Annotated in this window: 124 protein-coding genes, 1 tRNA gene, 1 pseudogene and 1 riboswitch (2 of these 127 only partly in view); of the genes and pseudogenes, 5 read left to right on the plus strand and 121 right to left on the minus strand. The window is 56.6% G+C overall.

Annotation, left to right across the window (positions count from 1 at the left end; genetic code table 11):
- The 20 genes from ACFSKT_RS08110 to ACFSKT_RS08205 all read right to left on the minus strand — a co-directional run.
- Positions 1-1,134: the 5' portion of an acetate/propionate family kinase gene (locus tag ACFSKT_RS08110; protein WP_377722253.1), read on the minus strand. It extends 69 nt beyond the left edge of the window; 1,134 of the gene's 1,203 nt are visible here — the first part of the coding sequence; it begins with the start codon at positions 1,132-1,134; its stop codon lies beyond the left edge, outside the window.
- The gene (locus ACFSKT_RS08115) at positions 1,131-2,003 is read right to left on the minus strand and encodes a 3-hydroxyacyl-CoA dehydrogenase family protein (RefSeq protein ID WP_377722254.1); all 873 of its coding nucleotides are present in this window, start codon (positions 2,001-2,003) and stop codon (positions 1,131-1,133) included. The genes ACFSKT_RS08110 and ACFSKT_RS08115 overlap by 4 nt, the downstream gene beginning before the upstream one ends.
- Before the next feature lie 312 nt (positions 2,004-2,315).
- Positions 2,316-3,830, minus strand: coding sequence for an AAA family ATPase (locus ACFSKT_RS08120; protein WP_377722255.1), 1,515 nt, complete (start codon positions 3,828-3,830; stop codon positions 2,316-2,318).
- Positions 3,823-4,359 carry a hypothetical protein gene (locus ACFSKT_RS08125; RefSeq protein ID WP_377722256.1) on the minus strand — a complete coding sequence of 179 codons (537 nt, stop codon included), beginning with the start codon at positions 4,357-4,359 and terminating at the stop codon, positions 3,823-3,825. Before ACFSKT_RS08125 ends, ACFSKT_RS08120 begins: the two co-directional genes overlap by 8 nt.
- Before the next feature lie 313 nt (positions 4,360-4,672).
- On the minus strand, positions 4,673-5,203 hold the full coding sequence (locus ACFSKT_RS08130; protein WP_377722257.1) for a cell wall elongation regulator TseB-like domain-containing protein: 531 nt from the start codon (positions 5,201-5,203) through the stop codon (positions 4,673-4,675).
- Positions 5,203-6,504: an amidohydrolase gene (locus ACFSKT_RS08135; RefSeq protein ID WP_377722258.1), complete on the minus strand. Its 1,302-nt coding sequence runs from the start codon at positions 6,502-6,504 to the stop codon at positions 5,203-5,205. Before ACFSKT_RS08135 ends, ACFSKT_RS08130 begins: the two co-directional genes overlap by 1 nt.
- A complete protein-coding gene (locus ACFSKT_RS08140) occupies positions 6,485-7,144 on the minus strand; it encodes a redox-sensing transcriptional repressor Rex (RefSeq protein WP_377722259.1) in 660 nt (219 codons plus the stop codon). The genes ACFSKT_RS08135 and ACFSKT_RS08140 overlap by 20 nt, the downstream gene beginning before the upstream one ends.
- Entirely contained in the window at positions 7,141-10,008 is a 2,868-nt protein-coding gene (gene dinG, locus ACFSKT_RS08145; RefSeq protein WP_377722260.1) for an ATP-dependent DNA helicase DinG, read from the minus strand. Before dinG ends, ACFSKT_RS08140 begins: the two co-directional genes overlap by 4 nt.
- A 27-nt stretch (positions 10,009-10,035) precedes the next feature.
- Positions 10,036-10,779: a tetratricopeptide repeat protein gene (locus ACFSKT_RS08150; RefSeq protein WP_377722261.1), complete on the minus strand. Its 744-nt coding sequence runs from the start codon at positions 10,777-10,779 to the stop codon at positions 10,036-10,038.
- 114 nt (positions 10,780-10,893) lie between these two features.
- The gene (panD, locus tag ACFSKT_RS08155) at positions 10,894-11,277 is read right to left on the minus strand and encodes an aspartate 1-decarboxylase (protein WP_377722262.1); all 384 of its coding nucleotides are present in this window, start codon (positions 11,275-11,277) and stop codon (positions 10,894-10,896) included.
- Positions 11,270-12,160, minus strand: coding sequence for a pantoate--beta-alanine ligase (gene panC, locus ACFSKT_RS08160; protein WP_377722263.1), 891 nt, complete (start codon positions 12,158-12,160; stop codon positions 11,270-11,272). The genes panD and panC overlap by 8 nt, the downstream gene beginning before the upstream one ends.
- Positions 12,157-13,071: a 3-methyl-2-oxobutanoate hydroxymethyltransferase gene (panB, locus tag ACFSKT_RS08165; protein ID WP_377722264.1), complete on the minus strand. Its 915-nt coding sequence runs from the start codon at positions 13,069-13,071 to the stop codon at positions 12,157-12,159. The genes panC and panB overlap by 4 nt, the downstream gene beginning before the upstream one ends.
- Before the next feature lie 274 nt (positions 13,072-13,345).
- The gene (locus ACFSKT_RS08170) at positions 13,346-14,329 is read right to left on the minus strand and encodes a biotin--[acetyl-CoA-carboxylase] ligase (protein ID WP_377722265.1); all 984 of its coding nucleotides are present in this window, start codon (positions 14,327-14,329) and stop codon (positions 13,346-13,348) included.
- On the minus strand, positions 14,326-15,690 hold the full coding sequence (locus tag ACFSKT_RS08175) for a CCA tRNA nucleotidyltransferase (RefSeq protein WP_377722266.1): 1,365 nt from the start codon (positions 15,688-15,690) through the stop codon (positions 14,326-14,328). The genes ACFSKT_RS08170 and ACFSKT_RS08175 overlap by 4 nt, the downstream gene beginning before the upstream one ends.
- A gap of 22 nt (positions 15,691-15,712) precedes the next feature.
- A complete protein-coding gene (gene bshA / locus ACFSKT_RS08180) occupies positions 15,713-16,876 on the minus strand; it encodes an N-acetyl-alpha-D-glucosaminyl L-malate synthase BshA (RefSeq protein WP_377722267.1) in 1,164 nt (387 codons plus the stop codon).
- Between the two features lie 62 nt (positions 16,877-16,938).
- Positions 16,939-17,637 (minus strand): bacillithiol biosynthesis deacetylase BshB1, encoded by a 699-nt coding sequence (bshB1, locus tag ACFSKT_RS08185; RefSeq protein ID WP_377722268.1) that lies wholly within the window; start codon positions 17,635-17,637, stop codon positions 16,939-16,941.
- An 8-nt stretch (positions 17,638-17,645) separates the two neighbouring features.
- Positions 17,646-18,056: a methylglyoxal synthase gene (gene mgsA / locus ACFSKT_RS08190; protein ID WP_377722269.1), complete on the minus strand. Its 411-nt coding sequence runs from the start codon at positions 18,054-18,056 to the stop codon at positions 17,646-17,648.
- 39 nt (positions 18,057-18,095) lie between these two features.
- Positions 18,096-18,899, minus strand: a complete 804-nt coding sequence (gene dapB / locus ACFSKT_RS08195) for a 4-hydroxy-tetrahydrodipicolinate reductase (RefSeq protein WP_377722270.1) — start codon at positions 18,897-18,899, stop codon at positions 18,096-18,098.
- A gap of 24 nt (positions 18,900-18,923) precedes the next feature.
- Entirely contained in the window at positions 18,924-19,460 is a 537-nt protein-coding gene (locus ACFSKT_RS08200) for a tetratricopeptide repeat protein (protein ID WP_377722271.1), read from the minus strand.
- A 55-nt stretch (positions 19,461-19,515) separates the two neighbouring features.
- Complete coding sequence (locus tag ACFSKT_RS08205; protein WP_377722272.1) at positions 19,516-19,863, minus strand: nucleotide pyrophosphohydrolase; 348 nt, start codon at positions 19,861-19,863, stop codon at positions 19,516-19,518.
- Between the two features lie 141 nt (positions 19,864-20,004).
- Here ACFSKT_RS08205 and ACFSKT_RS08210 point away from each other — a divergent pair, with 141 nt between their 5' ends.
- Positions 20,005-20,871: a YitT family protein gene (locus ACFSKT_RS08210; protein ID WP_377722273.1), complete on the plus strand. Its 867-nt coding sequence runs from the start codon at positions 20,005-20,007 to the stop codon at positions 20,869-20,871.
- On the opposite strand, the gene ACFSKT_RS08215 is transcribed toward ACFSKT_RS08210, so the two are convergent.
- The 59 genes from ACFSKT_RS08215 to ACFSKT_RS08505 all read right to left on the minus strand — a co-directional run bounded on the left by ACFSKT_RS08215 (position 20,872) and on the right by ACFSKT_RS08505 (position 68,887).
- The gene (locus ACFSKT_RS08215; protein WP_377722274.1) at positions 20,872-21,825 is read right to left on the minus strand and encodes a sporulation protein YpjB; all 954 of its coding nucleotides are present in this window, start codon (positions 21,823-21,825) and stop codon (positions 20,872-20,874) included.
- Between the two features lie 44 nt (positions 21,826-21,869).
- Positions 21,870-22,523, minus strand: coding sequence for a DUF1405 domain-containing protein (locus ACFSKT_RS08220; protein ID WP_377722275.1), 654 nt, complete (start codon positions 22,521-22,523; stop codon positions 21,870-21,872).
- 83 nt (positions 22,524-22,606) lie between these two features.
- Positions 22,607-23,491: a c-type cytochrome gene (locus ACFSKT_RS08225; protein ID WP_377722276.1), complete on the minus strand. Its 885-nt coding sequence runs from the start codon at positions 23,489-23,491 to the stop codon at positions 22,607-22,609.
- 22 nt (positions 23,492-23,513) lie between these two features.
- Complete coding sequence (gene qcrB, locus ACFSKT_RS08230; RefSeq protein ID WP_377500011.1) at positions 23,514-24,185, minus strand: menaquinol-cytochrome c reductase cytochrome b subunit; 672 nt, start codon at positions 24,183-24,185, stop codon at positions 23,514-23,516.
- 17 nt (positions 24,186-24,202) lie between these two features.
- Positions 24,203-24,727: a QcrA and Rieske domain-containing protein gene (locus ACFSKT_RS08235; RefSeq protein ID WP_377722277.1), complete on the minus strand. Its 525-nt coding sequence runs from the start codon at positions 24,725-24,727 to the stop codon at positions 24,203-24,205.
- Positions 24,728-24,988: 261 nt separating this feature from the next.
- On the minus strand, positions 24,989-25,408 hold the full coding sequence (locus tag ACFSKT_RS08240; protein WP_377722278.1) for a DUF2487 family protein: 420 nt from the start codon (positions 25,406-25,408) through the stop codon (positions 24,989-24,991).
- Between the two features lie 217 nt (positions 25,409-25,625).
- Positions 25,626-25,808, minus strand: a complete 183-nt coding sequence (locus ACFSKT_RS08245) for an IDEAL domain-containing protein (protein WP_148928237.1) — start codon at positions 25,806-25,808, stop codon at positions 25,626-25,628.
- A gap of 254 nt (positions 25,809-26,062) precedes the next feature.
- Positions 26,063-27,271 (minus strand): hypothetical protein, encoded by a 1,209-nt coding sequence (locus ACFSKT_RS08250; RefSeq protein ID WP_377722279.1) that lies wholly within the window; start codon positions 27,269-27,271, stop codon positions 26,063-26,065.
- A 270-nt stretch (positions 27,272-27,541) separates the two neighbouring features.
- Entirely contained in the window at positions 27,542-28,135 is a 594-nt protein-coding gene (locus ACFSKT_RS08255) for a histidine phosphatase family protein (RefSeq protein ID WP_377722861.1), read from the minus strand.
- Between the two features lie 87 nt (positions 28,136-28,222).
- Complete coding sequence (locus tag ACFSKT_RS08260) at positions 28,223-28,831, minus strand: anti-sigma factor family protein (RefSeq protein WP_377722280.1); 609 nt, start codon at positions 28,829-28,831, stop codon at positions 28,223-28,225.
- The gene (locus ACFSKT_RS08265; protein ID WP_377722281.1) at positions 28,828-29,424 is read right to left on the minus strand and encodes an RNA polymerase sigma factor; all 597 of its coding nucleotides are present in this window, start codon (positions 29,422-29,424) and stop codon (positions 28,828-28,830) included. Before ACFSKT_RS08265 ends, ACFSKT_RS08260 begins: the two co-directional genes overlap by 4 nt.
- A 427-nt stretch (positions 29,425-29,851) precedes the next feature.
- A complete protein-coding gene (locus ACFSKT_RS08270) occupies positions 29,852-30,943 on the minus strand; it encodes a prephenate dehydrogenase (protein WP_377722282.1) in 1,092 nt (363 codons plus the stop codon).
- Positions 30,944-30,947: 4 nt separating this feature from the next.
- Positions 30,948-32,045, minus strand: coding sequence for a histidinol-phosphate transaminase (hisC, locus tag ACFSKT_RS08275; RefSeq protein ID WP_377722283.1), 1,098 nt, complete (start codon positions 32,043-32,045; stop codon positions 30,948-30,950).
- Between the two features lie 209 nt (positions 32,046-32,254).
- The gene (gene trpA / locus ACFSKT_RS08280) at positions 32,255-33,064 is read right to left on the minus strand and encodes a tryptophan synthase subunit alpha (RefSeq protein ID WP_377722284.1); all 810 of its coding nucleotides are present in this window, start codon (positions 33,062-33,064) and stop codon (positions 32,255-32,257) included.
- Positions 33,061-34,260: a tryptophan synthase subunit beta gene (gene trpB, locus ACFSKT_RS08285; RefSeq protein ID WP_377722285.1), complete on the minus strand. Its 1,200-nt coding sequence runs from the start codon at positions 34,258-34,260 to the stop codon at positions 33,061-33,063. The genes trpA and trpB overlap by 4 nt, the downstream gene beginning before the upstream one ends.
- A complete protein-coding gene (locus ACFSKT_RS08290) occupies positions 34,257-34,907 on the minus strand; it encodes a phosphoribosylanthranilate isomerase (RefSeq protein WP_377722286.1) in 651 nt (216 codons plus the stop codon). The genes trpB and ACFSKT_RS08290 overlap by 4 nt, the downstream gene beginning before the upstream one ends.
- A 26-nt stretch (positions 34,908-34,933) precedes the next feature.
- Complete coding sequence (gene trpC / locus ACFSKT_RS08295) at positions 34,934-35,731, minus strand: indole-3-glycerol phosphate synthase TrpC (protein ID WP_377722287.1); 798 nt, start codon at positions 35,729-35,731, stop codon at positions 34,934-34,936.
- Complete coding sequence (gene trpD / locus ACFSKT_RS08300) at positions 35,721-36,767, minus strand: anthranilate phosphoribosyltransferase (protein ID WP_377722288.1); 1,047 nt, start codon at positions 36,765-36,767, stop codon at positions 35,721-35,723. Before trpD ends, trpC begins: the two co-directional genes overlap by 11 nt.
- 8 nt (positions 36,768-36,775) lie before the next feature.
- Complete coding sequence (trpE, locus tag ACFSKT_RS08305; RefSeq protein ID WP_377722289.1) at positions 36,776-38,326, minus strand: anthranilate synthase component I; 1,551 nt, start codon at positions 38,324-38,326, stop codon at positions 36,776-36,778.
- Between the two features lie 366 nt (positions 38,327-38,692).
- Positions 38,693-39,061 (minus strand): chorismate mutase, encoded by a 369-nt coding sequence (gene aroH, locus ACFSKT_RS08310; protein ID WP_377722290.1) that lies wholly within the window; start codon positions 39,059-39,061, stop codon positions 38,693-38,695.
- A gap of 3 nt (positions 39,062-39,064) precedes the next feature.
- On the minus strand, positions 39,065-40,168 hold the full coding sequence (gene aroB, locus ACFSKT_RS08315; protein ID WP_377722291.1) for a 3-dehydroquinate synthase: 1,104 nt from the start codon (positions 40,166-40,168) through the stop codon (positions 39,065-39,067).
- Positions 40,168-41,337 (minus strand): chorismate synthase, encoded by a 1,170-nt coding sequence (gene aroC, locus ACFSKT_RS08320; protein ID WP_377722292.1) that lies wholly within the window; start codon positions 41,335-41,337, stop codon positions 40,168-40,170. The genes aroB and aroC overlap by 1 nt, the downstream gene beginning before the upstream one ends.
- 278 nt (positions 41,338-41,615) lie before the next feature.
- Complete coding sequence (locus tag ACFSKT_RS08325; RefSeq protein WP_377722293.1) at positions 41,616-41,783, minus strand: hypothetical protein; 168 nt, start codon at positions 41,781-41,783, stop codon at positions 41,616-41,618.
- 71 nt (positions 41,784-41,854) lie between these two features.
- On the minus strand, positions 41,855-42,634 hold the full coding sequence (locus tag ACFSKT_RS08330; RefSeq protein ID WP_377722294.1) for a CheR family methyltransferase: 780 nt from the start codon (positions 42,632-42,634) through the stop codon (positions 41,855-41,857).
- 33 nt (positions 42,635-42,667) lie between these two features.
- Positions 42,668-43,111, minus strand: a complete 444-nt coding sequence (gene ndk / locus ACFSKT_RS08335; protein WP_148928254.1) for a nucleoside-diphosphate kinase — start codon at positions 43,109-43,111, stop codon at positions 42,668-42,670.
- Between the two features lie 29 nt (positions 43,112-43,140).
- Entirely contained in the window at positions 43,141-44,115 is a 975-nt protein-coding gene (locus tag ACFSKT_RS08340; RefSeq protein WP_377722295.1) for a polyprenyl synthetase family protein, read from the minus strand.
- Positions 44,112-44,975, minus strand: a complete 864-nt coding sequence (locus ACFSKT_RS08345; protein WP_377722296.1) for a menaquinone biosynthetic enzyme MqnA/MqnD family protein — start codon at positions 44,973-44,975, stop codon at positions 44,112-44,114. The genes ACFSKT_RS08340 and ACFSKT_RS08345 overlap by 4 nt, the downstream gene beginning before the upstream one ends.
- Positions 44,938-45,588 (minus strand): UbiX family flavin prenyltransferase, encoded by a 651-nt coding sequence (locus ACFSKT_RS08350; protein ID WP_377722297.1) that lies wholly within the window; start codon positions 45,586-45,588, stop codon positions 44,938-44,940. Before ACFSKT_RS08350 ends, ACFSKT_RS08345 begins: the two co-directional genes overlap by 38 nt.
- The gene (locus tag ACFSKT_RS08355) at positions 45,582-46,469 is read right to left on the minus strand and encodes a UbiA-like polyprenyltransferase (protein WP_377722298.1); all 888 of its coding nucleotides are present in this window, start codon (positions 46,467-46,469) and stop codon (positions 45,582-45,584) included. The genes ACFSKT_RS08350 and ACFSKT_RS08355 overlap by 7 nt, the downstream gene beginning before the upstream one ends.
- Positions 46,466-47,185, minus strand: coding sequence for a demethylmenaquinone methyltransferase (locus tag ACFSKT_RS08360; protein ID WP_377722299.1), 720 nt, complete (start codon positions 47,183-47,185; stop codon positions 46,466-46,468). The genes ACFSKT_RS08355 and ACFSKT_RS08360 overlap by 4 nt, the downstream gene beginning before the upstream one ends.
- Positions 47,186-47,192: 7 nt before the next feature.
- The gene (locus ACFSKT_RS08365) at positions 47,193-48,065 is read right to left on the minus strand and encodes a heptaprenyl diphosphate synthase component 1 (RefSeq protein WP_377722300.1); all 873 of its coding nucleotides are present in this window, start codon (positions 48,063-48,065) and stop codon (positions 47,193-47,195) included.
- A gap of 126 nt (positions 48,066-48,191) precedes the next feature.
- Complete coding sequence (locus tag ACFSKT_RS08370; RefSeq protein ID WP_377722301.1) at positions 48,192-48,716, minus strand: hypothetical protein; 525 nt, start codon at positions 48,714-48,716, stop codon at positions 48,192-48,194.
- Positions 48,717-48,841: 125 nt separating this feature from the next.
- The gene (mtrB, locus tag ACFSKT_RS08375; RefSeq protein ID WP_187434054.1) at positions 48,842-49,060 is read right to left on the minus strand and encodes a trp RNA-binding attenuation protein MtrB; all 219 of its coding nucleotides are present in this window, start codon (positions 49,058-49,060) and stop codon (positions 48,842-48,844) included.
- A gap of 86 nt (positions 49,061-49,146) precedes the next feature.
- Positions 49,147-49,223, minus strand: a tRNA-Pro gene (locus tag ACFSKT_RS08380).
- Between the two features lie 156 nt (positions 49,224-49,379).
- A complete protein-coding gene (locus ACFSKT_RS08385) occupies positions 49,380-49,658 on the minus strand; it encodes an HU family DNA-binding protein (RefSeq protein ID WP_148928263.1) in 279 nt (92 codons plus the stop codon).
- A 305-nt stretch (positions 49,659-49,963) separates the two neighbouring features.
- The gene (gene spoIVA, locus ACFSKT_RS08390) at positions 49,964-51,442 is read right to left on the minus strand and encodes a stage IV sporulation protein A (protein WP_377722302.1); all 1,479 of its coding nucleotides are present in this window, start codon (positions 51,440-51,442) and stop codon (positions 49,964-49,966) included.
- 426 nt (positions 51,443-51,868) lie between these two features.
- Positions 51,869-52,597 carry a hypothetical protein gene (locus tag ACFSKT_RS08395; RefSeq protein WP_377722303.1) on the minus strand — a complete coding sequence of 243 codons (729 nt, stop codon included), beginning with the start codon at positions 52,595-52,597 and terminating at the stop codon, positions 51,869-51,871.
- A gap of 37 nt (positions 52,598-52,634) precedes the next feature.
- A complete protein-coding gene (locus ACFSKT_RS08400) occupies positions 52,635-52,979 on the minus strand; it encodes a 2Fe-2S iron-sulfur cluster-binding protein (RefSeq protein ID WP_377722304.1) in 345 nt (114 codons plus the stop codon).
- Positions 52,969-53,574 (minus strand): nucleotidyltransferase family protein, encoded by a 606-nt coding sequence (locus tag ACFSKT_RS08405; RefSeq protein ID WP_377722305.1) that lies wholly within the window; start codon positions 53,572-53,574, stop codon positions 52,969-52,971. Before ACFSKT_RS08405 ends, ACFSKT_RS08400 begins: the two co-directional genes overlap by 11 nt.
- A gap of 15 nt (positions 53,575-53,589) precedes the next feature.
- Positions 53,590-53,886, minus strand: coding sequence for a 2Fe-2S iron-sulfur cluster-binding protein (locus ACFSKT_RS08410; protein WP_377722306.1), 297 nt, complete (start codon positions 53,884-53,886; stop codon positions 53,590-53,592).
- A 58-nt stretch (positions 53,887-53,944) separates the two neighbouring features.
- A complete protein-coding gene (locus ACFSKT_RS08415; protein WP_377722307.1) occupies positions 53,945-54,124 on the minus strand; it encodes a DUF2768 family protein in 180 nt (59 codons plus the stop codon).
- Positions 54,125-54,300: 176 nt separating this feature from the next.
- Positions 54,301-54,579: a stage VI sporulation protein F gene (locus ACFSKT_RS08420; RefSeq protein ID WP_377722308.1), complete on the minus strand. Its 279-nt coding sequence runs from the start codon at positions 54,577-54,579 to the stop codon at positions 54,301-54,303.
- A gap of 112 nt (positions 54,580-54,691) precedes the next feature.
- Entirely contained in the window at positions 54,692-55,714 is a 1,023-nt protein-coding gene (locus ACFSKT_RS08425; protein ID WP_377722309.1) for an NAD(P)H-dependent glycerol-3-phosphate dehydrogenase, read from the minus strand.
- Positions 55,715-55,726: 12 nt separating this feature from the next.
- Positions 55,727-56,320 (minus strand): glycerol-3-phosphate 1-O-acyltransferase PlsY, encoded by a 594-nt coding sequence (plsY, locus tag ACFSKT_RS08430; RefSeq protein ID WP_377722310.1) that lies wholly within the window; start codon positions 56,318-56,320, stop codon positions 55,727-55,729.
- A gap of 90 nt (positions 56,321-56,410) precedes the next feature.
- Positions 56,411-57,733 (minus strand): ribosome biogenesis GTPase Der, encoded by a 1,323-nt coding sequence (der, locus tag ACFSKT_RS08435; RefSeq protein ID WP_377722311.1) that lies wholly within the window; start codon positions 57,731-57,733, stop codon positions 56,411-56,413.
- A gap of 109 nt (positions 57,734-57,842) precedes the next feature.
- Entirely contained in the window at positions 57,843-58,025 is a 183-nt protein-coding gene (locus ACFSKT_RS08440) for a capping complex subunit for YIEGIA (protein ID WP_377722312.1), read from the minus strand.
- A complete protein-coding gene (locus ACFSKT_RS08445; protein WP_377722313.1) occupies positions 58,018-58,944 on the minus strand; it encodes a YIEGIA family protein in 927 nt (308 codons plus the stop codon). Before ACFSKT_RS08445 ends, ACFSKT_RS08440 begins: the two co-directional genes overlap by 8 nt.
- A gap of 2 nt (positions 58,945-58,946) precedes the next feature.
- Complete coding sequence (locus ACFSKT_RS08450) at positions 58,947-59,576, minus strand: YphA family membrane protein (RefSeq protein WP_377722314.1); 630 nt, start codon at positions 59,574-59,576, stop codon at positions 58,947-58,949.
- Positions 59,577-60,014: 438 nt separating this feature from the next.
- Positions 60,015-61,247, minus strand: coding sequence for a 30S ribosomal protein S1 (gene rpsA, locus ACFSKT_RS08455; RefSeq protein WP_377722315.1), 1,233 nt, complete (start codon positions 61,245-61,247; stop codon positions 60,015-60,017).
- Between the two features lie 93 nt (positions 61,248-61,340).
- Complete coding sequence (locus ACFSKT_RS08460) at positions 61,341-61,919, minus strand: lysophospholipid acyltransferase family protein (protein WP_377722316.1); 579 nt, start codon at positions 61,917-61,919, stop codon at positions 61,341-61,343.
- A 3-nt stretch (positions 61,920-61,922) separates the two neighbouring features.
- A complete protein-coding gene (gene cmk / locus ACFSKT_RS08465; protein ID WP_377722317.1) occupies positions 61,923-62,624 on the minus strand; it encodes a (d)CMP kinase in 702 nt (233 codons plus the stop codon).
- A gap of 149 nt (positions 62,625-62,773) precedes the next feature.
- A complete protein-coding gene (locus ACFSKT_RS08470) occupies positions 62,774-62,989 on the minus strand; it encodes a hypothetical protein (RefSeq protein ID WP_377722318.1) in 216 nt (71 codons plus the stop codon).
- Between the two features lie 110 nt (positions 62,990-63,099).
- Positions 63,100-63,750: a flagellar brake protein gene (locus tag ACFSKT_RS08475; protein WP_377722319.1), complete on the minus strand. Its 651-nt coding sequence runs from the start codon at positions 63,748-63,750 to the stop codon at positions 63,100-63,102.
- Between the two features lie 107 nt (positions 63,751-63,857).
- Entirely contained in the window at positions 63,858-65,192 is a 1,335-nt protein-coding gene (gene ypeB / locus ACFSKT_RS08480; protein WP_377722320.1) for a germination protein YpeB, read from the minus strand.
- A gap of 106 nt (positions 65,193-65,298) precedes the next feature.
- Entirely contained in the window at positions 65,299-65,457 is a 159-nt protein-coding gene (locus ACFSKT_RS08485; protein WP_377722321.1) for a hypothetical protein, read from the minus strand.
- Positions 65,458-65,524: 67 nt separating this feature from the next.
- Entirely contained in the window at positions 65,525-66,220 is a 696-nt protein-coding gene (prsW, locus tag ACFSKT_RS08490) for a glutamic-type intramembrane protease PrsW (protein ID WP_377722322.1), read from the minus strand.
- 60 nt (positions 66,221-66,280) lie between these two features.
- Positions 66,281-67,531 carry a Glu/Leu/Phe/Val family dehydrogenase gene (locus ACFSKT_RS08495; protein WP_377722323.1) on the minus strand — a complete coding sequence of 417 codons (1,251 nt, stop codon included), beginning with the start codon at positions 67,529-67,531 and terminating at the stop codon, positions 66,281-66,283.
- A 174-nt stretch (positions 67,532-67,705) separates the two neighbouring features.
- Positions 67,706-68,314 (minus strand): genetic competence negative regulator, encoded by a 609-nt coding sequence (locus tag ACFSKT_RS08500; RefSeq protein ID WP_377722324.1) that lies wholly within the window; start codon positions 68,312-68,314, stop codon positions 67,706-67,708.
- 252 nt (positions 68,315-68,566) lie between these two features.
- Complete coding sequence (locus tag ACFSKT_RS08505; protein WP_377722325.1) at positions 68,567-68,887, minus strand: hypothetical protein; 321 nt, start codon at positions 68,885-68,887, stop codon at positions 68,567-68,569.
- Positions 68,888-69,080: 193 nt separating this feature from the next.
- On the opposite strand from ACFSKT_RS08505, the gene ACFSKT_RS08510 reads away from it, so the two are divergent.
- Positions 69,081-70,016 carry a polysaccharide deacetylase family protein gene (locus ACFSKT_RS08510; RefSeq protein WP_377722326.1) on the plus strand — a complete coding sequence of 312 codons (936 nt, stop codon included), beginning with the start codon at positions 69,081-69,083 and terminating at the stop codon, positions 70,014-70,016.
- On the opposite strand, the gene ACFSKT_RS08515 is transcribed toward ACFSKT_RS08510, so the two are convergent.
- Genes ACFSKT_RS08515 through ACFSKT_RS08525 form a run of 3 tightly spaced genes read right to left on the minus strand, consistent with a single transcriptional unit; the run spans position 69,994 to position 71,700 of the window.
- A complete protein-coding gene (locus ACFSKT_RS08515; RefSeq protein WP_377722327.1) occupies positions 69,994-70,839 on the minus strand; it encodes a metallophosphoesterase in 846 nt (281 codons plus the stop codon). The genes ACFSKT_RS08510 and ACFSKT_RS08515 overlap by 23 nt on opposite strands.
- A complete protein-coding gene (locus ACFSKT_RS08520) occupies positions 70,829-71,104 on the minus strand; it encodes a hypothetical protein (RefSeq protein WP_377722328.1) in 276 nt (91 codons plus the stop codon). The genes ACFSKT_RS08515 and ACFSKT_RS08520 overlap by 11 nt, the downstream gene beginning before the upstream one ends.
- Positions 71,105-71,106: 2 nt before the next feature.
- Entirely contained in the window at positions 71,107-71,700 is a 594-nt protein-coding gene (locus ACFSKT_RS08525; RefSeq protein ID WP_377722329.1) for a CPBP family intramembrane glutamic endopeptidase, read from the minus strand.
- A 113-nt stretch (positions 71,701-71,813) separates the two neighbouring features.
- Here ACFSKT_RS08525 and ACFSKT_RS08530 point away from each other — a divergent pair, with 113 nt between their 5' ends.
- Entirely contained in the window at positions 71,814-72,737 is a 924-nt protein-coding gene (locus tag ACFSKT_RS08530) for a hypothetical protein (RefSeq protein ID WP_377722330.1), read from the plus strand.
- Positions 72,738-72,750: 13 nt separating this feature from the next.
- Here the strand turns inward: ACFSKT_RS08530 and ACFSKT_RS08535 are convergent, their stop codons facing one another.
- A complete protein-coding gene (locus tag ACFSKT_RS08535) occupies positions 72,751-73,077 on the minus strand; it encodes a rhodanese-like domain-containing protein (RefSeq protein ID WP_377722331.1) in 327 nt (108 codons plus the stop codon).
- Positions 73,078-73,440: 363 nt separating this feature from the next.
- On the opposite strand from ACFSKT_RS08535, the gene serA reads away from it, so the two are divergent.
- A complete protein-coding gene (serA, locus tag ACFSKT_RS08540; protein ID WP_377722332.1) occupies positions 73,441-75,033 on the plus strand; it encodes a phosphoglycerate dehydrogenase in 1,593 nt (530 codons plus the stop codon).
- A 142-nt stretch (positions 75,034-75,175) separates the two neighbouring features.
- Here serA and ACFSKT_RS08545 read toward each other — a convergent pair whose 3' ends face one another.
- The 34 genes and pseudogenes from ACFSKT_RS08545 to ald form a co-directional block, all read right to left on the minus strand.
- Positions 75,176-76,627, minus strand: coding sequence for a HAMP domain-containing sensor histidine kinase (locus ACFSKT_RS08545; RefSeq protein WP_377776312.1), 1,452 nt, complete (start codon positions 76,625-76,627; stop codon positions 75,176-75,178).
- Positions 76,628-76,630: 3 nt separating this feature from the next.
- Positions 76,631-77,347, minus strand: coding sequence for a response regulator transcription factor (locus ACFSKT_RS08550; RefSeq protein ID WP_148928292.1), 717 nt, complete (start codon positions 77,345-77,347; stop codon positions 76,631-76,633).
- Positions 77,348-77,380: 33 nt separating this feature from the next.
- Positions 77,381-78,646, minus strand: coding sequence for a c-type cytochrome biogenesis protein CcsB (gene ccsB, locus ACFSKT_RS08555; protein WP_377722334.1), 1,266 nt, complete (start codon positions 78,644-78,646; stop codon positions 77,381-77,383).
- Positions 78,643-80,307: a cytochrome c biogenesis protein ResB gene (gene resB / locus ACFSKT_RS08560; RefSeq protein WP_377722335.1), complete on the minus strand. Its 1,665-nt coding sequence runs from the start codon at positions 80,305-80,307 to the stop codon at positions 78,643-78,645. The genes ccsB and resB overlap by 4 nt, the downstream gene beginning before the upstream one ends.
- Positions 80,308-80,327: 20 nt before the next feature.
- On the minus strand, positions 80,328-80,843 hold the full coding sequence (locus ACFSKT_RS08565) for a redoxin domain-containing protein (protein ID WP_377722336.1): 516 nt from the start codon (positions 80,841-80,843) through the stop codon (positions 80,328-80,330).
- A gap of 109 nt (positions 80,844-80,952) precedes the next feature.
- Positions 80,953-81,693: a pseudouridine synthase gene (locus tag ACFSKT_RS08570; protein WP_377722337.1), complete on the minus strand. Its 741-nt coding sequence runs from the start codon at positions 81,691-81,693 to the stop codon at positions 80,953-80,955.
- 136 nt (positions 81,694-81,829) lie between these two features.
- Positions 81,830-82,363: a spore maturation protein gene (locus tag ACFSKT_RS08575; protein ID WP_377722338.1), complete on the minus strand. Its 534-nt coding sequence runs from the start codon at positions 82,361-82,363 to the stop codon at positions 81,830-81,832.
- Between the two features lie 7 nt (positions 82,364-82,370).
- Positions 82,371-83,084 (minus strand): nucleoside recognition domain-containing protein, encoded by a 714-nt coding sequence (locus ACFSKT_RS08580; RefSeq protein ID WP_377722339.1) that lies wholly within the window; start codon positions 83,082-83,084, stop codon positions 82,371-82,373.
- Complete coding sequence (locus ACFSKT_RS08585) at positions 83,084-84,271, minus strand: serine hydrolase (RefSeq protein ID WP_377722340.1); 1,188 nt, start codon at positions 84,269-84,271, stop codon at positions 83,084-83,086. Before ACFSKT_RS08585 ends, ACFSKT_RS08580 begins: the two co-directional genes overlap by 1 nt.
- 159 nt (positions 84,272-84,430) lie before the next feature.
- Positions 84,431-84,925 (minus strand): GerW family sporulation protein, encoded by a 495-nt coding sequence (ytfJ, locus tag ACFSKT_RS08590; RefSeq protein ID WP_377722341.1) that lies wholly within the window; start codon positions 84,923-84,925, stop codon positions 84,431-84,433.
- Positions 84,926-85,023: 98 nt separating this feature from the next.
- The gene (locus ACFSKT_RS08595; protein WP_377722342.1) at positions 85,024-85,719 is read right to left on the minus strand and encodes a DUF2953 domain-containing protein; all 696 of its coding nucleotides are present in this window, start codon (positions 85,717-85,719) and stop codon (positions 85,024-85,026) included.
- Between the two features lie 97 nt (positions 85,720-85,816).
- Positions 85,817-86,434 (minus strand): SMC-Scp complex subunit ScpB, encoded by a 618-nt coding sequence (gene scpB / locus ACFSKT_RS08600; protein ID WP_377722343.1) that lies wholly within the window; start codon positions 86,432-86,434, stop codon positions 85,817-85,819.
- Positions 86,403-87,185, minus strand: a complete 783-nt coding sequence (locus ACFSKT_RS08605) for a segregation and condensation protein A (RefSeq protein WP_377722344.1) — start codon at positions 87,183-87,185, stop codon at positions 86,403-86,405. Before ACFSKT_RS08605 ends, scpB begins: the two co-directional genes overlap by 32 nt.
- Before the next feature lie 48 nt (positions 87,186-87,233).
- Entirely contained in the window at positions 87,234-87,704 is a 471-nt protein-coding gene (gene ribH, locus ACFSKT_RS08610) for a 6,7-dimethyl-8-ribityllumazine synthase (RefSeq protein WP_377722345.1), read from the minus strand.
- A 216-nt stretch (positions 87,705-87,920) separates the two neighbouring features.
- Positions 87,921-89,138, minus strand: coding sequence for a bifunctional 3,4-dihydroxy-2-butanone-4-phosphate synthase/GTP cyclohydrolase II (locus tag ACFSKT_RS08615; protein WP_377722346.1), 1,218 nt, complete (start codon positions 89,136-89,138; stop codon positions 87,921-87,923).
- Positions 89,139-89,153: 15 nt separating this feature from the next.
- Positions 89,154-89,831: a riboflavin synthase gene (ribE, locus tag ACFSKT_RS08620; protein WP_377722347.1), complete on the minus strand. Its 678-nt coding sequence runs from the start codon at positions 89,829-89,831 to the stop codon at positions 89,154-89,156.
- A 35-nt stretch (positions 89,832-89,866) separates the two neighbouring features.
- Positions 89,867-90,976, minus strand: coding sequence for a bifunctional diaminohydroxyphosphoribosylaminopyrimidine deaminase/5-amino-6-(5-phosphoribosylamino)uracil reductase RibD (ribD, locus tag ACFSKT_RS08625; RefSeq protein WP_377722348.1), 1,110 nt, complete (start codon positions 90,974-90,976; stop codon positions 89,867-89,869).
- A 146-nt stretch (positions 90,977-91,122) separates the two neighbouring features.
- Positions 91,123-91,335, minus strand: a riboswitch (FMN riboswitch).
- Between the two features lie 156 nt (positions 91,336-91,491).
- Positions 91,492-91,836 carry a hypothetical protein gene (locus ACFSKT_RS08630; RefSeq protein ID WP_377722349.1) on the minus strand — a complete coding sequence of 115 codons (345 nt, stop codon included), beginning with the start codon at positions 91,834-91,836 and terminating at the stop codon, positions 91,492-91,494.
- 167 nt (positions 91,837-92,003) lie between these two features.
- Positions 92,004-92,435 (minus strand): peptidylprolyl isomerase, encoded by a 432-nt coding sequence (locus ACFSKT_RS08635; protein WP_377722350.1) that lies wholly within the window; start codon positions 92,433-92,435, stop codon positions 92,004-92,006.
- Positions 92,436-92,557: 122 nt separating this feature from the next.
- On the minus strand, positions 92,558-93,889 hold the full coding sequence (gene lysA / locus ACFSKT_RS08640) for a diaminopimelate decarboxylase (protein ID WP_377722351.1): 1,332 nt from the start codon (positions 93,887-93,889) through the stop codon (positions 92,558-92,560).
- Positions 93,890-94,026: 137 nt separating this feature from the next.
- Positions 94,027-95,727, minus strand: coding sequence for a spore germination protein (locus tag ACFSKT_RS08645; RefSeq protein ID WP_377722352.1), 1,701 nt, complete (start codon positions 95,725-95,727; stop codon positions 94,027-94,029).
- Between the two features lie 31 nt (positions 95,728-95,758).
- Positions 95,759-96,199: a stage V sporulation protein AB gene (locus ACFSKT_RS08650; RefSeq protein WP_377722353.1), complete on the minus strand. Its 441-nt coding sequence runs from the start codon at positions 96,197-96,199 to the stop codon at positions 95,759-95,761.
- Entirely contained in the window at positions 96,192-96,875 is a 684-nt protein-coding gene (locus ACFSKT_RS08655; protein WP_377722354.1) for a stage V sporulation protein AA, read from the minus strand. Before ACFSKT_RS08655 ends, ACFSKT_RS08650 begins: the two co-directional genes overlap by 8 nt.
- A 116-nt stretch (positions 96,876-96,991) precedes the next feature.
- Positions 96,992-97,747: an RNA polymerase sporulation sigma factor SigF gene (sigF, locus tag ACFSKT_RS08660; protein ID WP_377722355.1), complete on the minus strand. Its 756-nt coding sequence runs from the start codon at positions 97,745-97,747 to the stop codon at positions 96,992-96,994.
- Between the two features lie 20 nt (positions 97,748-97,767).
- Complete coding sequence (gene spoIIAB / locus ACFSKT_RS08665) at positions 97,768-98,214, minus strand: anti-sigma F factor (RefSeq protein WP_148928314.1); 447 nt, start codon at positions 98,212-98,214, stop codon at positions 97,768-97,770.
- Positions 98,211-98,564, minus strand: a complete 354-nt coding sequence (spoIIAA, locus tag ACFSKT_RS08670) for an anti-sigma F factor antagonist (RefSeq protein WP_377722356.1) — start codon at positions 98,562-98,564, stop codon at positions 98,211-98,213. The genes spoIIAB and spoIIAA overlap by 4 nt, the downstream gene beginning before the upstream one ends.
- A 222-nt stretch (positions 98,565-98,786) precedes the next feature.
- The gene (locus ACFSKT_RS08675) at positions 98,787-99,989 is read right to left on the minus strand and encodes a D-alanyl-D-alanine carboxypeptidase family protein (RefSeq protein ID WP_377722357.1); all 1,203 of its coding nucleotides are present in this window, start codon (positions 99,987-99,989) and stop codon (positions 98,787-98,789) included.
- 728 nt (positions 99,990-100,717) lie between these two features.
- Positions 100,718-102,049, minus strand: a complete 1,332-nt coding sequence (locus tag ACFSKT_RS08680) for a pyrimidine-nucleoside phosphorylase (protein WP_377722358.1) — start codon at positions 102,047-102,049, stop codon at positions 100,718-100,720.
- Between the two features lie 37 nt (positions 102,050-102,086).
- A complete protein-coding gene (locus ACFSKT_RS08685) occupies positions 102,087-102,269 on the minus strand; it encodes an aspartyl-phosphate phosphatase Spo0E family protein (RefSeq protein WP_377722359.1) in 183 nt (60 codons plus the stop codon).
- A gap of 120 nt (positions 102,270-102,389) precedes the next feature.
- Complete coding sequence (locus ACFSKT_RS08690) at positions 102,390-103,214, minus strand: purine-nucleoside phosphorylase (protein WP_377722360.1); 825 nt, start codon at positions 103,212-103,214, stop codon at positions 102,390-102,392.
- Between the two features lie 51 nt (positions 103,215-103,265).
- Positions 103,266-104,441 carry a phosphopentomutase gene (locus ACFSKT_RS08695; protein ID WP_377722361.1) on the minus strand — a complete coding sequence of 392 codons (1,176 nt, stop codon included), beginning with the start codon at positions 104,439-104,441 and terminating at the stop codon, positions 103,266-103,268.
- Positions 104,442-104,480: 39 nt separating this feature from the next.
- On the minus strand, positions 104,481-105,380 hold the full coding sequence (gene xerD, locus ACFSKT_RS08700; protein ID WP_377722362.1) for a site-specific tyrosine recombinase XerD: 900 nt from the start codon (positions 105,378-105,380) through the stop codon (positions 104,481-104,483).
- 87 nt (positions 105,381-105,467) lie between these two features.
- Positions 105,468-105,755, minus strand: coding sequence for a DUF4227 family protein (locus ACFSKT_RS08705; protein ID WP_377722862.1), 288 nt, complete (start codon positions 105,753-105,755; stop codon positions 105,468-105,470).
- Between the two features lie 244 nt (positions 105,756-105,999).
- A pseudogene (gene ald, locus ACFSKT_RS08710) lies at positions 106,000-107,116 on the minus strand (alanine dehydrogenase).
- Positions 107,117-107,342: 226 nt separating this feature from the next.
- Here ald and ACFSKT_RS08715 point away from each other — a divergent pair.
- Positions 107,343-108,539: a S8 family peptidase gene (locus ACFSKT_RS08715; RefSeq protein ID WP_377722364.1), complete on the plus strand. Its 1,197-nt coding sequence runs from the start codon at positions 107,343-107,345 to the stop codon at positions 108,537-108,539.
- Between the two features lie 95 nt (positions 108,540-108,634).
- On the opposite strand, the gene fur is transcribed toward ACFSKT_RS08715, so the two are convergent.
- From fur to ACFSKT_RS08735, 4 genes are all read right to left on the minus strand, one after another.
- Positions 108,635-109,096, minus strand: a complete 462-nt coding sequence (fur, locus tag ACFSKT_RS08720; protein WP_377722365.1) for a ferric iron uptake transcriptional regulator — start codon at positions 109,094-109,096, stop codon at positions 108,635-108,637.
- 91 nt (positions 109,097-109,187) lie between these two features.
- Entirely contained in the window at positions 109,188-109,841 is a 654-nt protein-coding gene (spoIIM, locus tag ACFSKT_RS08725; RefSeq protein ID WP_377722366.1) for a stage II sporulation protein M, read from the minus strand.
- Between the two features lie 96 nt (positions 109,842-109,937).
- Positions 109,938-111,146: an endonuclease Q family protein gene (locus ACFSKT_RS08730; protein WP_377722367.1), complete on the minus strand. Its 1,209-nt coding sequence runs from the start codon at positions 111,144-111,146 to the stop codon at positions 109,938-109,940.
- Between the two features lie 3 nt (positions 111,147-111,149).
- Positions 111,150-111,454 carry the 3' portion of an NUDIX domain-containing protein gene (locus tag ACFSKT_RS08735; protein WP_377722368.1) on the minus strand. Its footprint extends 253 nt past the window's final position, so 305 of the gene's 558 nt are visible here — the last part of the coding sequence; its start codon lies off the right edge, out of view; the stop codon is at positions 111,150-111,152.

Raw genomic sequence — 111,454 nt, forward strand, 5'->3', positions numbered from 1 at the left:
CACCTTCACGCGGGAGGTATCCGCGGAGATGAATCGCGCATCCTTCGAGCGGACGTCGTTGCGCGCGTCATCGAGCTCCGCGCCGAGGAATGTAATGCCGTCCACGACAGCTTTGCGCACGACGGAAGAATTCTCGCCCACGCCAGCCGTAAACACGATCGCATCGATGCCGTTCATCGCCGCAGCATAAGCGCCGATATACTTGCGCAGACGATATGTATACATATCGAAGGCGAGCTTCGCGTTCTTGTCGCCTTCCTTCATCGCGTCGGTAATCTCGCGCATGTCGCTGCTCAGGCCGCTGATCGCCTGCAGGCCGCTGTGCTTATTCAGCATCGAGCTTACCTCGCTAAGCGTCAGGTCTTCCTTGTTCATCGTGAACGGCACGATCGCCGGGTCCATGTCGCCGCTGCGCGTACCCATCATAAGTCCTTCGAGCGGCGTCAAGCCCATGCTGGTGTCGAACGATTTGCCCTTGAGAATCGCAGTGCAGCTAGCGCCGTTGCCGATGTGGCACGTGACCATCTTGAGCGACTCGAGCGGTTGGCCGATGACTTCCGCCGCTTTGTGGCTGACATAATCATGCGACGTGCCGTGGAAGCCGTAGCGGCGGATTTTGTGGCGACGATAGAGCACCATCGGAATCGGATACAAGAACGATTCCTGCGGCATCGATTGGTGGAACGCCGTATCGAATACGACTGCTTGCGGCACGCCCGGCAGGTTCGCTTCGACGGCCAGAATGCCCATCAGGGCCGGCGGGTTGTGAAGCGGCGCCAAATCGATTAGCTTGCGAATTTCGAGCTTCACTTCCGGCGTAACGACCGTCGACTGTTTGAAGCTCTCTCCGCCATGCACGACGCGGTGGCCGACGGCTTTGATCTCGGTCATCGCCTTGAGCACGCCATGTTCCGAATGCGTCAGGAGTTCGATGACTTTGCGCACGGCCGTATTGTGATCCAGAATTTCGCTAACCTGACGAACCTCCGGCTTGTCCGTCGGCTCATGCGTCACAATGGAGGAATCCATTCCGATCCGTTCGACGCGGCCCTGCGCGAGGACGGCTTCGTTCTTCATATTATACAGCTGGTACTTGAGCGACGAGCTGCCAGCGTTCATGACTAATACGATCATATGCGGTCCCCGTCCTTATCATATTGGAAAAATCCGATGCCGGTCTTGATGCCTAAGTGTCCGGCGCGCACCATCTTCTTCAGTACGATCGAAGGGCGGTACTTCAGCTCTCCGTATTCGCGGAACATCCGGTCGAGCGCGGCAAGAACGGAATCCAGGCCGAAGCGGTCCGCCATCTCGAACGGCCCATGCTGGAACGAGTAGCCGATCCGCATGGCGCTGTCGATATCCTCTGCGGAGGCGACGCCTTCTTCGAGCACATGCAGCGCTTCGTTAATGAACAGACAGATCAGACGCGTCGTCACGAAGCCCGGCGACTCGAATACCATGACGCCCTTCTTCTGGATGACGTCTTCGACGAATTCCTTCGTTTTGTTGAACGTATCATCGCTCGTCTTCAGCCCGCGTACGATTTCCACCAGATCGGTCTTCATAACCGGGTAGACGAAGTGCATGCCGATGACGCGTTCCGGATAAGCCGTCACGCCCGCCAGCTCGGTTAAGCTGAGTGTCGACGTATTGCTCGCCAGAATCACGTTCGGTCCGCATAGGCGGTCGAGTTGATCGAACACGATTTTTTTGCTGTCCAAGTCCTCGGTGATCGTCTCGATGACCAGCTCGCAGCCCGATAGATCCGACAGCTTCTGAATCGGATGAATCCGGTTCAGCACAAGCTTCTTCTCGGCTTGCGTCAACGCCCACTTCTCGATTTGCTTATCCAAGCTGAGCTCGATCGCGCTCATCGCCTGCGAGAGACGATCAGCCGATTGCTCGGTCACGTACACATCCAGTCCCTTAAAGGCGAGCATTTCTGCGATGCCTTGTCCCATCGTTCCAGCGCCAATAACGCCAACTTTACGTATGTTCAACGTTTCATCCTCCATTGCAGCAGATCGTATATTTGTAGTATAAGTGATGATCCGCTATCTATCCGCTCTATATTATAGCCGTTTTGAATCCCCCGGGCTAGTTGTTCCCCAGAGGCGCTTTTAAGACATTATTGTGAACAAAGTCGCAATTGTTAGGCAATATTACCTGTTCATTAAACCATCTCGGCAGCGTCAAAGCATAACCTTTCGGCGTCAATGGACTTTTCGGCGGATAATTCGACATTTTGGCACATCATAAACGTCCAGAACAACAATAACGCCGTACAGCGCAGCTGTACGGCGTCTTAACAATTAAGCGGATTGAGTCGTCGGTTCGATCGGGCTATTGCCAAGCAAGGAGCGGAAACGGTCTCCATCGATCGTCTCTTCCGCGATCAGAACGTCGAGCGACTGCAGGAAGACGTGGCGCTGCTCGTTAAGCATGAGCTTCACGCGGTTCATCAATTCGTCGAGAATCGCCGCGTTCACGTGCGACCACTTATCCGGCGTCATCATCGAATTGTCGACGATGCCCATCTCGGTCAAGCCGGATTCCACCATCGACCGGACGATGCTCATCGCCTGATCGAAGTCGCCGCGCGAGCCGGTGCTGCGGTCGCCGTAGAACAGCTCTTCCGCGGCGGCGCCGCCAAGCGCCACCATAATCTGACCTTCCAAGAAGGCACGCGTATACAAGTAACGGTCCTGCTGCGGATTGTGGCGAACATAGCCTAATGCTTGGCCGCGGGGCGACAGCGCGACTTGAGACACGCTGCCCGGACGAACGAGTTCGGCCGTAATGGCATGGCCCAGCTCGTGGAGCGCGACGCGCTCGCGCTCTTCCTTCGTCGCTTCACGGTCGGTGCGCTCGCCCATCATGACTTTATCAATGGCCATCGACAGGTGCCGGTTGGAGATCGTGTCGCTCTCTTCGCGCAGCGCATAGATCGCGGCTTCGTTCAAGACGCTCTCGAGCTGGGCGCCGGAGAAACCGAACGATTCCGCCGCGACTTTCTCTAAATCCGTTTCTTGGGCTAGCGGTTTATTTCGCGCATGAATGCTCAAAATATGCGAGCGGCCTTTCTTATCCGGCAGGTCGACGGTGATATGGCGGTCGAAACGGCCCGGGCGCAGAAGCGCCGAGTCGAGCATTTCCTTCCGGTTCGTGGCCGCGATAAGCAAAATGCGCGGCGACTCCGATGTATGAATGCCGTCCATCTCCGTCAGGAGCTGGTTCAGCGTCTGGTCATATTCGCGATGTTGACCGCCGTCGCGCTTGCCGCCGATGACGTCGATCTCGTCGATAAAGACGACCGCGCTAGTCTTGTTTGCTTTGATCGCCTTCTGACGCGCTTCCTTGAAGAGGTCGCGGATACGGCTCGCGCCGACGCCGACGTACATCTCGACGAACTCCGCGCCCGAGGCGGCAACGTAAATGGAGTCCGTATAATGAGCCGCCGCTTTGGCGAGCAGCGTCTTACCCGTTCCCGGAGGGCCCGTCAATAGGATCCCCTTCAAGGGACGAATGCCCATCTTCGCAATCTGCTCCTCATGGACCAGAAAATCGAGCGCTTCAATCAGTTCCTGCTTCGCGCGCTCCTGCCCGCCGATCTCCTCGAAGGATAGCGGCGTGGTCGGACGCACCTTCGTTCTCTTGTCGCCGCCGATGGCGGCCAGGTTGCCGCGCGAACGCGCCACATAGATGACGCCCGTCAAGATCGCGGCGGACAGCACGAGCGGCATAATGTTAATTTGCGCGACGAACTGAAGGAAGATAATCAGGACCGGAATAAAACCAATCGCGATTTCCTTCGAATAATTACGCATTCGGCCATACCCCCATTTGATTCGGCGTACGAGGTAAGATCACGTGCTTGACCGCCTCGCCTTCCTTCAACGTAATGTAAACATTCTTATCATCCATCTCCGACGTCGCGGTGACGCCTTTATATTCTTGCTCGATCGCGATCATGGCCGCCGGAATTTGCGCATATTGCCGGTTCTCCATCGCCTGCGCGATATCGAAAAGCGTTGCCGACCAAATATCGTTCAATTTCTCGTCCGCTTGCTTGTTCTCGATTCGAAGTTCAAGCGTCCGATCGCCGATTACCGAATTGCCTTTCTCCGCGATCGTGTCATACACCTTTCGAATGTTAGCCTCCGGCGTCAGTGTTAGCTGGACCGTCACGTTCTCGCGGTCGACGATCGGCGTAGCTGCGGTTACGCCCGGCACTTCTTTCACGATCTGCTCCAAAGGCTGGACCGTCGCCACGTTACGGTAGGCATACCATCCCCCGACAAGCAAGGATGCGGATAACACGGCGGTCATCAATGTTGGTACGACTTTTATTCTCATGGCTGAAAAGCCCCCTCTCGCAGATTCGGTCTATATAATTCCTTCTAATCCGATAGAAATATCTAATCCGTATCAAAAAGTATAACACACGTCATGGACCGAGCGTGCGTGTAAGTGCTGGCAGTGCTGGCAGCCTTCACATCCGCTCTATCGTCACTGCTCTGTCCGCATCCTCTCAACCTGAACTTTAGTTTATCGCATTCCGCTCGATTATTCATGAATCAAAATGTTCCACGGCACGATGTTCCACGCCGAGTATGCCCTTGAGTATGCCAAAAAAAGCCGCTGCGTCTGCAGCGGCTTACGTCCGTGATTATTGTTTCGGCAAGTTATAGGTGATGATATAACCGCCATCGTTGTACCGGTAAAAATCATAATAATACATCAGCTCGCCGGATTGATCCCGCGCGTAGAACAACTCCCACACCGGCTGGCCTTCCAGCATCCCGAGCTGCATTTGCTTCAGCTCCGCATCCGGCTTCCCTTGGAAAAACTGCTCCTTCAGTTGGGCTCTGATGACGCTGTCCCTCTTCTTACGCACGATAAACTGGTCCAGCTTCTCCCCGGTCAACCAGACGACGGCATCGTCCCCATCCGCGTCCTTCCCTTCGACAACCCAAGCCGTCGTATCCCACACGTACTTGTAGGCATCCTTTGTCGAGACAAGACCGGCCATCTGTTTGGCTTGCCACTTCGCTTGGTTCTCTTCCTTCCACCGCGGGCCTTGAACGTGCATGTAATAAGCGTTAAGGCCGATCAGCAGCGTCACCGCGACGACCGCTGAGAATAACGCAATTCGCACCGGCGTCCAAAACGGAAGACGTTTGCGTCGTACGGTCCGCATTAACGGGCCAGCAACCCTTCAAACGCGCGTTGTGCCTCGGCCATAATTTTCTGCTCGTCGAGCAGCGTGCACACGCCAGATTTCACGACCTGGCGGCCATCGACCCAGACATGCTGCACGTCGCGGCCGGAGCCGCTGTACACGAGATGCGAGACGATTTCCGTCTGCGGGTAAAAATGCGGTTGTTCCGTATTAATGGCAATAAAATCGGCTTTCATGCCGGCTTTCAGCGCGCCGATCTCATCCGCTTGCCAGATCGCCCGGGCGCCATAGACCGTGCCCATCCGCAGCGCTTCCATGGCCGGAATCGCCGTTGGATCGCCGGATACGCCTTTATGGATCAGCGCCGCGATGCGGATCTCGTCGAACAGATCCAAGTTGTTATTGCTCGCCGCGCTATCGGTGCCAAGCGACACGGTCACACCGGCCTTCAGCAGCTCCGGCACGCGCGCGATGCCGCTCGCCAGCTTCAGGTTCGACGCCGGGTTGTGGGAAATCGCCACACGGCGTTCGGCCAGCAGCGCAATCTCGTCGTCGTTCAGATGCACGGCATGCGCCACGAGCGACGGCCGCGAGAAGAAGCCCAGCTTATCTAGATGCTCCACCGGACGGGTACCGTAATCGTTGACGTTCTGCTGCACTTCTGCCGCGGATTCGGACATGTGGGTATGAAGCGGCACATCCAGCTCATGCGCCGCGGCTACAATACGTTCAATGTAATCCGGCGGACACGTGTAAGGCGCATGCGGCGAAAGCATCGTCCGAATCCGTCCGTTTGCTTGACCGTTCCACTCTTTGGCGAACTGCTTCGCTTCTTCGAGCTTCGCGGTTTGCTCCGCCGGCGAGCAGAGGCCGATCACACCGCGCGTCAGCACGCCGCGCATCCCCGACTGCTCCACGACTTTGGCCAAAATCGGCATCCGGTCGTACATGTCCACGAACGTCGTCGTGCCGGACTTCAGCATTTCGATCACGGCCAGGGCATTCCCCCAATGCGCGTCTTCGTCGTTGAACTTGCCTTCCATCGGCCACATTTTATCCTGCAGCCACACCTGCAGCGCTTCGTCGTCCGAATACCCCCGCAGCAGCGACATGGCCGAATGCGCATGCGTATTGATCAGTCCCGGCATGAAAACCAGACCTTGGCCGTTGATGCGTTCCGCCCCTTCGGGAATCGGCGTTGGCGCTGCCTCACCTATGTATGTAATGCGGTCGTTCTCCACGACCATATGACCTTTCACCCAAGGCTGATTATCGTCCATCGTGACGAACGTGCCGTTCTCAATCCACAACCGGTTCATTCTCGGTCTCTCCTTCTTTCTCCAAATAGTACGCCAAACTGAGCAGATCCCGGGTAAAATCCGCGTAGTGAATGCGAACGTGTTCGGGTACGCGCAGGATGACAGGCGCGAAGTTCAATATCCCTTCGACGCCTGCCGCCACGAATCGATCGGCCACGTTCTGCGCTTCGAATGCAGGGACCGTAATAATCCCGATTCGGATGTTCAGTTCTTTCACTTTCTCGATCAGACTATCCATGGGCAGTACGGTCAAGCTGTTGATTTTCGTGCCGACGATCGGCGCATGCGCGTCGAATACCGCCGTTATTTTCATATTATCCTTCAAATACGTATTATAATTGCACAACGCGCGGCCTAAATTACCAGCGCCGACCAACCCGACGCTCAGCGGCTGATCCAACTTCAAAATTTGCCTGATTTTCTCGATCAAATACGAAACGTCATAGCCGATGCCTTTGCGTCCGAATTCTCCGAAATAGGCCAAATCCTTACGAATTTGCGCCGGATTCAAGTCCAGTTTGTTACCAAGCTCCTGGGAAGAGACGGTTTGAATATCGCGCTTGTGCAAATCGCCGAGCACTTGAAGATAGACCGGCAGCCGGCGAACGACGGCTTCGGAAATTTTGAACGTCTTAGTCATGTGCGGACCTCCTCTCCTGCTTTGGTGGATAGCCAATCGCGGATGCGCGGCACGATTTGATCCAAATGCATCGTCTCGATTTTCGGACCCGGCAGCGAATAAAGAAAGTATTTGCCATAGTAGGTATCGATTACGCGCGTATCATAGATGAGCACGATTCCTTTGTCCTTCGAGGTGCGGACGAGCCGGCCGAAGCCCTGCTTAAACTTGATAACGGCTTGCGGCACCGACAATTTCATGAACGGATTCTGCTTCTGCTGCTGCAGCATTTCGGATTTCGCTTCGATGAGCGGATGATTCGGCGGCTGGAACGGAAGTCGGACGATCGCGAGGCACGTCAGCGCATCGCCGGGGATATCGACGCCTTCCCAGAAGCTGCTCGTGCCCAGCAGTACGGATTTGGCCTGCTGTTGAAACCGCTTGGTAAGCTTGCTCCGGTTGCCGCTGTCGATGCCTTGCCCAATCAGCTGAATGCCGCTTGCTGCAAGCAGTTCCTTCAACGGATCGTATACCTGCTTCAGCATCCGGTACGAAGTGAACAGCACGAGCATCCGTCCTTTCGTCTCGACCGCCGTATCCGCAAGCGACTTGATCAGCAGCTCGTTAAAGTGAGGATCGCCTGCCGCCCCCTTCAATACAGGCAAATTGCGCGGGATGACAACGAGCGCCTGTTCTCTGTAGTTGAACGGAGACGGAAGTTGAACCGTCTTCAGTCGGCCATTCTTCTCGTCTTCGCCGAGCCCGAGCTGTTCCGCCGCATATTGGAACGACTTCTGCACCGATAGCGTCGCCGATGTAAGCACGACGCTTTTCTTGGCGTCGAAGAAGTGGGTGCGCAGCTGCTCGCTGACATCGGCCGGCACGGCATAAAGATGGATGGATTTTGCCCTGAAATTCGTGTTTCCCTCCAGCCAATACACCATATCAGCCTTGTCGGCTTTCATGAAGGTGCGAAGCTCGTCGCGTGCCCGTGTCAAATCCTTGACCGTCCCGCTCAAGTCCGTCACCATCGCGACGATCGCCGAGTCGTCGACTTCGTCTTTGATTTCACCGAACACTTTATCCAGCGTTCGCACGATTTTGCTCAAATGCCCGTGAATGCTTTCCTCCACGATTTGCGCGTCGCCCCAGCCTTTCGGCAAATTGCCATGGCGCAAGCGGAGCACCAGCTGTCCCGTCTCTGCTGAATCGGATTGGCCGCTGCCCATCATTGCGTACAGCAGCTCGAATAATTGGTCCCAATCGTCCCGCAAATCGCCGAAATCCGGCAAAATCTCGTCGATCTTCTCCCGCCACGCAAGCGATTTGTCAGAGGGTTCTCCCGCAAGCTTGTGAATGAGGCTGACCAGTTGCCCGTTGCGCGCGTCCTTGGCTAATCGGACAAGCGGATGCTGCACGGACAAATACGAAATTTGGGTGCCCAGATGCTTGCCTGCCACTTCCTCGAGATGGTGCGCCTCGTCCACGATTAAATGCTCATAACCGGGAAGGAGCCGGTGGTCTGCGCGGATGTCGGTGAACAGCATCGAATGATTCGTAATGACGACGTCCGCCAAATTCGCTTCCTGTTTCGCGCGATGATAATAACAACGCTTAAACCAAGGACAGCTTCGATTGAGGCAGGAATCGGCGTCACTGGCGACCGTTCCCCAGAATTCCGACCCTTTGTTGCCGAAATTCAGTTCCTCTTGGTCACCATGTCCGGTCTCCGACAGCCACACGACCATTTGCGAAGCCGTAATGCGGTCTTCGGTCGGGGAAGCAAAATCGTGCATATTCACCTTGCCTTCGAATTTGCGAAGACACAAGTAGTTGCCCCGTCCTTTAAATATCGCTGCCCGGAACGGAGCGGGCATCACCTGCTGCAATAAAGGCAAGTCCCGTTGACGCAATTGTTCCTGCAGGTTAATCGTATGCGTGCTGACGACTATCTTTTTATCCTGCTGGATACCATAAAACAGAGCGGGAATCAGGTAGCCGAGCGATTTGCCCGTTCCTGTGCCCGCTTCAATAAGCAGGTGCCGGTTCTGTTCAAGCGCGGCCAGCACCTCTTCGAACATTATATTTTGAGGTTCTCGTTCCTCGTAGCCGGGAATGAGCGCCTTGATATTCTCTTTGAGTCCGCTTAAAAATTGGTCGAACGTCCAATCCGCGACCGGAATATCCTCGCCTTCGCGGGGCGATTGTTCTTCCGTCCAATCGCCCGCTTGCATTGCGAATTGCCTGAAATATTGATAGGCATCCGAATCCACGGTGGACATCGTCTCTTTGCGTATCGCAATCTCGTTCACGAACCAACCGGTATCGTCGATGGCGTCTCCCAGCAGCGATGCAATGCGCTGCAGCGTCAACAGCGGCAATCGCTCCAGCTTGCGGTAGCATTCCGCGAACAGTTCGGCGGTTGCCATTGCGTCGCTATCAGCCCTGTGATGCTGATCGTGTACGATTCCGAAATGCTCCGTGACCGAGCCCAGCTGATACGAGGTGAGCGTCGGGTATAGGATGCGAAGCAGATCGATCGTATCCAATCTCCGTCCATCGAAAGTCATATATCCGCTTCGATCCAACGCCTGGTTCAAGAAGCCGGCGTCGAAACCAACGTTGTGGGCGACCAGAACCGCATCGTCCAGCAGCGGGATCACTTCGAGCAGCACTTCGTCAATCGGTTTCGCATCGACTACCATCTCATCATCGATGCCCGTAAGCTGCGTAATAAAGGCTGGAATCGGTATGGTCGGCTTGACGAAGCTGCTGTACGACCGAATCGTCTGCATCTCCTCGTCAAGCAGCACCAGCCCGACTTGTATAATTTCATCGCCGGCCCCATGGCCGGTCGTCTCAAGATCCAAAACCGCATAGTTCATCTTCCGCTACTCGATCCTCTCCGCAAACTAAAGCTGCCCGCTACCGAAATAAAGAGATAAGTGCCCGTCTTGCTTCTGACATGATTTCAAGTTCGATAAAGGGTCGGTAAAAGCCGGGTCAGTCTCGTGCGCCTTCAAGAAATAACGTTCCGCCTGCTCCAAATTCATTCGTACCGCTTGAATACAGCCAAGCGCGTTATATCCGAGCGCCTGCCACTTGGGGTGATCGGTCAGCTCGACGAGCAGTTGAAAATGCCGCTGCGCCTCCTGCCATTGCTGAAGATGCATATGCGTCATCGCAAGAAACAGACGCGCCATGTTGTTCTCCGGGGCTGCTTGCACCGCTTGCTCGAAGTGGTCAGCCGCTTCTTTGAACATGAATAATTTGAAATACCCCTGCCCTTTAACCATTAATCCCGTTTCGTTGCCGGGATCTTGCATAACCGGCTGCTTGGGCACAGCTGGCTGGGATGAAAGCCCATTCGCCGGCTTATCGCCTTCGGGCTTGCCGACAGGCGCAACTGGCGGTCCGACAGCCGCAGACGGTACGCCGGAAGGTTTGCCCCCATCCGGCGCGTCCCGGTACGTATTACGGAATTCGGCCAGCTTCTCCTCGAATTGAAGCCATTCTTCAATAAAGGTGTCGCTCATTGATTTTAGCATGGATAATTGCTCGAAGTACCGCTTCTTTTGATCGAGTTCGGCGCTGCCAAAATGTACCATGATCTCGTCAAGCAGTTCGTGCATCGTTGCGAATACATGCTGGAACATCGCCTGCATCCCCACCTTCACGCGTCGAATTTGAATGAAATGTTATGCTCATTCTTTGCGCGGGGGAGGCTTTTCATACTCCATGGCATTCGTTACACAACCCAACCAGCCGAATTAAATGCTGACGCCGTGCACCTCTTCATAATGGGCGTCCACCGGTTTGTTGCCGGCATCCATGATCACGATCTTCGGCTTGTACTGCCGGGCTTCTTCCTCCGTCATCATGCCATACGAAATAATGATGATGTTGTCGCCTGGCTGCACCAGACGCGCCGCAGCGCCATTCAGACAGATGACGCCGGAGCCGCGAGGGCCGGTTATCACGTAGGTCTCGAGCCGTGCGCCGTTGTTGTTGTTGACGATCTGGACCTTCTCGTTCGCCCAAATGTCGGCCAGTTCCATCAGGTCTTCGTCGATCGTGATGCTTCCCACATAATTCAAGTTCGCTTCCGTGACGGTCGCGCGGTGAATTTTCGATTTCATCATCGTTCTAAACATGGTAGCCACCTCCGTGCAGTTCCATCAAGCGGTTATCGATCAGTCTCGTTCGGCCGAATTTGACGGCCAGCGCGACAAGAATTTTACCTTCGTGAGCCGTTAGCTCGGATTCGTCGTTCAGAGGTTCCAAGTCTGGGTAGGTCAGCACCTCGGCATAATCAATGTCCGCCAAAGGCGCTTGTCCAATCGACTCTTTTATTTTATCCGAAAGCGCGCGATTCGTCATGCCCGGGGATTTCACCCATTCTTCGGCAAGCGCCAGCGTCCGGGACAGAATGACCGCCTGGCCGCGCTCTTCCTCGCTCAAGTAGACATTGCGGGAACTTAAGGCAAGACCGTCCGACTCGCGAACCGTCTCGCAAGGCACAATCTGGACGGGAATATTCAAGTCTTCCGTCATCCGCTCGATGACCGCCACCTGCTGGGCGTCTTTCATGCCGAAATAGGCGCGGTCCGGCTGGACGAGGTTGAACAGCTTGCCGACGACCAGCCCTACGCCGTCAAAATGCCCCGGCCGGGAGGCACCGCACAGCCGCTCGGTCACTCCGCTGATCAGAATCTTGGTCACCGGCTTGTTCGGATACATCTCCTCGACGGACGGCATGAAGACCACGTCGATGCCGTTCTGCTCCGCGATGCGAAGATCCCGCTCGGCATCCCTCGGGTAACGGTCGAAATCCTCGTTCGGTCCGAACTGCATCGGGTTGACGAAGATGGAGAGCACGGCAAAGCCGCACTCTTCCTTCGCTCTTCTCATCAAGCTTGCGTGTCCTTCGTGCAAGAAGCCCATCGTAGGCACGAAGCCGATATGCTGCTCAGGGCGGGCATCCCGCTGGCCGCGAAGAGCCGCGCGCAATTGTTCGATCGTCTTGGCGATAATCACGGTCTTGCGCCTCCTTGATGCTGCAGTTCCTTCGCCGGAGATTCCGCGGCCGCGGCCGCTTGCTCCTGACCGCCGTACAGGTTCGCGATCTCCGACTGCTCCTGTACGCCGAACGCGTGCTGCTCGGCCGGGAACGCGCGGGATTTGACCTCCGTTATATAGGACGAGATCGCCTCTCGAATGGTTGTTCCGATGTCCGCATAGGTTTTGACGAACTTCTTCTCCCTGTACGGCGAAGCGTATTTCAGCAAGTCATGGTAAACGAGCACTTGCCCGTCACAGCCGCGTCCCGCGCCGATGCCTATCGTCGGGATCGACAGCTCCTGCGTGATCGCCGCGGCCAGCGGCTCGGTGACCAGCTCGAGCACGATGGCGAATGCGCCGGCGGCTTCCAGCGCTTTGGCGTCGTCGATCAGCTGCTGGGCTTCTTTCGGCAGCTTCCCTTGAACCTTATAACCGCCCAGCTGATGAACCGATTGCGGCGTCAGGCCGATATGGCCCATAACCGGGATGCCCGCGCGTACGAGCGCGGCTACTTCGTCCGCGATATCCGCGCCGCCTTCCATCTTCACCGCGTGCGCGCGGCCTTCCTGCATGAGACGCGCGGCGTTGCGCAGCGTCGTCTCCACGCTTAGCCGGTATGTCATAAAGCTCAGATCGGCCACGACGAACGTGTTCGCGGCACCGCGCACCGTCGCGCGCGTGTGGTACACCATATCGTCGAGCGTGACCGGGATCGTAGTATCGTAACCAAGCACGACGTTGCCGAGCGAGTCGCCGACCAAAATGATATCGATGCCCGCTTCCTCGGCAAGTTTGGCGGATGGGTAATCATAAGCCGTAAGCATGGAGATCGCTTCGCCAAGCTGCTTCATTTTTTTCATCTTCGTAATGGTAAGTGCCTGTTTCATGTCTTCATCCTCCTTTAAGGATTAGGGTAAACACAAAAAAACCTTTTAGCCGCCGCTAAAAAGGTCCCAAATCGAAAAGGAGCGTCTTTCGTTGCTTACGCAAGCTTCCTTCTGTCTCGGTCCCTAACGGCTCAGAGCAGAATACGCACTGCCATGCAAATATTGGCCAATCTCCTGAAGACCGTCCGTTCGGGTGCAGTTCGCCCCATCCGCGATACCGCCCCGAATACGGTTTCCAGTTAAATCAAGTATACCAGATCGCACCCGAAATCGTCTATGAACGGGCATCCAAGGGCCGGACCGCTTCCGCGGAGAAGACGGGAAGCTCCGTGCCGTCCGCAAGCCGCACGAGCAGCGCGCCGCTGTCCATTAGCGAGATCGGCACGCCTTCAACCGCTCCGCCCGGCGTCATTAACTTCGCGGGCTTATGCAGCGTCACAGCCAGCGCTTCCCATAAAGATTGAATGGTCGTGAAACCTTCCCGCAAGTACAACCGGTACAGGTGCTCGAATTGTTTGACGAATGCCCCGATGACGCCGGCCCGATCGACCGTCTCGCCCGATGCGATGCGCAGCGACGTCGCGATCTCCGCCAGATCCGCTGGGTAGTCGTCTTCTGTCAAATTCACGCTGATGCCGATTCCCATGATCACGTGCCGAATCCGCTCGTCTTCGGCCGATGACTCCAGCAGAATACCGCTGATTTTCTTACCCTCGATCAACAAATCATTCGGCCATTTAATGCCGATATCCACCGGAACGCGCTCCTTGAGTGCCCGGCACAACGCAACCGCCGTCAGCAAGGTGAGCTGCGGCGCGAACTGGAGAGGCAGACTCGGACGGAGCACCATGCTCATATAAATGCCCTTGCCTGCGGGCGATACCCAGGTGCGCCCCATTCGGCCGCGCCCGCTCGTTTGCTGTTCCGCGATGACGAGCGTTCCTTCTTCCGCGCCTTCTTCGGCCAGCTTATGGGCAATATTTTGCGTGGAGTCGACGGACTCGAATAATTTGATGCCGGATACGAGCGTCGTGCCTTGCAGTTCGCCGAGCAGCTCTGCCATCGTTAACCGGGAAGGCCGGCCGACCAGCCGGTAGCCCAAGCGGGGGGAGGCATCGATCGTATAGCCCTGCGCTTCCAGCTTGCGGATCTGCTTCCAGATGGCCGTGCGGCTGATCCCCAGCTCGCGGCTGAGCAGCTCGCCCGATACATATTGTTCGCCGCTCTCCTCCAGCAAGGTCAAAATGCGGTTGCTCATCGTGTTTCGCCTCTGCTTTCTCTCTGACTTTCCAGCGTCTCTGCCCATTGCAGCAGCGTCTCCGCCACATTCTCCACCCTACCATGGGCGGCTTCGCGCAGCATTTCCTTCAGCAGTTCGCCAAGCCATGGGCCGCTAGATCGGCGAAGACGTCTCATGACTTCGCCGCCCGTCACCGCGAGCCCGCGCATGTCCGTGACCGCCATGCCTTCCCGATATTCGCGTAACAGCGCAGGAAGCGTCGTAAAGAAGTCGGCATGCGCCACATTCTCCGGCTGCGCCAGCGGAAGGCGATCCAGCGCGAACAGCCAGTTGTCCGCGATGGACGTGCCGTGCGACAAGATGATGTCGATCCAATAATGCTTCAATTGTTGAAGCGTATCGGCATTCGGAACGACCTCTCCTTCGGACAGGTACCGACTTAAATAAGCATCCATGCATGCAGCCAAGCTCATCGTCAACCCGAAATTTGTTCTTCGGCTGTTGGCATACTTTAACGACTCAAACAATAGTTCGGCATCCGCGGACGTCAACCCCCGAGCGAAACCAATGCGCAGCCAATTCAAATCGATTGGCTTGTCCGATTCAGCCGAAAATTCGTCTCGCGCCTTTTCGAAGCTAGCGAAGGGCTCATAGGAACGAGCCTCTCCGTCGATCCTTAATCGGCTTGGCAGCGGCTCTTTCGTATGCGCGAGCAAGCCGCTGCGCGCAAACAAAACGGCAGCCCGCCGAGGGTGGCTGCCGCTCATCATTTTATCGGCTTCCGCGCCGATGCGCTCCATCGCGACATGCCGCAGCAGAGGCGCATACCGCTTGAGCGCGCGCCACGTGCCGAGCGCGATCCGCAGCCGGAATTCTCCGGCAAACCGGACCGCGCGCACCATCCGCAGCGCATCCTCCTGAAATCTTGCGTCGGCGTCGCCCACACAGCGAAGGATGCCGCGGTCCAGATCCGTCGCTCCGCCGTAAGGATCGACCAACGTCCCGTCGGCGCGTACCGCCATCGCATTCATGGTGAAATCCCGGCGGAGCAAATCGGCCTCGAGACTCGTTACGAATTGCACGGCCTGCGGCCTGCGATATTGTTCGTATTCGGATTCCGTCCGATACGTCGTCACCTCGTACGGCATATCGTCCAACAACACTGTAATCGTGCCATGTTTGAGTCCCGTCGGGATATGGTTCGGAAACAAGGCGATCACTTGATCGGGCGTCGCCGATGTCGCCAAGTCCACATCCTTGATTGGACGACCCAAATACGTATCCCGTACGCAGCCCCCTACGAAAACGGACTCGTACCCGTGCGCCTGCAGCGTCTCAATGACGGGAAGCGCCCGAGTCATCTCTTGCGCCAGCTTCATGCCGCGCTCCCTCCTCGGCTTGCTATTCGCTGCAGATCGGCTGCGGCACGTCGGCCTCGATTCCCAGCACGCGATAATAGATCCGTTCGTATTCCGCGGTGATCAAGTCATTGCAGAATCTCGTTCTGGCTCGATGAAGACAAGCTTCCCGGAACTTCTGGTACATGGCTTCATTACGCAGCAGCGTAATCGCGTGCTCTGCCATCGTATCGGTGTCTCCGATCGGTGCCAGGAAGCCCGTTTCTCCGTGGGTGACAAGCTCCGGAATCCCGCCGGCCACCGAACCGATCGTCGGCACGCCGCATGCCATCGCTTCCAGCGCCACCAAGCCGAAGCTCTCCTTCTCGGAAGGAAGCAGCATCAGGTCCGCAATCGAAATGACGTGCGCTACATCATCCTGCTTGCCTAGGAAATGAACGCGGTCCGCCAGCCCCATCGAGCGGATTTTATGTTGAATTTTCGGCAGATCCGGCCCTTCTCCAACAAGCAGCAGCCGGCTTGGCACTTCTTCCGCCACTTTCGCGAAGATGTCTACCACGTCTCCTACGCGCTTGACGGGACGGAAATTCGAGATATGCATTAAGATCTTCTCGCCGTCACGCACGAAATCGCTGCGGAAATTCGCACAGCTGCGCGGGTAATAGATCCGTTTGTCAACGAAGTTATAAGTCAAGTCGATCGGATTGTCGATCTCAAGCAATTCCTTCGTTTCGTTGATCAGATCCTGCGAGACGGCTGTCACCGCATCACTCGAGTTGATCGCCAGCCGGATAAGGTCCTTGAGCGATTCGTCCTGAGCCAGCACGGTAATATCCGTCCCGTGCAGCGTAGTGACGGTTTTGATGTCGCCGCCGATCATTTGCTTGGCCAGCAGCGCACAGATCGCATGCGGGACCGCGTAATGAACATGCAGCAGATCCAATTGCTGCATCTTGGCCACCTGCGCCATTTTGCTGGCCAGCGATAAGTCATACGGCGGATATCGGAACACGTAATAATCGTTAACCTCTACCTCATGAAAGAATATATTTTTCTTGAATTGACCGAGCCGAAACGGAATGCTGTGCGTAATAAAATGAATTTCGTGCCCTTTCTCGGCCAGCAGCTTACCCAGCTCCGTCGCGACAACGCCGGACCCGCCGAGCGTCGGATAACAGGTAATGCCGATTTTGAGAGGTCTCGCCACGGTTTTCCACCTCCTGGTGCGTTCTTTAGATAACGATATGCTTGATGTGACGAAAACTGGCGTTAAAATAATTCAACGGGCTGCGGTTTCTTGGTCGTAAACCCTTCCGCGTAACCCCAGCCTCTCGATTGGCCCAACAATAAATCCCTTGCCGCCACCCGTTCGACGTATCGGTCGGTCAGCGGCGTGCTGACATGATCTTGACCGAGACTCGCGGGGTTAAACTGGGATTTGTACGCTTGAAGCGAAGCGATCTTACGCTCGTAGTATGCGCTGACGTCCACCATGAGCGTCGTCCCCGCCGTATCGTTAATATAATAGAAAACAAGCTGTTCGACGTTGACCGGGGGCATGTCCGGCGCATACTTACGCAGCTTGGCATTGAAAACAGCCTCCTCGACCATTCGGCTGCACGCCACATGATCCGGATGCCGGTCATCCCAATACGGCGCAAATACGAGTCGCGGCCGTAATCGTCTGATTTCGCGAACAATCGCCTCGATCTGCTGCGGGGAGCCGTTCAGCCCTCGATCCGGCAGCGCAAGACAAGAGCGCTCGAATAGACCAAGCACCGCGGAAGCTTCGGCGGCTTCTTGCCGCCTCGATTCCACGGTGCCATTCGATGACATCTCTGCCTCGGTCAAATCGCAAATCGCCGTCTTGCGACCAGCCAGTGCATGCTTGGCCAACGTGCCGGCCATGCCGATCTCCACGTCGTCCGGATGCGCGCCGAACGCCAATATATCGACCGAATATGTCATGATTCTCCCTACTCCGGTTTATATTTGTGGACCAGTTCCCGCCAAGCAAAATCGCCGCGTTCCAGTGCTTTGACGAGCAGCTCGGCGGTCGCCACGTTGGTCGCGACCGGAATGCCCTGCACGTCACATAGGCGAAGAAGGGCAATAATGTCCGGCTCGTGCGGCTGCGCCATGAGCGGATCGCGCAGGAAAATAATCAAGTCCATCTCGTTCGTGGCCACCAACGCGCCGATCTGCTGGTCGCCTCCGAGCGGTCCCGACATAAATCGATTGATCGAAAGCGACGTTTGCTCCATAATACGGGTTCCCGTCGTCCCCGTCGAATACAGCGTATGACCTTCGAAGACGGTTTCGTACGCCGTTACGAAGTTCACCATTTCGTCCTTCTTGCGGTCATGCGCGATAAACGCGATATTCATGATGTGTTCTCCTCTCCCGTTATCCCGGTAACCGGCTCTTTACTCCATAATGTGCTCGAAACCGTAAATAAGTCCCTCGTACGTCATGACTTTTTTCACCGCGTGATTGACGCCGGGCATATAACCCGCACGGTCGTAAGAATCATGACGAATCTTCAGCGTTTGGCCGAAAGCGCCAAACACGACTTCCTGCTGGGCGAATACACCCGGCAGCCTAACGCTATGTATGCGAAACCCGTTATAATAACCGCCGCGCGAGCCTTCGATGATTTCTTCCTCGTTCGGATTGCCTTGGCGAAGCTCGCCGCGCGCTTCGGAAATGAGCTCGGCCGTCTTAATGGATGTGCCGGATGGCGCATCCAGCTTCTGATCGCCATGATATTCGATGATTTCCAGATGCGGCATATACTTGGACGCCTCGGCCGCGAACTTCATCATCAGTATGGCGCCGATGGAGAAGTTTGGCGCAATCAAAGCGCCGATTCCCCGCTCATTGCACAGCTTGTCCAGCTCTTGCATTTGATCTTGGTTAATGCCGGTTGTCCCAATGACCGGGCGCACGCCGTGCATGATGGCGATCCTTGCGTTCTCGTACCCGACCTGCGGGATCGAGAAATCGACGAGCACATCGGCCTTGGCCGAAGTTAGCGCCGACTCGAGATCCGCCGCGGTCACGACGCCGCAAGCCGCGACTCCCGCAAGGATGCCTGCATCCACGCCGCCGGCAGACGGGGAGACGGCCGCGACCAGTTCGAGCGTTTCGTCTTGAAGGACCATTTTGACGACTTCGCGTCCCATCCGGCCGCGAGCTCCCGCTACCGCCACTTTGATTCGTTCATTCATAACGTACGTAACCACCTGTCTGCATTATCTTTTCTTCTTCCGAACAATCGTGCGAAACGTTCCGCGCAATTTGCGGTTCACGTCGGCAAGCAGCCGCTGTGCGGCCGAATGATGCGGGTCGAGCTTCATCGCTTCATGCGCGAACTCCGCCGCTTCTTCATACCGATGCTGCGAAGCATAGACCGCGCCGAGAAGCAGGAGCACCTCCACATTAAGCGGATCTAGTGTCGACGCGAATTTCAGCTTCTCGATCGCGCTGTCGGTCTCCGGCGGCGTTCTGCCGAGCAGCCCTTCGACTTCCCGCAGCAGCAGCTTGGCTTGCACCGTCTGCAGCTGAAAGCGGTATTCGTCCGAGCTCGGATCAAGCGCGGCGGCCCGCTCCGCGTGATACAGCGCTTTTTGCGACTTGCCGCTCCGCAAGCACGTAATGGAACATCTATAATGATGCGACGCGTGATCCGGTTCCAGCTCGATCGCCTGTTCGAACCAGCCGATCGCCTGCTCGTAATCGCCGTTCAAGATGGCTTCGTAAGCTTTCTTTATGCAGCTTTCTCCATCCATCCGCCCACCCTCCTTGTCTTAAGGTTGATGGTAACAGCATATGACGGAGGCGCGGTTACGGTTCGATGTTTTTTGGCGTCCAGCGGCCGGCGTCGCGCGTATTGAATTTATGCATAACCCGGTCATGCGCTTCGGTAAGATCGATGCCCAGCGAATTCGCGAAACAAATGACGATGAACAAAATATCGCCAAGCTCCATCTCGATGGAGTTGTCCGCTTCATCCGCCTTCTTCGGCTTCTCCCCGAACGAATGATTGACTTCCCTAGCCAGCTCGCCGACCTCCTCGGTCATGCGGGCCAGCATGGAGAGCGGGCTGAAATAACCTTCTTTAAACTGCGAAATATAACGGTCCACTTCGCGCTGCACTTCGGCAAGCGACTTCTCGGATCCCTTCTCGTTCATCGCGTTAATCCAATCCTTCCCTCAGGTTCACTCCATATGTTATCGTAAAGCGTCCGCGAAAACAATGCTTTTCGATTGCGCTCAAATCAGCCATACTAGACAAGGCAACCTTAGTTTTTGGGCAGAAAGGAGTTTTACATCATGAACGCACGGCTATCCGCCTTGCTGCGTCAGGTGCCGCTTATCACCCTAGGCACCGCCATTTATGCATTCGGCCTGCAGTACTTCATTATTCCGAATCAGCTGATGGAGGGTGGCGTAACCGGCATCGGGGTCCTGCTGAATTACGCGCTTGGTCTTCCGCTCTCGATCTCTACGCTCTTGCTGAACATTCCGCTTTTCATCATCGGTTGGAAGGTGCTCGGCAAAAGTCAGATGGGGCTCTCCATTTACGGCACGGTCTCGCTCTCGTTCTTCCTCTGGCTGATCGAGAAAGGCGTGGAGGCCGAATGGATCGAACCGTTCCAAACGTCGCACGACTACATACTAGCCGCTCTGTATGCGGGGGTTACGACAGGCGCCGGGCTCGGCATCGTCTTCCGCTTCGGCGGCACGACCGGCGGTGCGGATATCATCGCGCGGATTGCCTCCAAGACGCGCGGCTGGAGCATGGGACAAATTATTCTCACGCTCGATGCCTTCATTATAGGAGCTTCGCTTCTATATATATCGAAGGAGAAAGTGCTTTACACCCTCGTGATCGTATTCATCGCCGCGCGCGTGATCGATTTCATTCAAGAAGGGGCTTATGCCGCCAAAGCGTTCCAGGTGTTCACCGACCACGGACCGGAAATTTCAGCTCTGATTACGAAGGAGATGGAACGGGGCGTTACGCTGTTTGACGCGAAAGGCGCTTATTCCGGCCAACAAAAACAGGTCGTCTACTGCGTGATCGCGCGCCATGAAATCCGGCGTCTCAAAACGATCATTCGCAGCATCGACCCGCGGGCATTCGTCGTCATCTCCGACGTACACGACGTACTCGGCGAAGGGTTTAAAGAAGAATAGTTACGAATCGCGCTCCCAAGGCGATTTGGGCGGCGGATAAGACGCGCCGTGACTTTCCTCGAATTTATACCGTTGCCATCCTACGAAAGCAAGCACGCCCATGACGAAGGCGGCGATAAACATCGTCGCGAGCTGTTCTCGGACAGGCGCGGCAGGCACCGGCGGCATGATCCGGGTTGGTGCCGGTCCCGCGGCCGCCGCATCGGATAGTTCGCCCGAAGCCGTCTTCGTCGCGGCGTTGTCGTTAAAGAGGACGTCAGCCGAGTTCTGCAGCTCCAGCCATACGCGATCCAAATTGCGATTTCGCTCTTTCGCGCCGCTGCTCTTGGCCGCGTACACGATCGCATACTCCATCCGGTTCATTAAATCCTGAAAATGCGAAACATCCGCTTCAGGCCGCTCCAACAACGCCGCCACTTCGACTCGTTCGGCATGAATGCGCAGCACGTTCAGCGCAGCCAGCTCGGCCGATGCGCGGTCCTCCCACTCGATTACCCATGCTTGGCGCAACCGTTCCAAATCTTCTTGTATGACGTCCTGATATTGAAGCCATAGCGGCGAAGACCGATACAGCGCATCGATCGCCAGCTTCAAGCGCGCCGCTTGAAGATAGGCTTCTTCTCCATTCGGTTTCTGAGTGAAGGCCTTCTTCGCCGACTGAATGCTCGCATCGAATGCTTGCCAACCCTTCAGCGTACCCATAGACCGAACTTCGTCTCGCTTGGACTCCCGTTCCAATTGAACGAGCGCCGAATAAGCATGCTGACGATCGCCCTTGTTCGCGGCATTGTAAAGCTCGTCCGCTATCTTTATGGCTTTATCCCCGCCCACGGTACGCGCATAGGTGTGAGCGGACTCATGGACCGAAGTCGTCCGTACCCAGTCGCTGGCACAGCCTGCCGTTATCATCAAGATCGCCGCCAATACGATTGTCGCGCCGATTGTTCTCCTCACACGCATCCCCCCACTACTCTCAATGTATGGGGGGATGTCCCAACTTATGCTTCGATTCGTCTTGCCTTACGGCCAAGTCGGAGAAACAGCAGCGTAATTAGCAAGCTGAACAACGTTAGACCGAACGTAAAATTGCGAACGGCATGAACGATGCGGTCCAATACTTCCGGCAGCCAAGGATAGATGTAATACGTATAGTCCATCGTATCGTTCAGCCACAACCAGCAGCCCGCGGCGAACGCGGCCCAACGCCCAAACGTGAAGAAGCGCACGAACAACAGCCCTTCCACCGCCATGCTTAAATGGGATACGATCAGCATATAATGCTGCCATACGAGCTGATCGCCTTTCATCGCGCCGGCCAAGATCATGACGACCGCCCATATCCCGTATTTCACCGACGTCACGACGCCTAGCGCTTCAATGACCATGCGAATCCCCCGTGCAACCGGACCTGCGTCTGGAGAGGGCGGGAACAGTAGATAAATTAATGCCAGCGTAAAGAATAAGCTCGCCGTAGGGCTATCCGGCACGAATACCAACTGCCAAGCTGGCTGCGTCTGCGACGTATCGATCAACTGATCGCCGTACCAATAATAGCCATACACGGTTCCCAATGCATTGACGATGAACAACAGCCACAGCACGCGGCGATCCAATAGCACGGAACGACTCATTACAAATGAAATAAGCGACACGGCTCATTGCTCCTTCCTCTACCCCGACCCGATTGTGTTCAAAAAAAACCTGATCGCGATGAAACGATCAGGTTCTTCATGAGTTATTCAGCTTTCTTCTGTTTCGCGAGCCATGTCGCCAGCTGGTCGATCTGCTCGGCGCTCAGGTTCTCCCCGAATGCCGGCATTCTTCCGCCGCCCAGACCGTTGGTTACGATATCCGCCAATTCTTCTTTGGTGTGTTCGTCGCCCACGCCTCTCAAGGCTGGCACGTTCGCGCTTTCGTTTCCTTTAAGATCGGTTGCATGGCAACCTACGCAGTTGGCTTTGACGATTTCCATAACCGGGTCGTCCTCGTCCACGATCGGAATAACGGCTTCCTCGACCGGAACGCCGCCATTCGCCTGCGCCTTCTCCCACTCTTCACGGGCTTTCTCTTCACGAACGTGGTGCTCTGGAATCGTGTTCGTGATTTCAAGCTCGTGCTCGTAGTGGTCCCAAGAAACCTTCGTCAGGTAAAATAGCGAGAACAGCGAGAGCAGCATCAGCGCTGTCGCGATCGGACGTCTGTAGAAACGGCGTTCTTTGCCCGTATCCAGGAAAGGCGCAAGGAGAAGCGCCGCGAAAGCGATCCCCGGCACGCCGAGAATACCGAATGCGACGTAATCGCCCGATGCGTAAGGGTATTTCAGGAATTGATACATAAACAAGAAGTACCAGTCCGGCATCGGAATGAATGCCGCGTTCGTCGGATCTGCCGGATAACCGAGCGGTGCCGGTTCCGCAATCGTCAGAACAAGGAAACCTACCAACGCCACGCATCCGACCATCCATTCCTTCAGCAGGAAGTTCGGAATGAACGCTTCCGACTTGCCCGGGAAAGCAGTGTAGTCCGGCGGGATCGTATCGCTGCCGACGCTCTTAGGCTTCTTCACCCGGGAGTCGCCGACATAAATTACTTTTTCGTTCGATTTGTGACCATGTGCCATTCGCGAATTACCTCCCTTCGGCTTAGAGTGGTCCAGAAATGCCTTGACGGCGGATCATGATAAAGTGAGCCCCAAGCAGCGCAAGCAGCGCGCCTGGCAGGAAGAACACGTGGATCGCGAAGAAGCGAGTCAGCGTCTCGGCGCCGATAATGTCGCCGCCCTGCAGCAATTCTTTAATGTAAGGTCCGATATACGGCACGGCTTCGGCGATCTGCATGCCTACCTTCGTGGCGAAATAAGCTTTGTTATCCCACGGCAGCAGGTAGCCCGTGAAGCCAAGACCGAGCATGATGAAGAAAATCAGCATGCCGACAACCCAGTTCATCTCGCGCGGCGCCTTGTAGGAACCGGTGAAGAAGACGCGAAGCGTATGTAAGAACATCATAACAAGCACAAGGCTTGCGCCCCAGTGGTGCATACCGCGCACGATGCCGCCGAAAGCGACTTTATGCTGCAGGTAGTCGACGCTCTTGTAAGCGTTCAAAATATCCGGGACGAAATACATCGTCAGGAACATACCCGACAAAATCTGGATGACCGTGATGAAAAACGTCAATCCGCCAAAGCAATACACGAATGCGGAGAAGTGATGGGCCGGGTTAACGTGTTCCGGAACTTCATGATCCGCAACGTCCCTCCACAGCGGCGTAATATCAAGACGTTCGTCGATCCAGTTGTACACATTTTTCAACATCTGAGCCTACGCCCTCCTTATACTCGTGTATTCTCTTTGATCGGTCCGAGATAAATCCAGCCTTCCTTGACTTCCAATTCATACTCGTCAAGCGGCTTCGGCGCAACGGAAAGCGCTTTTCCTTCGATCGTGTAATGCGCGCCGTGACATGGACATACGTACTCGTTGTTCTGCTCCGTATTCCAGGCGATCGTACAGCCCAAATGCTTACAGACCGGAGAAAGGGCGTAATACTTACCCTGCTCGTCCTTTCTGATCCAGGCCGTTTGTTCCGGATCGCTCACGTACCAGCCATCGATCTGGTGAATCTTGAACTTAAACTCCTGCGGTTCGTTCGTTACTTTCGATTCTTCAACAACCTTGATCAAGGTGCTTCCGCTTTTCTTTTTAAGAATCGGATCAACCGCGAAACGAACCATTGGCAGCGCTACGCCAGCAGCCATGAAAGCCGTTGCGCCTCCGAGCGTATATGACAAAAATTGACGTCGGGACATTTCGTTGCGTTTCACCGGTCGATGTGCGTTCTGATCGTGGTTACTCATCTTGTTCTACCCCCTTTGCCAACCATATCTTGCGTCTTGCCACATTGACAAAACGTATGACGAACTTAGGACATTTCCTATAATAGCCTAGGTCATATAGAGCGTCAAGAATACTGCCAAAGTTTTGCTGGACGGAACAAAAGCCCATTTTGAAATTGTTACGATTTTGTCACAATTGACCTGCTATGGCATTTGTTTTTCCCAAATCGTTTTCGACTTATGCAATTGCTGTCGATTCCGGCGGGAAAAGAGCGTCTTCGCTTATCGTCCCAGCCATAAGTTGCGAACCGCGGCGTTGACCTCATCCGATTGGGGCGGATTGCCCTGCGCATCGGTACCCACGATCAAATCGGCGCTAGCCACCTTGCCGATCCATGATTCGATATCGAATGCAGCCGTCAGGATCACGTATTTGAAACCGGATCTCTTCAAATTGGCGCAAATCTGTTCAACCTGTTCCGCTCCTGCGCCATGATCGGCATATTGGCAGGACGGATAGGTTACGATCCGGCCCTTGAAAGGCTGTTCGATTCGGTCAAGAACGTCCCGCAGCCTCTCCAGCGCTTCGGTTGCTTCGAAAGGCAGTTCGTTGCCGCTCAAGCCGGTAACCGGCAGTACGGCCGTATCGAGATATGGCGCAAGCTCCGCCCATTGGTCCGGCGTAAGTTCGCTGAATTTCATCGTTTGCTTGTCCCCTTCGCGAATAGCTTCATATTTCCCCAGACATCCCTTTATCCTACCATAATCTCGCCAGGTAAGAAACGATGCTTCGGTGGAGCGCTCAACCTTAAGCTTCTTCCCTTCCCCCAACAGCCTTCGATTGGACGAATTGCATGCAAAAAACCTCCGCGGCGAGGTAGCTTGGAAGCTCTTCGCGCGAAGGTTCGCGGGCGCACGCTTAAGCGTGCAGCGTCTTTAATTCATCGGTCAATCTGCGAAACGTATCCTTATCTCCTGAAGCTAGCGCTTTATCGATCGCTTGATACAATCGTTTCGTCCGGAATTCCACCACTGCCTTATCCAACACCATCTCGGCCGCAAGCCCGAGCATGGCTTCATACGATACTTTCATTTTGTCCATAGGATACACCTCCAAGCTTTCGTTCAAAGATATCCTATACTCATTCCCCTGGCCGAGCTGTCTCTCATCGTCCGCATGATGCTCTTGCATGCCTTCTCATTCGGGTTCACTAGGCGATTTCGCAGCGGTACAAGCGAAAGCGATAGGCGTAAACATTATCCGCTTCTAGTAAATCATATTCCGCAGCGCGCACGGGCGTATCCTGCGTTTGCCCTTACCGTCCCGGAATGTGCTGCGGCCTATTCATATAGAAGCTAGTCCAACACGATGGCGTCCTCGTCCTCCAAATTCAACCCTGCAACGACCGCTCTCCCTAGCGGAGTGGCGCGAATGACCTTGCCGAACTGCGCATGTTCCCCGATTCTCAAGAGACCCAAGTGCAGCATCATCCCGACGATCCGCTGTTCGAACAGCGTCTCGGAACTGTCATAATAGAAAGGTCTAATGTAAGGAACCAGCGCATGCTTAAGCGAATCCGCCGTCACCCATTGTTCGGATAGCTTGTCGGTCCAATAAACCAGCGACCGTAAGTTCGGCATGGCATTCTTATATAAACGGAGCCAGAACCGGTACAGCTTGTCGGTTCCTTCCGGGGCACCCGATGTCTGGCGCTCGAGCCCTGCCGGCGTCAGCGTCAGCTCGCTCTCGCCTTCCGCGAGCCACCCGTTGTAATAACAATAATCATAGATGAGGGACATCCGGTTCGGATAATCTTTCATCCGGCGGCCGTAACCGAACCGCCATTCGCCCTTGCCCGGCAGCTGTTCCTTTATGCTGAGACGATCCATAATTTGCAGCACGCTTCTTTTATACATGGCGCCATCGGACGTAAGCTGGATTTCATTGTGATGAATAAAAGTCAGCAGCTCCTTCACGTCCTCGCCAATCAGTTGCTGCTCATCCCGGTAGGCTAACGGCTCTTCGTCCACGTAGGTGAGCTGAGAAGCGAATTTCCGCTCCATGGCGTCCTTGAATCTGCGCTTCAAATCATGGGGCACCTGAAATAAATAGCGGTTCGGCCCTGAAATCCCATTAAACAGCCAACCGTACTGTTTAAACCGCGAGATCGTCGCCCGCGGTCCGCTTTCCACCGGCGGGGCTGGCTTTGGCGTCTTCGTCCGCTTCGACGGCTTCTTAACCGCGGCAGCCTCAGGAAGCCGGGTCGGCTCGAGATAATCCGCCTTATCCGGTTCGGCCCCGAACCTGCTTTGTTCGGCGCGTGCCAAGAGCTCCTCCAGCGAGAACGTATCTCTCAGGTCGAAGAGCAGCGAATTCATGAACCGCAAATCTTCCAGCTGCATCGACTTGATTTGCGATTCGAATACATCCCGCCGGTTCACGGTTGATAATATGGACTGGATCAGCTCATTTTTGGAATGGCCATTGCATTCGCACTGGTACGTATTCGCGATCCGGCTGAGCTGTACGATATCGGCATAGCTGAGCATATCCGCCAAGTTCATGTCCAATCCTCCGATCTCTCGTTTCTTCGTTAACTAGTACCATTATGGGAAGATTCGGAACATTTAATAACCGTCCTATGAAAAAAACCTGCCTCGTTTCATACGAAACGAGGCAGGTTCAGATCACTCATATATTATAGAAGCAACAAGGCTGATTGGTTTGCGTTCACGGTCGTAAGAGCGGGAATGCAGCATTCAGCCGGAGCCTGCTGATTGGTTTCCGTTCTCAATCCAAAGATTGAGAATGGAGCATTCAGCCAGGGTAAAAAGCTACACACGCGTCAGGTCGTCCAGATGCAGCGTGCAATTGTGCAGCAGCGGCTTCCACCGCTCCGATTCACGCTCGAATATGCTTAGGGAGACATTGCCAATCGGCTTGTCTGCCAACTCCGCGCAAAGTCCTTTCAAGAGCTGTGCCAGCAAGCTGCCATGCGTTACAACCAGAATCCGGCGATCATCCAGTCCTTGTGCGACTAAATCCTCGACGAATGCCATCGCTCTGCCGCGCAGCACGTCGTCGGTTTCTTGGCCCCGATTCTGGGAGCGCCAGTCGGCTCCCCATCGCGTTAATCGCTCTTCCTCCGTCGTTCCCTCGATCTCGCCGAAATACCGCTCCCGCAATCTCGGGTCGCCCGGAAGTTGTACGATGCCCAGCGTCTGCGCAATAATGCGCGCCGTCTCGTCGGCGCGCGAGAGATCGCTGGCTACGATCGCGTCCCAACGCTCGCCGTCCCGACGGAGCCGCTGCGCCAACGCGCCTGCTTGCCGAACGCCTTCTTCGTTGAGTGGCGTATCCGTTTGTCCTTGAATTTTGCCGAGGGCGTTCCAATCGGTCTTCCCATGGCGGATTAATCCGATTCGCATCGCGATCTCCCCTTTCATGAAAAATCTCCAGCTCACGGGCTGGAGATTTCGGTCGATAACGGTCTGTAGTAGGCGTGTCACGCTCGATTAGTGTCTCGTGCGCGACAGCCAGTTCAAAATAAGCAACGCCATAATCATGCCCAGAATGGATAAGGCAATCCAATATTGCGGGAACGTCGGCACGACGTTCAGCACTAAAGGATCGCTGATGCTTGCCACCGGCAGATCCGCATAAAAATCGGCTGTAATCAGGCCGGTATTCTCGGCCGCGTTGGCCGTCTCGATCAGTCCTGTCAGCTTCGCCATCTCGACCGATGAAGCGTCTTGGTTGCCGATCAACATGTAGAACAAACCGCATATGAACATCGCCATGCAGCATGCAATCGCAGCAGCCGCGTTACGGCGGAATGATCTCGAGAATTGATAGCTCCGGCTGGGAACAGGCATATACCAGGATTCTTCCGCATAAATCCGCTCCATGACGCCCCGGTTGACATGGTCGACTTCGATCGGCCCGATCGCTTCGTCCATCTCCGACAGGCTGCGGATTAACTGCTCGCTTTCTTCCCATAGCCGAAATTCTTCCCGGCAGTCGTCGCAACGGACCAGATGTTGATCAACGGCCATGCGCTCCGGGTCATTCTCGGCAAGATCCCAATAGACGCCAAATGTCTCGCGTACCTCCAGGCATTTCATCGCATCTTCATCCCCTCGAATTCTTCCAGCACCGGCGATTCGCCGAAGTAGGGTTCAAGCTGCATCTTCACACTGTTGCGGGCTCGGAATAGCAGCGACTTGACGGAACTGACGGTCTGACCGAGTATGCTCGCGATCTCCTGATAATCCAGCTGGTCGTATTCTCTAAGTATAAGGGCAGATCGCTGTTTCTCAGGCAAATTGTTAATCGCTTCGCGAACCATCGACATCCGTTCGTTCTGCAAAAGCCGATGCTCGGGCACGCTGTCGGGCGGGGCGACCGGCATTACGTTCACTTCATCGAGCGACACGCTGCCGGATTTCTGCTTACGCAGCTCGCTTAGCACCGTATTGCGGGCGATCGTGTACAGCCAAGTCGAGAATGTAGCATCCGTCTCCCGAAAGGAATGCAAGCTTCGATATGCTTTATAGAACGTCTCGGAGCATAAATCCTCCGCCAACAGTTCCATCTTCGCGCTCTTCAGCATATGAAAGATGAAAGCAAGGATTTTACGCTGGTATCGCCTCATCAATTCCGAGTAAAGCTGAACGTTACCGTCTTTGATTTCGCGGATTAACTGGGAATCGGTCATTGCGGGCGACCCTCCTTGGACTCCGGAGTGTTCCCGGCCCGGTTATAACATTGTACCGAGCGGGTTCGAAAAAGTTGCGCGCCGTTCCAAACAAAAGCCTTCGAACTTCGCGCATTAATGGACAAGCTATATTGAATTCGAGAGAAAAAAACAAATTCCTGCTAGATTCGACAAAATCAAAACGCACCAGATTTTTACAATCAATATGTTTATTGTAGCACAGTCCCTCTTTCCCCGTGTCTTAAAATTTTTTTAGAAAAGATTTCCCCCTTGACTCGTTTCAAACAAAAAAAAGACCACCTCGAAAGGTGGCCCGCACAATGTGCGTTGGATTTGGATAGGAGTGGAGAGAAACCATACTGTACTTTTATTATATGTATCCGTTTTCATTTTGTCAATAAGCGTTTTCATTTTTTATAGATCATTTTTAAAAATGTACGGAGTGCCCGGTCTGGCTCAATTTCTCCACCGCTTGATCCAGATCGTCCTGCGTTCGGAAGGAAAGCCGCAGTACGCCCGGAACGTCTTCCCGGCTTTCGATAATTTGGAGGTTGCTCAAATTGATTCGCGCGTTGCCCAGCTCCGTCGCGATCTTGCCGATGATGCCGGGATGGTCCGGTACGTCCACGTAACACTCGTATAGGGAATGGATCATGCCCTTGCGCCGTTCTGGAAGCTGGCTGCGGAACGCGCCTGCTTGCTTGAACGCCTCCTGAATACCCTCCGCGTCCTTGCCCTCCAGCATCCGGATGAATTTATGCGTCTCCTTGTTCCAGCCTTGAAGCAGCTTAAGCAAGATTTCGCGGTTGCTGATCAAAATATCGCGCCAGACAATCGGGTCGCTCGAAGCGATCCGCGTAATATCGCGGAAGCCGCCAGCTGCCAGCACGCTATATAGCGGGTTCGTCTCGTTATAGCCCCTGATCTGATTGACGAGCGCGACCGCAATGATGTGAGGCAGGTGACTGATCGCGCCGACGATCTCATCATGCTCATCGGGGTTCACGTGCACGATATGTGCTTTCGTCGCTTTCAACAGATTGGACAGTCGGTCAACGGCTTCTGCCGGGGCGCCGGGCTCCGGTGTCAACACGTAGAAGGCATTCTCGAACAAATGCGAGGATGCCGCTTCGACGCCCGAACGTTCGGAACCCGCCATCGGATGGCCCCCGATGAACGTTGCGCCGCTAAAACGCAGCGCGGCCGCCGTACGCGCGACGGACGACTTCGTGCTCCCGACATCGGTGATAATGCAGCCGGACTTGAGCCGAAGCTCGCTGATCTCCCGCACGTATTGGTCGAGCACGCCTACGGGCACACACAAAAAGATAACGTCCGCCGATTCGGCCGCATCGCGAAGGGACGCCGCCATTTCATCGACGACGCCCCTCTCTACGTATTTGGCCGCGGACGATTCGCGCACGTCATAACCGACAACCGTCAAACCCGGCTTGCCTTTAAAGCAAAGCGCGAGCGAGCCGCCGATCAAGCCGACGCCGAATATCGCGATTCTCGTCATGATATTATCCGTGCACCGCCGCTTCTTGCAAGACCTGCTCCAATGCCGCGATGAACTTCTCGTTCTGCTCCCGGCTGCCTACTGTAATGCGAATGTAGGTCGGATAATGGCTCCAGCGTGCGCGGGAGATGATGCCCCGCTTCAAGAGTCCGTCGAATACTTGCGCGGAAGGCAGCTTGGCGTCGAACATGACGAAGTTGCCGTGCGGCTCGAAGTATGGCAGGCCAAGACGCTCAAACTCTCCGGTCAAGTAACGAAGCCCTTCCGCGTTGCGATCGCGGCAGCTCTCGACGAACGCTGTGTCGCGAACCGCCGCCAGCGCCGCCGCCTGTGCGAAGCGAGTCGTATTGAACGGTTCGCGCACTTGGTTCACAAGCCCGATCACGTCCGGATGGCCGACGCCGTAGCCGATCCGCAGCGAAGCCAGTCCGTAGATTTTGGAGAAGGTGCGCAGCAGGATAACGTTCTTGTACGTCTTCAGATAATCCAGGCTGTTCGGGAACGCGCCGTCGGTCACGTACTCGATGTAAGCCTCGTCCAGTACGACGATGACGTTGTCCGGAACCTGGCTCAAGAAAGCGTCCAGCTCGTCCTTTCCGACGATCGTGCCCGTCGGGTTGTTCGGATTGCAGATCCAGACGATCTTCGTGCGCTCGTTCACTTTCGCCAGCATGGCCGGAAGATCGTGCTTGCCGTCCTTCAGCGGCACCTCGACGCAGACCGCGCCTTCGATCTCCGCGTTGTGCTTATATTGAGGGAACGTCTCGTCCGCCATGATCGTTTCGTCGCCGGGCACGAAGAACGCTCTCGCCAGCATAAGAATGACCTCATCGGAGCCCGCTCCGAAAATGATTTGCTTGCGGTCGACGCTTAAGTATTCCGCGACGGCCTCCGTCAATGCCGTGCTAAAGCTGTCCGGGTAAATGCTCGCGTTGGCGACTTCCGCGACGATTGCCGCTTTCGCCGCCTCCGAGCAGCCGAATGGATTCTCGTTCGAAGCCAGCTTGATGACTTCCGTCAGGCCAAGCTCGCGTTTCACTTCTTCAAGCGGTTTGCCAGGCTGGTAGACAGGCAAATGTACAATACTGTTCTTGGGTTGCATCCCGCATTCACCTCATTATTAATGGCTAGTTAAAGTTAGACAACATTACCTGCATATTGTCTCACAACTTGAAGCGGTTTGAAAGCATCAATTTTAGCGCGCAAGCGCGTTAAAGCACATTCCTGCCCCGTCTATACAACAAGGCCCTCTCTCCAGAATCGGAGAAAGAGCCTTGACTTACACATGAAGCGGATTACGAACGCAATACGCTATGCTTTCAAACTCGCCACGAAATCGCGAATTTGCGCCAATCCTTCTTGCTTCGTATCGGCATTGTCCAAAAGCGGCAGAACCTCTTCGATCTTGCGCACGATCGCGCTGCCGACGATGACGCCGTCGGCTTGCTTCGAGAATCGCTCGACCTGCTCGCGGCTGGAGATGCCGAAGCCGACGCCGACCGGAAGCGTCGTCGCTTCCCGTACCGTCTGCAGGAACTGGTCGATGCCCTGATGGAAATCGGAGCGCACGCCGGTTACGCCGAGCGACGAGACGCAATAGACGAAGCCTTGCGCCTTCGCCGCAATCCGCTTCACTCGGTCGTTCGAGGTCGGCGCCACGAGCGGAATGAGGTGAATGCCCGCCCGTTCGGACATGGCGCGGACTTCTTCGTCCTCCTCGATCGGCAAATCCGGGATGATGAGCCCGCTGATGCCTTTGTCCACGACCAGTTTGAAGAATCGCTCCAGCCCGTATTGCAAGACCGGATTGAAGTACGTGAACAAAATGAACGGCATCTGGACGCCTTGTTCGCGTGCGTCGCTCGCCGCATGGATCACGTCCTCGATCGTTACGCGGTGCTTCAGCGCACGCTCGGAAGCGCGCTGAATGACGGGGCCGTCAGCCAGCGGATCGGAATAGGGCACGCCCAATTCCACCATATCCGCGCCCGCCTCCTCCAGCGCCTTTATAATCTCGATGGACGTCGCCACGTCGGGATCGCCGATCGTCAGGAATGGAATAAGCGCCGTCCCGCCTTCTTGGCGAAGTCGTTCGAATGCCGCGTCGATGCGGTTGGTCATGCTTCGTTCCCTCCCAGATAGCCCATAATCGCCTGCACGTCCTTATCGCCGCGACCGGAAAGGCTCACCACGATCGTCTTGTCGCTGCCGAGCGTCGGCGCCAGCTTCATTACCTGCGCGATGGCGTGTGCCGATTCCAGCGCCGGAATGATGCCCTCCGTACGGGAGAGCAGCTGCAGCGCCTCGAGCGCTTCGGCATCTGTGATCGGGAAGTATTCCGCGCGTGCCGTATCCTTCAAATACGCATGCTCCGGTCCGATTCCCGGGTAGTCGAGTCCGGCCGATATCGAGTGCGCCGGCTGAACTTGTCCGAAATCATCCTGCAGCACATAGCTGAGCGAGCCTTGGAATACGCCATGGCGCCCCTTGGTCATCGTCGCCGCATGCTCTTCCGTCTCCACGCCTCTGCCTGCTGCTTCCACACCGATCAGCCGCACCGATTCGTCATCCACGAACGGATAGAAGATGCCCATCGCGTTGCTGCCGCCGCCGACCGCCGCCACGACATAGTCAGGCAGACGGCCTTCTTCCTTCAAAATCTGCGCTCTGGCTTCGTCGCCGATAATGCGCTGGAAATCGCGCACGATCATCGGATACGGATGCGGACCCGTAACGGAACCGAGGATATAATAGGTATCCTCGACGTGGCTGACCCAGTAGCGAAGCGTCTCGTTGCACGCATCCTTAAGCGTGCGGGTACCGGAGAGCACCGGAACGACCTCGGCTCCGAGCAGCTTCATCCGGAATACATTGAGCTCTTGACGCTTCGTATCTTCCTCGCCCATGAACACTTTACATTCCAAGCCGAGCAGCGCCGCGACCGTCGCCGAAGCGACGCCGTGCTGACCCGCGCCGGTCTCGGCGATGATTTTCGTTTTGCCCATTCGTTTGGCGAGCACGCCTTGGCCGATCGTGTTGTTGATTTTGTGCGCGCCCGTATGGTTCAGGTCTTCGCGCTTCAAGAAGATCTTCGCTCCGCCCAAATGCTTGGAGAGCCGCTCGGCATAGTATAGCGACGTTGGACGCCCCGAATATTTGTGCAGCAAATAATTCACTTCCGCGATAAATTCCGGGTCCTTCGAGTAATGACGATAGGCTTCCTCCAGCTCCAACAACGCGTTCATCAGCGTCTCGGGCACGTAACGGCCGCCGAACTTCCCGAAGCGCCCGCTCTGGTCTGGTACTTGACTGATCATCGTGCTTTCACCCTTTCTACGAATGCTCGAATCTTCTCGATATCTTTCACGCCGTCCGTCTCCACACCGCTCGAGACGTCTACGCCGTCCACTTCGTAATTACCCAGCAGCTCGGCCGCATTGTCTGGATGCAGGCCGCCGGCCACATACAGCGGCACGTTAATCTCCTTGGCCGCCGCCGCATAGCGCGGAATGGCATCCCAGCCAAACGTCTGTCCCGTGCCGCCGCCGGCCGTGTCGATAAGCGCCGCGTCGATCGTACCCTCGAATGCAAGCAGCCTCTCGTGCCCTGTGCCGGCCGCATCGTCGCCATGGACGGAGAACACCTTCCATACTTCTTTGCCCAGCTCGCCTCTGACGGCCGAACATAACGCCGGATCTTCGTCGCCGTGAAGCTGTACCACATCGAGCGGTGCAACGGCCAAGAGCTCCCGCAGCCCCTCAAGCGCGGCGCCGACGAACACGCCGACCGTCTTGGGTGCTTCGCCCTGCGGCGTCTTAAGCTGCTTGACTTCGGCGATCAGCTCGGCCGCCGCCTCCGGTTCGACCTGCCTGCGGCTCTTGGCGAATACGAAGCCGATCTCGTCGACTTCAAGTCCGTCCATCGCCCGGATCGTGGCCGCGTCCCGAAGCCCGCAGATTTTCACCCTTGCCCTGCCTCTGTTCCTATCGTTCACGATTTCACCAGCGGGCCGAGCAGATCCTTGACGGCTTGACCGACTTCCGGCTGGCGCATGAAATGCTCGCCGATCAGGACGCCCTTGGCCCCGACTTCGGTCAGATACGCGATGTCGTCCACCGACGAAATCGCGCTCTCGCTGATGACGGATGCGCCTGGGGGAACCAGCCCGATGAGCCGCTCCGTCGTCGCAAGGTCGGTCGCGAAGGTATGCAGGTCCCGGTTGTTGATGCCGATCAGCGTTGCTTTGCCAAGCGACAGCACATCCTCCATCTCCTCGCGGTTATGGACTTCGACGAGCACGTCCAACCCGATCGACTTGGCGATATCATGCAATTCCGCCAGCTCGGCCGGCTTCAGGATCGCGGCGATCAGCAGCACGGCATCCGCGCCGATGACGCGCGCTTCATAGACTTGACGGTAATCGATCGTGAAATCCTTGCGCAGCAGCGGTACGTGCACCGCTTCGCGAATCGCGCTAAGATAGGCGTTGCTGCCTTGAAAATACTGCTCGTCGGTCAAAACCGAAATGCAATCCGCTCCAGCCGCCTCATACGTCCGAGCCAGCTCCACCGGGTGAAAATCGGGGCGGATCAGCCCTTTGGAAGGCGAAGCCTTCTTCACTTCCGCGATCAGTCCCATGGTCCGGTTGCGTCCCGTCGTGACGGCCCGCTCGAACCCCTTGCATGCGGGCAAGCCCGCTATCGTACGCTCATATTCCGCGAGCGAGAACGTCTCTGCCAGCGAGGCGACTTCCTGCCTCTTCGTTGCTACGATGCGATCAAGAAACATGCGCCACTTCTCCCGTCGTTTCAATCAATTGATAAAGCTTCTGCTGCGCTTTGCCGGAATCGATGATCAAAGCCGCCGCTTCCACGCCTTCCCGAAGCGTGTTGGCCTGCCCGCCAACGTAGATGCAGGCGCCGGCGTTCGCCAAGACGATGTCCCGGTAAGCGCCCTGCTCCTCTCCGCCGAAAATCCGGCGGATGATAGCCGCGTTCTCGGCCGCGTCGCCGCCGATCACTTCCGACAGCGGCCGGCGCGTAAGTCCGAGCTCCTCCGGCGTAATGTCGAACGTGCGGACCGAGCCGCCCGCAAGCTCCGAAATTTGGGTCGAATCCGAAATGCTGATTTCGTCCAAACCGTCATGGCTGCTCACGACCATCGCCCGCCGAAGACCGAGCTCGCCGAGCACGCCCGCGACGGTCTCCGTGCGCGAACGGTCGTACAGTCCGAGCAGCTGGCGATCCGCGCCAGCCGGATTCGTGAGCGGACCGAGCATATTGAAAATGGTGCGGATGCCGAGCTCGCGCCGCGGGCCGGCCGCATGCTTCATGGACGGATGATACAGCTGCGCGAACATGAAACAAATGCCGATCGCCTCCAGGCAGCGCGCCGCCTGCTCGGCCGTCAGGTTAATGTTGACGCCGAGCGCTTCCAGCACGTCGGCGCTGCCCGCCTTGCCCGACATGGCGCGGTTGCCGTGCTTGGCTACGCGTACCCCCGCCGCGGAAGCGATCATCGCCGATGCGGTGGAAATATTGAATTTGTGAATGCCCGAGCCGCCCGTGCCGCACGTATCGAGCAGTCCTTCCTGCTCCGTCTGCACCCGGCTGGACAATGCCCGCATCGTCTCCGCGAACCCCGTAATCTCGTCCTTCGTCTCGCCTTTCATGCGGAGGGCGGTGATGACCGAACCGATTTGCGCGCCGGTCGCTTCGCCGCGCATGATGATACTCATGACTTCCCTGGCTTCTTCCCGGGTCAAATGAGCGCCGCTCGTCAATTGGGCCAGCGCCCGCTGCATCGTCATCGTCTCGTTAGTCATCGTACCCCTCACCCTCTCGCGTTCGCGAAATAATCGCTATTGATCATGCTTGCCGTCCGCTTCTGCGCCGGAAACACCGCTTCCGCCGCGCGAATCGCTTTCAGCATCGCCATGCCCTTATTCACCGTCTCCTGGTACTCGCTCTCCGGCACCGAATCCCATACGATACCGGCCCCCGCTTGCACGTACGCTTTGCCGTTCTTGAAAATAATCGTGCGAATCGTAATGCAGGTGTCCATGGTGCCGCCGAATCCGAGATAGCCGATCGCGCCGCCATAAGCGCCGCGCGCTTCGTTCTCCAGCTCCGCGATGATTTCCATCGCCCTGAGCTTAGGCGCGCCGGAGACGGTGCCCGCCGGCAGGCAGGACAGGAACGCGTCGAAGAAATCTTTGTCCTCCCGCAGCTTGCCGGAGACGTTCGAGACGATATGCATGACATGCGAGTACCGCTCGATCTCCATATACGAATCGCAGCGCACCGTGCCGAACTCGGATACGCGGCCGATATCATTGCGTCCCAGATCGACCAGCATCAGATGCTCCGCGCGCTCCTTCTCGTCGGCGAGCAGCTCTTTCTCGAGCGCCACATCCTGCTCCGGCGTCTTGCCGCGCGGCCTCGTGCCTGCGATCGGTCTCGTCTCGACCCGTTCGCCATTCACCTTCACGAGCGCTTCCGGCGACGTGCCGACGATGACCTCTTCGCCCATTTTCAAATAATACATGTAAGGCGAAGGATTCATCGTGCGCAGCACGCGATATACGTGAAGCGGATCGACGTCGGTGTCCACGCTGAACCGTTGGGAAAGCACGACTTGGAAAATATCGCCGGAACGGATATATTCCTTCGCTTGGTCGACATTCGCGATAAACTGTTCCTTCGTTACGTTGGAGTCGATGACGCCGAGCTCCGGATCGAGCGGCACGGCGCCGCTAGGCATGAGCAGCGTCGGCTGCGGCTGCTGAATCCGCTCCAGCGTCGCGTTAATCCGCGCCACCGCCTCGTTATAAGCCGCTTCGATCGCGCTGTCCGTCGCCGCCTCGGGAATGTGCACATTGCCGATCACCTGAATTTGCTGCTTGAAATGATCGAACACGATCACTTGGTCGCAGAACATGAACTGGATGTCGTTCATATTCAAGTCGTCAATGCGATGCGCGGGGAGCTTCTCGTAATACTGCAGCAGATCGTAGCCGAAAAATCCGATCGCCCCGCCCGTGAACGGCGGAAGCTCTGGAATCGACGGGCTTCGGTACGCGCGAAGATGCGCCTTCAACAGCTCGATCGGGTTGTCGCGCAGCACCGTTGTCTCGCCTTTGCGCTCGATGACGATTTCCCCCTGCTTGCCGTGAATCATCATGAACGGATCCGTGCCGATGAAGGAGTGACGCGCCCATTTGACGCCTCCCTCCACGCTTTCCAGCAGGAACGCGTGGCTCTCCCGGTAGAAATGCTGAAACACGCGGATCGGCGTCTCGGTATCCGCCATCACATGACGGACGATCGGAATCAAATTATAGGTCCCGGCCAACCGGATGATCTGCTGCAGCTCATGATTCATGCGAATCGCTCCTCTTCTAATGAAAAATAAAAAACTCCTGCCGCAGCAGGAGTTGTGAAAGTCAAAAGATAGAAAATGAGTGCTGACAGATAACGCGAAGCAGCGCTTATCCCCAATGCGTAAGTACGTCCATACAGACGTAAAATACCCATGGTTAAACGGATTCGGTACCTCTCGCGCATAACGCACGCTCTTCTCAGCTCTGGCTCTGCTCATCTCTACTGCATCTGACAATCTCTAAACTGCTCTCGGCTCTACTCTAGCGTCTTGCGCACATCAACAATTCTGACCTCACTATACACCAGCGCCGCTTCCCGCGTCAACCGTATTTGGCCTTATATTCCCAGTTTCGTTTGACCGGTATCCTCAGCTCTTGGTTAAGTCAGGCCGCAGCACCTGGGCGCCGCCCAAATAGACGTGTTCGATCTCGCGCTGGGACTTCTCGGTGTTCACGTGCACGAGCAGCCGGATGCATTTCTCCAGACTGCCCTTGACCGGCACCTCGAGCGCGCACATGAGCGGGACCAGTTCCCAGCCTTCCATGACACGAATGGCGCGGGCCGGGAAGGTAGCGTCCAAATCGCCCGTTACGGTTACCAGCACGCTGCAAATATCATCCGGTACGATGCCGTTCGCCCTGACGATCTCATGAAGCAGCTTCGTCGTCGCTTGCAAAATCGGTGCTTCTTCGTTCACTTCCACGGTGATGGCACCGCGTACGCCGCGTACACTCATTCGTTATTCCTCCCGCTTTAACTCTTCGACTATTTCCCGCACTAAAGCGGATGAGACGGTTTTGTTGATCTCGACTTGGCCGATCGCCACCGGGACGATGAACACCATCGTGCCCTCCAGGAACTTCTTGTCGTGCATCATTGCTTCCATGATCGCATCCGTGTCCAGATGTTCCGGGAGCTTGGTTGGCAGACCGACCCGGCGAAGCACGTGCTTTGTCAATGAATAGACCTCTTCTGGCGCGCCCAATCGAACCGCCAACCGAGCGGAGCCGACCATGCCGATCGAGATCGCTTCGCCGTGGAGCAGCTCGCCGTAACCCGCCACGGCCTCGAGCGCATGTCCGATTGTGTGGCCCAGATTCAAAATCGCGCGCAGATCGTTCTCGCGTTCGTCCTGCGACACGACGGCCGCCTTCACGCTGCAGCCTTTGTACAACGCGTAGCCTAGCGCATCCGGATCGAGCGCAAGCAAGCGGTCCGCATTCTCGTCGCACCAAGTGACGAACTCGGCATCCCAGATCAAGCCGTGCTTCACAACCTCGGACAAGCCGGCCGAGACGTCGCGCGGCGGCAGCGTCTGCAGTGTGTTCAAGTCATAAAGAACGAGCTCCGGCTGATGGAACGCGCCGATAATGTTCTTTGCCAGCGGATGATTGACCGCCACCTTGCCGCCTACGCTGCTGTCGTGCGCGAGAATCGTCGTCGGCACTTGCACGAATTTGATGCCACGCATGTAGGCTGCCGCCACGTACCCTGCCAAGTCTCCGACGACCCCGCCGCCCAGCGCCACGATCGTTGACTTGCGATCCAGCCCTGCCTTCAGCGCCTGTCCGACCAAATCCTCAAACACGCTCAGCGATTTCGATCCTTCTCCGGACGGCACGATCGCGGTCGCGATCGAATAACCCGCTTCCTTCAAGACGGACTGCAGCTGCGGCAGATGATGCCTCGCCACCGCCTCGTCGGAAATGATCATAACCGGCGATTTGACGCTAATGCCATGCTGCACGAACAGCTTGCCTGCTTCCGCGAGAATGCCTTCTCCGATATAAATCGGGTACGACCGCTCTCCCAGCTCAACCGTTAACTCGCGTTTCTCCCCCATTAGTAAGCCCTCACCCGTTCCAAGTAGTTATTGTAGTTCGCCCGAATTTCTTCCATCGAGTCGCCGCCGAATTTCTCCAGGAAGGCCTTGGCGACTTCCCAGGCGACGACGTTCTCCATCACGACGCTCGCGGCCGGCACCGCGCAGGCATCCGCCCGCTCGATCTGCGCTGTGAACGGCTCCTTCGTATCGATATCGACGCTGCGCAGCGGCTTATATAACGTCGGGATCGGCTTCATGACGCCTCGCACGACGATACGCTCGCCCGTCGTCATCCCGCCCTCGAAGCCGCCCATCCGATTCGTCGCCCGATGGAAACCGCGACGATCGTCGTACATGATTTCGTCATGCACCTGGGAGCCCTGCAGCATGCCGGCCTCGAAGCCGATTCCGATCTCGCAGCCCTTGAACGCGTTGATCGAGACGACCGCCTGCGCGATCCGGCCATCCAGCTTCCGGTCCCAATGGACATGGCTGCCGAGCCCTACCGGCACGCCTTCGATGATGCATTCGACGATGCCGCCAAGCGAATCGCCGTCCGCCTTGACGCTGTCGATATACGCTTCCATCCGCGCTTCGGTCTCCTTGTCGACGACGCGGACCGATGACGCCTCTGTTAACGGGATAAGCTCATCCAGGGGCAAGCTGTTCGGCGGAGCCGCGATATCGCCGATACGGATGACCTGGCCGCCGACTTTCATCCCGAACGCCGCCAGCAGCTGGCGCGCGATGGCGCCGCAGGCGACCCGCGCCGCGGTCTCCCTCGCGCTTGACCGCTCCAGCACGTTGCGCAGGTCGCGTTGATCGTACTTGAGCCCGCCGTTGAGGTCGGCGTGTCCCGGACGCGGCCGGCGAATGCGCCGCTTCTCCTCTTCGGTATGCTCGTTCGTGTGGATGTTCATGATTTTCGTCCAATGCGTCCAATCCTTGTTCTCTACGACGATCGCGATCGGCGCGCCAGTCGTCCGCCCATGGCGAACGCCCCCGACGATGGAGGCCGAATCCTGCTCGATCTGCATCCGGCGTCCCCGCCCGTATCCTTTCTGGCGCCGAACCATCTGCACGTTCAGCTCATCGAAATCAATGCTCATATTGCTCGGCATTCCTTCGATAATGGCCGTTAACTGCGGACCGTGGGTCTCGCCCGCCGTTAAGTAACGTAACCCCATGCGGCAGTCCCCTTTCAAACGAAAACGGCTGACAACGCGGCGGACCGAGCGGAGCGGAGCGATGCCGCCATCCGTCCCTTCCCGCTGCCCGCTTGTCCAGCCGTATCGGTTCATTTCCTAAATATTCTGCAAAAACATCTTTGCTCATTATAGTACAGCCTTCGCTTGTTGACAAGGAATTACAACGCTGCCTCTCCGGTGACTTGCATAGCAAAAAAAAGCCGTCCGGACTAACCGTTGCCGGTTAAGCCCAAACGACTTTCGCTCTCCGTCCGGCGTTACCCGTTCACGGAATGTTTGCTTTGCCGTAATTGCGGATCCACGGTCAAATACGGATCGTTCACGAGCCGTGAAATCTGCCCGATATCGATGCCCAGTATTTGCGCGCATTCCTGCACGTTAATCATGCCGCGCCGGTAAGCCGCAATTACTTTACGCTTGTCCATACATACCCTCCAGCCTAGATTCACTCGGATATCTGTAGTATTGGAGAAGATGGAATTGGCTATACATGTCTTTACACTTTTCGGTAGAAGAACGTCTCGGCCGGGTCGAAATTGTACTGCGCGGGATTGAAAATCTGCTCGGTGCTCCCAACGAACAACAATCCACCCGGTTTGAGCGCTTTCGAGAACTTGAGATAAAGCAGCTGTTTCGCCTCTTCGGTAAAGTAAATCATGACGTTGCGGCACACGATCAAATCGAAGCCGCTGTCGAACGTATCGTGCAGCAGATTGCCTTGCTTGAACGTAATAATTCGCTTCAGCTTCGCGTTCACTTCAAAGGTATCCGCGTCCTTCTTCACCAAATACTGCGAGACGTAAGCGGGCGGCACATCCCGGATGGATCGATCCTGATACTGGCCCTGCATGGCCTTCTGCAGCACCTGATTGTCGAGATCGGTGGCTAGGATGGAAGCGCGGTCGGACAGTCCCAGCTTGTCGATGATCATCGACAGCGTGTACGGCTCCTCCCCGGTCGAGCAGGCCGCGCTCCAAATCTTTAGCTTGCCCGCGGACTTCGCCATCTCCGGCAAAAACCGCTTCTCCAGCGCTTCCCAACGGCTCGGATTCCGCCAAAATTCGGAGACATTGATCGTCATCCGGTCGAGAAACTCGTCCATCAGCTTCTTGTCTTTGGCGAGCGCATCCCAGTACGCGGTAAAGGTACTGAAGCCGTGCTTTTGCCGGAGCGTCGTCAGACGGCGTTTCATTTGCGCTTCTTTGTACTGCGACAGGTCGATTGCGGTTTTTTCCTTGATCCGTTTGACGAACTGCAAGAAATCCTGATCCTCCATCTGCGGGTCCTCCTGCTGCTGTTCACAAGTATTTTAGATCCAACGCTGCATCAAATGCTCGTAATCCACTAGCTCTTCCGGTCTAAAATAAATGCCGATTTCGCGTTCGGCGCTCTCCTTGGAGTCGGAGCCATGGATCAGGTTGAAATTCGTATGTACCGCGTAGTCCGATCGAATCGTCCCGGGATAGGCTTCCAGCGCGTCGGTCTTGCCGATCATGGCACGGGTAAGCGCGATTACATTATCCCCTTCCCATACCATGGCGAATACAGGCCCTGACGTAATGAAATCGACAAGCGGCGGGTAGAAGGGCTTGCCAACATGTTCCGCGTAATGCTTCTCCGCCAATTCAGGCGTCAAGCGCATGAATTTTGCCGCGGCCAGCTTTAATCCTTTACGCTCGAATCTCGATACAATCTCACCGATCAGTCCCCGTTGGACACCGTCCGGCTTCACCATCAGAAATGTTCTCTCCATCTACGGTTCTCCTCCCGACAAACACGAAGCTAATAATTTCGCTTTGCGACGAAATGAGCGATATCCGTTAAATTCTTCTTAGCTGTAATCGCCGGAAGCCCTTCCAAGGCTTGAATGGCTTTGGAAATGTAGCGGCTTACCATTTGTTCGGCTACCTTGATGCCTTCGCTCTTACGTATTAATTTCAACGCCGCGCGGGTATCCCCTGCTCCGCCCTCGGCATGAATGTGATGAATTTCTGTCAGTAATGCGTCTTTTACGTTCGGATCCTTCAGGGCAAGCAGCACTGGAAGCGTAATGTTGCCTTGTCGGATATCCGATCCCGGCGGTTTGCCGATTTGCTTCTCCGTACCGAGCAGATCAAGCAAGTCGTCGCCAATTTGAAACGCCATACCGACATTATACCCGAAACGGTACAATCGATTATACGTCGCCGCGTCCGCGCCGGCCGCGACCGCTCCGAGCTGACAGCTGATGGCGAGCAAGAGCGCCGTCTTCCTTCGAATCCGCAGCAAATAGTTCCGAATGGTCTGCTCCGTGTTGAAAAAATCGCGTATTTGCTCCATCTCGCCGATGCACATTTGAACCATGGCTTTGGCCAATATTTGATGGATAAGCGGATTGGGCAGCTCCGTAACGATCGTGAGCGCCTTACCATGAATATAATCGCCGGTGTACATCGCGATCCGGTTGTCCCATTTGGCCTTGACCGTTAACTGTCCCCGGCGCGTAGCGGCATCGTCGATGACGTCGTCGTGCACGAGCGACGCCATATGAATGAGCTCCAGCGGAACCGCGATCCGCTCGAGCGTGGCCAGATCGTACTGGCCGAATTTGCCGGATAGCAGCACAAACACGGGGCGAATCCGCTTGCCGCCTGCCTTCAACAGATGCGTGGAGGTTTCCGTTAGCAGCGCATGATCCGACGACACGCTGTGTGCCAGCCGTTCTTCGATGACCTCGAGGTCACCTTTCATTTTGGCGTAAATATCGAGTAATCTCATTCATTCACCTGCAGCGCGGAATGTGCTTCGAAAAAGTTCATCTGGACGCGGTTCTCCAGCAAACCTAACCGATGGGCGTATTCGAAGTATAGAGCAAGGCCCGCTTGTTCATCGGGACCGAAATCATGATGCAATTCCCGGAAATAGCGCGACCAATATTCGGCAGTGCCGCCAAGCTCCCGGCAAGCCTTATCGACGAGCGCTTCGGGATGCAGCAGGCTCTCGCGCTTGCTATCGGTCATCGCCTTCCATACCGCGGCAACCTCGGCCGGCGCCGCCTCCGCCACTTCCTTGCGAACGGCGACGAGCGCGAACGTCATCCCATACCCGGTCCAATTACGCCACAGCTCACCCAAATCCAAGACGGTTAACCCGCAGCAATCCCACGACGACTGAATGGCGGGGTCGCCGATCAAGAGCGCTGCGTCCGCATGCTCCAGCATTGCGCCAAGGTTCGGCTCGGTCGTAACGTATACCGGCGAAGCTTCGTAATAAAGGCCCATGATGATTTTGAGCAGATTGATCGAAGTTGCGGAGGTATTGGTGACGGCGATTGTTCCGCCCTTCAACACGTCTTCGAGCGGCGCTTTCAGGAAGAGCAGAATCGAATTGACCCGGCCCCGGGCGCTGACGGATAGATCGGGAAGAAGCAGGTAATCGTCCGCATGCTGTGCATAGGCAAAAGCGGCCATTGCCGTCAAATCAAGCTCGCCCTCGCGCATCGCTTGATTGAGCAGCGACGGTACGCGCTTGACGATCGTGAAACGGTCTTGCGGCAAAGTCACGTCCGTAAAATGGAAAAGCGGCCATGCGTTCGCGTAATCAATCCGTCCGATGGTGATCGGGCGTTGCAGCCCCATATGAATCATCTCCCCATCTTCTGTACAAATCATGTTCGATATGAATGCCATCCAGCACTTTGCCGACTAAGAAGTCGACCATGTCTGCGAGCGACTGCGGTCCGAAATAGAACGCCGGCATAGCTGGCACGATCTTCACGCCTAGTCGGGCGAGCGTCAGCATGTTCTCCAGATGGATCGCGTGAAGCGGCGTCTCCCTCGGAACGAGCAGCAGCGTACGCCCTTCCTTGAGCATCACGTCCGCCGCGCGGGTCATCAGGTCGTCCGAGATGCCATGCGCAACTGATGCTAGTGTGCCCATGGAGCAAGGCATGATGATCATGCCTTGAATGAAGAAGGAGCCACTGGCAATCGAGGCTCCGATGTCTGCGTTAGGATAATACGTTAACCGGCCGCTCTCCAGCATGCCCGGAAAACGGTTGTCCAGCTCGTCCAACCGTTTGGAGGCGTTCCAGCCCAGTTCCTCCTTGAGGACTCTCCAGCCGGCATCCGTCACGACAAGATGGACGTCGATATCGCTTGCCAGCAGCACTTCCGTTAACCTGACGCCATAGATCGAGCCGCTTGCACCCGTAATGCCGACCGCCCATCTCGTCCGCTTCGTCTTTACCATTGGTGCAGCACCACCAGGTCGAAGAGCGTCGCCGCAAGCACGACCGTGCTGAGCGCGCCGTTCATCGTGAAGAACGCGGTCTGCACGCGGCTGATGTCGTTCGGCTTGACGATCCAATGCTCATAGAACAAGAACGCCGCCGCCGCGATCGTCCCGATTAGATAAATCCAGCTCAGATTCGTCGTCCAGAACAACAGCAGCAAGCAAACCGCCGTGATGATGTGGAACAGTCTGGCGAGCGTCAGCGCGCCCTTCAACCCGAAGCGAGCCGGAATCGAATGGACCCGGTTGCTGCGATCGAAGTCGAAATCTTGGCAGGCATAAATTATATCAAAGCCGGCAAGCCAGAATACGTTGGCAATATACAGCAGCCAAGCCGCCGTGCCGAATTCACCGGTCACCGCTACCCATGCGCCCAACGGGGCAAGGCCGATCGTAAGACCGAGCACGACGTGGCATAACCACGTAAACCGTTTCGTGAACGAGTAAAAAACAAGGAAAAACACAGCGATCGGCGAAAGCACGATACAAATCGGGTCAAGCTGCGATGCGGCAATGAAGAGCAGAATGAAGGAAGCCGCTATGAATACAATCACTTCGCTTACACGCAGCAGACCTGCCGGAATGGCCCGCATCGCCGTGCGCGGATTTCGCTTGTCGATCGCCCGGTCGATGACCCGGTTCAGCCCCATTGCGGCGCTGCGGGCCCCAATCATGGCCAGCAAAATCCAACCGATCTCGCTCCACTCCGGAAGCCGCTTCTCGACGACAACCGCGCCAAGGAGCGCTCCCATGAACGCGAACGGAAGCGCGAAGATCGTATGCTCGATTTTGATCATTTCCAAGAAAACGCCGATTTTGCCCAGCTTGCCGAATCTCATTCCCGCTCCGCCTCCTTCGTGCCGATATGGAGCGCGGCGATTCCGCCCGTTAGCGGGTACACGTTCACGTCCCGAAGGCCGATTTCACGGTAAATCTCTGCTAGACGGTGCATATCGGGATACGCTTTGAGCGAGTCGGGCAGCCATTTGTACTGGTCGTAGCTCTTGGCGAAGAGCTTGCCTAAGGTTGGCAAAATCCGTTCGAAATAAAAGTAATAAATCGATTTGAACGGCTGCCACGTCGGCTTGGACAATTCCAGGCAAACCACTTTTCCGCCGGGCTTCACGACTCGCTGCATTTCTTTCAGCACCTGGACCAAGTCCGGCACGTTGCGTAAGCCGAACCCGATCGTCGCGTAATCGAAGCGGTTGTCCTCGAACGGCAGCGCCATGGCATTGCCGTGATGCAGCGTCACTTGTTTGTTGAGCCCCAACTCGTTGACCTTCGTCTGACCGACGGCCAGCATGTTCTGACTAAAATCAAGTCCTTCGATATGCCCCTGCCCGCTGGCCTGCGCCATCGCGATGGTCCAATCGCAGGTGCCGCAGCAGAGATCGACCGCCGTATCGCCCGGCTTCATGTTCATCTTCTTCATCGTAAACTTCCGCCATGCCTTGTGTCTGCGGAAGCTAAGCAAGTCATTCATTAAATCGTATTTGGGCGCGATCTTCTCAAACACGGAATGGACATGCTGCTCTTTCGGTTTCGACTGCATCCTGTTCTCACCTTCTCTCGCCCAATACCGAAGCTGCGGGCGCAGGCGGCAGCAGAAACGCTTCCCCGATCCCCGCAAGCTCGCTAGCAAGCATGCCGGAATCAAGGCCCTCCGCTGTCCGTTGAATGCGTTGGGCGGACTGTGTCAGCTTCTCATGCAACAAATTAACAATGTCGTGCTTTTCGATAATCGACCGGATAAATGCCGAATCGGGTTCGCTCATCTCCATAAGCCGGCTTCTTTCTTCGCCGCTTCCCGCTTCGAGCGCGTGCCAATACCCCCAGCTTTCCGTGAAAAGCTCGGGTTGTCCGCAGCGGCTCAGCTCGGATACGGCGACTTCGCATCGCCCGACTTCGAGCAGCAGCTCGGTCCATAAACCGGCGCTCTTGTCGTCAAGGATGCCCGTAAAAACGGCAAACAACTCGGTTGCGATCCCAATGCGTTCGCGCCAATATTGTTCAGCCGTCAACTTCCGCTGCTTCATCCGCATATAGAAGTTCATCTTCAACCGGTTCACTTCGCAGACGCCCTCGCTGAGCAGCCGAATCATGTGAACTTGCCCCGCCTGGGCCAACAAATGGAAAAACCGGCTGCTGTAATAATCCCCGGCCAACACCTTCAGCTGGCGCGATCTCATCTCAGGCTCGGTACGCGGTCCGGATTCGTTGTCGATCCGATCATGAATGTCCATGCCGAGCTGAACGAGCGATGTGACCAAGGCATACAGCTCGCTGTTCGGGTTCGGCGCGCTCGGATTCGCCAGAAAAGCGAAAAGCAGCCTTGTCCGTGAATCGGGATAGAAAGGCAGCTCCGTATGAGACTGAATCATATCGTAATCCACGTATTTCCGGGCGATATCAGCAATTGTGTAAGCGTTCATCGGTCAAGCCTCCGGGCACAGCAGCGAAAACTCATGCTGTTGATAATCTAAATTATTATAGCACCTCGTTGTTGATTCCGCCATAGAACCGCGCCCTCGTCTCTGCGGCCTGGTATACCTTGCCTTCTAACGCACGAACGACATGCGCAATCGCTCCCGCCATACCGAATCCAAGTCCGGCCGCGCGCCTCCGATTTCGGTTAACTTGCTAGCCAGCCAATCATCTGTCCGGCGAATATCGGCTGCCGCTTGCATCGAGGTCCGACGCCCTCCGCCTATATCGGCCTTCACGAATCGGACGAGCAGCCGGTGGACGTTGCTCGTCTGGACATAGGCCAGTTCGGTCAGCTGCTGCAGATCATGCATCCACAGATCGACTCGTCCCGGCACGCCGTCCACCGCCAAGTCTACGGACAAAACCCCTTCCTTCCAATCCGCCTTCCGGATCGGCAGCTTCAATTGCTGGGCGATCATGGAATCGACTAAATTCCGGGTCTCCAGCTTATGGATCGGCGATGTGCGAAATACCGCAATGCCCTCTTGGGAGTTATTCATTCTGCGCTCTGCGATCGGCAGAAGCGTCAGCAACGCCGTTACGGCGAGCGCCGCCCCCGCAGCGCCGAACAGCCTTTTCCACACGGTCATGTTCATCCCGATTCCGCCTTCCTTGTACATGCGTCGTTATTCTATTGTACAAAGAAAAAAAGCAGGCTATGCCTGCTTGGACGCTCGTGAATAAATGGATTGTCGTTCAAACGCCTCAGTCCGAAGATTGGTTACTCGTCGGTTTCGACCGTGCCGTGCCGCGTAATGACGCTTGCCTTGCCGCGGATTTTGATTGCGGACGTATGATCGGTGAATTGGGCGATTAATACTTCGCCTTTATCCAGTTTCTCCGTGTGGTGAAACTTCGTATCTTGGCCCCGCGTCAGTCCAATCACTTGAACGCCCTGCGCCTTCGCCTTGATGACGATGTACTCGCTGTTCTCGCTCATCTCATCTAACCCTCTTCCTGGCTCGTATTCGAAAAAACTGCCGCCCGTTCGGCCGAGGAACCGGGCAGCAGTCATGGCGTCTTTCTTGGTCGGGTGTACCGGATTTGAACTGGCGACCTCTACCACCCCAAGGTAGCGCTCTACCAAGCTGAGCTAACACCCGAGATGCGGCTCTCGAACGGAATCGTTCGACCGTTGCTTCTGGAACCGCAAAAGTAGTCTACTGGATTTATTCCCCAAAGTCAATAGAACCCGGGAGCGTTTTCATTAAAAAACGCCCGGGGCAAATGCCCGGACGTTAGCGGCTAAAACCGCGGTGCTATTCTTGGGATACCAGATCCTTCAGCGATTTACCGGCTTTGAAGGAAGGGATTTTGCTTGCCGGGATGTCGATCTCTTCACCCGTTTGCGGATTGCGTCCTTTACGAGCCTCGCGGCTCTTCACTTCAAAGTTACCAAAGCCAACCAGTTGTACTTTGTCGCCGCTTTGCAGCGCATCGGAGATCGCATCAAACACAGCATCCACTGCTTTCGAAGCGTCTTTCTTGGAAAGGTCGGTTAGTTCTGCTACTTTCGCGATAAGTTCCGTTTTGTTCATATCTTTCACCTCCCCTTACAGCAGTTGCAAACTCGCTTATTATCATTCTGTTTATCACAAAACGGCGAAAAATATACCTGACATGCGGATATATCGTGCATTTCGCAAATCACAACCTAGTGAAACGCCGGTCGCCGCGGTAGATTATGTACGTCGCGCTGCCGTTCCTCGTTGAAGCACGAACAAACTTATAGTAATACAGGGCCTTTAGAATTTCAAGAGGCTGGGCAAGGTTAATTTCGCGAAATGCACGCTTGGCATGCAAAAGACGCGCCCGCCGGGGCGCGTCTCTTCGAATTGCGACGTTACAGAATGATGGCAATCAACCCGCCCGAGCCTTCGTTAATGATCCGCCCGAGCGTCTCCTGCAGCTTATAGCGCGCGTTGTCCGGCATCATGGCGATTTTGCCTTGGATGCCTTCGCGCACGATCGAGTGCAAGGAACGGCCGAACATATCGGAATCCCACACCTTGATCGGATCGTTCTCGAAATCTTGCATCAGGTAGCGCACAAGCTCCTCGCTCTGCTTCTCCGTGCCGATAATCGGCGCGAATTCCGACTCCACGTCCACGCGGATCATATGGATAGACGGCGCGGTCGCTTTCAGTCTGACGCCGAAGCGCGAGCCTTGGCGGATCAATTCCGGCTCATCCAGCTGCATCTCGGCCAGCGTAGGCGCCGCGATGCCGTAGCCCGTCGTCTTGACCATTTCGAGCGCTTCTTGGAATCGGTCGTATTCGCGCTTGGCGTGAGAGAACTCCTGCATCAGCTGGAGGAGGTGATCCTTGCCGCGAATCTCGACGCCGACGACTTCCATCAAGATTTGATCATACAGTTCGTCCGGCGCGTAGAGATCGATCTCGGCGACGCCCTGCCCCATGTTCATGCCGCTCAGACCCGCGCGGTCGATGAAATCATATTCGACGAACTGGCTGACGACGCGATCAACGTCGCGCAGACGGCGAATATCCTTCACCGTATCGCGGACGGAATTTTCGTAGTTGCTGCGAAGCCAGTGATTATCGTTGAGCACCATGACCCAGCTCGGCAAATTAACGTTGACTTCGTGAACCGGGAACTCGTAAAGCACCTCGCGGAGCACCGCCGTCACGTCTTCCTCGCCCATTTGCGCCACGCTGAGCGTCAGCACAGGGATATCATATTTCGCTTGCAGCTCGCTGCGCAATTGAAGCGCTTCTTCGCTGCGCGGCTTCGTGGAGTTCACGATGACCACGAACGGCTTGCCGACTTCCTTCAGCTCGTTGATGACGCGCTCTTCGGCTTCGACATAGGAGCTGCGCGGGATTTCGGCGATCGAGCCGTCGGTCGTGACGACGATGCCAAGCGTCGAATGCTCTTGAATAACTTTGCGCGTGCCGATCTCGGCTGCTTCTTGGAACGGGATCGGCTCCTCGAACCATGGCGTCGTAATCATCCGCGGCCCGTTCTCATCCTCGTAGCCTTTCGCGCCTTCCACGGCGTAGCCTACGCAGTCGACGAGGCGGACGTTGACATCCAGACCTTCCGCCACGCGAAGCTGCACCGCCTGATTCGGCACGAATTTGGGCTCGGTCGTCATGATCGTTTTGCCTGCGGCGCTTTGCGGGAGCTCGTCGATTGCCCGGACCCGATCGGCTTCGCTCGTGATGTTCGGCAGCACAACCGTCTCCATGAACCGTTTGATGAAGGTTGATTTGCCCGTGCGGACCGCGCCGACGACGCCGAGGTAAATATCCCCGCCGGTTCGTTCGGCAATGTCCTTGAAAATGTCCACTTTCTCCACTGATATCCCCTCCCAATCGTATTTCGCCAGTACATGGACGTACCGTTACTGCCGCGTTTCCTCCTGCTGTGTAGTCGTCAGGGTTCGCCGCCATCCGCCGGTCGGAGCAGGCAAGCGACGCAACTCGTACATGAATTTGGACTAGTAATAGCTTATTAGGCCAAAGCCGCGATTATGACGACCGCGCGAGGAAATCTTTTAAACCCCGTACTTTCCCCGCACTCGCTCCTTCCAAGATTGAGATATATGAGAGAAAGCGAGGGGGTATGACAGGAAAGGGGAAAAACGCAAAAAAACCTTTGAGACGGCAAATTGGCTTGCGTTTCGGTAAGGAAACGCAGCATTCATCCACGGCAAATTGGCTTGCGTTTCAGTAAAGAACGCAGCATTTTGCCTGTCTCAAAGGTTTTTTCGATTAACATCCGTCTATGACTTCGCCGCGACCGGCTTGGGCGCGTTGTCCACGAAATGATACGCCGGCGACTTCACCGGCACGAAATCGGAGCGGCTGACGAGCAGTTCCCGTAAATCTTGATCCGCCGCAGGTGACTTGCCCGACTTTTGAATCGCCTGCATCATGTCCGCCGCATAATCGACAAAGACGTTCCCGCCGACATCCATCATCGTTTGCTGCGATTGTCCGGTAAATACGCTAACGAGTTTGGGTTCACGAATATTGAGCGCCGAATAGTCGATCCGATAATATCCCGGATAGACCTCTTCTCCTCTTGGGAGCGCGCCTTTCGTACGCTGATAGGCGGACACCTCCCGCTGTACGTCGTTCACCTGCTGATAGACCGCTAGATTCATCAGCTTGACGGTAGGATCGGTCTCCTCGTTAATAATCAGAAAATAGTAGCTCCCGCCCTTCTCGTACGCCGCAGGGGGAATATCGCTCATATACTTCATACGTGTCAGTTTACCGAAGTCGATCTGGTACTTCTCGTATACGGGCGTATTCGGCTCGCTGTTCACGATCGGCAGCAAGCCGGTATCCTTCTGATATTGATCGATGACTGTTTGCACGTTCAGCACTTCGTCTTTAGCCGGTAATTGGCTTGACGCGCGCTGCTCTTCCGGATACAAGCAACCGGACAACAGAACGGCCATCACGACCACGACGAACGCTAGTCGCGCGCTCCTCCATCTCTTCATTGTTCGGTATCCTCCTTTAATTCTATCCGCCCATGCCCTACCATAGCGGCTCCTCTTCCTGTCGCTGCAGCTGTTTGCGAATCGCCGCCCGCAGCGGATCTTCCGGCACGTGGACAACGGCGGCACCGTTCACGCGCGCCTGACAGGCAAGTCTCGTGCCCTCGGCTTCCAAGCCGGCCAACTTGCGCTGCTCTATCGGTTGGATTCGGGACAATCCTTGTCCGTCCGTCGTGACTTTGCACATCAAACAGGCTGCCTTCCCGTCGCAGCGCGTACGGATCGGCACCCCTGCTTTTCTCGCAGCGTCCAGGACCGAGACGCCGGCGCGAACCTGAATCGTTTTGCCCTCCGGCATAAAGGTCAAGGGAACTTTATCGCTCATCGAACGTCCCCCATTCCGGTAAATTCAATTGCTTGTGCACGTCCGCAACCATGCTGCCCTTGAAGCGTCCGCTGCGTTCGACGGCCCGTAATCCCGCCAAGTGAGGCCCTGGATTGCGGCGAATCGCATCCATGATCAGCGATGTCCGATCCTCTCTGGCACGCAAAACATTGAACCACAGTTCGTGCGCGAGCGGCACGATCCCGACCGAATATCCCCCGCATGCGACATCTTCACGGTGGTGATACAGCAGATTATTAATCTTCACTTCATAGCTGCCGCCGCCCGCATGCACTTCAAACCCACCGACTAACTCGACCGCAACGCCCTCGATCTCATAGTGGCTGAGCATGGATCGATACATGCCCGTCACGCTCTCGTACGGCTGATCGATCGCATACCGGATCAATCTATCGTGAATGATCCGCGCCTCCTCCAGATCCGCGTATAAATCCAAATCGCGAGGCGGCTGCGAGAGCGGTAAGCCGCGAAGTTGGAGACCCGCGCTGCCGCCGACAAGCCATTTGGCTCCCGATTCCTCTATGCTTGCCGCGATTTTCGTCAGCGCCCGGCGTACCGTCTCTTCGTCGCCCACGACGTCACCTTCCTTTTAGAAATAAGGCTTGTTCACCGCTTTAATTCGGCCAGCCCCCGGCTTCACGATCGCTTGGCATGCCAGCCGGTAACCCTGGTCGAACTCTTCCGGTTCCATGCGGTCCCACTCGGCATCGGTCACCTCTTCGAGAAACTCCCCGCCTTCCTCCACCAGACAACGGCAGCGAGCGCACGTGCCCCGCGTACAAGAAAACAGCCAATCCACCTTATGCTTGACGGCTAAGTCGAGCAGCGACATCCCTTCCTCTGCCTCCACCTCAGCCGTTTTGGTCCGCGTCACCAATTCAATCATTGTTCCAAGACCCCTCTCTTATGTAGCAACCTCGACTCGCCTGCTAGCCGCTACGCGGTCAAGCAACCGATATAAACCCGAACAACGCGCCCAGGATTAACGAAACAAAAGCTACCCCCGACAACAGTGCTTTCAGAATGCCTTTCAGCTTATAACGCGCTACGGTAATCAACACCGCCGATATTGCCATCAGCCCGATTCCGATAAACGAAACCCACATCTTTGTCATTGGATCCATGACCGTCCACCTGCCTGTCCGACAAAATATTCGTTCCATTATAGCATTTGCAACCCGCATACGGCTACTTCGCGGCCGCGGGTTCCCGATTTTGACACAAAAAAAGGAACAGATGCCGAACGCCGCGCAGTCCGCAAGAAGCGAAAAGCGCGAACGATGCATCTGTTCGTTGATCGCTATTTCTTCATCAACATCTTCATCAGTGTTTCCATGTTGTTCATGTTGAGCCCGCTCTTCTGTACCGCGCCGACGATATCGTTGACCGTTTGCTCCGTTACCGGCACACCTGCCATCGTCGAGACTTGCTTAATGAGCTTGCGCAGCTCGGTCTCGTTCTGAACGGTATCTGAAGTGACCCCGCTGGCCAACTTTTTCACGGCATTCTCGGAGATCGGCTTGCCGGTCTTTTTGTTGACCACGTTCAGCACATCTTTGGATAGATTTTTGTCCGCCATTGTCGTTCATCCCTCCCGCTCGTGCTTGCTAGCCAAGTAGACCGCCGCCTCGGACGGCGCGTATCATGGTGCTGCTAGTATCATATGAGGCGAAAGCGGGATTGGTGTAGGCTTACGGCGCGGCGATATCCTCCATTTCGTGCTTGCGAAGGCGCCCCATCAAGTCTTCGGCCGCCTTGCGCGGCTGTTTGCCTTCGAAGAGGACCTGATACAGCTGATCTGTGATCGGCATGACCACGCCGTACGTACGGGAAAGCTCATGGGCTGCCTTGGTCGTGCGAACGCCCTCGACCACCATCCCCATGCGATCCAGCACGTCTTGCAGCGGGAGCCCTTCGGCCAGCATCGAACCCGCCCGCCAGTTCCGGCTCAGCTTGCTCGTTCCCGTCACGATGAGATCGCCTACGCCGGCAAGACCCGAGAAGGTAAGCGGGTTCGCTCCCATCGCCATACCGAGGCGCGTGATCTCCGACAGGCCGCGCGTGAGCAGCGCCGCCTTCGCGTTGTCCCCGAAGCCCAGTCCGTCGGTGAGACCGGCGCCGAGCGCGATGATGTTCTTAATCGCGCCGGCGACCTCTACCCCCACAACATCCGGGTTCGTATAAACCCGGAAGAAAGACGTGATCAGCGCATCCTGCGCGTGCTCCGCCGCTTCCAGCGACTCCGAAGCGACGACGACCGTGGTCGGCTGACGCTTCACGACTTCTTCCGCGTGGCTCGGACCCGACAGCACGACGAGCCGCTTCGGATCGACTTGCAGCTCTTCGGCGAGCACCGTCGTCATGCGCTTGAACGTCCCGGTCTCGAAACCTTTGGTCGCGTGCACGATCAGCGTCTCTGGCGATATATGCGGCGCTGCCTTGCCTGCCACTTCCCGCATCGATGCGGAAGTCGCGGCGAATAGGACGAGCTCTGCGCTTGTGACCGCTTCCGCGATGTCATCCGTCGCGCGGATGCCTTCCGGCAGTGTAATCCCCGGCAAAAACCGGCTGTTCGTATGTAATCGGTTGATCTCCGCAACCTGCTCCGCGTTGCGCGACCACAGGCGCACATCATAGTCATTGTCCGCCAACACCGAGGCTAATGCGGTTCCCCAGCTGCCGGCGACCAGTACGGCCGCTTTGCGTGTCGTCATGTTCCTGCCTCCTTACCCTTTGCGAGCGCCGAGTTTGTTTTCCCTGCCCTGCATCAGCTTCACGATATTGCTGCGATGTCGGACGAAGGCGAATACGCAGATGACCAGGCTTGCCCACAGCAAGGCCATCGGTCGGTCCATGAGCCAAATAAAAACCGGCGTCAGCGCGGCGAAAATTAGCGAGCCGAGCGAAACGAAACGGGTTAGTGCGATGGATGCGATTGCGATCAAACCCGCAATGAGCGCCGGTAAGAAAGCAAGCGTCGCGATGACGCCGACCGTCGTCGCGATTCCTTTGCCGCCCTTGAAGCCGAACCAGACCGGCCAATTGTGCCCCGCAATGGCCGCGAGTCCGCACAGCACCGGCATCCAATCTCCGCCTACCATGAATTTGCCAAGCAGTACGGCGGCCACGCCCTTTGCAATATCAAGGGCGAATACGGCAATCGCCGGCCCCTTGCCCAAGATGCGAAGCGTATTCGTCGCGCCGGCATTGCCGCTGCCGTGATTGCGAATGTCAATGCCCTTGACCCATTTCGCGATAAGAATGCTGAATGATACCGAACCTAAGAGATAACTGATTAGTATCGCTGCTGCTTCTAACATATCTGTATTCCTCCTGCTTGGCCGAGAGCCCCCTGGCTCCGAGTAGAAAAATGCCGCGTGCATAAAGAAGAAGGCCGACGTATCGTCGACCTAATCTTCATCGGATTTCCGACGGGTGAAAATACGAACCGGCGTGCCCTCGAAATTAAACGCCGCCCGGATTTTGTTCTCGAGATAACGCTCGTACGAGAAATGCATCAACTCCGGATCGTTGGCGAACAACACGAACGTCGGCGGTCTGACGGCCACCTGCGTCACGTAGTTGATGCGCAGCCGCTTGCCTTTGTCCGTCGGCGGCGGGTTCAGCGCGATCGCGTCGGAAATGACGTCGTTCAGCAGATGCGTCTGGATGCGCAGCGAATGCTGTTCGGAGACGTGATTCACGACCGGCAGCAGCTTGTGCAGCCTCGATTTCGTCTTCGCGGACAAATACACGATCGGCGCGTACGTCATGAACAGGAAGTGATCCCGGATCAAGTTCGTAAACTGCTGCATCGTCTTGTCGTCCTTCTCGACGACATCCCACTTGTTCACGACGAAGATCGACGCCTTGCCCGCTTCGTGCGCATAGCCGGCAATATGCTTATCCTGCTCGATGATGCCTTCCTCGCCGTTAATGAGCACAAGAACGACGTCAGCGCGTTCAATCGCCTTCAAGGCGCGCATAACGCTGTATTTCTCGGTCGTTTCGTACACTTTGCCGCGCTTGCGCATTCCCGCCGTATCGATGAGCACGTACTTCTGCCCGTCTTTCTCGAAAGGCGTATCGATGGCGTCGCGAGTCGTCCCCGCCACGTTGCTGACGATGACGCGTTCTTCGCCGAGCAGCGCGTTCACGAGCGACGATTTGCCGACGTTCGGACGACCGATAAGCGCGACGCGGATAACATCGTCATCGTACACCTCTTCTTCCGGTTCCGGCAGCAGCTCGACGGCCGCATCCAGCAGATCGCCGATTCCGGTACCATGCGAGCCCGAGATCGCGATCGGATCGCCGAAGCCCAGGTTGTAAAATTCATAAATATCTTCACGCCGGTTAAAATTGTCCACTTTGTTCACGGCGACGACAATCGGCTTTCGCGAGCGCAGCAGCATCTGCGCGACTTCATCGTCCGCGTGGGTCAACCCGACTTTGGCATCGACCATGAAAATGATGACATCCGCTTCTTCAACAGCCAGTTCCGCTTGCATGCGGACCGACTTCATGATTTCATCTTCTCCGTCAATTTCAATACCGCCAGTATCCACAATACTGAAGGCAGTGCCGTTCCACTCGCCGGAGCCATAGATCCGGTCCCGGGTAACGCCAGGCTTGTCCTCCACAATCGCCAACCGGTCACCAATGACACGGTTAAAAATTGTAGATTTCCCCACATTCGGCCGCCCTACGATGGCGATGATGGGTTTAGACATTGATTTCACTCCTCAAGCTAAACAGCCGCCCTGTAACGCTTACGTCTGTTTATCAAAATACTCACGCCTTCCATCATAGCAAAAAACAACGGCCTTGGCTAACATTTCATTAGTCACGGTGGTCGACCAGTATAAATGACCCGTTCTTCAGATCATGCGCCGTGGCATCAAGTATCTTTTCCAGCAAGAACGCCGTCATTTCGCGTTTTTCCGCGTCGGGTTCCACAAAAATCGGGGCGCCGCCCGCGACGGCATCGCCTTTGGTCGTGACAAGGGCTACGATTTTAGCCATGCTGCTTGTTCTCTCCTTTGTTCACGCTGGCTTCCGTCGGCATCCGAACCGCGGATTCCAAAATCGGCACCCGCTGGACGACGGCCAGCGCCTTTGCCTCATCCTCTTCCTGCGGTAGAAGGAAAATAGCCAATCGGCCGTCCTTCATATCCAGCTTGGCCATCGGTATGAGCGCCGGCTCGCCGTCGTCCCGGTATACACCCAGTATCGTGCACAGATCGAATAAAATCGCCTGGCGCTGTCCCAAATTACTGAGCGTCGCTTTCCCATTCGGGTTAAACGGCTTCAAAATAATGCCCATGCCGCGTTCGGCGATCAGCTGCTGGTTCGAGGAGAGACCCACGTTCATGATGTAGATGTCGCCGACGAACAAATCCGGCCCATCCACCTTCACCGGCGCGATTGCGGCGCTGGCGATATGGGAGATCGACTTGCCCGATTTTAAAGCGCGGACGATCAGCAGCGAGCCGATTCCCGCCACCACTCCGAAAGGAATCCCGAGCGAAACGGAGGCGAGCGAAGTAAGCAGCGCGGTGAGAATGACCAAATAATTGCGCCCTTCGAATACCATGGCCGTCCCCTCAATATAGGCCGCGCCCCGCGAGACCAGCTCCAGACTGTCGATTTTCGTCAGCGTATTGCGCTCCATATTGCGCACGTCCCTGAATTGCTGCGCAGCCAGCGTCAGAAATGTAATGGCCGTGTAGTCCTTCTTATATAAAGCCGGCACGGCCACGGCACCCAACGCGGCCGCGATGACGCCGAGCGAGATATGGATAATTCGTCCGTGCGGATAGGTCGGATACTGCCGATAATCCGTCCGGAGCATCAGCAGTCTCGCCGTGATTCCGAATGCCACGCCAAGCAAAATGCCGTACAGCACATGATGCGGCTGGCCGAATTGATGATGGTCCCACATCGTTAAACGCTCCCTCCCCGCTCACCGGATCTGCCTTCGCCCAGCCACTTGGCAATCGCCCGAAAGCCGTCCTTCACATTCCACGTTAATCGTGCGCCGACGAGCGCTACGGCCAAACCGTCCCACCACGCCAGCGAACCGATTTCGATTCTCGCCGCAGCGGCAGGCAAGTATAACGCTGCCATCGGCGCGATCGCAGCCGCCGCCGTGACGACGTAGAGATGCATGCCGACCGAGTCCGTTAACACGCCAGCCAGAAAACCCGCCAGCACCGGTCCATCCAGTTCGGGACGCAAGAAGACGAACACCGGGTCCGACTCGTACATATAGCGTATCCACAGCCACACGGTCCCGGAGAGCAGCGCGCATAGCGTGGCGAACAACGACTGCATCACGCTCCGCGCGGCAGCCAACGCGACGAACGCACAGCCCATTGCCCATGCCGCGCTCCCGTATACCTCAACTCCTCTCCAGCCAACTGGAATCCGATAGTGGTGCAGCAGCACGATTCCGGCCAGTACGGCCGCGACCTTCCAGCCCGCCAGCCCATCCGCCACCTGCCTTTGCCAGCCCGTCACATAGAGAATGCCCCCCATCGCAAGCAGCCATAAGGCCGTTATTCCGCCGTTCATCGCCATTTTGATCACCTCGCTCGATGTTTTAGTATGCGCGGGAAGTTTCCTTTACATTCCAAGGTGGGGTAGCCTCGCCCCTTCCCTTGGTATCACCTCGCCCCTTCCCCCTCCATTGGAGGGGAACCAGAGGGATTCGTCCCTCTGGACTGCCGAAATAAGCGTGCCTTCTACGCGGCCGTCGTTGATGTGTCCTTTCGTTGTATAGACTCGCTTTGTCTTTCAGACAAGGCTTCATGCCCGCTTCTTACACGACGTTGTGCCTTGGGTGGTGTCCTCCTGCTTTGCGTGACTTTCCGATCTTAGGGTGCTGACCTTTGCTATCGTCCGCATGCGCGGACACGCTTTACTGTTTTAAATCTCTATATTTCATGAAAAACGAAAAAGACCGATCACGTCGCGCGAGGCGAAACGTGATCGGTCTATAATGTTAAATCATTATTTCAGCTTGCTCAGTTTGTCGCCGAAGCGCTCTGCCAGCGTGAAGCTCATGCTTTGGCCGCTCAGGCTTACGTTCGGGTTGTCGATTTTATCGATTTTCGGACCACGGTCGCGGTTGTCGCGTTCGCGAGGCGCGCGCTCCGGCTTAGCCGGTTGCTCAGGCGCTTCTTCCGTCTCTTTGATGGAGAGGCTGACGCGCTTCTCGGCTGGGTTGAAGTCGAGGACTTTCGCCTTCACTTCTTGGCCTTCTTTCACGACTTCTTGCGGCGTTGCCACGTGGCGGTGCGCCAGCTGGGAAATGTGAACGAGACCTTCGACGCCCGGTGCGATCTCCACGAACGCGCCGAAGCTTACGATGCGGCGAACCGTACCCGTTACGATGTCGCCCGTATTGAATTTGCCGTTAGCCGATTCCCAAGGACCTGGCTCGGCAGCTTTCATGCTGAGGCTGATTTTGCCAGCAGCCGGATCGACTTTAAGCACTTTCACGCGAACCGCTTGACCTTCGGAAACGATGTCTTTCGGATGCGCGACATGCTGCCACGACAGTTCGGAAACGTGTACCAGACCGTCGATGCCGCCGATGTCCACGAATGCGCCGAACGGCGTAAGACGTTGAACGGTGCCTTCGATTTCTTGGCCGACTTGCAGGTCGGACATGATTTTTTGTTTGTTTTGCTCGAACTCCGCGTCCAGCACTTCTTTCGCGGACAGGATCACTTTGTTGTTCTCGCGGTCGATTTCTTTGATTTTCACGCGCAGCGTACGACCTTTGTAGTCGCTGAAATCTTCTACGAAGTGACGCTCTACCATGGAAGCTGGAATGAAGCCGCGAACACCGATGTCCGCTACCAGACCGCCTTTGACGACGTCAGCAACCGTAATTTCAAGAACTTCGCCGCTTTCGAATTTGGCTTGCAGTTCGTCCCAAGCGCGTTCGCCGTCGATCGCGCGTTTCGAAAGAACGAGTTTTTCTTTCTCGTCATCGATGGATACGACTTTCAGCTCGATCTCTTGGCCGACTTGAACCGCCTCGGCTGCGTTATCCAATTGGATGGAGGAAAGCTCGCGAAGCGGAATAACGCCGTCGTATTTATATCCAAGGCTAACGAAAGCTTGGTTGTCTTCGAGTTTGACGATCGTTCCTTTTACCGTATCGCCTTTCTTTAAGGACACAAGGTTGTCCATGGCCTCTTGTTGATTTTCTTGCACTTTTGTTTCTTCTGACATTTGAAATAACCTCCTCAATTCATACCCCAACTTTATTTAAACGCATACGGTCGCTTTGAAACACCAACGCCCGCATGCCGTCTAAAACATTTGCTAATAGCCTTCGCGAACCATTTCCCGGATATTCGCCATAATTTCGTCCGTTACCCGCTCCAGCACATCGGAGGAAGAATCTTGAATGAAGGCCGACATATCGATCGGCTGGCCGTAACGGATGACCATTCTGCGGAAAGGCTTATACGACCCGATAATCGCGACCGGAATGACCGTCGCTTTGCTGCGCATGGCAATCATAGCCGCGCCCTTCTTGCCCATGCCAGCCGGCGCCTTGCGCGTGCCTTCCGGGAAGATCCCCATGACGCCGCCGTTCTCGAGCAGCCCGATCGCGCTGCGAATCGCGTCTTTGCTGACGCCGCCGCGCTTCACCGGGAAGGCGCCCAGACCGCGAATCAGCGGACCGAACACCGGAATGTCGAACAACTCCGCTTTCGCCATGTAATGCACTTTGCGGGGCACCTTGATGCCGACCGTCGGTGGATCGAAGTTACTGATATGATTGGAACAAAGCACGACTGGTCCCTCGGATGGAATATTCTCCAACCCTACTGCTTTAAATCGGAACACAACCGCGTAAAACATTCGGAGCAAGCCTCTCACAACTACGTACAACATCGATTATTTCGCCTCCGCCATTTTGGATCTGCTTAGATCGATAATCACGGCTACGACCTCGTCGATCGTAAGCTCGCTGCTGTCGACCACGATGGCGTCTTTCGCGCATATAAGGGGCGAAATTTCGCGTTGTTCGTCGCTGCGGTCGCGCTCGGCAATCTCTGCTTCCAGCTGCGCGAGCGGAATGCGCTGTTCGGCTGGAAGCTCCTGATAGCGGCGCTGCGCCCGAATTTGCACGCTTGCCGTTAGGAAAATCTTCAGTTCGGCGTCCGGCAGCACATGCGTGCCGATATCCCGGCCGTCCATCACGATGCCGCGCTCGGATGCCATCGCGCGCTGCAATTCCACGAGCTTCGCGCGCACCGATTCGTTCGCCGCGAGCGGCGACACGATCAGCGTAACGTCCCGGCCGCGAATCGCTTCCGTCACGTCTTCCCCGTTCAGGTAGACAGTCTGACCTCGCTCGCCCGGCTTCAGCTCGATTCGAATCGAGGCCACCAGCGCCTTCAGCTTGTCCGCTTCGTCCGGGGCTATGCCTTCGCGAAGCGCTGCGAGCGTCACCGCTCTGTACATGGCTCCGGTATCAACGTACACGTATCCGAGCTCCGCGGCTACTCTTCTCGCCACCGTGCTCTTCCCCGCGCCCGCCGGCCCGTCAATGGCCACGTTCATTTTTTCCGTGCGGACCCTCTCATCCTTGCTCAACGATGTTAAACCTCCTTGGGGACCGTTACTGACCTGCATGCCCGCTCCCAGAAAGAGGGAAAGCTCCAAGTCGTCAAGAAAAAAGCAGGCTCTGCCTGCGAATGTGAAAATTATACCACACTAAAGAGGCAGATGCAAAGAACGTACATCTACCGAAAGGGCGTCCCTTCCAGCCGATCTACGCCGGTCACCCACCTTCTTATTGGGGCCGATTGGAGCGCCAGTTGGCTTAGCACGGCGGCAATCAGCAGCGTGATTACGATTTTTTGCAGCATTTTCGACACCTCGTCCGAGATGCGGATCAGACGTTTCGTCCGGCCGCCGGACACCTTGTTTTGTCGCGAAAACCATTGGCTGACCTTCATCCCTGCAACTCCCTTTCCGACTGCTTGGGAGTAGTGTTTTCGATGAATCGCGCGTTTATGCACGTAACAGCACACAGTTTACGGTTTGTCCGCTGAATACCGGAGAATGATTAATTTTTGCGAAGCTCGAATTGGCGTTCGAAGCAATAACGAATGATTTTTTGCCGCTCGTTCTCCGAGATTCGCGTGAATTTCGACATTATCTGCAATCTGCCGGACTCCAGCTTCTTCAGACGCACGACTTCCGCTTTAAAAAACGCGTGATCGACGCTGCCGTTGCGGTAAGGGAGCAGCAGCCAGCATTCCATCTCAAGTCCTTCCTTGATCGGACGCTTGCCGTCGCTCAGGAACGACACGCCGCCTCCGCCGAGATCGTCCGTCACCACGAGGAAACGCAGTCCCGAGAAATGAACCGCCATCTCCAGCTCGGCGCCGACGCGCAGGAAGTTGCGCCGCTGCACCTTCGTGATGGAGTCCGGTTCCGGCTTGCGGATGCGAACGAGCCGAATGACATCCTCTTTGTAACCCATGACATGCGAGTTGAAATAGTGCTTCACGCCATCGGAGGACAGGTAATATGCGCTCAGCTCGTCGCCGATGAACAACCGCTTATACCGGCTCGTCCCCTCTTGGACCGGCAGTTCGATCAGCAATTCATCCTCGGTTTCGTCGGCAATGCGGGTTTTGTATTCGATAGCCGTTTCCTCTTCGTCGGAGGAGGCGACTTGCAAGTAGATCAATTGATTGATTTTCGGCAGCATGATGGTGACCCCTCCCGTTTCCCCCGATTATAGCACAGGCTGTCGAAATGTGGCGACAAAATAAAGCGGGAGGCGCATGCCTGCGTCCCCCGCCCCGACTGTTCCGATTATTTTGGAAGCAGCTCGATCGCCTCTTCCGTTCCGTTGTCCGCGTTGATGTAGATCCGGTACTTGCCGCCGTTTATTTTCCCGGAAAACTCGTAGCAGAGCACCTCTTTGCCCAAATCGTTCATGATGATCGCCAGTCCCTCATTCGTCCGCTCGAAGCCCGGATTGAGCGCTTTTCTCGCAGCCGCCGCGGACAGTTTCGGTTTGGCGATTTTGCGTTTGTGATGCTCATAGACATAGTCGTTCGCCTGCAAGCCGGTGACCTCCCCGTCGTCAAGCGCGACCTTCACGATCAGCTTCTCGGGGTAAATCAATACGCCCTGCTGAGAACCGACCGCCGTAAACGAGACGACATTGTTGAATTCGTCGTAGTTGGTCAGCTTCATCCCTTTATAGCCATGCGCGTTCAAAAATTGCGTGGCGTTCTTCTCGGCCTGGTCGACCGTGATTTTGGATGCAGCGACGTCCTTCGGATTCATGTACCAAATGAGCTTACCGCCCTGCTTGGTGAAATCCATCTGGATCATCCGGTCGCTGCCGGCCATCGGCGCGGAGACGGAAAACGACTCGTATTCGGTGCCTTTGCCGTTCTCGACGACGCGGATCGCGGAAGGGTCCTTGATGCTCGCGAATTCGGCGGCCAGCTTCTTGATCTCCTCGGCCGTCATCTTCTTGCCGCCCAGCATCTTCACGGAACGCTTCTGATACATGCTGGCCACGGACGGTCCCCAGTTGAGCTCCGGATACTCGCTCACCTTCTTGTCCACGGTTTTAAAGCCGTCGATAATCGTGTTGTCCTGCGCCGATGTTTCCGTAGCGAGCGCGGACTCCACGTCCATCCAGCGCAAGTTGTTCGCCAGCACCTTGCTCTGCATGTTCAGCAAATTGCCCGCGATTTCGTCCGAGTTCTTGTACAGCGTCTTGAGCGTCTTATATTCGTCCTCCGACAATGGCTGCTTCGACAGATCACGTACCGACGCTTTATACGCGAAATTCGCGATTTTCGATAGAAACTCTTCGGTTGTATTGAACGGCAGCAGCGTAAGCGGCAGCTGATTGATTTCGTTCTGTGCTTGGCTGGTAAGCCGCCAGACGTTCACCAGGCCTTTGCGCTGGTACGCTTGCGACGTCGAATTGACCGCCAACGTGCTGCCAAGTTCCTTGTGCAGCTGCTCCATATGGTAGGAGAGATCATGGAACGCACGCTGGTATTGGTTCTCCGCCTTAATGAGAATGGAATTCTTCTCTTGATGCTCCTGATAGCCCCAGTAGATCGACCCGATGAACATCAGCGTCATCACAGGGAACAGCACCGCGCTTAATCGATGGTACATAAGGCAAAAGCTCCTTTCGTATGCAAACCCTGACATTAGTGTGGTTTGCCCGAAGGAGCTTTATGCATGTTTCCTCAACATCTGGAATTGCCTCGGCGCGGCGCCGTTATAGCGCGAGCTCTTCAACTTCGAAGTCGTTCGCGTTGTCGCACAGGCATTGCTTGAAGCCCGTGTCGATCTTGCCTTTCTCCCGGCGTCCGCGGAGGATGAATTTCTCGCCGCACCGGTTGCAGCGTATCGTGACTTTAACCCTTGGCGTCGTCATGATGCCCCTCCATAAAGGAAATGGTTTGTTCTCGCATGAACCCACTTCCTTATTATGGACGGATCGATCAAAGCTTAACCTCTTCCTCGCGACGCAGCAAACGGAACGGCGACCTGGCGTTGGCCCGGTTGATTTTGCGCATGCCCTTCACCCAAAGGTAAGCCATCAGCGGGACGATGAACCAAATCCAATAGACCGTGCCGGAACCCATGATCCAGTCGTACACGCCATGCTCGACCACCGCCAACGATAACGAGAGGAGAATAAACTGTTTGACGCGGGCGCCTTGCGCAAATTTCGCCTTGCCCAGGTAGTAGCCCATCGTTATACCGAACAATGCGTGCCCAGATACCGGAAGCAGCGCGCGCACGAACAACGAGCCGAACGAGGCAGGCTGGAAGATGGCGTACAACACGTTCTCCACCGTGGCGAAACCTAGCGAGATCGCGACCGCGTATAAAATTCCGTCGTACGGTTCGTCGAATTCCGTATGATTATAAATGATGTGGTAGAGCACGAACCATTTGACCAGCTCTTCGACGCCCGCTGAAATGCCGAACGCGAAAAGGAAATTGTGATCGCCCAACCAGATCAGCAGTCCGCGCTGGATGACCATGATCGGCAGAACGATGAGCACGCCAAGCAGAAACACGCGAATAACCATCGAAATCGGTTCCGCATCGTACCTGTCCTTCAAATAGAAGTACATGAGCAGAGAAATGCCCGGTGCAACGGCAGCCGTCAGAATCGATAATAGCAGCATCCTCTAATCTCTCACCTCCATTTGGCGGCAGCGGACGCGCTACCGGTTATGAATGCACGGTCATACCCATCCCCGCAGGCGCGAAGCCTCCGCAATCTTGCGCACGCCCACCATGTAGGCGGCCAGACGCATGTCGACCTTGCGGGTTTGATGCTGTTCGTACACTTGATTGAAGCCGCGGATCATCATCCGCCGAAGTTTCTCGTCCACTTCGGCTTCCGACCAATAATAGCCTTGGTTGTTCTGCACCCATTCGAAATACGACACGATCACCCCGCCGCTGCTCGCCAAAACGTCGGGCACGAGCAGAATGCCGCGCTCGGTGACGATCCGGGTCGCCTCCAGCGTCGTCGGCCCGTTGGCCGCTTCGACGATGATCTTGGCTTTGATGCGATCGGCATTGTCGGATGTAATCTGGTTCTCGATGGCCGCGGGCACAAGCACGTCGCAATCGAGCGTCAGCAGCTCGTCGTTCGAAATCGTCTCGCGGAACAGATTCGTCACCGTCCCGAACGAATCCCGCCGATCGAGCAAATATTCGATATCGAGTCCCTTCTCATTATACAACGCGCCGTTCACATCGGAAATACCGATAACTCTGGCACCGGCTTCATGCATGAATTTGGCCAAGAAGCTGCCGGCGTTGCCGAAGCCTTGAATGACGACACGGGCATCCTGGATGGCGATCCCCTTCTTCCGCATCGCCTCGTCGATCATGATCGCTACGCCTCTCGCGGTCGCGGTCTCCCGTCCCTGCGAGCCCCCAAGCACGATCGGCTTGCCGGTAATAAAGCCCGGAGAATCGAACTCGCGAATTCGGCTGTACTCGTCCATCATCCAGGCCATGACCTGGGAGTTGGTCATCACGTCCGGCGCGGGAATATCTTTCGACGGTCCGACAAGCTGGCTTATCGCACGAACGTAGCCGCGGCTTAACCGTTCCAGTTCGCGAAACGACATTTTGCGAGGATCGCAAATAATGCCGCCTTTGCCGCCGCCATAAGGCAGGTCGGCAATCCCGCATTTTAAGCTCATCCAAATCGACAGCGCTTTGACTTCAGCTTCGGTCACGTCCGGATGAAAACGCACGCCACCCTTGGTCGGACCGACGGCATCATTATGTTGGGCGCGGAATCCGTGGAATACTTTCGTCTTCCCGTCGTCCATGCGGACCGGAATGCGCACCGTAAGCAGCCGAATCGGCTCTTTCAGCAGCTCCACCATTTCGTCGCCATAACCGAGCTTGCGCAACGCTTCCTCGATTACGATTTGCGTTGACAGCAGGACATCCTTCGATTCTGTTCCACTCATTGGAAACGTCACCACCTTTTCAATGCATAATATGGGCGGGTACCCGCTTCTCTATGCGGATGGAGGCGTCCATCACCGTGATTCTCATAAGTTTGAAATTCCCGGACACAATAAAAGGAGCATCCGCAAAACGGTGGACCCGCTGCTTGATGCTCCGGAAGCCTTCTGTTTCGGTTAGAAATGTACGCAAATCTCCGTAACCGCTTTGCTAGGGATGATCACCTTGCCGTATTCGTCCAGTACGGCGGTCGTGACGGATGCTGCTTCCCCGTATTCGGCAAGCAGCGCGATCAGCGCCTGATAACGCGGCAGTTCCAAACCTGCAGGTTCGAAAGCCAGCATATATTTGTTGTTGTATGCGTACAGCCGTCCATCCTCGGACAAACCGGCGGTGTTCAGTTGTTTGCAGGCTGCGATAACATCTTCAAAATCACGGAACGCATATAATACCACGTCGCTTTGTTCCATCGTGACTTCAAGCTCGTAAACGTCCTCGTCGTTCTCTTCTTCTTCTGCGGCTCGTTCTTCGGGACGTGTGCCTACTTTACCCCGCGTGACGATGACGACCATGCCTTGAGCCGGCAGCGCGAATACTTCCACCGCTAGCGGTCCGCTTGCATCAAACCCAAGCTCGGTATACGCTTGGTCCATCATCTCGCTGAACAGCTCGTGCACCTTGGGAATTTCGCGCCACATGTCTTCCTTCTGGATCCCACGCTCCAGCAGGTCGTCGAACGTCAGAAAAATTCGTATCTTGTCTTGATTGAGTCGTTCGATTTTCATGTTAGGATCCTCCTCTTCGAAAGCATCTGCTTCGTTTCGCGGAACCAAACAGCTACTTATATGGCGCTTAACGCGACAGTATCTGTTGTAAACAGCGTATGAAACAGCGAGCAATGTGTGCTTAATTCGTGCTATGTACCTATGTTATCATTTTCGTACAGGGAATGCACTAATTCGAATAAAAAAAGAATCGTCCAGGCCCTGCTCTATCTTACGCGGCAGAAACCCGAACGATTCTTCTTTTATACAAGCTTAATGCGTGGTTGGCGTCTCGCTCGCGATCTCTTCGGCTTGTCTTTTCAACTCCGGATCGCTGTTCACGATCATCTCGATCTGTCCCCAGGATTCGGCTGAATTGGCCGTTCCCGTGCTGTTCACCGATGTCGGCTGTACGGAACCTGATTGACCGAATTTGCGGTTCATCACGGCACTTACCGCTTTTCCTTTAACGGATGAAATGATATCTCCCGTTGCCGCGCCGGCCCAAGCGACCATACCCGGACGTTTCCTGGACAAGTATGCGGCTGCGGCCATGCCCGTAATTGTACCGATAATAAAGCCCGTCATTCTCATCTGAGCGAGTCCTCCTTTGATAACTGGGATACGCGATTAGTGTGCCGCGGCGGCAAGCCCCGCATCCGCCACAAATTCAGGAAGGAGTACCTGCGTATACGCGCGTATTTTCGAAATATGATACAAGGAGGGCTCCAACGGGTATTCCATTAAAATAACTTTTTTGCGAGATTCGCCATTCAGGAGGAAATCCATGCAAAAGCCTGCATATAAGAGCAAGTTCGCTTCCACCCTCGCGCTCGTCGCGATTCTAAGCGCCTGCGGTAATCCGGCCGAGCAGCCGAACGAGCCGCCCCGCGCAAATGCCCAATCTTCCGCTGACGCCAAGAATGACTTTAGCGCGAAGCCGCCAAAAACAAACGCGGTCGCGCCGCCCGCCAACGCGGAGAAAAAACAGCCGGTTCAGGACGGGACTTCCATTAAAGAGACGCTTAACCCTCAGCCCCAGACTTCGGAGGAGACGAAGCAGACGCCGTTGCTATATACAATGAATGCCGCTTACCGGTTCGATCCCATTGCGGGCTCCGGGGCGGCAAAAAAGGCCGTGCTCCTAACGTTCGACGACGGGCCGAAGGACGAAAAGACGCTGAAGGCAATGCTAGATACGCTCGATAAACACCAGGCAAAGGCGATTTTTTTTGTCAACGGCTACCGTGTTAAAGCGAAGCCCGAGCTGTTAAAGCTGATTGCCAGCCGAGGCCAGACGATCGGCAACCATTCTTGGGACCACGTCGATCTAAAAAAAGAGGATGAACAAGCGGTACGCAAACAAATCGGCGACGTGCAAACAATCGTCAAAGAAACGACGGGTCAAACGCCACGGTACTTCCGACCGCCCTTCGGTTCTGGCGGCGATCTTGTGAAGAAGATCGCCGCCGATTCCGGTCTGCTGTTCATGACCTGGTCTAACGGATCGTTGGATTGGGACGCCAGCTCGAAGGATAAGCCCAAGAACGTCATTAAGAACGTCATGGAACAGCTGCATCCCGGCGCGAACATTCTCATGCACGAGCTGCCATGGACGAAGGACGCGCTGGACAGCTTGCTTACGCAGCTGAAGGAAAAAGGCTATGGTTTCATCGATCCTGCCGCGATCGACGCGACTCCTAAGGCAAAACCCGCAAAGTAACGATATGATATTGTGCGGGGGCGGCAAGACGGAGCGGGAATTTCGACGTCCCGAAGCCGCAGCTGACGAACATCCGAGGCGAAGGCGTCCCGGATGTTTGGCTTTCCCTGTTGTACCACCCTCTAGTATACATGCGGATATTCTTGGTCGTGACCAGCGGACCGACAATGGGCAGGACGATTTGTCCGCCATGCGTATGTCCGGCCAATATATAGTCGATTTCGGCAGCTTGATCCGGGAGCAGCCTATCCGCGATGACGGGATCGTGCGCCAGCAGCAGCGTGAACAAGTCGCGATCCGCTCCATCGCCGCTTAACGCCAACCGCACATTCTCCCTGTTCGTGCGCGGATCGTCCACGCCGGCCAGCCTGATCGCGCCGCCTTCCGCTTGCTCCAACACGACGGATTCGTTGGTTAGCAGCCGTACCCCTTCTTCCCGAAGCATCACGTCCAGGTTTCGAATATCGTCGTCGTAGTCATGATTGCCGTATACCATATAAATAGGGGCGATATTCCGCAACGCGCGAATATTGCCCCTGCTTCTTTCGATCGGAACCCCGCCTTCCCGCAAATCGCCTCCGATCAATACCAATCCGATATCGCCTCTTTGGCTGCACGCATCGACGACGGCTTGTGGAATCCGGTGGCCGTGAATGTCCGAGACGAAGAGCAGCTTCACCCCGTCAAAAGAGGCCGGAAGCCTGCTCGACGACATGATTTGTTCATCCAATTGATACCGGTGCGCATTTCGATACATGGCATACAACGCCATTGCCGCCAATCCGATGGCTGCCGCAGCCGTAATCGCCAAGTTATAGACCATATCGCTTCTTCCCCCACATCAGCAGGCCTGCAGCCAGCAAAATAAACAAGAAAATAAGGACCCGGTAAAACCAGTACGTGATTTTGTAACGCTGGGATGGATATAGGTCGCGTCGCGACGGAAGCTGCCCACCCTCCGCCTGCCAACTGTTCAATTCGGCGGAAGCGGCCGCGATCTCGGCCGATGCTTCCGTATCCGCGGCGCGTCTTCGCCCTGTTTCCGGTCCAAGCGTGCGTTTTCTGCCGAATTTGTCCACTCTGCTCATGCCTACTGTTCCCTCCGAAACCTGATAATCAAGCCCATCACAGTATCAATTAGGAAATGCGCCGCGATCGGCGCCCACAGCGTATCCGTCTGCTCATAAATCCAGCCCAGCCCATAGCTGATCGAGAACACCAGCCCGGTCGGGATCCAATGCCGTAAGTAACGAACGTGAATGGCGGCGAACACAATGCTGGTCCAGTACGGGCCGATAAGATGCTGTACGCCCCCTCTGAATAAGGTTTCCTCGCATACGGCGACAATAAACGACAGCAGCACGATGTGCCATACCGCACGATGTTTGAAGATGCGGTCATTAACGCCGCCGTCGTCGCCGACCTCTTCGGGGACGAATCGCGAGACGAGCAAATCGACGACGAGCACAGCCGCGGCCAATCCGGCTCCCCAATAAAGGAACTCCCAAGTACCCGGACTGGAAAATAATAAAAATGGGTTTCCCTGCTGAAAAAATACCCATATCAAACCGATAATAAAAGTAACAGCTTGCGTGGCGTACAAATTAATGAGCAGCATGCGATCGTCGATATCATCAATGGAGACGGTCCGCAATTTGAACTTGCTCAGGTCCAGCTTTTTCATAGTTTACCGCCTGTCTAAATAGGTTCGTATTTTCTTTTGATTTGAATTCCCCTATACTAATAGAACAATTGCTGCCGCGAAAATTGGCGAAAATTGGGACGAAGGAGATTACCATGGAGAAACGACTAACCCGATCAGAACTCATTTTTAGCCTCGGTTTCATCTTTATGCTCATCGTAGCCGTGGGCGCTTTCTTCTACGGAGCCAAGATCGGCGCCGAGAAGACCGAAGCGAAGTATGTAGAGCAGGCGAAGCATCTCACCGGCGCCGCGGCGGAGCCTGGCTCTTACCCTCAGCAAGATCTGGTCTCCTTCTATCATACTGTATTTTTACCTTATCGTGAATTTCAATCCGAATGGTATAAGACGATGGAGAAGATGAACTCCGGACAGCTCACCGAGCCGGCATCCGCGTTGAAGGAGCTATCAAGCCTCGCCAAACAGAAATACGCGCAAGCCCAAACGGCTTCAATCGCGAGCTCTTCCCCGCTGCTACAGCAGGCGCAGGTCGAGATTCTCAAAGGGCTGAAGCTGCTCGGCGAAGCCGCAAACCGGGGCGCGGTGTCGTCGAAGGACGTCGAGACGGGCGAGCTGCTCGTCGCCCTCAAGAAAGACTCGTTCTATAAGGAAGGCGTCGAGCAAATCATGTCCGGCCAGTTGGACTATTACCAGTCCATGCTGCGTTGGAGCAACACGGTGAACAAGAAAATTCCGGCTACTTACGAGCCTGCGTCCATTCTTGGCATTAACCAGTGGAAAGCACTCCCGCTTACCGTGAAGAACAAGCTGATGGCCGATCACATGAAAGCTAGAATGCTGTTGACGTCGTATTACCCGCAGGATTTGGTGTCCGCGGTCGACGATTACATTTTGTCGGGCGAAGCCGCCAAGATGAAAATGAAATCGGTTGATGCTGTCGTCGATTTGCTCGTGAACGCCAACGCCGTTCGTTCAGGCGATTTCCTGAACAGCAAAGCGAAAGTATACGGGAAGGAAGTCATACCGCAGCTCCCTTTCTTCTATCCAGAAGAAAGCTGATGCGTTGGATCGTTTAATCGTATTGAAATCCACGAAGTTCGGCTACGGCCGCCATTCCGCCTTCAACGTTGCGGAGGCGGCCGTAGCCTTTTTCGCTCATATACGCGCAGACCCGATCGCTCCGGATCCCATGCGCGCAGATGATATATAACTCTTCTTCCGGATTCAAATCTTCAAGACGGATCGGGATCGTCTGCATCGGTATCCAGGTCGAATGTTCCAAATGATAGAAATCCCATTCATGCTTCTCGCGTACGTCGATAATTTGCGAACGTTTGATTTTGTTCGCGTCCAACGATTCGACAAATTCTTCAGGGCTGATTTGAAGCCACTCTGCCATGCGAAACACCTCTGTTTATAGCCTTCTTTTGCCCTTGATCATAACGAAATTTTCACAAATGGGCAAGTTTCGGCATTGATTTTTTCCACGAGGTTGCTATAAAATAGTAGAGACCATAGCAGTTCGGTGTTCGTAAAATCGAACATTCTCGGCATGATTCGCCAAAACGTTCGAGTTTACGGTCATGATTAAAGTGGATAGCATGCCAGACTCTCGCCCCGCTTCACATAGCGGCTTGCGAGGGTTTTTAGCATATGCGACTCCGCCGCACCCGAATCAATCCGCAGACTCGATTGCTTTAAACCGTTAATCGGTCAAAGCAACGCCGGGAAAGCGGGAATAACGCTCAGGAGGCACGTTCACATGTTCAAAGTATTGGTATCAGATCCGATCAGCGATCTCGGCATCCAGAAGCTTGTGGAAGCTACCGACGTCGCTGTTGACAAAAAGCCCGACCTTAGCGAGGATGAGCTCATCGCCGTTATCGGCGAGTATGATGCCCTGCTGGTCCGCAGCCAGACTCGGGTAACCGCCCGCGTCATGGAGGCAGGCAAACAGCTGAAGGTCGTCGGACGCGCAGGCGTCGGCGTCGACAACATCGACCTCGAAGCGGCAACGCAGCGCGGCATTATCGTGATCAACGCGCCAGACGGCAACACAATTACGACCTGTGAACACACCTTCGCGATGATGATGGCGGTTGCTCGCCACATTCCGCAAGCCTACCTCAAGACGGTCGGCGGCGTATGGGACCGCAAATCGTTCGTCGGCGTTGAGCTTCGCGGCAAAGTGCTTGGCGTGCTCGGCATGGGCCGCATCGGCAGCGAAGTCGCCAAGCGCGCCAAAGCGTTCGGCATGGACATCTGGGGCTATGACCCGTTCATGACGGAAGAGCGCGCGGAGCAGCTGGGCATTCGCCTTTCCACCGTGGATGATATCGTCCGCAACGCTGATTTCATGACGGTACATACGCCGCTCACGCCTGAGACGCGGCATATGATCGGCAGCGCCCAATTCGAAGTGATGAAGAAGGGCATGCGTATCGTCAACTGTGCGCGCGGCGGCATCATTGATGAGCTCGCGCTCGTGGAAGCGATCGACCAGGGCATCGTGGCCGGCGCGGCATTCGACGTATTCGAAGTCGAGCCTCCTGCTGCCGACCATCCGTTCTTGAATCATCCGAAAATCATCGTGACGCCTCACTTGGGTGCTTCCACGGTCGAAGCCCAAGAGAACGTCGCCATCGACGTTTCCGAGCAAGTGCTGAACATCCTGCGCGACGCGCCATTCACGAACGCGGTGAACATGCCTCCGATTCCGGCAACGCTGTTGAAGACGCTCCAGCCTTACTTCGCGCTTGGCGAGAAGCTCGGCAGCTTCGCGGCTCAATTGACGGAAGGCGCGGTATCCGAGATCAAAGTCAGTTACTCCGGCGAACTGGCGGATGTGGATACGCAGCCGCTTACCCGCTACATTGTGCGCGGCGTGTTGGCACATCATCTCGGCCGCGAGCAGGTCAACGTCGTCAACTCGATGCATCTGGCGAAAGAACGCAGCGTCAACATCATCGTGAACAAAACGAAGGAATCGCGCGACTTTACGAACCTGGTCTCCGTCAGCCTGCGCACGAAGACCGAAGAACGCCTCGTTGCGGGAACGCTGCTGACCGGCTATGGCCCGCGCGTCGTGCAAATCGACAAGTTCCCGGTCGATGTCGCACCGGAAGGCAATCTCGTCCTTGTATCGCATAACGACAAACCAGGCATCATTGGTAAAATCGGTACGCTTTTCGGCAACAACGACGTCAACATCGCTACGATGCAGGTTGGTCGTCAACTCGCCGGCGGCAGCGCCATCATGGTGCTCACCGTCGACAAAGCGGCTCCGAAGGAACTGCTTGCCGAAGTTACGGCATTGCCGGATTTGAATAAGGCGAAAGAGATCATTCTTTACTAATTCTTCATCTGGCATTACATCAAGCGCTGTCTCCCCCGAGGCAGCGCTTTTTCTAATCTATGAAAATTGTTTCACGACCAACAAGATTTGTCGGCTTGCTTCAACAAAAAAAGCACACCGAATCGGTGTGCTTAAACAAATTCTAAGTCGCTTCGACAGGAAGCAGCAGCGTGAAGGTCGTTCCTTGGCCGACCTTGCTTTGGGCCTCGATCTTGCCGCGATGCGCCTCGATAATGTTCTTGACGATTGCCAAGCCAAGACCGGTGCCTCCGCCGCCCGACGTGGCACCGCGCTTGCGCGCTTTGTCCGCCTTATAGAAGCGTTCGAAGATGAAAGGCAAGTCTTCTTCCGGAATGCCTTCGCCTTCGTCGGCAATGTCCACCGACACCCAGCGTTTGCCTTCCAGGACGATGTAGCGGCCGGTCAGCCGGATTCTCGCCCCTGTACTCGTATGCCGCAGCGCATTGTCCAACAGATTCGTCAGCACCTGCTCCAGCCTATCCTCGTCCCCCGCTTCAATCCCCAGCTCTTCCTCGCCCATCGACAACTCCAGCTTGATGCCGCGCTCTTTAGCGTATACATTGAACTTCCGGTGAACCCGGCGCAGCAGCGCCGACAAATCGGCGTGGACCGGATTCATCTCCATATGACCGGCCTCCATTCGGGCCAGATCCAACAAATCCTTTACCAGCCGTCCCATGCGGAGCGACTCGTCGTGAATCACCTGCACCAGTTCCTGCCGTTCTTCGGGAGAGCTGGCGATATCGTCCAGCAGCGCCTCGCTGTAGCCTTGGAGCATGGAGAGCGGCGTCCGGATTTCGTGCGACACGTTCGCGACGAAATCACGGCGAAGCTTCTCGAGCTTGGACTCCTCGGTCACATCCCGCATGACGGCAACCGCGCCGCGGACGGATTCATGCGATTTCAGCGGGGCCATGACGACCGACCACACGCCGCTTTGGACATGGATCTTGTCCGTCATATCGCGGCCTTTGCGCAGCACGCTCCGATAGATCTCGAAGAGCGGGATAGGCACCTGGTTGCGCACCCGATATTTGCCCGACGCTTCCGCCTCGGACCAATCGAGCGCGCTCCACCGGTCAAGAAGCTGCTGACCGGGCGGGTTGGAGAGAATGACCGCCCCTTCCGCGTCGAACGTAATCACCGCGTCCGCCATGCTGCGAAGCACGCTCGCCAAATGATCCTTCTCATGGTTCAAGTCGCGGATGAGCATATCCAGCTCCTGCGCCATGTGGTTGAACGTATCGGCCAAATCTCCGATTTCGTCATTGGAGCGCACGGAGACGCGCGTCCGATATTCGCCCTTGGCGATCAGATCCGCCGCCTTCTTCATCTGAATGAGCGGCTGCGTAATCTTGGTCGACAGGAAGAAAGCGAAAAACGTGGACAATAAAAACCCGATAATGCAGGTATAGACGAACAGCACCTTGACTTGATGCGATGTTTTCTCGTCGAACTGCAGATCAATATACTGCAGCAGAAACCCGCCCAAGCTCAGCAGCACGACGGCCACAAGGGCGATAATCGTCATCCATAGCTTACCGACAACACTACGCCATAGCGGTCCTAGCATCGGTTACTTCGGGACCTCCAGCTTGTAGCCGACGCCCCATACCGTCGTGATCATCGACGCCGCGTCCGGCGATACTTTGTTCAGCTTCTCGCGCAGCCGCTTCACGTGGGTATCGACCGTACGAAGATCGCCGAAGAACTCGTAATTCCAGACATCCTTCAGCAGCTCCTCGCGGGAGAAAACTTTATCCGGGGAAATCGCCAAATAATGCAGCAGCTCGTATTCCTTCGGCGTCAGGCTAACCTCGTGGCCGCCTGCCATGACACGGTGCGCATCATGCTCGATGATCAGATGGGGAAACACGATGTTATTGCTCGTGAGCGTCTCCTTCGAGAGGAAAGCAGTCGCCGACGAACGGCGAAGAATCGCCTTCACCCGATAGATCACCTCGCGCGGGCTGAACGGCTTCACGACATAGTCGTCGGCGCCGACTTCGAATCCTTGCACGCGGTTCATCTCCTCGCCCTTGGCGGTGAGCATGATAACCGGCGTCGCCTTCACCTGGCGAAGACGGGAGCAGACCTCGATGCCGTCTATGCCAGGCAGCATAACGTCGAGCAGGATAAGATCAAAATCTTTGCCGCTGGCCATCCGAAGCGCGCTTTCCCCGTCTTCCGCTTCTTCGATGACGTAGCCTTCCTTCTCCAAGTACATTTTCAACAATCTGCGGATACGTTCTTCATCGTCTACGACGAGAATACGGTGCTGCTGTTCGGACATGGCGTACCGGCTCCTTTACGACTTTCGTCTCATTTATTCTACGCCCGCGTACGAGTGCAGGCCGACAAGTACAAGATTGACACCCACAAGGGTAAACATGACTACGATAAATCCGATGACCGCAAGCCAAGCCGACTTCTCGCCGTGCCATCCGCGGGACAGACGCAAATGCAGATAAGCCGTGTAGTACAGCCACGTGATGAGCGCCCATACTTCCTTCGGATCCCAGCCCCAGAATCGCGACCAGGCCAGATAAGCCCAGATCATCGCGAAGACGAGACCGCCCAGCGTAAAGATCGGATAGCCGATGGCAATGATCCGGTAGCTGATTTCGTCCAGGTCGTCGGGGTCCATACCCCGCGTGAGCGGATGAATGACCGCCCCGATCGGTTTGCGAATGATGATCCGAATTACGGCGTAGAGAATGAGGCCGATAAGGATAGACCACACGATCGTATTCCACTTACGGGCGGCATCGACGCCTTTCATCCAATGCGGCGTCTCGAGAATACCGTCCTTCATGCCAAGGAACGAATCCATCTCCTGGACTTGGCTATTGTAAGGTTTGAAAATCGGCGGAAGCTTGTATGCGACCGTGTCGGTCTCGGTGCTCTCGACGCCGGCGTCGCTAATGTGCACGTTCTCTTGCAGGAACGTGGCTTCGTAGCCAGCCGCGCGGAATCCGAATACGCTGATCAAATAACCGACCATAATTACGGCGATGACCATCAGCACTTCGACCCAGCGCTGGGAACGGCGGGCGCGCGGCCCTTTCTCCCGGAAGTCGACGATGCGCAGCAGCTGCAGCAGCGCGACCGCAAAGCCGACCGCGAGGAAGGCTTCGCCGAGCGCGACCGTCGTGACGTGAATCTTCAGCCACGGGGATTGGAGAGCCGGAATAAGCGGCTGCACTTCCTGCGGGAAGACCATCGCGTACGCGACGATAATGACCGTGAGCGGCAGCGTGAACAAGCCGATCAGATGCTTCCGATAGATCGCATAAGTCACGACGAACGCCAGCATGATCATCATGGCGAAGAACGACATGAACTCGTACATGTTGCTCGTCGGAATATGTCCGCCGCCAATCCAACGCGTGATGAACGACGTCGCGTGGCTAATCAAGCCAAGCAGGGAGATCGCATAGGATATCCTGCCCCACTTGCGGATGTGCTTCTCGGGATCCCGCTTGGTCAACCGCGCGCCTGCGATCGTAACCCCGTAAGAGATAAACCCGAGACAGTATAGGAAGAACGCGACGAGAAAGACGTCGCTGCTGAAATTAAGCAAAGCGTTCAAGACCGATTACCTCCGTTATCGAGCGACTTGGGCTCCACGTCGATTCCCGTCCGCTTCAGAACGGCGGCGACGTCGCCACGCATGCCGTGAAAGTTTTTGTTCGTGTGAGCGCCGAGCAGCAGGCGCCCGTTGTCCACTCTCAGCCAGATCCGGCGATGATGCCAGTACGAGCCGAGGAAAACGCCGAAGATCCAGATGCCGGCGCCGACCCAAATATACGGCATCGCTTTGTCGATCCGGATATTGAGCGTGCTGGACATGCCTGCGAAAGTAACGCCCTCCATGGACGGCACTTTAATCTCGAACCGTTCGGCTAACTCGCCATTGATCTTGTCTTGGCTGAACGTGACCCGATCGTTCTGTTTGACGAAATAGATATACGGTTCGCCCTTCTCCGCGAGGCCGGGGCCTTTGAGCATGAAAATAAACGCCGGCGCATTGGGCTCGTCCGACTTCGTGCGCGGATTGCCCGCTTCGTCAATCGCGAAATCCAAGTATTTGGAATTCAGCTCTAGCGTATACGGGCCAAGCTCATACTTCAGCTCCGGACTGCGCATCGACAGCTTGAACGGCCCAAACGTTTCGCCGGTCTGCTTGTTGATCAGAACCGGATTCACCGCGGCGATCTTCGCTGTATCGTCGTAGCCGTACTGATAGATGTTCAGGCCCTTGTAAGACAAGGCTTCGTTGACGATAATGCCATGTCGTTTGACCTCCTGCAGAACCGGTTCTTTGGTCGGATCCTCGCAGTCGGCCGCGCACGTATAGAGCACCGCGTCCGTCTTGAACAGCTTCGGTCTTGCCGTTCCTTTCAGGCCCTCCGGCAGCTCTTCGTCCGTATAATAGTCGATCGTGAATTTCTCGTTCTTGATGTAATAATCCGTCTCCGGAATCTGAAGCGTCTCGCCTTCACGAATCGCCATGTAATTATCCATCGACCAGCCGGGCATCGAACGCAGCAGCACCGCGATCAGAAAGACGATGAGGCCGATATGGTTAATGTAAGGGCCCCAGCGGCTGAAGCGGTTCTTCTCGGCCAACAGCGCCGAGCCTTCGCGCTTCACCTTGTACCGCTTGCGCTTCAGTTCTTCCTCTACACGCGCCGCCCAGCTCTCGGCCTCTTGCGCCAATTCACCTTCGTAGACGGTGCGCTGTCGTCTGAGGAACTGCTCGTGCTTGCGCACCTGCTGCTTGCTGAGCGCCTTATAGAGCGGCAGCACCCGATCAAGGCTGCAAATGACAAGCGACGTGCCGATCATGACGAGCAGGAGCGTAAACCACCAGGATTCGTATGTATGCGAGAACCCGAGCTTATAATACCATTCGCCGACCCATCCGTACCGCTCCTCGTAATACGTGGAAGGATCGAACGAAATAAAGGCGCTTTCCTGAGTGAAGATGGTGCCGATCATGGCCCCGATCAGCGTGATGACGATCAGCCATACTGCAATTTTGACCGACGAGAAAAAATTCCATACCCGGTCGATCAGGCTCGGGTTTGCCTTCTGCGAACGTCTGGCCGCTCCGTCGTAGCGCATCTCGAGCGGCGCTTGCGAAGTCGCCTCGGCTTCCTCGAGCGGGTTGCCGCAGCTCTCGCACAAGACCGTGCCGACCGGATTCTGGTGGCCGCATTCGCATTTGGTATTCTTAAAAGATAACAACGTGTACACCCTCCTCCGGGTCAGGACTGAAGCAGTTTCGTGACGCGCGAATCAATGTCCTTCTCCGTCATGCCGCCTACGAATACGTCCATAACCGTACCGTCGGGCCTAACGAAGAACGTCGTCGGGAAGGACTTCACGCCGTATTCCGCCATTACCCTGCGTCCTTTGTCGAGAAGGATGTCGTACGTTACGCCATACTGCTGGGCGAAATGATTCGCCGTCAGCTGGTCCTCGCCCAGATTGATGCCGATAATTTCGAACGGCTGCCCTTGCTCGGTCCACTTCTCGTATTGCTTCTGCAAATCGGGCGTTTCGGTTACGCAAGGCGGGCAGAACGTGCCCCAGAAGTTAATGACCAGCGCTTTACCCTTGTAATCCTCCAGCTTGTGGGCGGCGCCGTCCGTGCCGAGCAGCGCGAATGCCGGGGGCTCCTCCCCTTTGCGAACCAAGCCGTCCTCAGACGAAAAAAGCGCCTTGCCGATTGCGTAGCCGCCGAGCAGCAAGACTCCGATAAAAATGACGATTTGCGTCATTCTGCGGTATTTCCCCATTGTTGTGCGTCACCGACCTTGCCATGTTGAACTTGAGATCCGATTTCAATTATAACGAAAATCGGACGGCAGTTAGATTGCCGTCGCGACGCTATTTTTGAACTTTATGTGTCTTGACCGCCATGTCCCGAAGCTCCTGCACTTCCTTCGGCGTCAAATGGCGATATTTGCCGCGCTGCAAATTCATGAGCCCAAGCTCGCCGAAGCGAATCCGTTTCAGGCGGGAGACGGGATGGTTGATCGCATCGAACATCCGGCGAACCTGACGGTTCCGACCCTCGTAAATCGTGATCATGATCGTCGCCTGCTTCTTCTCCGGATCCACGTCCTGGTACTCAACTTCCGCGGGCTGCGTCATGCCGTCCTCGAGCTTGATCCCCTTCTGCAGCTTCTCGAGCGCCGTTCCGTGCGGGACGCCCTTAACCGTAGCCAAGTATGTCTTCGGTACGTGGTGGCTCGGGTGCGTGAGCAGGTTCGCGAATTCGCCATCGTTGGTCAGAATCAGCAACCCTTCCGTATCATAGTCCAAACGACCTACCGGATAAACCCGTTCCTTGATGCCCGGCAGGAAATCGGACACGATTTTGCGGCCTTGCGGATCGCTTGCGCTCGTAATGACGCCCTTGGGCTTGTTCATCATCAGATAGAGCTTCTGCTCGCCGCGGATCGGCTTTCCTTTCACGGTAATGACGTCCGTCGCCGGGTCCGCCTTGACGCCGAGCGTCGTGACCGTCTCCCCGTTCACTTCGACCAACCCGGCCAAAATCAATTCTTCGCATTTGCGGCGCGATGCGACGCCCGCTTGCGCCAATATTTTCTGTAATCGTTCCAATTCTTTCACCTCACCTTTCATCATACCCTAAAATCGACAAAGAAGAAAAGCCGAGCATCGAAAAGAGCCCGTTTTTCGTCGATGCGCCGCGAGGCGCGGCCGACAATTAACGGGCTCGGTTCATGCTTGAGGAAAATTAACCGAATATGTATAAACAAATAAAGATGGCGGCGAGAAAACCGATAACGTCCGAGAATAAGCCAACCTTGAGCGCATAACGGCTCTTGCGAATGCCGACGGCGCCGAAATAGACGGTCAACACATATAACGTCGTGTCCGTGCTGCCCTGAATCGTGGAAGCGATGCGGCCAATCATGGAATCAGGTCCGTGCGTCTTGATCAGCTCGGTCGTGAAGGCGAGCGAACCCGCGCCGGTGATGGGCCGGAGCAGGCCAAGCGGGAGCACCTCGCTCGGAATGCCCATCTGATCGAATAGGGGACGTATGAGAGCAATAAGCAAATCCATCGCGCCGGATGCCCGAAACATGCTAATGGCGACCATCATGCCGACCAAATGCGGAATGATATTAACCGCGGTACCGAATCCGTCCTTCGCGCCGTCCAAGAAGCTCTCATAAACGGGAACCTTGCGAAACGCCGCGTAGAGCGGGATAAATACGATCATGAACGGGATCGTCCAAGCGGAAATTGTGCTGATCCATCCGTACATGCCGCGATCACCCCTTCCCACCGGCAGCCGGCGGTGCGGCCGTTATCGAAGCGATCGTGCCGCCTCCGGATGAAACGGGGGATGGCTTCGCCGTGTCGCGGGCGATGCCAGGCGGTCCGCCGGTACGATCGCGGCCGATCGGCGGTTTGCTTCGATACCGGTACCAACGGTCGGCCAGGATGGCCGCTGCCGTCGCTACGGCCGTCGCAGCCAGTGTCGTGCCAACGATTTCGGCGGGGTGCGCCGAGCCGTATGTCATGCGAATGGCGATGAGCGTCGTCGGCACAAGCGTAATGCTCGCGGTGTTCAGCGCAAGCAGCGTGCACATCGCCGGGGTCGCTGTTTCCTTATCGGGGTTCAGCTTCTGCAGCTCCTGCATCGCCTTGATGCCCATCGGTGTCGCTGCGTTGCCGAGACCGAGAATATTGGCGCTCATGTTGCTCATAATGTAGCCGAGCGCGGGATGACCCTTCGGCACATCGGGGAACAAGAAGCGCACGACCGGCTGAAGCAAAGCGGCCAGCTTGTTCAGCAGGCCGCCCTCCTCCGCCACGCGCATGAGCCCCATCCAGAACACCATCACGCTGATCAAGCCGAAGCTGACCGAGACCCCGGTCTTCGCGCCTTCGAACGCCGCTTCGGTCAGCAGCTCCATCCGGCCGTTGACGACGGCCGCCACGAAGCTCGCCGTGATGAAGAACAGCCATATCCAGTTGACCATTAAATGGCCTCCTTCCCCCCAAACAAGACTTTAAGCACCTGCTTGATCGAACTGGCGAACACGTAAGCCCACGGCTCGTTCAGCCGTGCCGTCCGTTCGGCGGTCGACCAGGCTGGTTTCTCCGGCAGGTCGATTCGCGGTCCGTCCGGATCGTACACCGGCGTCTCGGCGATTTTCTTCGCGCCCAGATACCACTCAATGTGCCCCCGTTCGCCCAGCGTGTAATCCATCGTCATCGGATTGACGAGCACCAGCTTGTTCGTCAACTGCGCCCGCTCTCCTTTGCCGAACGGATAGCGGAACGTGCGCCCTGCCACTAACGGGTGTCCGGCGATCGGTTGACCTTTATGGACAACTTCGTCAAGCGGGAAATTCGCGAATCCCCAATCCAGCAGCCGTTTATGATCAACCCAATCGCTTCGATCGCTGAGCGTGACCGCGGCCAGCTGCTGACTATCCCGCGTAGCCGAGCTGACGAGACAGCGCAGCGCCGCTTTCGTATAGCCGGTCTTGACGCCATCGGCGCCTTCATACATATTGAGCATCTTGTTTTTGTTCATCCACTTGTAATCCCGGCCGGAAGCGAGCTTCCCCTTTGTCTTCACGATTTCCTTGAATACCGGGTTATGCATCGCGTAGGCCGTCAGCTTGGCCAAATCGTTCGCCGTCGAATAATGGCCCTTCTGATCCAAGCCGCTGGGATTCATGAATTGACTGTTCTTGAGCCCGATCATCTTCGCTTTCTCGTTCATTAAATAGACGAAGCCCTCCTCCGAACCGCCGACATGTTCGGCGATCGCCGTTGCCGCGTCGTTGCCGGAACGCAGCATCAGTCCGTAGAGCATTTCCTCCAGCGTCAATTCTTCGCCCAGCTTCAGATAGATCGAGGAGCCTTCTTTGCCTGCCGCCCTTTTGCTTGTCTTGACCTTATCGGTTAGCTTGCCGTGCTCGATCGCGACGATCGCGGTCATAATTTTGGTCAAGCTCGCGATCAGCATCGGCTTATCGCCGTCTTCGCTATATAAAATCCGGCCCGATTCAACGTCGATCAGCGAGGTCGCCTGCGCGTTCGTATAGATCGGCGGAGCCGCTGCAGCTTTGGCCGCCGGCAAAAGCGGCATGCCGGCGCACGCAATAACTAGCGCAAGCATGGCGGTTATCCAAGGGCGTGGGATGAATTGCCTCATATCGAGTGATCCTCCTTGTGTCGTAGACGCGCGGAAGCGCCGGGTCTTGTACAGTATATGTGCGCGGGACAAGGTTATGTCCGGGAAGTCGTGATCGTAAAACGCCGAAAACAAGAAAACTGCTCTGTCAGAGCAGTTTCCCCGTGTTTGGCTTGCGTGCTAGATGATATGCCCATCCGTCGTGTTGATCGTATCGATATAGACCGAGGTGGTATCCTCCATTTGGTTGCCGCCGTTCTTCTTGAACATGCTTTGCAGCTTGTCGAACACTTGCGGCGCGGACTCGATAACGCGCTCCACCAGATGCGTTTGGCTATCCAGCGGCACGACACGCACGCCTTGCGCGCCGACGACCAGGAACGCGATCGGCGTGATCGACACGCCGCCGCCGCTGCCGCCGCCAAACGGCATGCTGACGAGCGAGTTATGGGCGTCCGTCGAGGCGTGGCTGCCGGTTTGCGCCTGATCCGCCAAATTGCCGAGGCGGATGTCGCTGCCGCCGGCAACGAAGCCGAAGCCGACTTTCGAGATCGGCATGATCACGCTGCCGTCGGGCGTCTGTACCGGATCGCCGACGATCGTGTTGACGTCGACCATTTCCTTGATATTTTCCATGGCCGTCTGCATTAGACCTTGTATCGGGTGCTCATTCATCGTTGTAGGCCCTCCTTCGGCTCTTCGTTCATGTGTTGGTTTCCTGCCCTATCATCATGCCCTGTCGATTCGGTTCTTATGTGGGCAGGCGCCGGGCGTCAAGCGCGGAGCAAGATCCGCTGCCAGCCGACCAACCCTCGTAATATGCCCCGCATATGGCGCATTTTGAACAGCAGATAAATACCCGCAAAAATCATGTAACCCAGGCGCAGCTTGACGGTAAAATGCCACTCGGTGGAAAAATGGGCCGAGTTGTAGACCGGATCCACGCTGATCTGAGGCTCCGTCTTCAACCGAATCATCTGGGACAGGACGCCGATCGCCGTCGTTTTGATCGTCCATACCGTCCCGGTCGCCATCGCGGTCCACATCGCATCCCCCGTGCCGACCGCCGTGCGCCATCTCCATTCGGTCAAGTGAACGTGACTCAGCGTCGTCCTTACCCAGCCCAGAAGCGAATCCGTCTGCTTCAGCAGCATGTTCATCCAATCTATCGATTGAAATACGGCGCGCGCATCGACCTTATCGTTTGTGGTTTGCTCGCTGTCGCCTCCCATATTTTGCTTCGTCTTCTCTTCTTTGAGCTCGACGTTGAGCCCCTTCATCTTCATGATCGGCATTTCCCAATGGTAATGAATAAGCCCCATTAACCCGCGCACCCGCAGCTCGGCATGATCGTCGGTCCCGATCCGTTTGACCATTCCCCGAATGACGATGCGGGACATAAGAGCCGATCCGATCAGCAACAAAAAAAGACCTGCCGCGATCCACCAGCCGAACGGATAACCAAGCATGGGCGATTCCCCCTCTGCTTCCTGTTATAGTCGGCTATAGTATGGATCAAGCGTACAGATCTCATGCGCCCTGCGGCTTTTGCCCGCCAGCGTAGTTCTATTTCTTATCCGCCCCGGCCGGCGGCATCTCTTCGAGCGTCATCTGGCGTTCTTCCAGCTTCTCGAACAACAGCTGCGTTTGTTCGTCCAACGAGTCGTCGTCCACCGAAGCCGGCTCCGGCAGCGATTCCAGACTCGGCAAGCTGAAGTAGTCGAGGAACGACTTCGTCGTCCCGTATAGGATCGGTCGTCCGATCGCCTCGGCGCGCCCCACCTCTTCGATCAAATCTTTGGATACAAGCGTGGCGATGGCGCGGTCGCTCTTCACGCCGCGGATCTCTTCGATATCGATACGCGTAATCGGCTGTCGATAAGCGACGATCGACAGCGTCTCGAGCGCCGCTTGGGAAAGACTCGAACGGGTCGGCGAATACGCCATCCGCTCGAAATAAGCCGCGTGATCCGGGTTCGTCGTCAGCCGGAACGCGCCGGCGACGAGCGACATTTGGATGCCCCGTTTCTTCTTCTTCAGCTCGGCCATCAGCTCTTTGGCGATATCGTGGGCAACGGCGGCATCCGTTTGTAAAATGTCGGCCAGCTGCTTGGCGGTCAAGCCCTCATCCCCCGCCATGAACAGCAAACCTTCAATAACTGTCTTCCACTTCGAGTAATCCACCTTCTGCCGCTTCCCCTCTCCAATTGATTACGATATCGTCAAACAGCCCATGCTGGTAGCAGCGGATATGCTTCATCTTCATCAGCTCAAGCAGGGCAAGGAACGTCACGACGATCTCGTGACGGCTCATTTCCTGCTTGATTAATTTCGAGAATCGGACCGTCTCGTGCTGACGCAGCACCTCGACGATGTCGCGAATACGATCCTTCACCGAAATTTCGTCCCGGTGCACGGTCGCCACCACATTGCGGCGCGAGGCCCGCTTCAACGCCTTCTGGAACGCCTTGATCAGATCGCCGATATGCAGCCCTTTCACCGGGTTGTCCGGAATGACCGGCATATACGGCGTCAAATCCTCGGCTTCCTTCGTATACACGAGACTTCGCGCGAATTCCATGCCGCGGAGTTCCTCCGCGATCTGCTTGAACTTCCGATACTCCACCAGCTTGGCAATCAGCTCGTCGCGGGGATCGAGCTCGCCTTCGTCCTGCCAGTAGTCGAATTCTTCTTCGATGACCGGAGGTTTCGGAAGCAATTGCTTGCTCTTTATCGACAGCAGCGTGGCCGCCATGACGAGAAACTCGCTGGTTACCTCAAGCTCCAGCTCCTGCATCGCATTCAAGTAGTCCATATATTGATCCGTGATTTCGCTGATGGACACCTCGTGAATGTCGATCTCCGCCTTGTCAATCAAGTGAAGAAGCAGGTCAAGCGGACCTTCAAAAGACTCCAGTTTGTATGTCACCGACATGTTGCGGCTGCCTCCTGCGTAATTTTTGCTTGCGTTTTGGGGGCTTGGTTAGCCCTTAAGCTGCTTCGTCAGATTCGCCATCTCGATGGCGCTGATCGCCGATTCCCAGCCCTTGTTGCCCGCCTTCGTGCCCGCGCGCTCGACCGCCTGCTCGATCGAGTCCGTCGTCAGCACGCCGAAGATCGTCGGCACGCCGGTCTTCAGCCCTACCGCCGCCACGCCTTTGGCCGCTTCGTTGCAGACGAAATCAAAGTGCGGCGTGGATCCGCGAATGACCGCGCCGAGTGTAATAACGGCGTCGTATTTGCCGCTCTCCGCCATCTTCTGCGTAATCAGCGGAATTTCGAATGCGCCCGGCACCCAGGCGATCTCCACTTCATTATCGTCCACGCCATGACGCTTCAACGCGTCCAGCGCGCCGCTCAGCAGCTTGCTTACAATAAATTCGTTGAAACGGCCAACGACGATCCCGTAGCGCAGTCCTTGCGAAACTAAGTGTCCTTCGTATATATGTGGCATAATTTCCGTCATCCTCTCATGGGTCGTATTAATCTGAACGCAAATCAATCCGCTTTAGCTGAATGCTGCATTCCCAATCTTTCGATTGTGAACGCAAACCAATCCGCTTAGCTGAATGCTGCATTCCCAATCTTTCGATTGTGAACGTAAACCAATCAGCTTCTTGCTGAATGCTGCATTCCCAATCTTCAGATTGTGAACGCAAACCAATCAGCCTTAAATTTCAAATTCAAGCAAATGTCCGAGCTTCGCTTTCTTCGTATGCAAGTAATCCGTATTGTCCGCTTTCGTCTCCGTCTGAATCGGAACACGCTCCACCACTTCGAGCCCGTAGCCTTCCAAACCGCGAATCTTGCGCGGGTTATTCGTCATGAGCCTCATTTGGCTGACGCCGAGATCTTTCAAAATTTGCGCGCCGATGCCGTAATCGCGCAGGTCGGGGGCGAATCCCAATTTAATATTCGCGTCGACCGTGTCGAATCCCTGCTCCTGCAGCGCATAGGCTTTCAATTTATTGATAAGCCCGATGCCACGACCTTCCTGGCGCATGTACAGCAGCACGCCGCTGCCCGCTTCCTCGATTTGCCGGAGCGCTGCGGCTAGCTGAGGCCCGCAATCGCAGCGGTGAGAGTGGAACGAATCCCCGGTTAGGCATTCGGAATGCACGCGCACGAGCGTCGGTTGATCCGGGGCGATTTCGCCTTTTACGAGCGCCACATGCTCCTTGCTGTCGACGTCGTTCGTATACGCAACGGCGCGGAACGTGCCGAAATCCGTCGGCAGATTCACGTCTACGGCGCGGTGGACGAGCTTCTCCTTTTTATTGCGGTATTCGATCATGCCCTCGATGGAGATTAGTTTCAGCCCATGACGCTTCTTGAACTCCACCAAGTCCATCAGTCTGGCCATCGTACCGTCTTCTTTGATGATCTCGCAAATCACGCCCGCCGGAGCGGAACCGCACATCCGAGCCAGGTCGATGGCCGCTTCCGTATGCCCAGCCCTGCGCAGCACGCCGCCGGCTCTTGCGATGAGGGGGAAGATGTGGCCCGGGCGGCGGAAGTCGGACGGCTTGGCGGACGAATCGATCAGCGCCTGGATCGTCTGCGACCGTTCGCCGGCCGATATCCCCGTCGAGGTCGTGACGTGGTCGACGGACACCGTGAACGCCGTCCCATGGTAATCCGTATTATGCGTGACCATCGGCGGCAGGTCCAGCTCCTCCGCCCGCTCTTGCGTAATCGGCACGCACACGAGCCCGCGGGCTTCCGAAATCATGAAGTTGATGACCTCGGGCGAAGTCTTGTCCGCAAGCGCGATCAGATCGCCTTCGTTCTCCCGGTCTTCGTCGTCCACTACGATAATGCACTTACCTTCGCGCAAATCCTGCAGCGCGTCTTCAATCGGGTCGAATATCGTTTGGTCCGTTGTCATGCTTGTTCACTCTCCCTAGAAAAAACCGTTCTCGGCGAGAAAAGCCGCCGTTAATCCGCCGCTCTTCTTCCGGTTCTGCTCGCCGTCTTGCCCCGCGGCTCCCGGATAGCGCAGCAGATGGTCCACGTATTTACCCAGCACGTCGCCTTCGATATTGATGACGCTGCCGGGCTGCTTCAATTGAAGCGCGGTCTCCCGCAGCGTATGCGGGATGATGGAGACGGAAAACTCGTTGTCGCTCCGGTCGATAACCGTCAAGCTGATTCCGTCTAGCGTGACCGACCCTTGCGCGATGACATAACGCATCAGCGACGCGTCGTGGGGCTGAATCGTAAAGACGACCGCGTTCGCATCCGGCGTTCGCGCCATGATCGTGCCCGTCCCGTCGACGTGTCCCTGGACGATATGGCCGCCGAATCGTCCGCCAGCCTGCATCGCGCGCTCGAGATTGAGCCGCTCGCCCGGACGCATATCCTTCAAATTCGTATGACGAAAGGTCTGCGGCATGACGTCGACGGTAAACGAAGCGGCGTCGAAATCCGTCACGGTCAAGCACACCCCGTTCACGGCGATGCTATCGCCGTCCTTCACGTCACCCAGCACGCGCGACGCCTCGATCGTCAGCTTCATGGCCTCGCCTTGCTTGTAGGAACGCTTGAGCGTCCCTACTTCTTCAATCAATCCCGTAAACAAGTTACTCCCCCTCCCGCTCCAATCGCGATCCGGATTCAGCGATCCGCGTACTTCGGATAGCCGGTTAGGCAATAATCGTCGCCGACCTGCTCCATCGTCACGCCGGTCAGGCCGATCGCCTCGCTCATTCGTTCAAAGCCGCCGAAGGAGAAGGCTTCCGGAGCGGCGTCGCCGCCGATAATCTTCGGCGCGATAAACAGCATGATCTTATCGATCAGGCCGAGCTCCAGCATGGCGCCGTTCAGCTTGCCGCCGCCTTCGAGCAGAATCGAGCCGATCTCAAGCTCCCCAAGCTTCGTCATGGCGATCTCCAGATCGACTTGTTCGCCCACACCGCACGCCAGCACTCGCGCTCCTGCGGATTCAAGCGCGGCTCGCCGCTTCTCGTCCGCCCCTCCGACCGTCAAGATAATAACGGGGACGTCCTTGTTATGAAACAGGCGGGAAGTCACCGGCAGCCTTAGTTTGGAATCCACGATAATGCGAGCCGGATGCACCGCAGGCACACTGAGCCTTGTCGTTAGCTCCGGATCGTCGGCGAGCGCGGTCTGTACGCCGACCATAATGCCCATATGCTGGTGCCGAAGCGTATGTACCTGTTCACGGGCCGCCGGGCCGCTGACATAGCGGCTGTCGCCGGTCTTCGCGGCGATTTTGCCGTCCAGCGTCATCGCGGTCTTAAGCGTCACGAACGGCTTGCGCGTCGTAATGAATTTGTTGAATTTCTCGTTCATCCGCTCCGAAGCTTCGCCGAGCAGGCCGACCTCGACGTCGATTCCCGCCTCTTGCAGCCGCTTCACGCCCCGGCCAGCGACCATCGGATTCGGATCCGTGCAGGCGACGACGACGCGGGATACGTTAGCCTCGATTAGCCGCTCGCAGCATGGAGGCGTCTTGCCGTGATGGCTGCACGGCTCGAGCGTCACATAAGCGGTAGCGCCTTCGGCTTGGTCGCCGGCCATGCGCAGCGCATGCACTTCGGCGTGACCTTCGCCGCGCTTCAGATGGGCGCCGAGTCCGACGATGCGGCCTTCCTTGACGATGACGCAGCCGACGACCGGATTAATGTCGGTCTGGCCGCTTGCTTTCGCCGCCATATCCAAGGCGAGCTGCATATAGTATGCGTCATTTAACACGATCGACAAAATAAAAACACCCCTATCCGCATGAAGCCGACGGGGTGATGGGAGTGACACAAGGAAACAGCACAAGAACACGCTCAAATAAAACCTATGACTGCGTGAAAAAAAGAACAAGTCGCCAGGTTATATCGTTGAACGGTATACGCTGCCGCCCCCTTCTCCCATCCAGACTATACTGTCGGTCCCGGAATCACACCGGGTCCACCGTCCATTCGCCGCCGCTCTCGCAAGTCGAGAAGCGTCACGCGAGCTGTCCGGGTCACGGACTGACAAGCTCGTTATCGGCTCGCATGCGAGATGCGTGGCCGAAACCGCCCTTGATCACCGCCGGTTGGGAATTTCACCCTGCCCCGAAGGTAAGCTGCAATACTTTGACAAAATGTTACCACTCCCCCTGAAAAAAAGCAACCAGCTTCCCTTTCTGCAGTATCGTCGGCCCTTCGGCGCGCGGATGCGGCCAGCAGAAAAAAGCTCGGCGCCTATCGGGCGGCCGAGCGTCAATTTCATGGTATTTCGGTTCACTTGTATCCGGGTAAGTAGTGGTTCTGATTCTCCAGCTTCGGCAAAATGTCCATCGACTCGATATGCGCCTTCGTCTCAGGCGTGCCGATCTTGTAAATATACGCATAGAGCATCTCCAAATGCTCGCTGAACCGGTCCGTCGCTGGGTCGCGCTCGGCGGACTTGTACGGGATCGCGGCCCTCACATGCGTCAGCTGATCATCCTTGTCCTCCTGCTCGAGCAGCTTCTCCAGCGCGAGCAGCTCCTCCTCGTTTGCGTATATTGTCAGCTGCTCCGCGATCGACGGCGCTGTCTCGATCGTCCGGGCGGATACCGACATATAGTATCGACTGCGTTCCATAAGCTCAGCTCCCCCTTCAACTCTTGCTCGGCACGGGTAGACCGCCCTTCATTAGGCGCCCGTTGCCGGTCTTCGATAGTTGTTAATACACGGCCAAGCTGCTCCCGAAACAGAAAATCCCCCGCGCGGTTGTCACCGCTGCGGGGGATTCGTTCACTCCGGCTTGCTTACACTTCGACGACTTCGACTTTCTCCATCTTCACGCCGTTCTTGAACGTGTCGACGTGCTCCATGCCTTTTGCCACTTTACCGAACACGGTATGTCCGCCGTCCAGATGAGGCTGCGGCTGGTAACAGATGTAGAACTGGCTGCCGCCTGTATTGCGTCCGGCGTGCGCCATCGCGAGCGTGCCGCGCTCGTGCTTGTTCGGGTTGATCTCGCAGTTGATCGTATAGCCCGGGCCGCCTGTGCCCATGCCGTTCGGGCAGCCGCCTTGCGCGACGAAGCCCGGAATGACGCGGTGGAACGTAAGACCGTTGTAAAAGCCCTCGTTTGCCAGCTTCTCGAAGTTTGCAACTGTATTAGGCGCGTCTTGATCGAACAGGTCCAGTACGACTTCCGCTCCGTCCGCCATCGTGATTTTCGCTTGTTTTGCCATTGAAATCCACCCTTTCGGTTATCTAAACATTGCCATTATAGCAGAAAGCGTCCCCGATAAAAAGCTTGTCCCCCGGCGAACGCCGCATGAAGCGGCCGTAAGCACCGGGGGACGGAAGCGAATTATTGGACCGCGGACGCTTTCTTCATTCGCGCCGGCAAAATATCGTTGCCCACAATGTCGTCCAGCGACTCGCGCTTGACGACCAGATCCGAGTGGCCATCCTTCACGAAGACGACGCTCGGACGGCGAATCCGGTTATAGTTGCTCGCCATCGAATAGTTGTAGGCGCCCGTGCACAGCACCGCGAGCAGATCGCCCGTCTGCGGCTTCGCCAATACGCAATCGATGATCAGCTTGTCGCCGCTCTCGCAGCATTTGCCGGCGACCGTCACGGTCTCTTCGGCAGCGTCGTCCGCCCGATTCGCGATAACGGCTTCGTACTTGGACTCGTAGAGCGCCGGACGCGGGTTGTCGGTCATGCCGCCGTCAACGGCGATGTACTTGCGCACGCCGGGAATATCTTTGCTTGTCCCGATCGTGTAGAGCGTCGTGCCGGCATCGCCGACGATGCTGCGGCCAGGCTCCACCCAAATTTCCGGAATGGGATAGTTTGCCGCGCCGAAGTTGTCTTTGATCGCGTCCGTAATCGCCTTGACGTAGGTTGCGACCGGCAGCGGCGTGTCGCCTTCCACATAGCGGATGCCGAAGCCGCCGCCCAGATTGATAACGGGGAACGTTACACTCAGTTCATCCCGAACGAGCAGGGCGAATTGCGCCACTTTGCTCGCCGCTACCTCGAAGCCGTCGACCTCGAAGATTTGGGAGCCGATATGGGAATGGACGCCGAGCAGCTCCAGATTCGGCAGCTCATGCGCTTCCCGCACCCCGCGGAACGCAGCGCCGCTTTCAACGTCGAACCCGAATTTGGAATCTTGCTGGCCGGTCGAAATATACTCATGCGTATGCGCTTCGACGCCCGGCGTAACGCGGAGCAGTACGTTTACTTTCATCCCTTTATCGCCGGCCAGCGCGTTCAAGAGGGCCAGCTCGTCGAAGTTATCCACGACGAAGCAACCGATCTCGGCGTCCAGCGCCATCAAAATCTCGTCCGGCGTCTTGTTGTTGCCATGGAAATGGATGCGATGCGCCGGGAATCCGGCCTTCAGCGCGGTATACAGCTCGCCGTCGGAGACGACGTCCAGCGACAGGCCTTCCTGCTCCGCGATCGCGCACATCGCCATGACGCTGAACGCCTTGCTGGCATACGCAACCTGGAATTTCAAGCCCGATGCCTTGAATGCCTCGACGTATTCGCGCGCGCGCTGACGCACGAGCGCCTCGTCCACAATATATAGCGGGGTTCCGTATTGTTTCGCCAATTCGGTGACATCACAGCCGCCGATTGTCAAATGCCCTTGGCCGTTAATTGCGCTTGTTCCGTGTAAATACATTGTTTCCCCTCCGGCTTCTCCATGAAATCCCATGACGATTGGTTTGCATCATTTAACGAAAGTATATCCTACCCCTGTCCCCTGGTAAAATGGATAAATTCGCATTTCATTTGCATTATTTGCGGTCGTGATGGCCGTTAATGCACTTGGCCCCCTCTGCCGCTTCCGCTGCCGCTGCTGCCGCCCGGCATCTTGTCGCGCTGCTGCGGCTTGAGCAAATTCGGACGCGTCCGGTTCTGCAGCACGGGAGGACGCACGATGATGTTCCACATCCCCTTGGCGTCGAACGGGATGAACGGCCACAAGTACGGACGGTTGAAGGAACGTTCCATGGCCAGCAGAATCGTGATGGCGGCCGCCACGATCATGAAGCCCGGCACGTGCAGCGTCGCGACGACCACGATGAACAGCAAGCGCACGATGCGGTTGGCTAATCCCAGCTCGTAGCTTGGCGTCGCGAACATGCCGATCGCGGCAACGGCCATATATAGGATAACCTCATTGATAAACAAGCCCGTCTGCACGGCGATGTCCCCGATGAGGATCGCGGAGATCAGCGACATGGCGGTCGCGAGCGGCGTCGGCGTATGAATCGCAGCCATCCGAAGCAAGTCAACTCCGAGCTCCGCCATCAGGAATTGTACGACCATCGGCAGACGGCTTTCCTTCTGAGCGCCGAGAAACGCGAGCGCGTCGGGCTTCAACCCAGGATCAAGCGCATATAGAAACCAGATCGGCAGCAGAAACAGCGAAGCGAAAATACCGAAGAAACGTACCCACCGCAGGTAGGTGCCGATGAATGGCGCCTGCCGGTTCTCCTCCGCGTGCTGGATGTGGTCGAAGAACGTCGTCGGCAATATCATGACGCTCGGCGTCGTATCCACGAATACGGCGACATGGCCTTCGAGCAAATGGGAAGCGACCGTGTCCGGGCGCTCCGAATAGCGCACGAGCGGGAACGGGCTCCATCCGCGTTTGACCGTCGCCTCTTCCAGCTGTTTGTCGGCCAGCGGCAGCCCGTCGATTTTGATCATCGATATTTTGTCCCGAATCGATTCCACGAGCTCCATGTCGACGATATCGTCGATATAGGCAATACATACGTCCGTCTGCGTCCGTTCGCCGACGCGCATGATTTCATAGCGCAAATGTTTGTCGCGCAAGCGGCGGCGCACGAGCGTCACATTGGTCATGAGCGTCTCGACGAAGCCGTCCCGGCTGCCGCGCACGACCCGCTCCAGCGTCGGCTCTTCGGGGCCGCGCGCCGGGAACGACTTCGCGTCGATCAGGAGCACTTCCTTCTCCCCGTCGATGTAGAGGGCGCTTGCGCCTGCCAGCACGTTCGTCATCATTTTATTCCAATCGCCTTCCTTCACGACTTGCACGGCCGGCACGTAATTATCGAAGAAGGATTGGAGCGCCCCTGTCGACAAGTCGTCCGGGTGCAAATAGCTCAAACGTTTGAGCACATCCTGCAGGATCGTATCCTTGCCGAACCCATTCATGAAAAAAAGCGCCGTCTTCCGCTCCCCGAACGTCATCTCTCGCACGACGACGTCAAAGCTCTTCTTATAGCCGACCTCCTGCTCCAGCAGATCGATATAATCATCGATATGTTCGGGGATCGGAACCGGTTCAGGCTTATGTTCCTTACGATCCGCCCGTTTGCGGCGTCCGGTGAGCGCCATGCCGAACGTGGACAGATGGTAATCATGCCGATCCGTGTCCTCTCTATCGCCATGCTCGTCCGCCAGCTCGGCATCATCCAGCCAAATCGGATGGATCGTCCGGCGTCCGCCGCCTTCCCGTGATTGCTGATCCTGATCGAAATCCGTCATCTGTCGTCACTTCTCCCTCGTGTCGAAATTGTCAATTCAGGCGCTGAAATACGAGCCAGTCAAACAAGGAGCCGATAATTTTGCCGAGCACCATCGCCATTACGAGCGAAACCATATAATCGTGAAGATGCAGCCGTCTCGCCAATATAGGCAGCACATTCATGACTTCCGTCAGCGCCGCCGCCAGCATCCCGACAAAAATACCCGAAAGCACGCCAACGGGGACGAGCAAGACGACGTCCGGTATGGGGAGCCTTAGCTTCCAATCCATCATATCCGCGACCGACCAATACATCGCCCCCGACAAGACGGCCGTCTCGAACCAGAACGATTTGCGATATGCGCTCGACACTTGGGCAAGGCGGGGGATCAAGTCGAGGACGATAAGCAGGGCGACGAGTCCGCTGCCGACCGCAAGCCCTCCCGCCAAGCCGAGCAGCGCGACGAACAGATTGCTCACGGCATTAGCCATCGTCTTTGCCGCCCCGGTTCAAGCTGGTATCCCCCTCAGCCTCGAGCGCCTTCCGGCTCTTATTTTTTCTTCGCATTTCATCGGCAATGACGTAGTTGTTGACATTCTCTTCGTACAAATAGAGTTCCACCTCCAGCGGGTTCGGCTCTTCGTTGAACCGTTTGCGGAACAGATGATTGAAGAAGAGCACCATGCCGATGCCGATGCCGAGCGAATATGGAATTTGCAGCCATAGCGGATGCTCCGATTTGTTCCCCGTCACAAGTTCCGCTATCCGCTGGTGCACTTCCTTCATGCTGACGTCCGTATGGAAATTCATGATCGCAAGGCCGGATCCGAAGAACAGCAGCAGCCAGGCGATCACGAGCATAAACATGCGCGGCTTGGGCTCCTTTTCCCTTACGATGACCAGCACCTGCGGATCGCCGAATGCCTCGATCTCGATACGCGGATAGGCCTCCTGAATCGTCTTGACCGTCTGAAGCAAGTCGATGACGACGCGGTTGCCGTCCTTCTCGCGGTGACGGTGAAGCACAAGCGCCTGCAGCCGCTGCTCCAGCTCGTGGTCCGCCGCGAACAGCCTGGCCGCCATGCCTAGCGTCACGATCCCGCCAGGCTTGATCCCGATCCTTCTGCGCAAGCGCAAGTAGAGCACCGAACGCGCTTCCGTTGCCAACGCGCATCCCCCCTGAGAATCCCTTGTATTTCAAGAAATTCGCCGCAACCTCTCCGTTAGTATGAGAAAACGTTAGCCGCCGTACTCCCAAAACAAGCAAAAAGACCAAACCGCTCTTATTGAGCGATTTGGTCTCGAATAGACTGCAATATTTTTTTCTCCAGCCGCGACACTTGCACTTGCGAGATCCCAAGCCTCGAGGCGACCTCCGACTGCGTCTGGTCCCGGTAGTATCGCAGGAAGACGATCAAGCGTTCCCGCTCGGTCAAGCCGCCGATCGCTTCGGATAAGGCCAGCTTGTCGAACCAGCGTTCCTGGGAATCGTCCGCAATCTGGTCCATGAGCGTAATCGGATCCCCGTCGTTCTCGAACACCGTCTCGTGAATCGAGGTCGGCGGTTTGTTCGCCTCTTGCGCGAAGACGACGTCCTCCGGGCTGATGCCCAGCCGTTCGGCCACTTCCTTGATCGTCGGCAGCCGGCCCAGCACTTTGGACAGCTCGTCCTTCGTCTTGCGCACTTTATTCGCCGTTTCTTTCAGCGAACGGCTGACCTTGAGGGTTCCGTCGTCGCGCAGGAACCGCTGGATTTCCCCGATGATCATCGGAACTGCGTACGTCGAGAATTTGACCTCGTACGAGAGGTCGAACTTATCGACCGACTTCAGCAAGCCGATGCATCCGATCTGGAACAAATCCTCCGGTTCGTAGCCGCGGCCGATAAAGCGCTGCACGACCGACCAGACAAGGCGGATGTTGCACTGCACGAGCGTATCGCGCGCGATCGAGTCGCCGGATTGACTGAGCGCAATGAGCCGTTTGACTTCCGAATCGTCCAAATACGGCTGCGCTGTTTGTTTCAAATCGACATCCATGAGGTCCAACCCCTACGCGCCTAATTGAACAGCGCTTTTTTCGATTCGATGCGCTTCGTCATTGCAATTGATGTCCCATTGCCCGGTTCGCTGATCACTTCGAAGCCATCCATAAAATTTTCCATGATCGTAAAGCCCATGCCCGAACGCTCCAGCTCCGGCTTGGACGTGAAGAGCGGCTGACGCGCCAATTCCAAATCCTCGATGCCATTGCCGCTGTCCTTGATGACCAGCGACACGGTGTCTCCCACGATGCTCGCCTCGATCGTGACCATGCCGGCCGGATCGCTGTCGTAGCCGTGGATAATGGCGTTGGTGACCGCCTCCGACACGACCGTCTTCAGGTCGTTCAGCTCCTCCATTGTCGGATCCAGCTGGGACACGAAGGCGGCAACCGTAATGCGGGCGAACGCCTCGTTTTCCGAACGCGCGGAGAACGCGAGCCTCATTTCGTTCGATGCGCTCATGAAACGACCTCCAGACTTGTGAGCGCAGAGCGCTCGTTCTCGTGAATCGGCAGTATTTTGAACAGGCCGGAGAGCTCGAACAGCCGGTATACGCCGGGATTCACGTCGCATACGACCATCTTGCCCTCCCTTGCCTTCAACTGCTTGTAACGGCCCAAAATGACGCCGAGACCGGAACTGTCCATAAAGAGGAGATCTTTCAAGCTTAGGATGACGTGCGCGCTGTTGCCGCGTAAAATCGCCTCTTCCATCTTAAACCGCACGATATCGGCCGTATGATGGTCCAATTCGCCTTTCAGCCGGACGATCAGCACATCGCGGTAATGCTCCAGTTCAACCTGCAAACTCATCGCCTGTTCACTCCTCAACGGAAATCTTCGAAGTAGGCCTCGTTGCAGCTTCATTCCGCGCACTGGGCGAAACGAACGCTTCGGTTTTGGCTTGAACTAGCATTTCCACATGCGGATTGGCATTTCCTGCCTCCCGACAAAAGTAGAAGCAGGGCGATAGAAGACGACAAAAACCTGCGTGCTGCGCACCCTATTCGAACCGTTCCTGCGACAGCGGCACTCCTAGAAGAGGCTGCCGACGGACCGTTTGAACAGCTTCCACCAGCCGGCGCGCTCGACCGTAGCCGGCGAATCGACGTTGAACTCGGTAAGCACCTGGTCGCCTTGATAGACGATCAGCTTGCCGATCGGCTCGTTCACTTTAATCGGCGCCGCAAGCTTCGGCAGTTGCAATTCGTAGCGGATGTCCTTGACCGAACTGCCTTTCTTCAGCAGCACGCTGTAAGAATGCTTCGCCGTCAACGTAAGTTCAGGCACGCTGCCTTTCTCGATTTTGACCGTGCCCATCACGTCGTCTTTCTTGAAAATCGTATGGTTCATATATTGGGCGAACGAATAATCGAGCATTTGCGACACTTCCGCGTTGCGGGTCTTCGTGTTCGGCTCGCCCATGACGACGGCGATGACGCGCAGGCCATCCCGTTTGGCGGTCGCGGTCAGACAGAACTTCGCCTCGCTCGTAAAGCCCGTCTTCAGACCGTCTGCGCCGCTGTAGAAGCGGACCAGCTTGTTCGTATTCACGAGCCAGAACGGCTTATCGCTCGATTTGCGCAGATGGTCCTGGTACAAGCCCGTGTATTTCGTAATTTCCGGATGCTTCAGCAGTTCGCGCGACATGACCGCGATATCGTGCGCCGAGGTGTAATGATTCTCCACCGGCAGGCCATTCACGTTCGAGAAATGGGTATTCTTCAGGCCCAGCTCTTCGGCGCGCTTGTTCATCATGTTGACGAACTCGGCCTCGGTGCCCGCGATTTTCTCGGCCATCGCGACGGAAGCATCGTTGCCGGAGGCCATGGCGATTCCCTTGAGCATCTCTTCCGCCGTCATTTCCTCGCCCGGCTCCAGGAAGATCTGCGAGCCGCCCATCGACGCAGCGTATTCGCTTGTCGATACTTTATCGGTCAGCTTAATGACGCCCTCGTCCAGCGCCTCCATAATCAGCAGCATCGTCATGACTTTCGTAATGCTGGCCGGAGGAAGTTTATCGTGGCTATTCTTCTCGAAAATAATCGTGCCGCTGTCGGCATCCATCAAAATCGCGGAGCGCGCCGACGGCGCTAAATTCGCCTGCGCGGCCGGTGCCTGCTGGCCGGCTGGCGCTTGCTTCGCCGCAGGCTCTTGCGCCCACGCGGAAGCCGGCGCCAGCGCCAGCAGCAATGCGGTGCAGCACGCGAGCACAATTTTCGTTCGATTGCTTCTCATTCTATCGGTCCCCTCCTGAAATGTTGGCCTCTGCCGCAAACGCTGGCGCGATTGCCAAAAGCACTCCTAAAATCTCTTCTTTAGTGTGGACCGATAAGCGTTAATTTATTCCAATGGAAGCAATCCCTTCATCAGATTGTATAGAAGGCTCCGCCCCGTACTCCCTCCTCCCACCTCCTCCGCCAATGTAGTCAGGTTAAAAAGGGCTGCGCCCCGTTGACCCGACTTTTGTTGCTCCCTCCTCCCACCTCCTCCGCCGAGGAGGCTCCAAAGGGCTTTGCCCAAGCTTATCCTTCCGAAGTGCGTTTTCCTTTGAAAACGCTCAGGACTAACGTTTTCGTACTGGCATGTTTGTTCGCGGTCGGCGGGAAGGCTTGCGTGTAGCACGCTTTTGTCCTACGGACAAAGCTTCAGTGGGTGTTAAATTCAGTACTAAGACACAATTCTAACGTGCTTAATCGCTTGTTCGTGGTCGGCGATTGGGCTTTAGCGGGGCACGCTTTTGTTCTAACGGACAAGCTTCAGTGGATCTTAAGACATAAGCGTGTTGAAGCCTGTTAACCGCTGGCCGCGGATGGCTTCATCGTACGATTTTTCTACTGCATTCTCCCCCGTCGCAATTCCTAGCCGGCCCTCCGCTTTCGTCCGCTTATGCGGACATGCTAAAAAAGCCCGGAACAGGCTTCGCCTGTTCCGGGCTTAAACAACTCTCTTTCGCGGCTTGCGGCCTAAACGAAACGCTTGACGCCTTCCGCCGTGACGACGGACAGCAGCAGCGGCGAGACGTCCGGGCGTTCGCTGCCGATCGTGTAAGCGCCGATGATTTTGCGGGAAACTTCAGCAGCCGATTCGTCGTTACGGCTTGCGTGCAGCACCGCGATCGTCTCGCCCGCTTGCACCTGCTCGCCGACTTTGCGGCGAAGCACGACGCCGACCGCATGGTCGATGACCGCTTCCTTCGTCGCTCTCCCTGCGCCGAGCAGCATCGCCGCCAGACCAAGCTCCTCCGCGTCGATGCGTTGAACGTACCCGCCCGCCTCTGCCTTGACTTCGATTACGAATTCCGCCTGCGGCAGACGAGATGGATCGTCAGCGACCGCCGGGTCGCCGCCCTGCGCCGCGACGAACTCGCGGAACTTGGCCAATGCCGCCCCCGAAGCGAGACGTTCGCGCAGCAGCGCTTCCGCTTTTTCGTGCGTCGCCGCCGCGCCGCCGTGCACGACCATGTGCGCGCTAAGCGCGATGCACAGCTCCGTCAGATCGGCCGGACCGCTGCCGCGAAGCGTGTCGAGCGCTTCCTGCACTTCGAGCGCGTTGCCGATCGCGAAGCCGAGGGGCTGATCCATGTCGCTAATGAGCGCGGACGTCTGCCGGCCGACTTCGGTGCCGATTTCAACCATCGCCTTAGCCAGCTCTTCCGCAGCGTCCACCGACTTCATGAACGCGCCGCTGCCGGTCTTAACGTCCAGCACGATCGCGTCCGCACCGGCGGCGATTTTCTTGCTCATGACCGAGCTTGCGATGAGCGGGATCGATTCGACCGTCGCCGTCACGTCGCGCAGCGCGTACAATTTTTTGTCGGCTGGCGTAATGTTCCCGCTCTGGCCGATGACCGCAAGGCCGATCTCGTTCACCTGGGCGAAGAATTGCTCGCGCGTCAGCTCCGTGCGGAAGCCGGCGATCGACTCGAGCTTGTCGATCGTGCCGCCCGTGTGACCGAGGCCGCGGCCGGACATCTTCGCCACCGGAACCCCGCACGAGGCGACGAGCGGCCCGATGATCAGCGTCGTCTTGTCGCCTACGCCGCCCGTGCTGTGCTTGTCCGCTTTGACACCGCGGATCGGGGACAGATCGATCTGATCACCCGAGCGGGCCATCGCGAGCGTCAGCTCCGCGGTCTCGCGCGCCGTCATGCCGCGGAACAACACCGCCATGGCGAATGCCGACATCTGGTAATCGGGGATATCCCCCTTGCTGTAGCCTTCGATTAGGAAAGCGAGTTCGGCAGCCGTAAGCTCCCCGCCCTCCCGTTTCTTATGTATGAGATCTACCGCCCGCATCTAAGAAGCCTCCTCTATAAATACACGGCGAGCTGCGTTATCCGCCCGTGGCATTCGTGCTCTTCAACCTTCTGAGCTTCTCCGCCTGCGCCTTCACGATTAGCAGATCCAGCGACTGGCTAAGCATCAGCACGTCATGGTGAAGAAACGTCTTTTTTCGCGCCGCGGCTTCGACCAGCTCGCCGCGCATTCGTTCTAATCGACCGTATTCTTTGTTCATATAAAATCCCCACTTTTATCCATATATAAATATTGTATGAAGGAGATTATACGACGTCGATCGCACAAATAATGTCATATTCGGTCGAGTCTAATATTACAATTTTATGACATTCCGGGACTAGATCAGCGGCACTACGCCCTGAACGAGTCCGAGGAATCGGGATTTCACCGCTTCGGTCGTCTCCATGACCTCGTCGTGCGACAGCGGCTGGTTCAAAATACCCGACGCCATGTTGCTAATACAGGAAATTCCAAGCACTTCCAGGCCGGCATGGCGCGCCGCGATGACTTCGGCTACGGTCGACATCCCGACGGCATCCGCGCCCAGCGTCCGCATCATCCGGATTTCGGCCGGCGTTTCGTACGAAGGGCCGAGCACGCTCAAGTATACGCCTTCCTGCAGGCCAAAACCTTGCTTCTGCGCCACTTCGCGTGCCAGCGCCCGAAGTCGACCGCTGTACGCTTCCGACATGTCCGGGAAACGCACGCCAAGCTCGTTGTCATTCGGTCCGATCAGCGGGTTGCGTCCCGTCAGGTTGATCTGATCGCTAATCAGCATCAGGTCGCCGGCCTGGAAGTTCGTATTGATGCCACCCGCGGCGTTCGTTACGACCAGCTTGTCAGCGCCGATCGCCTTCATGACGCGCACCGGGAACGCCGTCAATTCGGGACCGTACCCTTCGTACATATGGAAGCGTCCCCGCATGAGGACCACCGGACGGTTCGACAATGTGCCGATCAACAATTCGCCTGCATGGCCTTCAACGGTCGATACCGGAAAATGCGGGATGTCATGGTAAAGGATAACGACCGGGTTCTCGATGTAATCGCCCAGAACCCCAAGACCCGACCCCATAATAAGGCCGATCTCCGGCTGGATCGAAATTTTGGACTGGATATACGCGGCTGCTTCTTTAATTTGTGCGGCTGTTAACGTGTTCATGGAATGCTCCTCCTTATGCGGCCGATCGGTCCGCATGCCTGATGTCTGTATTTATACGAGCGAAGATAGGAACGACGTGCCGTTGGCCGGCGCCTTCGCGCCGAAGTTGTCGGCGATCGTCGCGGCGACGTCCGCGAACGTGGCGCGAATGCCGAGCGATCCCGGCGACTGCAAGGATGGGCCGTAGACGAGCAGCGGCACGTATTCGCGCGTGTGATCGGTTCCGGGATGGACCGGGTCATTGCCATGATCGGCCGTCACGATAAGCAGATCGTCCGGACCCAGCTTGCTCTCGAGCTCCGGCAGCGCCCGATCGAACTCCTCTAACGCCTTGCCATAACCGATCGGGTCGCGGCGATGGCCGTACAACGAGTCGAAATCGACCAGGTTGGTGAACAGCAAGCCTTCGAACGGCTTGGCCAATGCGTCGATCGTCTTCTGGATACCGTCCGCGTTGCTCTTGGTCGGAAGCGATTCGGTAATGCCATGCCCGCTGAAGATATCGTTGATTTTGCCGACGGAGATGACGTCAAGCTCTTTCTCCTGCAAGGCGTCCAGCACGGTCGGCTCCGGCGGATCGACCGCGTAGTCATGACGGTTCGGCGTCCGCTTGAACGCGCCCGGCTCTCCCACGTACGGTCTTGCGATGACGCGTCCGACCGCGTAACGTTCATCAAGCGTCAGTTCGCGGGCGATTCGGCACGCCTCGTACAGCTCGTCCAGCGGGATGATGCCTTCGTGCGCGGCAATTTGGAAGACGCTGTCGGCCGACGTATAGACGATCCACTTGCCGGTTTTCATCTGCTCCTCGCCCAGCTCGTCCAAAATTTCCGTTCCGCTGGCCGCCTTATTGCCGAGCACTCCCCGGCCGGTCCGCGCTTCGAATGCCGCGAGCAGCTCCTCCGGGAAACCGTCCTCGAACGTGCGGAACGGCACGGTTACCTTCAGCCCCGCCAGCTCCCAATGTCCGGTCATCGTGTCCTTGCCGACGGAAACCTCGGCCATCTTGCCGTAATACGCACGCGGCTTGTCTTCGCTCTTCCACTCGCCTAGCGGCGCGATTCGATCCAAGCCCCAGCTTCTCATGTTCGGCAGCGCCAGCTGCGGCATCCGCTCCAAAATATGTCCGATCGTATGCGATCCCTCGTCGCCGAATGCGGCCGCATCCGGCAGCTCGCCGATGCCGACGCTGTCGAGCACGATTACGGATATGCGTTTAAATGTCATGGTGTCCTCTCCTTGCGGGCGCCTTATGCGGCGCCGAGTTTACTTCGCTTTCGCCCTGGGGTGGGCCTGGTTGTACACGTCTTTAATACGCGCCTTGCCCATCCCCATGTAAATTTGGGTCGTCGCAATGTCGGCATGGCCGAGCATTTCCTGCACCGACCGCAGGTCCGCCCCGTTCTCGAGCAAATGCGCGGCGAACGAGTGCCGCAGCGAATGCGGCGTAATGTCCGCCTCAATGCCAGCCTCGAGGGCGTGTTTCTTGATAAGCTTCCAGAATCCTTGCCGGGTCATCGCGTGGCCCTGTTGATTCAGAAATAGCGCCCGTTCGCCGTCCGCCCCCTTCATCAGGCTGTCCCGAGGGCCATCCAAGTAAGCGCTTAGCGCGTCGCAAGCCAAGCGTCCGAGCGGGATAATCCGCTCCTTGTCTCCCGTCCCCGTGCAGCGAATAAAGCCAAGCGGGACGTTGGCATCGTCCAGCTGCAGCGAAATCAACTCGCTGACCCGGATACCCGTGGCATACAGCACTTCGAGCATCGCCTTGTCGCGCGCGCCCGCCGGCGAGCGGCCATCCGGCACGGCGAGCAGCTTCTCGATGTCCTCGACGGGCAGGATGAGCGGCGTGCGCTTCTCGGGCTTGGGCGTCTCCAAATGTACCGACGGGTCGTACACAAGTACGCGTCCGCGGGTCAAATATTGAAAAAAAGAACGCAGCGACACCATATGCCGGGATACCGTGGCGACCGCTCTGCCCTGCTGGCGAAGCGACTGCACGTACATCGTCAAATGGTGCTGCTGGATGTCTTCCGTTTGGAGCAGCCCGAGCGACTCCGCATACTCGGCAAAACCGGCCAGGTCGCGCTCATAGGAGTCGAGCGTATTGCGGGATAACTGCCGCTCCGTTTCCAAATACCGGATAAAGGTCTGCATATGCGCTCTCATAGATCGATCCTTTCTTCACGCGCGGGTCCACGAGTAGCTATATTCCGCAGAAAGGTTCCAATCTCCTGCCGCGGCCGGCAAACCGGCTTATTCGCCGTACCAGTAAAACAAACGTAGCCGATCGGCGAACGTTGGCTCGTGCACCGCATAGCTTGAGGAACCGAACACTTTCAGCGCCGCGCCCTGCGGCACCCGGTACGGATCGGCCGGAACGATCCACTGACCCAAGACGCGACAGCCATTATACATGACGAATGTGGCCAGAACAAGCAAAATCATGAAAGCCGCTCTTCGGAACCAGCGGCGCGCAGAGAAAACGAACAACGCGATTACCCCCTTATCGGTAAAAAGAGAAGACCGCCGCAGCGGTTTCATCAAGCTGAATGCTGCATTCCCAATCTTCCGATTGGGAACGCAAACCAATCAGCTCTAGCTGAATGCTGCATTCCCAATCTTCCGATTGGGAACGCAAACCAATCAGCTCTAGCTGAATGCTGCATTCCCAATCTTCCGATTGGGAACGCAAACCAATCAGCTCGTCTTCTCAATTTATGATAGAGGGTTGGCAATCATGTCAGGGTCCGAGCAAAGCGGATTGCCGCCGGCCCGCCATAATTCGCTACAGTAATGTCGCGATGTCCACGTATGGCAGAGACACCGCTTCAGCTACCGGCCTGTACGTGACGTGTCCTTTGTAGGTGTTCACGCCTTTGCGGAGCGGCTCGCTTGCTTTGGCTGCCGCTTCGAAGCCTTTGCCGGCAAGCTCGAGCGCATACGGCAGCGTCACGTTGGTAAGCGCGAACGTCGAGGTGCGCGGCACGGCTCCCGGCATATTCGCGACTGCGTAATGCAGCACGCCGTGCTTCTCATATACGGGATCGCTGTGCGTCGTCACACGGTCGATCGTGGCGATCGATCCGCCCTGGTCCACCGCGACGTCGACGATGACCGCGCCTTTCTTCATCGTTTGCACCATCGCCTCGGTAACCAGATGAGGCGCCCGCGCGCCAGGGATAAGCACCGCGCCGATCAGCAGATCGGCTTTCTTGACCGCATTGGCGATATTATACGGATTCGACATGAGCGTATGGATGCGTCCCGCAAACACTTCATCAATATAACGCATCCGTTCGGCGCTGCGTTCGAGAATCGTCACGCTCGCCCCCATGCCGAGCGCCATGCGCGCCGCGTTCAGGCCGACGATGCCGCCGCCGAGCACGATGACCTCCGCCGGCGGGACGCCGGGCACACCGCCGAGCAGGATCCCTCTTCCGCCAAAGTAAGCCTCCAAAAAATGCGCGCCGACCTGCACCGCCATGCGCCCGGCAACTTCGCTCATCGGCGTCAGGAGCGGCAGCCCGCCGCCCGGAAGCTGGATCGTCTCGTAGGCGACGCCCGTCACTTTCGCTTCGGCGAGTGCCTTCGTCAGCGCCGGCGCCGCCGCCAAATGCAAATACGTGAACAACAGCAGATCCTCTTTAAAGAAGCCAAACTCCTCCGCAAGCGGCTCTTTGACCTTCATGATCATATCCGCTCTGGCCCACACCTCGGAAGCGTCCGCCGCGATCTCCGCGCCTTCGGCGGCGTACAGCTCATCATCGAACCCGCTTCCGCCCCCCCGCTCCCGCTTGCACGATCACGCGATGTCCGGCCGTCTTCAGCATGCCGGCGCCGGCCGGCGTTAGCGCGACGCGGTATTCATTGGCTTTAATTTCCTTCGGTACGCCGATCAGCATCACGAATTCCTCCTCCAAGCGCTATCGGAAAGGCCTTTCTATCCTTCTATGCATCCTACAGCGCGATTGACAGTCCTACTTCTACGGTGTCCATTGCCAATCCCAAATATGTAGCGGGCGACATTATTGCCCAGCCCCGTCATAGCCCGGCTACATAGTATGAATACACGGCCAGCTTCCGCGCGAAGCGGGAAATAACTTGCCATGGCCAAGGAGGAAAACGAATTTGCCCAGCGCAGCCAATCTAATCGTAGGATGTTCATCCGCGCCGTCTGCAAGCGGCGCTGAACGGATGCTCATCCGTTTTGTCCACCGAAAGCATTACGAGGCTTGTCTGGCGGAATTGAAGGCAATCGGCTTTCGTACGCTCAAGATGCTGCCGTACAGCCGGCTCATCAGCGCGCATGTCGACCCCGCCCGCAAGCAAGCGATTGCGGCGCTCAAGCGCCACCCGCATGTGCATAGCGTGGAGGCGGACGGCCGTGCTGCCGCGCACGCCCTGGCTTCGCCCCTTCGGTCGGCGCGCCCCGCGCGAAGCGCATCCGTGCGTGCGGACCATCCGCGAAAACGAAAGTCCCCGATTCCGTGGAATGTGTGCCGCGTGCAAGCCCCGGCCGTGTGGCCCCTCACGAAGGGCGCATGCGTGAAGGTCGCTATCCTGGATACCGGGATCGGTCCCAATCCCGATCTCCGCGTTGCCGGAGGCATCAATACCATTACCGGCGGCTCGTACCGGGACGACAACGGCCATGGCACGCATGTCGCCGGCATCGCCGCCGCCAGAGGCGCTAAAGGCCGGCAGTTCGGCGTAGCTCCCCGCGCGGCGCTCTACGCGGTCAAGGTGCTCGACGCGACAGGGAGCGGGTACATCTCGGATATTATCGACGGCATCGAATGGTGCATCCGCAACCGGATGCAGGTCATCAACATGAGCTTCGGGCTGCTCGGCGGCGAGAGCCCCGCACTCCATGCCGCGATTCGTCAAGCCTACAAGCGCGGCATCGTGCTGGTCGCCTCGGCAGGGAACAACGGGCCGTTCAACCCTGCGCTGGACGCGCCGGCCAGCTACCCGCAAACGCTGGCGGTGGCAGCCTCGACGCGTTCGAACCGTATTGCGCCGTACAGCAGCCGCGGCAAGCGCCTTCTGATCACCGCGCCTGGCAATCTGATCCGCTCGACGAAACCGGGCGACGGGTACGCGATCATGAGCGGCACCAGCATGGCTGCCCCGCACGTCGCCGGAGGCGCGGCGCTGCTGCTTGCCCGGTATCCCGGAATCGGCCCCAAAAGCCTCGCCTGCAAACTGCGGCGCGCCGCGCGCATGCTGCCCGGCTACAGCACCCGTGCGCAAGGAGCCGGTCTGCTGCAGCTCGCGCGCGCGGCCGGCGCAGGAAAGCCCTGCCGCAAGCGCAAGCGCCCCTAGGGCCTAAGCGCTCAGGCGCAAACCTTGAGCCAAGCGCAAAAAAACTCCCTTTGCGCGGCGCGCGCTGTAAACGCGGCGCACGCTGCACATGGGAGTTATTGCTGTTGCGAACTGTCGTTCTTCAGACGGCATTTGCTGCAGACGCCTTGAAAATCAAGACGGTGATCGATAACTTGGAAACCGTATTCCTTCTCGAGCCGCTCTTCAAGCGGTCCGAGCCAATCTTCCAGTATCTCGGTCATCGTGCCGCACTGCACGCAGATCAGATGATGATGGTGGTGCTTGTTATTATCCGTCCGGAGGTCATAACGCGCCACGCCGTCGCCGAAATTCATCTTCTCCACGACGTGCAGTTCGCTTAAGAGCTCGAGCGTTCGATATACGGTCGCAAGCCCGATTTCGGGCGCTTTATCCTTAACGAGCATAAACACGTCCTCGGCGCTCAAGTGATCCTCTTCGTTCTCGAGCAAGACGCGTACGGTCGCTTCACGCTGCGGGGTAAGCTTATACCCTTGTGACTGCAGCTGCTGCTTGATTTTATCAATCCGGGATTCCATGGTTTCCCCCCTCGCATGGCTAGTACCCATCGCCGGAACATTTGCTTTCATTATAGGGGCACTTCGCGAGGAAAGTCAATTTTTTTTAGAATCATTCCAAACCTGATATCAATCCGGAATTATCCAGCAGCGGTGCGGCCCAGCGCAGCAGTCCGGGCGAGACGAACGCCTCCACCATGGCGGCCGCGCCGATGACGAGCACCATGGCGACGACCGTGGACGTATGGGAAAGCAGCGGCTGTGCAAGCGTACCCGAGCTGCCGAGCAGCCTCCCTTTGATGATGAATAGCGAGAAGGACAGCGCCGAGACGCTGGCGATTAGGAGCGCCGGCACGACGATCAAATTCTGCGGCGCGACGGAGACGAGCGCGAACACAAGCCCCTTCCATTCATGCTGGCTGACGAGCGTTCCGATCGCGAAGCCGACGAGCACCCCTTTCAGAAAATCGAGCGCGAGCACGAGCGGCATGCCGATGACGGTAATGCCGAGCACCCAGACGAGAACAAGCCACTTGGCATGGAACAGCGCGCGGTCCCAAAAGGCATCGGCCCCGGCCAGCGCAGCTCCTTCTTGAAGCCGCAGGGCGAACTGCCCCACCTCCGAGGCAAGCTTCTGCTGCTGGTCGAGCGTAAGCGCGCTCACGAGCAGCGCTCCGAAGACTGCGCCGACGACGAACAGCACAGAGACGAATATATAAAGCGTCAATTGATCGCGTACAAGCGACCCGCTAATCGGCGATCCCACCCCGCACACACCTCCTTCACAGGCTTGTACCCCATTATATGAGCAAGCCCGCGAAGCTATGACCCTCATCCCTCGCGCGTCTAGTGACAAGACCGATTACGCGTCCTTCCCGCTTTTGGCCACCCGTCCGTAACGCCCGCCTCCGCCCGCATCAAGCGCAAGCTTCCCCGCTCTGGCTCTCGCGATCATCTCCGCCGTCTTGGCGGGGACGGTCTTCGCAATCTCTTCCTCCGGCGCATCATGCAGGATGTTCATCTCGGTACCAAACCGGTCGAGCAGCTTCGCCATGGCCGCCTTGCCGATCCCCGGCACGAACTCGAGCGGCACCTGATAGACGTAAGGCGGCCGATCCTCCGGCATATACGCCTCCGTGCGGCCTTGATGCGCGCCCAGCTCCTCGATGCGGTCCATGACGCCGCGCGTGAGCTTCACGCTCCCGCATTGCGCGCAGCGCTCCGTGCTCCGTTCCTCCTCCGCGAGCGAGCCGCAATTCAGGCAATAGGTGCGGTGGTATTTGCCAAGGAGCGGATTCAGGCCGTAATTCGCCGCGATATGCCGCCCCTCCCGCTTCTTGAGCGCCAGCGCAAGCTCCCGGAACGACGGCTCCGCCAGCCGCAGCTCATTGTACTCCCGTCCGATCTTCGCCAGCGAATGCGCATCCGAATTGGTCACGAATTGCAGCCCGTCCAACTCGGGAATCAAGCCGGCCATTGCGCTGTCGGCGGATAATCCGAGCTCGACGGCATCCACCTCTCCCGGATCCAGCACGTCGCTCATATCGTCCGTGCAGCTGCCGTACAAGCTCTTGTGCGGCGTGAAAACATGGGCTGGAATGAATAGTCCGCCGCGCGCCTTCACTTCCCGCTGCAGCTCTCGCGTCGACACGTAGATGCGCTGGGAGCTTAGCTGCACGTTGCGCATATGCCGGCTCATCCAAGACGTAAAGTCGCGCATGAGCGCAAAGGTCGGCAGGAACGCCAAATAATGCGCCGCGCCGCGGTCCGGCTCCTTCACCTCGATCTCGGAGCCGAGCAAAATCGTCGTGTCCCGGTACCGGATGCCGCCTCCGGCGATCTCGGCCATTTCGCCGGTCTCGAGACAGTGCGCGATATCCGCCTGCACGCCTGGCGAATGGCAGTCGATAATACCCAGCAAGCCGATCCCTTTGCGATGCACGGCTTCCTGGGCGATCCGGCTGAACGTCAAATCCCGGCTGCCGCTGATTTTGACCGCCTCGCCGCGGCTCGTGCTGCCGATATGAATATGCAAATCCGCGAAGACGCGCGACAGCGGCTGTTCCGTCATCGATTAAATCTCCCCGGTCAGCCGGTAGATATGCCACGCATAGACGGCCAGCACGGTCTTCGCATCGCTAATGCGCTCTTCCCGGATATACTGCTGCGCTTCCTCGAACGTAATGGCGCTCACGTTCAAGTATTCGTCCTCGTCCGGCCGGCTCTCGCCGAGCGTCAGCTCCTCCGCGATGTAGACGTAGAGCTTCTCGTCGGCGAAGCCCGGCGACGTATAGAACGCGCTGAGCGGACGCAGCTTGCCAGCCCGGTATCCCGTCTCTTCCTCTAGCTCGCGCGCCGCCGCGACCATTGGATCCTCGC

The organism is Paenibacillus xanthanilyticus, from assembly GCF_042682185.1.
In the GTDB taxonomy this organism is placed as follows: domain Bacteria; phylum Bacillota; class Bacilli; order Paenibacillales; family Paenibacillaceae; genus Paenibacillus_Z; species Paenibacillus_Z xanthanilyticus.

What these genes read in the sequence shown, in the direction of transcription:
- ACFSKT_RS08120 (WP_377722255.1), bottom strand. Translation starts at nt 3,830, where the DNA reads ATGCGTAATTATTCGAAGGAAATCGCGATTGGTTTTATTCCGGTCCTG.
- ACFSKT_RS08125 (WP_377722256.1), bottom strand. Translation starts at nt 4,359, where the DNA reads ATGAGAATAAAAGTCGTACCAACATTGATGACCGCCGTGTTATCCGCA.
- ACFSKT_RS08130 (WP_377722257.1), bottom strand. Translation starts at nt 5,203, where the DNA reads ATGCGGACCGTACGACGCAAACGTCTTCCGTTTTGGACGCCGGTGCGA.
- ACFSKT_RS08135 (WP_377722258.1), bottom strand. Translation starts at nt 6,504, where the DNA reads ATGAACCGGTTGTGGATTGAGAACGGCACGTTCGTCACGATGGACGAT.
- ACFSKT_RS08140 (WP_377722259.1), bottom strand. Translation starts at nt 7,144, where the DNA reads ATGACTAAGACGTTCAAAATTTCCGAAGCCGTCGTTCGCCGGCTGCCG.
- dinG (WP_377722260.1), bottom strand. Translation starts at nt 10,008, where the DNA reads ATGAACTATGCGGTTTTGGATCTTGAGACGACCGGCCATGGGGCCGGC.
- ACFSKT_RS08150 (WP_377722261.1), bottom strand. Translation starts at nt 10,779, where the DNA reads ATGTTCCAGCATGTATTCGCAACGATGCACGAACTGCTTGACGAGATC.
- panD (WP_377722262.1), bottom strand. Translation starts at nt 11,277, where the DNA reads ATGTTTAGAACGATGATGAAATCGAAAATTCACCGCGCGACCGTCACG.
- panB (WP_377722264.1), bottom strand. Translation starts at nt 13,071, where the DNA reads ATGAAACAGGCACTTACCATTACGAAGATGAAAAAAATGAAGCAGCTT.
- ACFSKT_RS08170 (WP_377722265.1), bottom strand. Translation starts at nt 14,329, where the DNA reads ATGAGCAACCGCATTTTGACCTTGCTGGAGGAGAGCGGCGAACAATAT.
- ACFSKT_RS08175 (WP_377722266.1), bottom strand. Translation starts at nt 15,690, where the DNA reads ATGAAGCTGGCGCAAGAGATGACTCGGGCGCTTCCCGTCATTGAGACG.
- bshB1 (WP_377722268.1), bottom strand. Translation starts at nt 17,637, where the DNA reads ATGACATATTCGGTCGATATATTGGCGTTCGGCGCGCATCCGGACGAC.
- mgsA (WP_377722269.1), bottom strand. Translation starts at nt 18,056, where the DNA reads ATGAATATCGCGTTTATCGCGCATGACCGCAAGAAGGACGAAATGGTG.
- dapB (WP_377722270.1), bottom strand. Translation starts at nt 18,899, where the DNA reads ATGAATGAACGAATCAAAGTGGCGGTAGCGGGAGCTCGCGGCCGGATG.
- ACFSKT_RS08200 (WP_377722271.1), bottom strand. Translation starts at nt 19,460, where the DNA reads ATGGATGGAGAAAGCTGCATAAAGAAAGCTTACGAAGCCATCTTGAAC.
- ACFSKT_RS08205 (WP_377722272.1), bottom strand. Translation starts at nt 19,863, where the DNA reads ATGAACGAGAAGGGATCCGAGAAGTCGCTTGCCGAAGTGCAGCGCGAA.
- ACFSKT_RS08210 (WP_377722273.1), top strand. Translation starts at nt 20,005, where the DNA reads ATGAACGCACGGCTATCCGCCTTGCTGCGTCAGGTGCCGCTTATCACC.
- ACFSKT_RS08225 (WP_377722276.1), bottom strand. Translation starts at nt 23,491, where the DNA reads ATGGCACATGGTCACAAATCGAACGAAAAAGTAATTTATGTCGGCGAC.
- qcrB (WP_377500011.1), bottom strand. Translation starts at nt 24,185, where the DNA reads ATGTTGAAAAATGTGTACAACTGGATCGACGAACGTCTTGATATTACG.
- ACFSKT_RS08235 (WP_377722277.1), bottom strand. Translation starts at nt 24,727, where the DNA reads ATGAGTAACCACGATCAGAACGCACATCGACCGGTGAAACGCAACGAA.
- ACFSKT_RS08240 (WP_377722278.1), bottom strand. Translation starts at nt 25,408, where the DNA reads ATGAAATTCAGCGAACTTACGCCGGACCAATGGGCGGAGCTTGCGCCA.
- ACFSKT_RS08245 (WP_148928237.1), bottom strand. Translation starts at nt 25,808, where the DNA reads ATGGACAAAATGAAAGTATCGTATGAAGCCATGCTCGGGCTTGCGGCC.
- ACFSKT_RS08250 (WP_377722279.1), bottom strand. Translation starts at nt 27,271, where the DNA reads ATGAACTTGGCGGATATGCTCAGCTATGCCGATATCGTACAGCTCAGC.
- ACFSKT_RS08255 (WP_377722861.1), bottom strand. Translation starts at nt 28,135, where the DNA reads ATGCGAATCGGATTAATCCGCCATGGGAAGACCGATTGGAACGCCCTC.
- ACFSKT_RS08260 (WP_377722280.1), bottom strand. Translation starts at nt 28,831, where the DNA reads ATGAAATGCCTGGAGGTACGCGAGACATTTGGCGTCTATTGGGATCTT.
- ACFSKT_RS08265 (WP_377722281.1), bottom strand. Translation starts at nt 29,424, where the DNA reads ATGACCGATTCCCAGTTAATCCGCGAAATCAAAGACGGTAACGTTCAG.
- ACFSKT_RS08270 (WP_377722282.1), bottom strand. Translation starts at nt 30,943, where the DNA reads ATGACGAGAATCGCGATATTCGGCGTCGGCTTGATCGGCGGCTCGCTC.
- hisC (WP_377722283.1), bottom strand. Translation starts at nt 32,045, where the DNA reads ATGCAACCCAAGAACAGTATTGTACATTTGCCTGTCTACCAGCCTGGC.
- trpA (WP_377722284.1), bottom strand. Translation starts at nt 33,064, where the DNA reads ATGACCAACCGCATCGACGCGGCATTCGAACGACTTCGCCAAGAAGGC.
- trpB (WP_377722285.1), bottom strand. Translation starts at nt 34,260, where the DNA reads ATGATCAGTCAAGTACCAGACCAGAGCGGGCGCTTCGGGAAGTTCGGC.
- trpC (WP_377722287.1), bottom strand. Translation starts at nt 35,731, where the DNA reads ATGTTTCTTGATCGCATCGTAGCAACGAAGAGGCAGGAAGTCGCCTCG.
- trpD (WP_377722288.1), bottom strand. Translation starts at nt 36,767, where the DNA reads ATGACTAACGAGACGATGACGATGCAGCGGGCGCTGGCCCAATTGACG.
- trpE (WP_377722289.1), bottom strand. Translation starts at nt 38,326, where the DNA reads ATGAATCATGAGCTGCAGCAGATCATCCGGTTGGCCGGGACCTATAAT.
- aroH (WP_377722290.1), bottom strand. Translation starts at nt 39,061, where the DNA reads ATGAGTGTACGCGGCGTACGCGGTGCCATCACCGTGGAAGTGAACGAA.
- aroB (WP_377722291.1), bottom strand. Translation starts at nt 40,168, where the DNA reads ATGGGGGAGAAACGCGAGTTAACGGTTGAGCTGGGAGAGCGGTCGTAC.
- aroC (WP_377722292.1), bottom strand. Translation starts at nt 41,337, where the DNA reads ATGGGGTTACGTTACTTAACGGCGGGCGAGACCCACGGTCCGCAGTTA.
- ACFSKT_RS08325 (WP_377722293.1), bottom strand. Translation starts at nt 41,783, where the DNA reads ATGGACAAGCGTAAAGTAATTGCGGCTTACCGGCGCGGCATGATTAAC.
- ACFSKT_RS08330 (WP_377722294.1), bottom strand. Translation starts at nt 42,634, where the DNA reads ATGGAGGATCAGGATTTCTTGCAGTTCGTCAAACGGATCAAGGAAAAA.
- ndk (WP_148928254.1), bottom strand. Translation starts at nt 43,111, where the DNA reads ATGGAGAGAACATTTCTGATGGTGAAGCCGGACGGTGTCCAACGGGGA.
- ACFSKT_RS08340 (WP_377722295.1), bottom strand. Translation starts at nt 44,115, where the DNA reads ATGAGATTACTCGATATTTACGCCAAAATGAAAGGTGACCTCGAGGTC.
- ACFSKT_RS08345 (WP_377722296.1), bottom strand. Translation starts at nt 44,975, where the DNA reads ATGGGGCTGCAACGCCCGATCACCATCGGACGGATTGATTACGCGAAC.
- ACFSKT_RS08350 (WP_377722297.1), bottom strand. Translation starts at nt 45,588, where the DNA reads ATGGTAAAGACGAAGCGGACGAGATGGGCGGTCGGCATTACGGGTGCA.
- ACFSKT_RS08355 (WP_377722298.1), bottom strand. Translation starts at nt 46,469, where the DNA reads ATGAGATTCGGCAAGCTGGGCAAAATCGGCGTTTTCTTGGAAATGATC.
- ACFSKT_RS08360 (WP_377722299.1), bottom strand. Translation starts at nt 47,185, where the DNA reads ATGCAGTCGAAACCGAAAGAGCAGCATGTCCATTCCGTGTTTGAGAAG.
- ACFSKT_RS08365 (WP_377722300.1), bottom strand. Translation starts at nt 48,065, where the DNA reads ATGAACGCTTACACAATTGCTGATATCGCCCGGAAATACGTGGATTAC.
- ACFSKT_RS08370 (WP_377722301.1), bottom strand. Translation starts at nt 48,716, where the DNA reads ATGAACATGACCGTGTGGAAAAGGCTGTTCGGCGCTGCGGGGGCGGCG.
- mtrB (WP_187434054.1), bottom strand. Translation starts at nt 49,060, where the DNA reads ATGAGCGAGAACAGCGAGTACATCGTCATCAAGGCGAAGGCGCAGGGC.
- ACFSKT_RS08385 (WP_148928263.1), bottom strand. Translation starts at nt 49,658, where the DNA reads ATGAACAAAACGGAACTTATCGCGAAAGTAGCAGAACTAACCGACCTT.
- ACFSKT_RS08395 (WP_377722303.1), bottom strand. Translation starts at nt 52,597, where the DNA reads ATGAAGAGATGGAGGAGCGCGCGACTAGCGTTCGTCGTGGTCGTGATG.
- ACFSKT_RS08400 (WP_377722304.1), bottom strand. Translation starts at nt 52,979, where the DNA reads ATGAGCGATAAAGTTCCCTTGACCTTTATGCCGGAGGGCAAAACGATT.
- ACFSKT_RS08410 (WP_377722306.1), bottom strand. Translation starts at nt 53,886, where the DNA reads ATGATTGAATTGGTGACGCGGACCAAAACGGCTGAGGTGGAGGCAGAG.
- ACFSKT_RS08415 (WP_377722307.1), bottom strand. Translation starts at nt 54,124, where the DNA reads ATGGATCCAATGACAAAGATGTGGGTTTCGTTTATCGGAATCGGGCTG.
- ACFSKT_RS08420 (WP_377722308.1), bottom strand. Translation starts at nt 54,579, where the DNA reads ATGGCGGACAAAAATCTATCCAAAGATGTGCTGAACGTGGTCAACAAA.
- ACFSKT_RS08425 (WP_377722309.1), bottom strand. Translation starts at nt 55,714, where the DNA reads ATGACGACACGCAAAGCGGCCGTACTGGTCGCCGGCAGCTGGGGAACC.
- plsY (WP_377722310.1), bottom strand. Translation starts at nt 56,320, where the DNA reads ATGTTAGAAGCAGCAGCGATACTAATCAGTTATCTCTTAGGTTCGGTA.
- der (WP_377722311.1), bottom strand. Translation starts at nt 57,733, where the DNA reads ATGTCTAAACCCATCATCGCCATCGTAGGGCGGCCGAATGTGGGGAAA.
- ACFSKT_RS08440 (WP_377722312.1), bottom strand. Translation starts at nt 58,025, where the DNA reads ATGGCTAAAATCGTAGCCCTTGTCACGACCAAAGGCGATGCCGTCGCG.
- ACFSKT_RS08445 (WP_377722313.1), bottom strand. Translation starts at nt 58,944, where the DNA reads ATGTGGGACCATCATCAATTCGGCCAGCCGCATCATGTGCTGTACGGC.
- ACFSKT_RS08450 (WP_377722314.1), bottom strand. Translation starts at nt 59,576, where the DNA reads ATGAACGGCGGAATAACGGCCTTATGGCTGCTTGCGATGGGGGGCATT.
- rpsA (WP_377722315.1), bottom strand. Translation starts at nt 61,247, where the DNA reads ATGTCAGAAGAAACAAAAGTGCAAGAAAATCAACAAGAGGCCATGGAC.
- ACFSKT_RS08460 (WP_377722316.1), bottom strand. Translation starts at nt 61,919, where the DNA reads ATGTTGTACGTAGTTGTGAGAGGCTTGCTCCGAATGTTTTACGCGGTT.
- ACFSKT_RS08470 (WP_377722318.1), bottom strand. Translation starts at nt 62,989, where the DNA reads ATGAAGGTCAGCCAATGGTTTTCGCGACAAAACAAGGTGTCCGGCGGC.
- ACFSKT_RS08475 (WP_377722319.1), bottom strand. Translation starts at nt 63,750, where the DNA reads ATGCTGCCGAAAATCAATCAATTGATCTACTTGCAAGTCGCCTCCTCC.
- ypeB (WP_377722320.1), bottom strand. Translation starts at nt 65,192, where the DNA reads ATGTACCATCGATTAAGCGCGGTGCTGTTCCCTGTGATGACGCTGATG.
- ACFSKT_RS08485 (WP_377722321.1), bottom strand. Translation starts at nt 65,457, where the DNA reads ATGACGACGCCAAGGGTTAAAGTCACGATACGCTGCAACCGGTGCGGC.
- prsW (WP_377722322.1), bottom strand. Translation starts at nt 66,220, where the DNA reads ATGCTGCTATTATCGATTCTGACGGCTGCCGTTGCACCGGGCATTTCT.
- ACFSKT_RS08495 (WP_377722323.1), bottom strand. Translation starts at nt 67,531, where the DNA reads ATGAGTGGAACAGAATCGAAGGATGTCCTGCTGTCAACGCAAATCGTA.
- ACFSKT_RS08500 (WP_377722324.1), bottom strand. Translation starts at nt 68,314, where the DNA reads ATGAAAATCGAACGACTCAATCAAGACAAGATACGAATTTTTCTGACG.
- ACFSKT_RS08505 (WP_377722325.1), bottom strand. Translation starts at nt 68,887, where the DNA reads ATGAGAATGACGGGCTTTATTATCGGTACAATTACGGGCATGGCCGCA.
- ACFSKT_RS08510 (WP_377722326.1), top strand. Translation starts at nt 69,081, where the DNA reads ATGCAAAAGCCTGCATATAAGAGCAAGTTCGCTTCCACCCTCGCGCTC.
- ACFSKT_RS08515 (WP_377722327.1), bottom strand. Translation starts at nt 70,839, where the DNA reads ATGGTCTATAACTTGGCGATTACGGCTGCGGCAGCCATCGGATTGGCG.
- ACFSKT_RS08520 (WP_377722328.1), bottom strand. Translation starts at nt 71,104, where the DNA reads ATGAGCAGAGTGGACAAATTCGGCAGAAAACGCACGCTTGGACCGGAA.
- ACFSKT_RS08525 (WP_377722329.1), bottom strand. Translation starts at nt 71,700, where the DNA reads ATGAAAAAGCTGGACCTGAGCAAGTTCAAATTGCGGACCGTCTCCATT.
- ACFSKT_RS08530 (WP_377722330.1), top strand. Translation starts at nt 71,814, where the DNA reads ATGGAGAAACGACTAACCCGATCAGAACTCATTTTTAGCCTCGGTTTC.
- ACFSKT_RS08535 (WP_377722331.1), bottom strand. Translation starts at nt 73,077, where the DNA reads ATGGCAGAGTGGCTTCAAATCAGCCCTGAAGAATTTGTCGAATCGTTG.
- serA (WP_377722332.1), top strand. Translation starts at nt 73,441, where the DNA reads ATGTTCAAAGTATTGGTATCAGATCCGATCAGCGATCTCGGCATCCAG.
- ACFSKT_RS08545 (WP_377776312.1), bottom strand. Translation starts at nt 76,627, where the DNA reads ATGCTAGGACCGCTATGGCGTAGTGTTGTCGGTAAGCTATGGATGACG.
- ACFSKT_RS08550 (WP_148928292.1), bottom strand. Translation starts at nt 77,347, where the DNA reads ATGTCCGAACAGCAGCACCGTATTCTCGTCGTAGACGATGAAGAACGT.
- ACFSKT_RS08565 (WP_377722336.1), bottom strand. Translation starts at nt 80,843, where the DNA reads ATGACGCAAATCGTCATTTTTATCGGAGTCTTGCTGCTCGGCGGCTAC.
- ACFSKT_RS08575 (WP_377722338.1), bottom strand. Translation starts at nt 82,363, where the DNA reads ATGTACGGATGGATCAGCACAATTTCCGCTTGGACGATCCCGTTCATG.
- ACFSKT_RS08580 (WP_377722339.1), bottom strand. Translation starts at nt 83,084, where the DNA reads ATGGTCAACTGGATATGGCTGTTCTTCATCACGGCGAGCTTCGTGGCG.
- ACFSKT_RS08585 (WP_377722340.1), bottom strand. Translation starts at nt 84,271, where the DNA reads ATGAGGCAATTCATCCCACGCCCTTGGATAACCGCCATGCTTGCGCTA.
- ytfJ (WP_377722341.1), bottom strand. Translation starts at nt 84,925, where the DNA reads ATGAATGAGCACCCGATACAAGGTCTAATGCAGACGGCCATGGAAAAT.
- ACFSKT_RS08595 (WP_377722342.1), bottom strand. Translation starts at nt 85,719, where the DNA reads ATGCTTGGTTATCCGTTCGGCTGGTGGATCGCGGCAGGTCTTTTTTTG.
- ACFSKT_RS08605 (WP_377722344.1), bottom strand. Translation starts at nt 87,185, where the DNA reads ATGTCGGTGACATACAAACTGGAGTCTTTTGAAGGTCCGCTTGACCTG.
- ribH (WP_377722345.1), bottom strand. Translation starts at nt 87,704, where the DNA reads ATGCCACATATATACGAAGGACACTTAGTTTCGCAAGGACTGCGCTAC.
- ACFSKT_RS08615 (WP_377722346.1), bottom strand. Translation starts at nt 89,138, where the DNA reads ATGACAACGGACCAAACGATATTCGACCCGATTGAAGACGCGCTGCAG.
- ACFSKT_RS08630 (WP_377722349.1), bottom strand. Translation starts at nt 91,836, where the DNA reads ATGGAACGCAGTCGATACTATATGTCGGTATCCGCCCGGACGATCGAG.
- ACFSKT_RS08635 (WP_377722350.1), bottom strand. Translation starts at nt 92,435, where the DNA reads ATGGCAAAACAAGCGAAAATCACGATGGCGGACGGAGCGGAAGTCGTA.
- lysA (WP_377722351.1), bottom strand. Translation starts at nt 93,889, where the DNA reads ATGTATTTACACGGAACAAGCGCAATTAACGGCCAAGGGCATTTGACA.
- ACFSKT_RS08645 (WP_377722352.1), bottom strand. Translation starts at nt 95,727, where the DNA reads ATGACGGATTTCGATCAGGATCAGCAATCACGGGAAGGCGGCGGACGC.
- ACFSKT_RS08650 (WP_377722353.1), bottom strand. Translation starts at nt 96,199, where the DNA reads ATGGCTAATGCCGTGAGCAATCTGTTCGTCGCGCTGCTCGGCTTGGCG.
- sigF (WP_377722355.1), bottom strand. Translation starts at nt 97,747, where the DNA reads ATGGATGTCGATTTGAAACAAACAGCGCAGCCGTATTTGGACGATTCG.
- spoIIAB (WP_148928314.1), bottom strand. Translation starts at nt 98,214, where the DNA reads ATGAGCGCATCGAACGAAATGAGGCTCGCGTTCTCCGCGCGTTCGGAA.
- spoIIAA (WP_377722356.1), bottom strand. Translation starts at nt 98,564, where the DNA reads ATGAGTTTGCAGGTTGAACTGGAGCATTACCGCGATGTGCTGATCGTC.
- ACFSKT_RS08675 (WP_377722357.1), bottom strand. Translation starts at nt 99,989, where the DNA reads ATGAGAAGCAATCGAACGAAAATTGTGCTCGCGTGCTGCACCGCATTG.
- ACFSKT_RS08680 (WP_377722358.1), bottom strand. Translation starts at nt 102,049, where the DNA reads ATGCGGGCGGTAGATCTCATACATAAGAAACGGGAGGGCGGGGAGCTT.
- ACFSKT_RS08685 (WP_377722359.1), bottom strand. Translation starts at nt 102,269, where the DNA reads ATGAACAAAGAATACGGTCGATTAGAACGAATGCGCGGCGAGCTGGTC.
- ACFSKT_RS08690 (WP_377722360.1), bottom strand. Translation starts at nt 103,214, where the DNA reads ATGAACACGTTAACAGCCGCACAAATTAAAGAAGCAGCCGCGTATATC.
- ACFSKT_RS08695 (WP_377722361.1), bottom strand. Translation starts at nt 104,441, where the DNA reads ATGACATTTAAACGCATATCCGTAATCGTGCTCGACAGCGTCGGCATC.
- xerD (WP_377722362.1), bottom strand. Translation starts at nt 105,380, where the DNA reads ATGAGAGCGCATATGCAGACCTTTATCCGGTATTTGGAAACGGAGCGG.
- ACFSKT_RS08705 (WP_377722862.1), bottom strand. Translation starts at nt 105,755, where the DNA reads ATGAAACCGCTGCGGCGGTCTTCTCTTTTTACCGATAAGGGGGTAATC.
- fur (WP_377722365.1), bottom strand. Translation starts at nt 109,096, where the DNA reads ATGGAATCCCGGATTGATAAAATCAAGCAGCAGCTGCAGTCACAAGGG.
- ACFSKT_RS08730 (WP_377722367.1), bottom strand. Translation starts at nt 111,146, where the DNA reads ATGACGGAACAGCCGCTGTCGCGCGTCTTCGCGGATTTGCATATTCAT.